The organism is Pararhodobacter sp., assembly GCF_034676545.1.
Lineage (GTDB): Bacteria > Pseudomonadota > Alphaproteobacteria > Rhodobacterales > Rhodobacteraceae > Pararhodobacter.
The window spans coordinates 3,645,698-3,757,114 of record NZ_JAUCBZ010000015.1; the positions used below are offsets into that span (position 1 = coordinate 3,645,698).

Below are 111,417 nucleotides of genomic sequence, written 5' to 3' on the forward strand. Positions count from 1 at the left end.
CGCCCCCTCCTCGTTATGAGCGCAGATGAAAATGACACTGTTGGCAAAACGCGGGTCGCGCATTGTGGGGGTCGAGATCAACAACTCTCCGGTCAGATCAAAAGTCATGGCCCTGTTCCACATCCATTTCGGCGCTCCGCATCCGATCATACCAACCGCTGCGCAAAGCCCCATAAAAACATTTGTGACCTGAGGGGCGCCAAATGCCAAGAGGCCACACCTCGCGTCCTCGCGCCGTTTTGATTTTTCGCCGCGCGAACTTCTGCTATGGCAGAGCCATGATCACGCCTCATCTCCGCGCGCTTGCCGCCGCCCGCCCCACTGCGACTGCCCTGCTCATGGCCCTGTGCCCTGTCACCACGGTGGCGTTTTCCGGCCCGCTGTCGGCACAAGGGCTGTTCTCGCAATCCGTGGTGCAGGCCGAGATCCTGCCGGGCTGGCGCGCCCCCGATGGCACCCGCATGGCGGCGTTGCATTTGCGCATGGATGCGGGTTGGCACACCTATTGGCGCATACCGGGCGACGCGGGAATCGCGCCGCGCTTTGACTGGTCGCAATCGCAGAACATCGCCAGTATCGAGCCAATCTGGCCGCGCCCGACGGTGTTCCGCCAGAACGGGCTGCAAAGCTACGGCTATCAAGATGAACTGATTTTGCCTCTGCGCATCACGCCCGTGAACCCGGATCGGCCCATGGCGATCCTCGGTGAACTGGAAATTGGTGTGTGCCGCGATACCTGCGTGCCCGCCGATTTGCAGGTGCGGGGCGCGTTGCGGGGCGATGGCGACCAGGACCGCCGGATCACGGCGGCGCTTGGTCGTGGCGCGGAATCCGCCACCGGGACGGGTTTGAGCCGCGCGACCTGCCGGCTGGAGCCGCAATCGCGCGGGGCCGATCTGACGCTGCGCGCGACGGTGCCGCAGATGGGCCGGAATGAAGAGCTGATCATGGAATTGCCGGGCTCTGGCTATTGGGTCTCGAACAGCCGGACCTGGCGCGAGGGTGGCGATCTGGTCGCACAAGCGCGTGTGCGCGATCCCAACCGAGGCGCCGTCGGCATCAACCGCGCGCAGGTCACCTTCACCATTCTGACCCAGGACCGGATGATCACCGCGCAAGGCTGCGTTGGCGGCTGATCCAAGGCACGCCGCGTCTCCTGAAATTCTGGGTGCCCCCCGTTTCCGGGTGCGGCAGCCTTTGCACGGCAAGGCCACGCCCATCAACCGATGACACCGCGACCTGCCCTAGACCTGTGAGGGTGGCGGCTTCGCGGGCGCACGGGTGAGCGCGACGAGCACCCCCGCCAGCACCCAAACCACCAGAACCGCGACCGCGACCGAAGCCGCGACCCCCCCAAGCGCGGGCAGCAACGCGCCCTCGCTGCCCGGCAGGATCCATTCGGTCAGCGGCCCCGCCTGCCCCGTGACCAAGGCCCAGCCCATCGTCAGGGCAAACGCCGCCAACGCCAGCACGCTGGCCAGGATCGGCACCAATCGCACCGCAAACCCGACCCGGCCCGCCGGCATCCACAGCGCCCGCTTGAGCGAGCGCATCATCCGGCTCAGGTCATGGCCCGCCGCCAGCAGCGACGGTACGATCAGCAACACCAGAACCATGCCGAACCCGAGGCCATAGGCCAAGGTGATCACGGTTGGCCGCAGGAATTGCGCATCATTCGACCGCTCGAACAGCAACGGCCCCAACCCCAGAACCGTGGTCGCCGTGGTCAGCAAGACCGGGCGCAGCCGGTCCGAGGCGGCATCGGCAATCGAGGGGATCAGCCCGCGTTCCTTGGAATATTGATCGACGGTCGAGACCAGAACAATGGAATCGTTGATGATGATCCCGGCCATGCCGATCAGGCCGACCACCGAGAACATCGACAGCGGGACATTCCATTGCGCGTGGCCATAGAACATGCCGATCACGCCGAAGGGGATCACCGACATCACCACCAAGGGGCGGAACCAACTGGAAAACACCCACGCCAGGATCAGATAGATCGCGATCAAGCAGGCGATCGCCCCCAGAAGCGCGTCGGACATAAAGTCGTCCTCTTGCTCGGACAGGCCAGACAAGCGCCAGGTGATGCCGAAATCCTCGGCCAGTTGCGGCAGGATCGTCGCGTCGAGCTGGGTCAGGACATCGCGCGCGGCGGCCGGATCGCCCTCGTCCAGCACGCCGCTGACGGTGACCAATTGCACGCCATCCTCGCGCTGGATCGACGAGAACCCCTGCCGGGTTTCAACCCGCACAATATCGCCCAGCGGCAGATAGCGCCCGCTGGCACTGCGCAACAGCGTGTTCTCCAGAAAATCGGCGGCACGTTCGTGTTCCGGCAGCGCCACGCGCACCTCGGCCGAGCGCACGCCATCAGGATACACCGCCGCCTCGATCCCGCTCAGCCGCTGGCGCAATTCGCGGGCCAGCGTGTCGGTGGAAAAGCCCAGCGCCTGCCCCTGCGGCGTCAGTTCCAGAACCAGTTCTTCCTTGTCATAGGCCAGCGTATCTTCAAGCCCGGTGACCTGCCCGAACCGCGCCAGGATCGCCTTGAGCGCCTCGGCGGCGGATTTCAGCGTGTCGGCATCCGCGCCAAACAGATCAACCGACAGCGAATCGCCGCCCGGCCCCGTGCCAAAGGTGCGAAAGCTCAACTCCTCCATCAGCGGATTCGCACCAATCGAATCTTGCAGCATCGAGGTGAATTCATACGAGGAATAGGGACGCAGGTCGGCATCAATCAGATCAATGGTCATCGACCCCAGTTGATCCGTATCCCGGTTCTCGGCCGCCGCCAGACCGCGCCCGGAGTTGCCCCCCACCTCGGCCACAATCGAGGAAATCGGCCAGACGCCATGCTCGGCCTCAAGCCGCGTCGCCAGATCATGCGAGGCGCGCTGCAACTCCTGCATCATGGCGATCGTATCGGCCCGCGTGGCATCGGGCGCCATCAGGAAATTCGCGGTCAGCGTGCCTTGCTCGGGCGACGCGAAAAACCGCCACATCACATCGCCACGCAGGAAGGCCGTGACCTGCGTTGCCATCAGCACCACAAGGCCCGCCAGCACCACATAGCGCGCCTTGATCACCAGCAACATGGCCGGGTGGAACAGGGTCTTGCGGAACCAGTCAAACCCCTTGTTCACAAAGCGCGACGGCCAGTCATACCAGTGCTCTTGCGCCGAGCCTTTCAACGCGTGGAACATGTGGTTCGGCAGGATCAGGAAGCATTCGATCAACGAGGCGACCAACACGGCGATCACCGTCCACGGGATATCCGCGATCATGTCACCGAACCGCCCGCCGATCATCATCAACCCGGCAAAGGCGGTAATCGTGGTCAGTGTCGCCGCGAACACCGGCAGGCCCATGCGCGTGGCTGCGTTTTCGGCGGCTTCGGCCGGGCTTTCGCCAAGCACGCGGTATCGGTAATCCGCGTGTTCGCCCACGACAATCGCGTCATCCACCACGATCCCCAGCGTGATGATCAACGCAAACAGCGAAATCATGTTCAGGCTCATGCCGGTCACATACATGAAGGCAACCGCCGCCAACATGCTGACCGGGATGCCCGCCGCGACCCAGATCGCGGTGCGCGCGTTGAGGAACAGGAACAGGATCAGGACAACCAGCACGAACCCCTGCAAACCGTTCTTGATCAGCAAGGACAAGCGCCCGGAAATCATCTCGGCGCGCGCGTTGACCAAGTCGACGCTCACGCCTTCGGGCAGTGACAGCATCATCTCATCCGCGACGGCTTGCACGCCGGCTTGAATGCCAATCGCATCCCCGGTTGACGAGCGATCAACCCGCACCACCATGGCCTGTTGATCACCGACGAAATAGGCCCGGTCCCGGTCTATCGACTCGGCCCTGACCGTTGCCACATCGGCCAGCGTCAACGTGGTCCCATCGCTGCCAGAGCGCAGGATGATACTGCCGATTTCATCGGGGCTGCGGCGTTCTGTGCCAGTCCGGACACGCTGGGCACCGCCCGCCAGATCGCCCGCCGGGTCAGCCGCCACCGAATTCGAGATCGCGCGGGCGATTTCCTCCATCGAGATGTCGTATTGCACCAGGCGCAGCGACGGCACCTCGACCGAAATCCGCGGCGAGGCGATCCCCTGAATCGAAGTCCGCGTGATCCCTTCGGCAAACAGGCGGGCCACGAATTCATCGGTAAACCGCGCCAATTGCTCGATGCCAACCGGCCCCGTGATGACCACATTCGTCACCCGGTCCATCCAGCTTGAGCGTCGGATCACCGGCTCCTCGGCATCCTCGGGCAAGGTACTGATCAGGTCCAGGGCATCCTGTACATCCGACGCGGCCTGCGCGGTGTCCCAGCCCGGCTCGAATTCCAGCGTGATCCGCGCGCGCGCCTCCGAGGCCGAGGCCGAGGTCGACGCCACCCCATCCACCGCCATCAGCGCCGGTTCCAGAACCTTGACAATGGCCGCGTCGACATCGGTCGCCCCGGCCCCCGGCCAAGCCACCGTGACGGTGACATTGTCGATCACGATATCGGGGAAAAACTGCGCATGCATCCGCGGAATCGCGGCCAGCCCCGCCGCCAGCATCAGCACCAGAACAAGGTTTGCGGCCGTCTTGTGGCGGGTAAAATAGCGGAAAACCCCGAACGCCGTGACCTTCAACAGATGCTCACCGGCCATGGCTTATCCCCCCTGCCGTCCGCCGGGTTGCGACAGGCGCTCCAGCAGGCGCGCGGGCACAAGATCCTGGCTCAACTGCGCCAGAATGCGGGTCTTGACCTCGGCAGGCATCCGGTTGTTGGCCTCGACGCGGGCAATCAACTCGGCGCGCTGTTCGGGTGCCAAGGGCACCAGATCCGGGGTTGGCGGGATAATCGCGGCGGCTTCGGCGCGTTGCGGGCGCACCTTGATCCCTGCGCCCAGCAAGGGATTGCGCGCCGCCACGATCTCGCGGCCGACCAAGGCGGGCGGCACACGGATCAACACGCTGTCGCCCTGACGGCGCACGACCTCGACGGTCGCCGCCTCCAAGCGGTCATCCTCGGCCAATACCAACACGCCACCACCCGCCTCAACCGCCGCGGCGGGCACGCGGGCGACGTCGTGCAACGCGGGTTCTTCGGTGCGCACGGTGACAAAATCGCCCGGCCTGAAGCCGCGCGGCGCGTCGATCACGGCATAGACCAGCCGCCCCGACTGCCCCTCACCGACCGAGGGGCTGGCGCGGCTCAAGGTCCCCGGCGAGGTGATCTCCAACCCGCCCAGCTCCAGCGCAATCTGCGCGGGCGCCGCGATCAACGCGCCCTGTGGGTCCAACAGGCGCAGATATTGCGCGGTGGAGAGGCGAAACGCGACCTCCAGCGACTCGGGGTCGATCACCTGCGCCAGGCGCTCGTTGGTGCTCACATGACCGCCCGCCACGGCACTCGTCTCACTGAGTACGCCGCCAAAGGTCGCGCTGATTTCGGTTTCTGCCACGCGACGCTCGGCCTCGGCCAGATTGATCCGCTGCCGATCCAGCGAGGTCTGCGCCTGCGCAAAGCGCGCCTCGGCCTGCGCTTCGGCCTGCATCCGGGCGATGACGGCGGCGCGCGCGGCGGCAAAGGCCAGTTCCGCCTCCTCGACGGTGGCCTCGGTGGCAACGCCGCGTTCCGTCAGGCTTTGCCGACGCTCGAACGCGCGCTGGCGCAGTTCGGCCTGAGCGGCAGCCTCGGCCCGATCCAGCCGCGACAATTCCAGCGCGCGCTCTGCATCCTCCAACTCGGCCTGCGCACGCGCCAGATCAATGCCGACCAACGACAGCGCGGCCTGCGCGTCCGCCGGGTTCAACCGGATCAGAACCTGACCCGCTTCGACCGTTGCGCCATTCTCGAACCCCTCCGCCAATTCGATGATCCGGCCCGAGGACGTGGCGCGCAACTCCAGCGTGCGCCGCGAGACAACCTCGCCAAAGGCTGACAGGATCGGCGACACTTCGCCCGGCTGAATTGTCAGGACACGGGCGGTAAATACGCGCTCGCGCACCGTGCGGGGCCGATCCTCTTGGGCGGCGCGTTCGGCCAGTGTGTCGCGCACCATGCCGCCCGCCAAGGCCAACAGGCCCAGCGCCATTGCGCCCAGAAACACGGCGACAAGACTGCGGGTCAGAAATCGCATAACTGAGCTTTCAAGGTTCAAACCCTATACGTTGGCGTCGGCGGTTTGGATGACCGCGCAAGGATTAAACGAAGCACCCCATCATTTCCGTCGCAAATGTTCATCCAATCGCGGCATTATTTCGACAAAATTGCAGGGGCCGTGCCGATAGTCGAGTTGCCAGACCAGAATTTCGTCCCACGCATCCTTGCAAGCCCCGGGACTGCCCGGCAGCGCAAACAAATAGGTGCCATTTGCCACGCCGCCCGTCGCACGGCTTTGCACCGCCGATGTGCCGATCTTCTGCATGGAAACCATGGTGAAAATCGTGCCGAACGCCTCGATTTCCTTTTCGTAGACATCGCGGTGCGCCTCGACGGTCACGTCGCGCCCGGTCAAACCCGTGCCGCCGGTGGACAGGATCACGTCGATCTCGGGGTCCAGCGTCCAGCTGCGCAGTTGCGCGGCGATTTGATCCCGCGCGTCGCGGATGATCGCGCGACCAGCAAGGATATGCCCCGCCTTTTGCAACCGCTCGACCAGAACATCACCCGAGCGATCCTCGGCCAGACTGCGCGAATCCGACACCGTCAGCACCGCGATCCGGACCGGCATGAACGGTTTGCTCTCGTCAATACGTCCCATGGGTTTCCCTTCCTTGGCACCAAATTCCGCCAAGGATTGAACACCGTACAGGCCCGGCGTCAATGCGGGTCACGGTCGCCGCCCTGCAACCGCGCCTTGATGGCCAGCAAATCGGCCCAAGCCTCGCGTTTGGCCTCGGGGTTGCGCAACAGGCTGGCAGGGTGAATCATCGGCATCGCGGCGATCCCCTGCGCCGTGGTCCACCGTCCGCGCAGCTTGGTGATCCCGCGTTTCCCCAACAGCGCCGCGCAAGCAACATTGCCGACCAGCACCAGAACCTCCGGCGCGGCCAGTTCGATATGACGCAGCAGGAATGGGCGCAACATGGCCAATTCGTCTGGCGTTGGCTCTCGGTTCGCGGGCGGGCGCCAGGGCACGGTGTTGGTGACGTAAAACGAGGCGTTCGGGTCGGGGCTGCCGCGCGACAGGCCGATCGCCGCGAACATCTGGTCCAGCAACTGCCCGGCCTTGCCGACAAACGGACGCCCTTGCCGGTCCTCATCCGCGCCCGGCCCCTCGCCGATGATCATCAGCCGCGCGTTGGGGTTGCCATCCGAGAACACGCAATTCCTGGCCCCGCGCCGCAGCTCGCAATAGGGAAACTCTTGCAGCGCCTCGGCCAATGCTGGCAAGTCCTGGGCGGCAAGGGCAAGTCGCGTGGCCTCGGCCACCGCATCCGGGCCGTCATCAGGAGCCGCCGCCACTGGCGTTCTGGCGCCAGACACCTGCGGCGCGGCGCGCTGTGCCTCGGCGTCAAGCCGTTCCTCGACGCGCGCGAAACGGTCGACCGGTTCCGCCAGAACCGCGTCCGTTACGCCCAATTCGACCTGCCACTCCAACAGGGCGCGGGCCAGATGCCAGTCAATCGCTATCGTCATGTGCTTGACCCTACTGCATCCCACGCGCCGCGCCAATGAGTTGTGCACCCGCCAGCGCGCTTGACCGCAAACAGCGGTCTTTCTATACCCCGGCAGCGCCAGTGATTGGGGGACATGATGAGTTTCACGCAACGCCATCTGCTGGGGATCGAGCCCCTTCACCCGACCGAGATCACGACCCTGCTTGATCTTGCCGAGGTCTACGCCGGGCAAAACCGCTCCGAGCACAAGCACTCGGATGTGCTGCGCGGCATGACGCAAATCAACATGTTCTTCGAGAATTCCACCCGCACGCAGGCCAGCTTTGAACTGGCGGGCAAGCGTCTGGGGGCCGATGTGATGAACATGGCGATGCAATCCTCCAGCGTGAAAAAGGGCGAGACGCTGATCGACACCGCGCTGACCCTGAACGCCATGCACCCCGATCTGCTGGTCGTGCGCCATCCCTCCTCGGGTGCGGTCAACCTGCTGGCCGAAAAGGTCAATTGCGCCGTGCTGAACGCGGGTGACGGCAAGCATGAGCACCCGACGCAAGCCTTGCTGGACGCCCTGACCATCCGCCGCAAGAAAGGCCGTTTGCACCGGCTGACCGTGGCGATCTGTGGCGATATCGCGCACAGCCGCGTGGCGCGCTCCAACTTGATATTGCTGGGAAAAATGGAAAACCGCGTGCGCCTGATCGGCCCGCCAACCCTGATGCCCGCCGGCGTGGCCGAGTTCGGCTGCGAGGTCTATGACGACATGCGCGAGGGGTTGCAGGATGCCGATGTGGTGATGATGCTGCGGCTGCAAAAAGAGCGGATGGATGGCGGTTTCATCCCCTCCGAGCGCGAATATTACCACCGCTACGGGCTGGATGCCGAGAAACTCGCCCACGCCAAGCCCGACGCCATCGTCATGCACCCCGGCCCGATGAATCGCGGCGTCGAGATCGACGGCACGATTGCCGATGACATCAACCGCTCGGTGATTCAGGAGCAGGTGGAAATGGGCGTTGCGGTGCGTATGGCGGCGATGGATCTTCTGGCGCGCAATCTGCGGGCGGCGCGGGCAGCATGAGCCCGGTTGCGGCGGGCGAGCGCGGGGTCTTGCGGGTGTTCGCCGTTGATCTGCCCGAGGCCGAGATCGGCGCATTTCTGGCGTTTGACCGGGCGTCCGGGTTCTCCGCGCCATTCGCACACGCCCTGGTGCCAGGTCTCACCCTCGACCCTGATTTCATTGCGGTGTTTCCGGTCCGCCACCTGCCGACCCTTGGCCACAAGGATCTGTTGGATTACGTCTCACAGACAGCCTTCAAGCCCGCCGATTTGGCCCACAACGCCAAAGCCCTGCGCGCCGAGGCCGGCTGGGTGGTCCTGATCTGGTCCGATGCATTTGGTGATCGCGCCGCCACGCTGACCCCCGCGCTGCCCATCCGACCCGTCGCCACCCTGCGCATGACCGACCCGGCCCCGCGTGATCGGTCCACCGCGCGCGTCTGGGTTGTGCCAAAGCGCAATGCCCGCATGGCAGCACCCCCCGGCACGCAGGTGCGCAGGCGGAATGCGGCCACCGGATTGGCGCTGATCACGATGGTTCTGCTTGCTTTTGCGTTGGTTTACATCGGCGTGCCCCAATAGCGCGCCAGCCCCGAACCATCTTGAACCCCGCCGCGACGCCGATAAACTGCCGCGCATTTTGATGCAGGAGGCACCCATGAGCACCACGCAATCCGGCTGGGACGGAATCCTGGACGACGGCGAAACCATCCTCTGGCAGGGTCGCCCCGATAGCGTCATCGTCTGGAAAGACCTGCTCTCATTCGAATCGCTCTTTGGCGTGTTCTTTGCCGGTTTTGCGCTGTTCTGGATCACCGCAGCCACGTTCATGACCGCCGGGCAACCCTCGTTCCAGGGCAGCGGCGGCATCGACACGGTGTTCAAAGTCTTCCCGCTGTTCGGCCTGCCGTTTCTGGCGGTCGGCTTGTATATGGTCGTCGGTCGTATCTTCTGGGACGCCTACCAACGCGGGCGCACTTGGTACACGCTGACCGACCGCGCCGCCTATATCGCGCGCGATGTCTTGGGCCGCCGAACCCTCAAACGGTATGGAACCGACGATATGGACGCCCCGGCACTGCAAGATGACACGCCGGGGTCGGTCATGTTCGCCGAAGAAATCAGCACCTATCACACCAGCAGCCGCAGCAGCTTCAGCCAGGGTCGCCGCAGCCGCACCCGGACGCAGCGCAAAGCCATTGGCTTCCACCGCATCCCGGACGCCCGCGCGGTTTACCGACTGATCGTTGATCTGCGTGCGGCCCACCGAGAAACGCAGGCGTCACCCCCGACTTGACGGATAAACCAAACGCGGGGCGCGTGGTTTCGCACAAACCGGGCGTTTGACGCCGTTACAGCGGGTATTTTCAGGGCCAGCAGGGGCAGCGGCCTTGCTGGCGGGGCAGCACTCACCTACATCGGGGGAATGGAAAAACAGCCCTCGCTCGCCTCTCGACTGCTTCGCCGCGCGCCCCGAGTCAACATTGTTCGCCTGCAAGGGGTGATCGCAGCCGATGCACGGGGGCGGCTTTCGGATGTCTCCACGGCCCCGGTGCTGGAACGCGCGTTCCGCAGCGGCAAGCCCAAGGCCGTGGCGCTGATCATCAATTCCCCCGGCGGTTCGCCCGTGCAAAGCGCGCTGATCGGTGCCCGCATCCGGCGCCTGGCCGAAGAAACCCGCACGCCAGTACATGCCTTTGTCGAGGACGCCGCAGCCTCGGGTGGCTATTGGATCGCCAGCGCCGCCGATGATATCCGCTGCGATGCCGCCTCGATCGTGGGCTCGATTGGCGTGATCTCGTCCGGATTCGGCTTGCAGGGCGCGATTGGCAAACTGGGCATCGAGCGCCGCATTCATACCGCCGGGCGCTCAAAAAGCCAGATGGATCCGTTTCAAGCGGAAAAGCCCGAGGACATCGAGCGGCTGAACACCTTGCTGGCGCAAATGCACGGCGTGTTCATCGACCACGTCAAGGCGCGGCGCGGCGGCAAACTGAACACCGAGAGTGACCTTTTTGACGGGCGTTTCTGGCTGGGGGCCGAGGCGGTGCGTCTGGGGCTTGCCGATGATCTGGGCCACGCCGTGCCAACCCTGAAACGGCTCTATGGCAAAAAGGTCAAATTCCGCGTTTTCGGCCCGCGCCGCAGCGTCATGTCGCGGCTCGGCCTGTCGCTGGCACAGGACGCGCTTGCGGGTATAGAAGAGGCGGCGCTTTGGGCGCGGCTGGGGATCTGAGCGGATGCTGTTACGAGCCATTGTTCTATTTTTGCTCTTCATCATCGTCATGGCGATGGTGCAAAAAGTCCTGCGCCCCGGCAGTCGCAACATCCTGTCCGGCCCCAAGGCCTTGGACAAACTGCGTTGCCCAAAATGCAAGCGGGTGAACTTATCCAACAATCCGGCGCCCTGCGCGCGGGCAGATTGCAGGTATCGTTGATGTTTTTCGACTTTGCAATGATCACCGTTGGTCTGGTTATCTTGGTGTTTGCCGGTGACGCGCTGGTCAAAGGGGCTGTGAACCTCAGCCTGCGTCTGGGTGTCCCGGCGTTGATCGTCGGCCTGACGGTTGTTGCTTTTGGAACATCCGCGCCCGAGCTTCTGGTCTCGGTCGAGGCCGTGTTGGGCAATGCCCCGGCACTTGCGCTGGGCAATATCGTCGGCTCGAACATTGCCAACATCCTGCTGGTTCTGGGTGTGCCGGCCCTGATCGCAGCCGTGCCCGTGTCGCGCGATTTGATGCATGATTACATCATGATGATGGTCGCGACCTTCGGGTTTATCCTGCTCGCGTTCCTCGGGCCGTTTTCCTGGCCGCATGGCGTGGCGCTGCTGCTCGGCCTCGCCTTCATGCTGTGGAACAGCTACGCAAGGGCCCGCAATCACCGCAACGATGTCGCGGCGTCGGTCGACGACGGCGAGGTCGATCTTGAAGGCGCCGACCCTGGCATCTCAGGGACGAAAATCGCCTTGTATCTGGCGGGTGGCATCATCGGCCTGCCCATCGGCGCGAATTTTCTGGTCGATGGCGCGGTGAATGTCGCCACCGCGCTGGGTGTCAGCGAGGCCGTCATCGGCCTGACGCTGGTGGCCGTGGGAACGTCGCTGCCCGAACTGGCGACCACGGTTGCGGCGGCGTTGCGCCGCGAGGCAGGCGTGGCCATGGGCAACGTGATTGGCTCCAACCTGTTCAACCTGCTGGCCATCATCGGTATCGCGTCGTTTATCGGTGACATCCCGGTGCCCGAAGAAATGCTGCTGCTGGACCTGTGGGTCATGGCCGGGTCCGGGGCATTGCTGGGGGTCTTTGTGTATACCGGCCGCCGCATCAACAGACTGACTGGCATTGGCCTGATCGCGCTCTATGTGCTCTATGTGATCCAACTGTTCCACTGAGGCGACGATGACGGGCAAAGCACTGATAACCGGAGCCGGGCGGCGGCTTGGCCGTGACATGGCGCTGTTTCTGGCCGCGCGCGGCTATGACGTCGCGCTGCATTACGCGAGCAGCAAACCCGAGGCCGACGAGATCGCCGGATTGGCGCGGGCGCTGGGCGTTCAGGCGGTGACGCTGCACGCGGATTTGCTGCACGAGGATCAAACCGCGGCGCTGATCCCGGCGGCGGCCAAGGCGCTGGGTGGGCCGCTGACGGTGCTGATCAACAACGCCTCGATCTTTGAGTATGACACGATCCACTCGGCGACGCGCGCAAGCTGGGACCGCCATATCGAATCCAACCTGCGCGCGCCGTTCACCCTGACGCAGGCCTTTGCGGCACAGGCCCCCAAGGGGCGGGTCGATGCGAACGCAGAACCCATCGCCAGCGGGTTGATCGTGAACATGATTGACCAACGGGTCCGCAAGCTGACGCCGGAATTCATGACCTACACCATCGCCAAGATGGGCCTGTGGGCGATGACCCAGACCACGGCGCAGGCGCTGGCTCCCGATATCCGGGTCAATGCCATCGGCCCCGGGCCTACCTTGCAGGGCAGCCGCCAGAGTGCGGAACATTTCAACCGCCAGCGCCGCCATACCGTGCTGGAGCGCGGCGCAAATCCGTCGGATATCACCGCAGCGCTTGGATATTTCCTCGATGCGCCGGCCGTGACGGGTCAATTGTTGTGTGTCGATGGCGGGCAGCATCTGGGATGGAGGACCCCCGACATCTTGGGGGTTGAGTGACCCGGCGGCAATTACACGCGACATGTTGTCCACCGAACGCTCGGGTGTCACATTCGCGTTAGGAAATGCTTAATCTTTTCAGGAAGTTGTATGATGCCAAGAATTTTGTTAAGCATTTTCAACGATCTGCAAAATCGCCTATTTTTTGGGCAGATCGATGAACCCCGCTAGAAACAAGGGAAATCTCTGTCTCTCCATAGGCAATCCACAGACTTATCCACAGGTTCCGTGGAAAGCTTTGCCCTTGATCTTGTGCACGCTAGAGTGCAGCTCACACCAGAATCACCCGAAATACGTCTCATGTCTGAACCTGCCGCACTCACAGGGCATGCCCTGATCGCTTCCTATGTCAAAACCCTCGACGGGTCGCCGGGCGTTTATCGGATGCTGGATGACGAAGCGCGTGTTCTCTACGTCGGCAAAGCCCGCAATCTGAAAGCGCGGGTGTCGAATTACGCGCGCGCGACCGGCCACACCGCGCGGATTGCCCGGATGATTTCCGAAACCCGCGCAATGATGTTCCTGACCACACGCTCCGAGACCGAAGCGCTGCTGCTGGAACAGAACCTGATCAAGCAGCTCAAGCCCGTCTACAACGTGCTGCTGCGCGATGACAAAAGTTTTCCCAATATCCTGATTGCCAAAAATCATGCCTATCCACAGATCCGCAAGCATCGCGGCAAGCGCAGCACAAAAGGCAGTTATTTCGGACCCTTCGCCAGTTCGGGTGCGGTCAATCGCACGTTGAACCAGTTGCAGAAAGTGTTCCTTTTGCGATCTTGCACCGATACGATCTATGCCAACCGCACGCGGCCCTGTTTGCTCTATCAAATCAAACGGTGTTGCGCGCCCTGCGTCGGCTTGGTCACGCCCGAGGAATACTCCGGGCTGGTATCAGACGCCGAACGGTTCCTGTCGGGCAAGACGACCCATGTGCAAGCGGCGCTGGCCGAGCAGATGCAAGCCGCCTCGGACACGATGGAATTCGAGCGCGCCGCCGCGCTGCGCGACCGCATTCGCGCGCTGACCACCGTGCAGCAACAGCAGGGCATCAACCCCAAGGGGGTCGAAGAAGCCGACGTGATCGCGCTGCATCTGGAAAAGGGTCTGGCCTGCGTTCAGGTGTTTTTCATCCGCGCGCATCAAAGCTGGGGCAACCGCGATTTCTACCCGCGCACCGGTTCCGGGGCCGAGGAGGGCGAGATCCTCGAGGCGTTTCTGGCGCAGTTCTACGATGACAAGCCGCCACCCCGGCAGATCCTGTTGTCGCATGAGGTCGAGAACGAGGATCTGGTGCGCGAGCTTTTGTCGGCACGCGCCGGGCGCAATGTCGATCTGCGCGTCCCTCAACGCGGCGAAAAGCTGGAACTGGTCGAAAACGCCACGCGCAATGCCCGCGAATCGCTGGGGCGCAAGATGTCCGAGAGCGCCGCGCAGTCGCGCCTGTTGTCCGGCATGGCCGAGGCCTTTGGCCTTGACGAGGCGCCAAAGCGGGTTGAGGTTTACGACAACAGCCACATTCAGGGTGCCCACGCCATTGGCGCGATGATCGTCGCCGGACCCGAGGGTTTCCTCAAGAATCAGTACCGCAAATTCACCATCAAGACAGACGCGGGGGCGCAGGGCGATGACTTTGGCATGATGCGCGAGGTCATCACCCGGCGGTTCGAAAGACTGCTGCGCGACGACCCCACGCGCGAGACCGAGGCCTGGCCGGACCTGCTGCTGATCGACGGCGGGGTTGGACAGGTCTCCAGTGTGGCCGAGGCGCTGGCGGCGTTGGGCATCGACGATGTACCGTTCATCGGTGTTGCCAAAGGCGTCGATCGTGATCTGGGCCGCGAGGAATTTCATCGCACCGGACAGCCCCCCTTTGCGCTGCGCCATAATGACCCGGTTCTGTATTTCATCCAACGGCTGCGCGACGAGGCGCACCGCTTTGCCATCGGCACCCACCGCGCCGCCCGCGCCAAGGCCAGCACCCGCACGCCACTGGATGAAATCCCCGGCGTCGGGGCCTCGCGCAAACGGGCCTTGCTGGCACATTTCGGCTCGGCCAAGGCGGTGACGCGGGCCGGATTGGCGGATCTGACGGCGGTGGCCGGTATTTCCGAGGCGATGGCCCGCACGATCTACGATTTCTTCAATGCCGGCGAAGGCTGATCCCCACGCCGCCCCACCCACCGCGACGGAAACCCGGCGCCGCCGCGTAAGACCTCTGACGGGCTTTGCCCCCTTCCACCGATACTCTTTTGGGATTAGATAGACACCATGCGGTGGAATATACCAAACACGTTAACTTTCATTCGCCTCCTCGCGGCCCCCGGGGTGGCCGTGATGTTTTTGTATTTCGCCCGGCCTTGGGCTGACTGGTTTGCCCTGGTGTTGTTCCTCAGCGCCGCCGTCACCGATTTCTTCGACGGCTACCTCGCCCGGCTGTGGCGGCAGGAAAGCCGGGTTGGCGCGATGCTGGACCCGATCGCCGACAAGGCGATGGTGGTCATCGCGCTGCTGGTCATCACCGGGTTTTCCGGCATGGACCCGTGGCTGATCATTCCCGCCACGGTGATCTTGTTCCGCGAGGTGTTCGTGTCGGGGCTGCGTGAATTTCTGGGAAGCAAATCAAGCCTCTTGGCGGTGACCAAGCTGGCGAAATGGAAAACCACCGCGCAGATGGTGGCGATCTCGGTGCTTTTTGCGGCGATGGGGCTGGAATATGTGCGCGAACAGGCGCTGGCCCGGAATCATTCGCTCATGCGGGAGATGTCGAACGCCGGACTTGATGCGGATTTCAACGTGCTCTCCCTGGCCACGTTTGGCGGGGAAACCGTCTGGCTGTTTGGCCTTGCGCTGATCTGGGTTGCGGCGGCTTTGACAGCGATCACCGGCTGGGACTATCTGAAAAAGGCCATGCCCTATCTCAAGGACGTTGCGGAATGACTGTTACGGTTCTCTATTTTGCCTGGCTGCGCGAACGCATCGGCGTCCCGCGTGAAGCCGTCGACACCACCGCCGCGACCGTCGCGGATCTGGTTGCCGAATTGCGCAGCCGCGAGGAACGCTATGCGCTGGCGTTCTCTGACCTCGCCTCGGTTCGCGTGGCCCTGGATCAGGAATTATCCGCGTTCGACTCGCCCCTGGCAGGCGTGCGTGAGGTGGCGTTCTTCCCCCCCATGACCGGCGGCTGAGACATGGCGATCCGTGTGCAGGCCGAGGCGTTTGACTATGGCGCAGAGTGTTCCGGGTTCGCCGCACAATCCGACGGCGCGGGTGCAATCGTCACCTTTGGCGGGATCGTGCGCGACAATGAGGGCACGCTTCTGGGCATGGAGATCGAGCACTACCCCGGCATGACCGAACGCGCGCTGGCCGACATCGAGGCACAGGCGCGCGCCCGCTGGTCCTTGTCCGAGGCGCTGATCATCCATCGCTTCGGCCCGCTGGCGCCGGGCGAGATGATCATGATGGTCGCCACCGCCGCACGCCACCGCGCAGACGCCTTTGCCGCCGCGGAATTCCTGATGGACTATCTGAAATCGCGCGCGCCCTTCTGGAAGAAAGAACGCTCGGCACAGGGCACCGCCTGGGTTGCCGCGCGAGACGAGGACGAGGACGCGCTCAAACGCTGGTGATCACTTTTCGACCGATGGGGCAAGTCCGCTGGGTGCATCCTCGAAAACCACCGGCAACGTGAACTCTGCCCGTTGCCCGCTTTCGCGGTCGGTCACCGATGTGCGCAACGTAAATGCGCCAACCGCCCCGGTCACGCGGTAGGTCAGATGGAAATATCCGTCTACCGGCTCTCGATACGATTCCAGTTGGATGTCGCCCATCGGAATCAGCTCGGGGGTCATTTGCCGTCCATCCGGTGAATCCAGCGTGAAAGCCACGTCAAAGCGCATCTGGTTGACGCCACTCGGCTGCGGGGTCAGCGAGAAGCCGTAGACCTCGACATAGGCGTAAACCGGGTCACCGATGCGATACACATTGCTCGCGCGGGGTTCGAAGATGCCAAACCCGGTTGCCGGACTGGCGATAAGCTGGGCGTTGGTAACGCCAAATCCGCTCAGATCCGTGACCGCGCGCATGAAATCGCGCGCCGCGTCAACCGCCTCGCGGGTCTGGCCTTGCGCGATCAGCAATTCGATGGCGCTGGCCGCCTCGGTCAGGGGCCCGGCCAGACGCGGGGCTGGGGGCACAAAGACCGCCCAGCAAGAATGGCAGCGCAACCAAGGTGGGTCGCGCAATCGCCCGTGCAACAGATCCAATGATCATCCGAAACGCCCCAATCGTCATGCGATACAGGGCACTTTGCCCGCCCGCTGGCGCCAGAGCAAGGTCTGCTCGCAGAGTTGTGTTTACGTTTCCCGCGCCGTGAGCAACGACTGCAGATACTCATTCTGGTGGCGCGCCTCGCGCAGCCCATCCATCGCGGCGCGCAACTCGGCCTGCAGTTGCGCGGTTTGCCGTTCCGTTTCTTCCTCGAGCTGCTGAATATAGCTGATGGCCTGATCGCGCGTTTCTTCGGCTTCATGCAGGGCCTGCGCCATGCGCTCCAATTCGCCAAGATCGGCTTGCGTCACACGCGTGAAACGATGCACCAGCCAGTTCACGAACCACCCCAGAGCAAAGGCCGTGGTCAACACGATCACAGTGACAACGACAAATTCAGTGCGGTTCATAGGGGTCTCCGGTTCGTGCGTGACTTGGTTCTTTGGGGCCGCATCGTCTTAGTTGTTCGTCGCGTCGGGCGCTGGCCCGGCCAGACTTGCGGGGCGTACCCGTGGCCGTATGGTCGAGTCGGTCGGGGTTTGAATGTCAAACACCAGCTCCAGCTCCAACGCGGGGTCCAGCGGTTCCGGATCGGGCTCGGGCCGGATCAAGGTGAATTCGATCCGCCGGTTGGCCTCGCGGCCCGCTTCGGTGGCGTTATCGGCAATCGGGTTTGCCGCGCCATAGCCCTGCGCCACCATCGACGACACCAGCACACGCCGCGTCAACAGTGCGTTGATCACCGCCGACGCGCGGGCCTGGCTCAGACCCAGATTGCTCTCGTCGCGGCCTTGGCTGTCGGTGTAGCCGGCAACCTCGAACGGCAATTCACCGCATTCGCGCAACACATCGGCGATATCGTCCAGCACGCGGCCCGTTGCCGTGTTGATTGCAACCGAGCCGGGATCAAAGGTGATCTTGGTTTCGGCCAAAATCGCATGAATGCGCGCCTCGCAATTGTCCGGGGTCGGGGCCTGTGCGACCGGATCATAGGCCTCGTCATAGGCCACATTGACCGAGAATTCCGCGTCAGCGCCCAACCCTTGCACAATGGCCTGCGTCACCTGTGACGAAACATCCGGGTTGCCGGACACACCGTCGATTTCAATCCGGTCCTCCAGCACCAGTGCCGATCCGTGATGGGTTTCCGCAAGGGCATCGAGGGCGGTCAGGACGCGCATCGACCAGCCTTGTGGCAGATCTCCGTCAACCCGCGCCGCCATTGTCACCGCTTGCGCGCCAAAGCGCGCGCGGGCAAAGGCCTGGACGGCGGCGCGAATTCTTGTGTCGGGCAATCGTCCGGCAAGCGTCAAGCGCCCGTCTTCGGTGAGGGTCATCAGCATTTCGGGCCGCCCCTCATCGACATTTTGCGCCGCTTCGGGTGGATCAAGCCGCCGCGCCGCCAGCGAGAATGCGGGCGGCAACTGGGTTTCCAGCGCGCCCACGGCCCGGTCAAACGCGGCACTGGCCACGGTATGCGGCACGTTCAGCACAACCTCGCCGTCCGAGATCGTCAGACTTCCGGCTTGCAGGTCGGACAGCGCCGCAATCGACGCCGCCGCGGCCTCGCCCCAGCGCGGCGAGGGTGCCCCCAGCGCCAAGGGGCAGGTCACTCGCTGGGCGACGCCCGCAGCCGTCAGCGCAGCGCGAATGCGGGTCTGGGCGGCCTCGGTATCGGCCGAGCATGCCCGGACGCGCATGACTCCCTGTTCGGTATCGACCCGCAGCAGAAACGGCGCGGCGACCGGACGCGGCGCGGTCAATTGCAAGCTCAGCACCTGCCCACTTGGCGCGATCTCGCGCAGTTGCGTTTCCAGACGTGTGCGCGCTTCGGGGCTTGGCACAAGGGCTTCAACCTCGATCCGCCCCGCCGTCACCGAAATCCGCCCCACGTCCAACAAGGCCACCGCCTGCACGGCAAAATCCACCGCGGCGACCCAGCCTCCCGGCACCGCATGATCCGCAGTCTGCAACATGTCCGCGATATCCGCGTCCCGGACACTGTCTTGCAAGCGCTCAAGGATCGGGTCGCCATCGGTCGTCAACGGCACCAATCCGATCACCGACAGGTTCTGTCGGTCGCGCATCAACTCAATCCGGAACACCGGGGCGACGACGGCGGTGCGCACCGTCACCTCGATCTCGTCAGAGACGCGCGACGTGTCGATCACCGTGCCCGCGACCCGGAGCGCCCGGATACGCAGCGATTCGGTGGCGGCGGTGCCCGTCAGCTTGACCCCCAGCCCGTCCGGCGTCACCTCGACCCAATCCAACCCGGCCGTCTGGAACGCCGCGTTCAGCGATGACATCGTGCGCCGTTCAATCACGCTCACCAGCACCAGTGCCGTGACCAGCGCCAAGAGAAGAGCCAGCACGAAAGCCGCGATAGAGACAAGCTGAGGTTTATTGGTCATATTCGATCCAAGGCGATTGCCGTTGCGCCCATGACCTAGACCCATGCGCGAAGCGATGCAATCACACCAGCAAGGCGGCGGCGAAAATCAGCACAACGATCAAACCGGCATCGCGGTTCGAATGGAACAACCGCAAGCACACCGCCGAATCGTTGATGTTGAGCCGCCCAAGCTGCCAATTCAGATGCGCACCAAAGGCCCAGCACCCGGCGAGGCTGAGCGACAGCGTCAGCGGGTTCGCCAGGGGGGCCAGCGCATAAATAACCGCCAGCGACATCAGCACAACCGACGTGATCAGGAACCCGCGCAGCCAATATTCCGACTTGTCGCCAAACAGCCGTGCGGTGGATTTCACCCCGATCAGCGCGTCATCCTCGCGGTCCTGATGGGCATAGATGGTGTCGTAAAACAGCGTCCAGCTGATCCCGGCAAGGTACAGGATGACCGCCGGAACCCCCAGCGACCCGGTTTGCGCCGTCCACGCCAGCAACGCACCCCAATTGAACGCCAGCCCCAGGAACACCTGCGGCCACCAGGTGAATCGCTTGGCAAAGGGATAGATCGCCACCGGCAGCAGCGCCAGAATGCCCAGCGTGATTGCCGCGCCGTTGAAGGTCAGCAACAGCAGGAACGAGGCGATCATCTGCACCCCCATCCAGATCAGCGCCTCGCGCACCGTCACCTGCCCCGCGGCCAGCGGGCGGTTGCGCGTGCGCTCCACCAGAGGGTCGATGTCACGATCCGAGATGTCATTCCAGGTGCAGCCCGCACCGCGCATCAGGAACGCACCTATCGCACAGGCCAGCATGATCCAGACCGTGCTCAGCCCCGCCGCGTCGGGCTTGGCCAATGCCCCCAGCAGCGCCCCCCACCAACACGGCAGCAGCAGCAGCCAGGTGCCGATCGGCCGATCCGCCCGTGACAGGCGCAGATAGGGCCGCAGATCCTCGGGCGCTTTGGTATCGACCCAGTTATCGGGGACACGGTCGGCAATAGGGCCCGCCTCCGCCGTCGGCGCGGCGGCGTCGGGTTTTTGACCCGAGGTCTGTGTTTCGGCCTCTGGTGTTTGGCCTGTCTCGGTCATACAAGTGTTTCCATGCCCACGAACCCACCCCGAACCGCCGCCAAACCTGACGACCGCCCCAAGGTGCGCCTCTATGTAGAGCAAGCACTGGCCGAAGGGCAACACGTTGAGGTGTCGCAAGACCAATCACATTATCTTGGCAATGTGATGCGCATGGCACCCGGCGATGCGGTTGCCCTGTTCAACGGCACAGCGGGCGAGTGGCGCGCGCGCATTGTGCGGCTGGCCAAGCGCGGCGGCATTCTGGATTGCGAAGCTCCAACCGCCCTGCAAGCCAACCCGCCTGACGTCTGGATGGTGTTTGCGCCAATCAAGAAGACGCGCACCGATTTCATTGTCGAGAAGGCCGTGGAACTGGGCGTCTCGCGCATCGTGCCGGTGCAGACCGAATTCACCAACGCCGAACGCATCCGCCGCGACCGGCTGCAAGCCCACGCCATCGAGGCCGCCGAGCAATCGGGCGGCACCTTTGTCCCCGAGGTCGCCGACCTGACACCCTTGCCCCGTCTGCTGTCCGCCTGGCCCGAGGGGCGCGCGTTATGGTGGGCCAACGAAGCGCTGACAGGTCAGACCACCTGCGACCTGGCCCCCGCCCCCGCCGCCATCCTGATCGGCCCCGAGGGCGGCTTTTCGCCCTCGGAACGCACGCGCCTCGCCGCCCTGCCCTTCATCCGCCACCTTGCCCTTGGCCCGCGCATCCTGCGCGCCGATACCGCCGCCGTGGCCGCGCTCACCCTGTGGCAGAGCCTGCACGGCGATTGGCGGTGACCTGATGCACGCCGCCGCGCCCTCGGGTTGGTTCAGCGTGACGCGCGGCGCGGTTCCGGGGCCTGCCTCAACGGGATGATCCATGCTATGCGTCGCCCATGATTGACTTCATTCGCCCCGCCGCCCGCCGCGCCCTGCGCCGTTGGGGCGAGCCGCTGATTGCCGCGGCGATCACCGCCTTGGGCGCATTCTGGGCGCTGACCAGTTACGGGCTTGTCCAGTGGCTCGGCTGGCTGATCATTGTGCTTGGCCTCGCGCTGCTCTGGAGCGCGCTTCAGCGCGCGCGGTTCAACACCCAGGGCGCCGGGCCGGGCGTGGTGCAGGTCGTCGAGGGGGAAATCCGGTTTTTCGGCCCGCGCGGCGGCGGATTTGCCGCCATCGACTCGATTGTCGCCCTCAGCCTCAGCGCCGACACCGGTTTCTGGCTGATCGAGGCCGAGGATGGCCAAATCCTTGTGGTGCCTCGCGCCGCCACCGGGGCCGAGGCCCTGTTCGACGCCTTCACCCGGCTGCCGGGGCTGGACATGGAGTCGCTCTTGCGCAGTCTTGCACAAGACCCCGCCGCTCGGGCACACACCATCTGGCGAAGAACCACGCGCACCCTCTTGACTTGAGCCGCCCTGAGCGACAGGTCTGAACACTGATCCTCACATTGCCCGGAGCCCATGATATGTCCATTCCTCAGTCCGGCGGCGGGCCGATTGAACATCCCGATCAACTCGCCGAATACCTCGCGTCGGGCTGCAAGCCCAAGGACGATTGGCGCATCGGCACCGAGCACGAGAAATTCGGCTATTGCAAGGACAGCCAACGTCCCCTGCCGTATCTGGGGGAACGCTCCATCGTCGCCGTCCTCGAAGGGCTGCGCGATCGCTACGGCTGGCAGCCGGTGATGGAGGGCGACAACCTGATCGGCCTGACGCTGAACGGCGCGAATGTCAGCCTTGAGCCGGGCGGTCAGCTGGAACTGTCGGGCGCGCCTTTGGAAACCATCCACCAGACCTGCGACGAGGTGAACGAGCACCTGCGCGAGGTGAAATCCATCGCCGACGAGGTTGGCGTCGGGTTCATCGGGTTGGGTGCCGCGCCGATCTGGTCACATGACGACATGCCGCTGATGCCCAAGGGCCGCTACAAGCTGATGGACAGCTACATGCAAAAGGTCGGCACCCACGGCACGCAGATGATGCGCCGCACCTGCACGGTTCAGGTCAACCTCGACTTCGCGTCCGAGGCCGACATGGTGCAGAAGCTGCGCGTGGCCCTGGCCCTGCAACCCGTTGCGACCGCGCTGTTCGCCAATTCCCCGTTCTTTGACGGCAAGCCCAATGGCCATAAATCCTGGCGCTCGCGCATCTGGCGTGATCTGGACCCGGCGCGCACCGGCACGCTGCCCTTTGTCTTCGAGGAAGGCTTCGGCTTCCAGCAATACGTCGATTACGCGCTCGATGTGCCGATGTATTTCGTCTACCGCGACGGCAAATACATCAATGCCCTGGGCCAGTCGTTCCGCGATTTCATGCAGGGCAAATTGCCTGCCCTGCCCGGCGAAGTGCCGACGCTCAGCGATTGGGCCGACCACCTGACCACGATCTTCCCCGAAGCGCGCATCAAGAAATACCTTGAAACCCGCGGCGCCGATGGTGGCCAGTGGCGGCGTCTGTGCGCCCTGCCCGGCCTGTGGGTCGGCATGATGTATGACCAAACCGCGCTCGATGCCTGCTGGGATCTGTGCAAGGATTGGGATCTGGAAACCCGCGAGGCGCTGCGTGTTGCCGCCAGCGTCGACGGGCTGCAAGCCGAGACGCACGGCGTCAAGATGCTCGATCTGGCGCGCGAAGTCGTCAACATCGCCGACGCCGGTCTCAAGGCCCGCGCACGGCCCGGCTCGGGTGGCTTGATCCCGGATGAAACCCACTTCCTCAACGCCTTGCGCGACAGCATCGAGACCGGCCAAACCCCGGCGGATGAGCTGCTGGCGCGCTATCACGGCGACTGGAACGGCGATCTGACCCGCATTTACGACGAATACAGCTACTGAGCGCGGCATTTCCCGCCGCCATCACCAAAGAAAAGGGGGCGCCAAATTGGCACCCCCTGTTTTTTTGGCCTGATGGTTGGTCTTGGTCGGTTTACGCCCGGAAATCGCGCAGCAAGAAATCGGGCACATGGTCACCCATGCCGACAACCGGCTCATCGCGCTGACGATCCCGGCGGCCACGGCCCCGGTTGTTGTCGCGCCCAATGTTGTCGCGGGCGTTGTTGTCGCGGGCCTCGGTGCGGGCCTCGGTGCGACGATCAGAACGCCGGTGATCCGGTGCTGGCACTGCCGCAACGGCTTCTGGCGCGGCGACAGGTTGCGCGGCGACGGGTTGCGCGGCGACGGCCTCGACGGCCTTGACCGCAACGGGCTTTTCGCTTTCGACACGCTCGGTCTTGCGACTGCGGCTGGCGCGTTTGCGCACAGGCTTTTCCTCGGGCACTGCATCCGACACCTCGGCACGCGGCGACTCTGCCGCGCCGGGTGCAACGCCACGCGGCAATTGCTTTTGCAGCAACGCCTCGATCGCCGCGACATATTTGTCGTCCGACGGTGTCGCAATGGTAAACGCCTTGCCCAGACGCCCCGCCCGGCCGGTGCGGCCAATGCGGTGGACATAATCCTCGGCATGGCTGGGCACATCGAAGTTGAACACATGGCTCACCGCCGGAATATCCAGCCCCCGTGCCGCCACATCCGACGCCACCAGCAAACGCACAGTGCCTTCGCGGAAACCATCGAGCGTGCGCGTGCGCACCGATTGGTCCAGATCGCCATGAATCGGCGACGCATCGAAACCGTGCTTTTTCAGAGATTTTGCCACGACATCCACATCAATCTTGCGATTGCAGAAGATGATCGCGTTGGTGCAGCTGTCACCTTCGGCGTTGATCAGATCGCGCAGGACATTGCGCTTTTCGCTGAACGAGCGATCCCGGCGGCTGGGCTTCATCTCGATCAGCAACTGGGTGATGGTCTCCGCCGTCGTCGCCTGCCGCGCGACTTCCACACGCACCGGGTTCGACAGGAAGGTGTTGGTGATGCGCTCGATTTCCGGCGCCATCGTCGCCGAGAAAAACAGCGTCTGGCGGGTGAAGGGCGTCATCTGGAAGATGCGCTCGATATCCGGAATGAACCCCATGTCCAGCATGCGGTCGGCCTCATCGACAACCATCACCTCAACGCCGGTCAACAGCAGCTTGCCGCGCTCGAAATGGTCCAGCAGGCGGCCCGGCGTGGCGATCAGAACATCGACGCCGCGGTCGATCAGCTTGTCTTGCTCACCAAAACTGACGCCACCGATCAACAGGGCCTTGGTCAGTTTGGTATATTTGGCGTAGGTGTCGAAATTCTCGGCCACCTGCGCGGCCAATTCGCGGGTCGGCGCCAACACGAGGCTGCGCGGCATCCGTGCCCGCGCCCGGCCCCGCGACAGGCGCGTGATCAAGGGCAGCACAAAGGACGCGGTCTTGCCGGTTCCGGTTTGCGCGATTCCCAGCACATCACGACCGGCAAGGGCCTCGGGGATGGCTTGGGCTTGAATGGGAGTCGGCGTTTCGTAGCCAGCTTCGACAACGGCTTTGAGGACCTTGGGGTCCAGCGAGAGATCAGTAAATTTGGTCATGTGTGTCCGTATGTTGCGGCATCGGGCCGCAATTCCAATATAGGACGCCCATCTTCGCGCCCTGGCATCTGTACCGTTGCCCAATCGATCAGGAATGGGGCCGATTGCGCCGACTAACGCAATTGCGTGCCGGGGTCAATGAAAGCCTTCTGACACCGGCCAAATGCGGCGCAAATGCGGCGGTTAACCCTGTTCTGCCTTGGTTAATCCAGAATTAACCTTCCTTTCGCCTCAGGTCGCACAAATCCGCGACGCATTCACAGACCACAAAGGGTCATCACGCGTTAACCGCGAAGGAAGTCCCAATGAACGCCCGCGTCACATTTACATCCCACGACATTGACGCCGTTCCCGCGGCAGAGGCCAATTCCATGCTCCATACCCCGGTTCAGGCGGCCCTGCCTGCCCCTGCTCAATTCGATGCCGTGACGGACCTGATCAAGACCGTGTTCCATGTGCCCTCGGTGGCCGTCGCGCTGCATGGCGCACCGGCCAATGCCGAACGCGGCGTGTATCGCTCATTTCTTGAAATCCCGCTGATCAACCATGACGAGGTCATCGGCTCGCTGCGCATTCTCGACACCGTCGAGCGCGACTTCAGCGACCGCGACTGTCAATTGCTGGAAGGGTTTGCCAAACTGGTGGTCGATCAGGTTGAACTGTGGTCCGAGGCCAGCCGCGATGTGCTGACCGGGGCCATGACCCGCCGCGCCTTCTCGGACACGCTGCGCAAGACCTTTGCCGCCCGTACCCGCGCGCAAGGCACCGCGTCGCTGATTCTGTTCGATCTGGACCACTTCAAGCGCGTCAATGACACCTGGGGCCATGCCGCCGGCGATGCGGTGTTGAAAACCGTGGCCCGGACCGTTTTGCGCGAATTGCGCGTCGAGGACAGTTTTGGCCGCGTCGGTGGCGAGGAATTCGCCATTCTGGTTGCCAATGCCGACGCCCAGCGCGCGGCAGATGTCGCCGAGCGCGTGCGCATCGCGATCGAGAACGCCACGATTCCGGGGCACCCCGAGATCAGGATCACCTCCAGCTTTGGCGTGGCCGAGGCCACCAATGCGGTGCTCGATGTCGAAGATTGGTCCGACCGGGCCGACGAGCAGCTTTACGCCGCCAAAGGCTCGGGCCGCAACCGGGTGAATGTTGCCGTCGATGCACAACCATTGCGCGCCATGGTGAACTGATCCACGCCAGAGACCCTGACAAACGGGCCGTACCCTTGGGGGTGCGGCCTTTTCCATTGGACCGGGCGCTCTGACAATCCCCTCACGGCATTGACACTTTTTATTGAACGGTAACGGAACCAAAACCGACCCATGGGCATTGAGACAGCAACCGATGCGAAAAGGACACTGCCATGCCCCGGACCGCCCTTGCCCTCGCCGCGACCGCCACGCTGATGTTGAACGGCTCGATGGCCTCGGCCACCATGCCCGCCACATCGCATTGCGGCGATGTCGAAACCGTCTGCGTCATCTCGCTGCGCATGATGGAAGCCCCGCCGCAGCGCCCGGTAGACTTGATGACGCGCCATGGCAGCGCCGAGGCGCGCCTCATTCTCGCCTCGGCACCACGATAGGCCCCGCCAGATTTCTGCAGCCAGTGGACAGGATGCACGCTTTACGCTAGAGGCGCGCCATGCTGGACAATCGCCCCAAACTTCCGCCTGAAATCGCCCGCCGCCGGACCTTTGCGATCATCTCGCATCCCGACGCTGGCAAAACCACATTGACCGAAAAATTCCTGCTGTTTGGCGGGGCGATCCAGATGGCCGGCCAGGTCCGCGCCAAGGGCGAGGCGCGGCGCACGCGCTCGGATTTCATGCAGATGGAAAAGGACCGCGGAATCTCGGTCTCGGCCTCGGCGATGTCCTTTGACTTTGATGGCCACCGCTTCAATCTGGTGGACACCCCCGGCCACAGCGACTTTTCCGAAGACACCTATCGCACGCTGACCGCCGTGGATGCCGCAATCATGGTGATCGACGGGGCCAAGGGTGTCGAGAGCCAGACGCAGAAACTGTTCGAGGTCTGCCGGTTGCGTGACCTGCCGATCCTGACGTTTTGCAACAAGATGGACCGCGAGGCCCGCGATACCTTCGAGATCATCGACGAAATCCAGGAAAATCTGGCGATTGACGTGACTCCGGCGTCCTGGCCCATCGGTCAGGGCCGCGCGTTTCTGGGCTGTTACGACCTGATCAACGACCGGCTGGAACTGATGGACCGCGCGGATCGTAACAAGGTCGGCGAAAGCCTGAAGATCAATGGCCTCGACGACCCGAAACTGGCCCAACACATCCCCGCCGACATGCTGGAAACGCTGCGCGAAGAAATCGAGATGGCGCGCGAATTGCTGCCGAAGTTTGATCACGACTCGGTGCTGAATGGCTCGATGTCGCCGATCTGGTTCGGCTCGGCGATCAATTCCTTCGGCGTACAGGAATTGATGCGCGGCATGGCCGAATACGGGCCAGAGCCGCAACCCCTGACCACCGATGGCCGCCAGATCGACCCCGGCGAGGACAAGGTTACCGGCTTTGTTTTCAAGGTGCAGGCCAATATGGACCCCAAGCACCGCGACCGGGTGGCCTTTGTGCGGCTGGCCTCGGGGCATTTCCTGCGCGGCATGAAACTGCAACATGTGCGGCTTGGCAAGCCGATGACCGTCTCGAACCCGATGCTGTTCCTCGCCGCCGACCGCGAGTTGACCGAAGAGGCATGGGCGGGCGACATCATCGGCATTCCCAACCACGGACAGCTGCGCATTGGCGACACGCTGACCGAAGGCGAGGCGATTCGCTTTACCGGCATCCCGTCCTTTGCGCCCGAGTTGTTGCAGACCTGTCGCGCCGGCGATCCGCTGAAATCCAAACACCTTGAGAAAGCGCTCATGCAATTCGCCGAGGAAGGCGCGGCCAAGGTGTTCAAGCCGATGATTGGCTCGGGCTTTATCGTCGGTGTGGTCGGCCCGCTTCAGTTCGAGGTTCTGGCCTCCCGGATCGAGCTGGAATATGGCCTGCCGGTGCGCTTTGAAAGCTCGCCGTTCTCCTCGGCGCGCTGGCTTTCGGGGCCAAAGGCCGACGTCGACAAGGTCGTGAACTCCAACAAGGGCCATATCGCGACCGATTCCGACGGTGATCTGGTGTACATGACCCGGCTTCAGTGGGATATTGATCGCATTCAGCGCGACAATCCGGCGGTCAAATTGACCGCAACCAAGGAAATGATGGTTTAAGCACGATTGCGGCCGGCTCCTCGGAAGCGGCGGACCAGGGGGCGCGAATCCACCGATTCGGGGTGCGCGTTGGTGCCTTTTGCCAGTCGCTTGCCGCCAGTCGCTGTTGCGCCACCCAGAAGCCTCGCCCCTTGTAAAGCGCGCGCCGGGACGCCATTCTAGACTGGCAGGTCCCGATCCTGATCCTCACCGGGACAGAGCGGGCCTTGCTGCTTGTCGAAAGCCACCGCCCGGAGCGCAAAGCCCGGCCCCCCTGACTTTCCCCCAGCATCGGACCGACGGGCATCCGCTCGGCGGTGGTTCATCAAAGGATACGATCATGGGCAAGGGCGACAACAAACGCGGCAACAAGGAAATCAAGAAGCCGAAAAAGGAAATAGCCAAGACCCCGGCGACCGCAAATTTCAACGCGGGCAAGGAAACCACGATTGGTGGCAAGAAGGTCAAATGAACGCCGCGGGGATGCGCGGGTGACGCGCATCCCCTGCGCCTGGGGTCCGGTGCGTGCAAGCACACACCCTACGAGGCGTCACACCTGAGCGGCATGCGGAAATTTCCTGTAGGGTGTGTGCTTGCACGCACCATCCCCAAGGTGCGCTAGGTGTCGATATACAGGTCAATCATCAGATCATCGCAGGCCGGGTCGTTCTTGTAGTGATCAAAATCGCTCACCCCGCGCTGCCTCAGGAACGGCTCATCCACAAGGCTCTCGCCGCTCAACGCGCGGCTGTTCGTGGTCAGAATGGCATAGGCTGCATCAGCCATGATCGCCGGTGTCCGGGACTTCGCCATCAGCGCCTTGTCCAGCGCAAACTCGATCGCCGCCGTGGCAATCGTGGTTTGCGGCCACAGCGTGTTTGACGCAATCCCGTCACCGCGCAGCTCCTCGGCCAGACCCAGCGCCAGCAGCGTCATGCCGAATTTTGTCACCGTATACGGAATATACCCGCCAAGCCACTGGCGGCCCAGATTGATCGGTGGCGACAGGGTCAGGATATGCGGGTTCTGCGCCTTCTTCAGATAGGGAATCGCCATTTTCGAGCAGAGCAACGTGCCCCGCGTGTTGATCGACTGAATCAGATCATACCGCGCCATGTCGGTCTTTTGCACCGGCGCCAGAAAGATCGCGCTGGCATTGTTGACCAGAATATCAATCCCGCCAAACGCGTCGGCGGCCTGCGCCATCGCCGCCTGCACCGCGTCATCGTCGCGCACATCGAGCTTGATGGGCAAGGCTTGGCCGCCGGCCGCCACGACCTCGGCGGCGACCGTGTGGATGGTGCCGGGCAGCTTGGGATGCGGCTGATCGGATTTCGCGGCAATAACAACATTGGCCCCGTCCCGCGCACAGCGCAGGGCGATCTCGCGCCCGATGCCGCGGCTGGACCCGGTGATGAAAACTGTCTTGTTGGCGAGTGTCGGCATCAGGGCGATCCTTGGATGACTTGCGTTGCCCGATCCTAATCGCTTTATCCGCGTCGCCGAAACCCTAACCTTGCGTCGCCCGGCACTGTGTCCGCCGTCGCCGTGTCAGCACCATGCCTGACAAACCTGTAGGGTGTGTGCTTGCACGCACCATCGCCACGCCCGCAACGCCGATCAGTCGTCAAGCGCCGCGATCATGGCCACGCGAGTCGCATGCCTGCCGCCCTCGAACTCAGCGCTCAGGAAGGCATCAACAATGTCCAAAGCCAACCCCTCGCCGACCACGCGCGCGCCCAGCGACAGCATGTTCGCGTCGTTATGCTGACGGATCATGCGCGCCGAATACGCGTCCGAGCAGACACCGCAGCGAATGCCCTTGACCTTGTTCGCGGCCATCATGATGCCCTGCCCGGTGCCGCACAGAATGATGCCAAGCCGACAATCGCCCGACGCAACCCGCCGCGCCGCCTCGGTGCCGCGCTCAGGATAGGGCGTGCTTTCGGGCGTCATCGGGCCGATATCGACCACCTCCCAGCCAAGCCCCGCAACATGCGCGGCAATCGCGCGGCGCAGGGGAATGGCGGCGTGGTCGCTCGACAGGACGATTCGCGGGGTGCCGGACATATCAGACCTGCCTTGACCAAGGACCATCAAACCAGCCGTGACACATCCAGCGCCGCGCGCACGAAATCGGCGAACAGCGGGTGCGGCGCAAAGGGTTTTGACTTCAGCTCGGGGTGGAATTGCACGCCGATGAACCACGGATGATCCTGATATTCGACGATCTCGGGCAATTTGCCGTCTGGCGACATGCCCGAAAACACCATCCCGGTGTTCTCCAGCTTGTCGCGGTACTTGATATCGACCTCATAGCGGTGGCGGTGGCGCTCTTCGATGCGGGTTGCGCCGTAAATCCCGGCCACCCTCGAGTCCGGGTCGAGCACCGCGTCATACGCACCCAGCCGCATCGTACCGCCCTTGTCGTCGCCCAGTTTGCGCTCGACGATGTGGTTGCCCTGCACCCATTCTTTCAGGTGATAAACCACCGGCGTAAAGCGCCTGCCGCCGGCCTCGTGGTCGAATTCCTCGGACCCTGCGTCCTTGATCCCGGCCAGATTGCGCGCGGCCTCGATGACCGCCATCTGCATCCCCAGACAGATGCCCAGATACGGGATCTTCTTTTCGCGGGCCCATTGCGCGGCGCGGATCTTGCCCTCGGTGCCGCGTTCGCCAAAGCCACCGGGGACAAGGATCGCGTGGAACCCCTCCAACAGCGCCGAGGCGTCCTCGCGCTCGAAGATTTCCGCGTCGATCCACTCCGCCTTGACGCGCACCCGGTTGGCCATGCCGCCATGCGTCAGCGCCTCGGCAATGGATTTATAGGCGTCCTCAAGCTGCGTGTATTTGCCAACAATCGCCACCCGCACATCGCCCTCGGCGTGGGTCAAGCGGTCTCTGACATCTTCCCAGCGGGTCAGGTTGGGGCGCGGCGCGGGGGTGATGCCAAAGGCATCCAGCACGGCCTGATCCAGCCCAGCCGCGTGATAGGCCAGCGGCGCTTCGTAGATGGATTTCAGGTCATAGGCCGGGATCACCGCGTCTTTGCGCACATTGCAGAACAGGGCGATTTTCTCGCGCTCTTTTTCCGGGATCGGGTGCTCGGATCGGCACACCAGAATATCGGGCTTGAGGCCAATCGACTGCAATTCCTTGACCGAGTGCTGCGTCGGCTTGGTCTTCAATTCGCGCGACGCGGCCAGATAGGGCAGCAAGGTCAGGTGCATCAGAATCGTTTCGCCGCGTGGGCGCTCATGGGTGAACTGGCGGATCGCCTCGAAGAACGGCAGCCCTTCGATATCGCCCACGGTGCCGCCGATTTCACACAGCATGAAATCGACCTCATCATCGCCGATGTGTAAGAAGTCTTTGATTTCATTGGTGACATGGGGGATCACCTGAATGGTTTTGCCCAGATAATCGCCGCGCCGCTCTTTTTCCAGAACGTTGGTGTAGATGCGCCCCGAGGAAATCGAGTCGGTCTTGCGCGCCGGCACGCCGGTGAATCGCTCATAATGGCCCAGATCCAGGTCGGTTTCCGCGCCATCGTCGGTGACAAACACTTCGCCATGCTCAAACGGCGACATCGTGCCGGGATCGACGTTCAGATAGGGATCAAGCTTGCGCAGCCGGACCGTAAAGCCCCGCGCCTGCAACAGCGCCCCGAGTGCCGCCGAGGCCAAGCCTTTGCCCAGGCTGGAAACCACCCCACCGGTGATGAAAACGTAGCGCGCCATGCAGGAAACCCCCGTGTTTGTCGCCGTCCAAAATCGGCGGTCCACGGGATTCGAGACATAGCCTAAACACCCGCGCTCCGCAATACGGACGCAACATTCTGCGTTAGTAAGCCCCCTACCGCGAGATATTGGGCCGGAATTGGTTTGTGGATCAGTCCTGCCGTGGGGGCAGAAGTGGCGAATCGCCCGCGGGTGGCAGTTGCACGTCCGGCAATGGCAGCGCCGGTGTCGCGCTGTCAGGGGCCGAACTGTCGGTCACGCCGAGACGATCCAGCACCGAGCTATCCGAGGTGTTCGACGCGCCAATCACCGTCAGCGCCACCGAGGTGCAGAAAAACGCGATCGCAAAGCCCCAGGTCAATTTGGCCAGACCAGTCAGCGGCGGGCGCCCGGCTTGTGGGCCCATGCTGCCCCCTATTCCCAGCCCGCCACCCTCAGAGCGCTGCAACAACACCACGCCAATCAGCGAGAGCGCCAAAAGTAGGTGGATAACGAGGACAACATTCTGCATGGGACGGCCTTTGAAACGGTTCGCGCCTATCTATGCGCAGCCGTTGAGCGGTGCAAGCCCTTTGCCCGGTGGTTTTCCCGCCTCAGCCCCCCGGGCGACGCCCGTCAGCCGGATCGACGGCGCAGACGTTACCCTTCATCCACGTCGTCGATATCCACCTGCCCACTGATTCGCCGCCGTATGATCGACCACGACAGGCCAATACCCAGAACCAGCGACGCCACGATGATCGCCAGCCATTGATTGACCACCGAATTCCCGGACTCGAGCCAGCCGATATCGACCAGCACCCAGATCACCGCCGCGAACACCGCGACCACCAGTGCCATGCCCAGCGGCCCGATCGAGCGCAGCGTGGCACGCAGGTAGATGATATAACCGACCAACAGCACCAATCCGGCCAGCACCACGATGGAAAGCCGCGTGTCCCAGTTCTCCATGCTCCAGCGGTAGAAATTCCACCGGGTCGGGTTCCAGGTGGCGGACAAGAGGAGAAAGGCGATGAGCCAGCGAAAGACGAAGGCCATGGAAAGCTCCTGTTCCGGGGTTCGCGCCCTTGGTGCCAAGCCAGCGCCGCCATGTCCAGACACACAGAGCGCTGCGGCCAAATGGTGGTTGCGCAAATCGGGTGTTTCACTGTGCGCCGCAGATCGCTATAGAACGCTTGGTTTGAACCGAGGCAAGGACCCGTAATTATGGCCAATGTTGTTGTCGTGGGCGCCCAGTGGGGCGACGAAGGCAAAGGCAAGATTGTCGACTGGCTTTCCGAGCGCGCCGATGTGATCGCGCGGTTTCAAGGCGGTCATAACGCGGGCCATACGTTGGTCATTGATGGCGAGGTGTTCAAATTGCACGCGCTGCCATCAGGCGTGGTGCGTGACGGCAAGTTGAGTGTGATCGGCAACGGCGTCGTGCTGGACCCATGGCATTTGATCAAGGAAATCGAGTCGATTCGCAAACAAGGCGTCACCATTACGCCGGAAACGCTGATGATCGCCGAGAATACGCCGCTGATCCTGCCGATCCACGGGGAATTGGACCGCGCGCGCGAAGAAGCGGCCAGCAAGGGCACCAAGATTGGCACCACCGGGCGCGGCATTGGCCCGTGCTACGAGGACAAGGTCGGCCGCCGCGCCATCCGCGTTGCCGATCTGGCCGATGACGCGACCTTGGAAGCGCGCGTTGACCGCGCGCTGCAACATCACGATCCGCTGCGCCGCGGGCTGGGCATCGAGCCCGTCGACCGGGACGCGCTGATTGCTCAACTCAAGGCCATCGCGCCGCAAATCCTGCCCTATGCCGGTCCGGTGTGGAAGGTGATGAACGACGCGCGGCGCGCCGGAAAACGCATCCTGTTCGAGGGGGCGCAGGGCGCATTGCTCGACATTGATTTCGGCACCTATCCGTTCGTGACCTCGTCAAACGTGATCGCGGGTCAGGCCGCAACCGGGGTTGGCGTCGGGCCGAGCGCGATTGATTACGTCCTGGGCATCGTCAAGGCCTATACCACCCGCGTCGGCGAAGGCCCTTTTCCGACCGAGTTGCTCGACGATGACGGCGAGCGGCTGGGCGTGCGCGGCCATGAATTCGGCACCACCACCGGGCGCAAACGCCGCTGCGGCTGGTTCGACGCGGTTCTGGTGCGCCAGACCTGCGCGACCTCGGGCGTCAACGGGATCTCCCTGACCAAACTCGATGTGCTGGACGGGTTCGAAACGCTGAAAATCTGCGTCGGCTACGAATTGGACGGCAAGCAGGTGGATTACCTGCCGACCGCCGCCGATCAACAGGCCCGCGTCACCCCGATCTACGAGGAACTGCCGGGCTGGTCGGAAACCACCGAAGGCGCGCGCTCGTGGAATGATCTGCCGGGGAATGCCGTGAAATATGTCCGCCGCATCGAAGAACTGATCCAGTGCCCGGTTGCCATGGTCTCCACCAGCCCCGAGCGCGAGGATACCATCCTTGTCACCGATCCGTTCGTCGACTGATGGCGCTGTCGTACAAAGCCCGCAAACGGTGGTCCCTGGTGGTGCTGCTGGTGGGGCTGCCCTTGTATATCGTGGTCGCCGTCAGCCTCGTGGGGCTGATGGGCCGCCAGCATGTGCTGGTGGAACTGGCGGTGTATGTGGTGCTTGGGGTGGCCTGGGTGTTCCCCCTGAAAGCGGTGTTCAAAGGGGTTGGCGCGGAAGACCCGGACAATCCGGTGCGCTATGACGATGACCATCTGAAAAAATGGTGACAAAAAAGCGGCGTCACGGTTTGGGTGACGCCGCTTTTTTCATAAAGGTCGGGCAATCAATCGGCTTGCGCAAAGCGCCGTGCCTGATCACCAAACTCCGATTCCGGGGCCAGCTCGAATTGCCCGCGCCGCGAGCGCATCATCGTGCCCTGGCGCATCAGCAAGCCAAAGGTGCGCAGCATGTTTTCGCGGCTGCGCGTCATCGGCAAGCCGGTCGAGACCACATGGCGCATCACCTGTGGACGGGTGAATTCGGGCGCGCCCTCGACATGCGTGACATAGGCGGCGGCGGCTTCGGTCAGTTCGGCCAGCGTCGTCAGATGCATCGGCGTGACAAAATCGGCAAACGCACGGCCCTGCGCGGCCTGGGGGGCGGAGGCGTCCTCGTCAAACAACTCCTCCATCGCCAAAGCGCCGGTGTTGATACGCCGCGGCCGGACCACTTCGGTCTCGGCGGGGCGGTCAATGCGTTGCTCGGACACCAGAACCAGCGGCGGCTGCGCGCTGCGCGGGCGTTCGGTGCGGGTCGTGGCGGCCCGGACAGGGCGTTGCGGTCCACTGTCATCCGCGGCTGACATCGAGTCATCCTGGCGGCGAACGCTGCGCTCCAGATCCGCGCGATAGCGGGCGATTTCGCGCTCTTCTTCCTCTTGTGGACGCCGTGGGCCGCTGGCCTCCTCTTCGGCACGGGTTGCCAGAACCGCAGCCTTGAGGTGCGAGATGGTGGACTGCCGGCGTTTTGCCTCAACATCCGAGAATTGCGTATCCACCTGAGAAATCAAACGCTCCACCGATTCATCGGCGGTTTCGTCCCGCAGCAGGGCGCGGCGCTGGCGCTCGGCAAGGCGCAGGGCTTCTGCGTCGCGCTCGACGGCGGTCAATTCGGCCAACAACTCGGCCTCTTGCTCGGCGGGAAGACCGGTTTCGCCCAAAGCCTGCGCGACACGCGCGGCAAGCTCTGCGTCGTGCGACTCCGGCTCTGCGGTGTCGGCTTCGGCCTCGTCGGGCAACTCAAGTGCATCAACGTCGGTGGTGGCGGCGTCAATGTCGTCGCCCTCGTCTTCGTCGCCCAATTCATCAGTCGAGAAGGCAGCCATTGCGGCCCGCACGGAATCCGCTGGGGTCAGAACCGGCTGCGGCGTGGCGTGCGTTTGGGCCTCGGTCGATGTTGGCGCCGCCACAGGGCTCCGCGCCGCTGCAACCGCGGTCAACACCGCCTCATCGCGCTCGGTGGCGGTGTTCGGTGCAGACCGCGCGCCGGGACGAACCACGACCACACGCCGACCCGGGCGCGGTGTCGCCACCGCCTCCGCGGCGGCTTCTTCTGCCGCCTGACGCTCAGCCTCAACCCGGGCGGCTTCTTCTGCCGCCTGACGCTCAGCCTCAACCCGCGCGGCTTCTTCTGCCGCCTGACGCTCGGCCTCGACCCGTGCGGCTTCCTCTGCCGCCAAACGCTCGGCCTCAACCCGCTCGGCTTCTTCTGCCGCCAAACGCTCAGCCTCAACCCGCTCGGCTTCCTCCGCCGCCAGACGCTCAGCCTCAATCCGTGCGGCGTCCTCCGCCGCCAAACGCTCAGCCTCAACCCGGGCGGCTTCTTCTGCCGCCTGACGCTCAGCCTCAACCCGTGCGGCTTCTTCTGCCGCCTGACGCTCGGCCTCAACCCGGGCGGCTTCCTCTGCCGCCAAACGCTCAGCCTCAACCCGGGCGGCTTCCTCTGCCGCCTGACGCTCAGCCTCAACCCGGGCGGCTTCTTCTGCCGCCTGACGCTCAGCCTCAACCCGGGCGGCTTCTTCTGCCGCCTGACGCTCAGCCTCAACCCGCTCGGCTTCTTCTGCCGCCTGACGCTCAGCCTCAACCCGGGCGGCTTCTTCTGCCGCCTGACGCTCAGCCTCAACCCGCTCGGCTTCTTCTGCCGCCTGACGCTCAGCCTCAACCCGGGCGGCTTCTTCTGCCGCCTGACGCTCAGCCTCAACCCGCTCGGCTTCCTCTGCCGCCAAACGCTCGGCCTCGACCCGGGCGGCTTCTTCTGCCGCCAAACGCTCAGCCTCCTCAGCCGCAAAACGCGCTGCTTCCATCCGGGCGGTGTCTTCTGCCGCTTGACGGAGCGCCTCAAGCCGGGATGCCTCGGCGGCAGCCATGCGTTCAGCTTCCAGTTTGGCGGCCTCTTCTGCAGCCAAAACCTGGGCCTCAAACCGCGCCGTTTGCTCTGCAAGCAGCCGCTCCGCCTCAAGCCGTTCGGCTTCTTCAGCCTCAAGCCGCTCCGCCTCAAGCCGCTCGGCTTCTTCAGCCTCAAGCCGCTCCGCCTCAACCCGTTCGGCTTCCTCTGCCGCCAGACGCTCGGCCTCAAGCCGTGCTGCTTCGTCTGCGGCATCCTTCTCGGCGGCAAGACGCGCGGCTTCGGCGGCCGCGTGCGCCTCGAGGGCAAACGAGGCCTCGGCCTCGGCGTCATCCGCCATACCCGACGCATCGGAAACCCGGGCTCGCGGATCACGTGCGGCCCCGTCCTCGTCTGATTCTTCAAAGGCGCGCACCTGGGCGACGGCGGCACGAATGCGCTGCAACTTCGCGGAAATTCCAGAGAGCGCCTGATCATCGCGGGCCGTGCGGGTTGGCTCCGCCTCAACCACCGGCTCGGGCTCGGCGGCGATGGCCGCACCAACCGCCGCCCCGGCAACAGAATGCGCGGGCGGTGCGGTTGTCTCGACCTCGGGCGTGACGTCGCGATCGTCTGCCTCGGCAGTCGAGCGGCCAATCTGTGCCCGCAGCACGACACCGTTTTCCTGGATCTTGGCCTCGACCCGGCTCTTGATCTCGCGCTCGGCGATCCGATGCAACATCTCGGCGTCGGGCGTCGGGGGTTCGGCACCGAAATACCGGTCCTCGGCGGCCAAATCGCGGAAGTATTCGGCAATCGCCTTCATCGTGTTGAACGGCTCGTCAAAGCCTTCCAACGTGCAGGAAAACGTGCCGTATGACACCGTTAGGATTTTGCTCGGACTGACCATAACAATTACGTCCTTTATCACTACTCAGTTCGGACAATGCCTGTCGTAGGGTGCGGCAGTGAGAAAAATGCAAGGTAATTTCTTGATCGGAATGTGGCCATGCTTGCGTTCCCCTGCCGCAATTGACAGGAAACCACATGTCAGTCGTTTACGCAAAAACTGAGGGTGTCACACTTGTGGGCGGGGGCCATGTATCCGCCGACATGCTGAATCGTGCGCTAAATATGGCCCCCTGGCTGGTTGCCGCCGATGGCGGGGCGGATAAAATCCTGGCCCTGGGGCAGCAACCTGATCTGGCAATCGGCGATTTTGATTCGATTTCACCCGAAACCCGGGCAATTTTGGGCGCCGCGCGGCTTCATCAAGTCGCGGCACAGCACAACACCGACTTCGACAAGGCCCTCGACGCGATCGAGGCGCCCTTTGTCCTGGCGCTCGGATTTTCGGGCGGGCGGCTGGATCATACCCTGGCGGCGATGAACACGCTGCTTTGCAACCCCAATCGCCGGGTGATCGTCGAGACTGGCGCGGATCTGTGCGTGGTGTTGCCGCCCGAACTGGTGCTGACCCTGCCGCCCGGCACGCGTGTGTCGCTGTTTCCGATGGGGGCGACGCGATGCCGGTCCGAGGGGCTGGAATGGCCGACCGACGCGTTGGCGTTTTCCCCCTTCGGCCGGATCGGCACCTCGAACCAGGCGGTCGGCGGTCAGGTCACGCTGCGGCCAGAGACACCACGGATGCTGCTGCTGGTGCCGCCAACCGCGCTCGATGCCTTGCTCAAAGCGCTGCGCGACGCGCCGCTCTGGCAAGATGACGCTCGCGCGCGATGATATAAAGGCCCGAGCCGGTGATCACCGCGATTCCGGTCCAGCTCAGCGGGTTGGGCCAGTCGTCAAAGAATAGATAGCCAAACAGAACCGCCGTCACGATCTCCAGATAATGCAGCGGGGCCAGCGTCGCCGAAGGCGCAAACCGCAGCGCATAGGTGATCGCCATATGCGAGACGGCAGCCGCCAGCCCGACCGCGAACAACTGCCCCCAGACCAAGGCCTCGGGATTGCTCAACACCAGCACGCCGATGTCCAACCCCGCGCCCAGCGCCAGCACCGGCACCATCAGGACCACGCCAATCCAGGCCGTGTGAAACTGCATCGGCTCGGGTGCGACGTCGCGGGCGATACGGCGGGTGACCAGCATATAAAGCGCAAAGAACAACGCCGTGCCCAGCGGGAACAGCGCCACAGAGCCAAAGGCGGCGAAATTGGGCTGGATCACCAGAAGCGCGCCGCAAAACCCCACCAGCGAGGCGATAATCCGGCGCGGGCCGACCAGATCGCCGAACAAAACGGCCCCCATCGCCAGCAAGATGAACGGCTCGACAAAGGCAATGGCCAGCGCATCGGCCACCGGCATGACCTGCAACGCGCTGACAAATGTAAAGGTCGAGGCCAGCAACAGCGCCGCGCGCAGGGTCAGCAGCCCGAATTGCACCGTGGTCAGCCGCACGCCATGCCGAAAAATCAGCATCACCGGGATCATCAACAGCGCCTGCACCGCCATCCGCGCCAAGGTCACCTGCCCGACACTGACCGACTGCGACGCGAATTTTGCCGCCACGTCGATCAGGGGCGCCAGAGCGCAAAACGCCAGCATCATCGCTATGCCCAGCGGCACATGATCGGCGCGCTGGGGTATCGGGGGTTGGCTGGGGCGCCGGGCAGGATGAGCCATGAAAACCTCGATCATTCACATGTAAAGGGTTAGCGGCTCACCCTGTCGGCCACAAGGCGCGATTGTCGGTCGCAGGGGCTGCGGTAGACCCTAGGTCCGCGTGCGCGCCAGCACGCGATCAACCCAGGCCGGCACGATCTGCGTGGCCGGGCCATACTGATGTTCGTGGAAACTCCGCGAGACGTCAGACGGCTCCAGATTGAGTTCCAGACAACGCGCACCCGCCTCGCGCGCCGCCTCGGCAAACCCCGCCGCGGGCCAGACCTGACCCGAGGTGCCAATCGCCGCAAACAGGTCCGCGCGCTCGATGTCTGCGGCGATGTCCTCCATCTGATAGGGCATCTCGCCAAACCACACCACATCCGGCCGCGTCGCGGGCCGCGCACAATGTGGGCAAGGGTCGGCGGTGGTCATGGTCGCCGGGGCGGGCCAGCGATGACCGCAATCCGCGCAAAGCGCCCGCATCAAGGCGCCGTGCATCTGGATCACCGCCTTGGACCCGGCCCGCACATGCAGATCATCCACGTTTTGCGTGACGATCACCACCTGCCCCGGCAGCGCCGCTTCCAGCCGCGCCAAGGCATGATGCGCGGCGTTCGGCACCGCCGCGGCGCAATTCGCGCGGCGCGCATTGTAGAACCTCTGCACCAGATCGGGGTTGCGCGCAAAACCCTCAGGGGTCGCCACGTCCTCCAGGTCGTATTGCGACCACAGCCCACCTTTGTCGCGAAAGGTGCCCAGCCCGCTTTCCGCCGAAATCCCGGCCCCTGTCAGTATCACGATTCGCATGTCACGCCCTTTGCAGTTTCACAGGTTCCGTGCGCGCTAGGCGCAGGAAATGCGCCATGAAAGGCTTGGTCGCATCATCGCTGCGCGTCGCGCCATAAAGTCGCTTGGTCAGGCCTTGCTCGGTGATCGGCAAGGTGGCGTAATCGGGCGAATATTTCACCTCGCGCAGCACCCAATCAGGCAACACCGACACCCCGCGCCCCGAGGCCACCAAGAGCAGGATCACCGCCGTCAGCTCCACCTGCCGCACCGCGCGCGGCTCAACGCGGGCCGGGCCCAGCAAGCCGGTGAAAATATCCAGCCGGGCGCGATCCATCGGATAGGTGATCAGCACCTCATCGCGGAAATCCTCGGCAACGATAAAGGATTTCTTGGCCAACGGGTGCGACGAGGCGGCGATGAACCGCGGCTCGTAGTCGAAAAGCGGCGTGAAAACAATGCCATCCATAGCCTCTGGATCCGAGGAGATCACCAGATCCACCTCCTCGCGCTCAAGCGCGGGCAACGCCCCAAAGGCCAGACCGGGGCGGATATCGACGTCGATTTCCGGCCAGGCGTGGCGGAATTTCTCCAGCACCGGGAACAGCCATTCAAAACAGGCGTGGCACTCGATGGCGATGTGCAAACGCCCGGATTTGCCCGCGATCAGCGCGCGGAACTCGTCCTCGGTGGCCTCGATCCGGGGCAGCACATCCTCGGCCAATCGCAGCAGGCGCATCCCCGCCGCCGACAGCCGCAACGGCTTGGTGCGGCGCACGAATAATTCCACTCCGCATTGATCCTCCAACCCTTTGAGCTGATGGCTCAGCGCCGATTGCGTCATATTCAACAGATCCGCCGCACGCCCGACACCGCCCGCCTGATGAATGGCGCGGATCGTGCGCAGATGCCGGAATTCCAGGTGCATTATGCGATCAACCTCATAGTGATGATGAAAACAATGAATTTGTCTCACATAGCGTTCCATGCGACAAGGGCCCCGAAGTACAGGAGTTCAACCATGCCCGCACCCACGATCTCATTCGAGTTTTTCCCGCCCAAAACGCTGGAGGCCAGCTTTCGGTTGTGGGAAACGGTGCGAATGCTGGCCCCGCTGAAGCCGGATTTCGTGTCCGTCACCTATGGCGCCGGCGGCACGACGCGGCAATTGACCCACGAAGCCGTCACCACGATTGGCCGCGAATTCGACCTGAACGTTGCCGCGCACCTGACCTGCGTTGATGCCTCGCGCGCCGAAACGCTGGACATCGCGCGCAGCTATGCCGCTGCGGGCGTCACCGAGATCGTCGCCCTGCGCGGCGATCCGCCCAAGGGGCAAGGCCGTTTCACGCCGCATCCAGAAGGCTTCGCGCATTCCGCAGAGCTGATCACCGCGCTCAAGGAAACCGGTGATTTCAACATCCGAGTTGGCGCGTATCCCGAACCTCACCCAGAGGCCGCCGACAGCGCTGCCGATATCGCCTGGCTCAAGCGCAAGTTCGAAGCCGGTGCCGACAGCGCCATCACGCAATTCTTCTTCGAGGCCGAGACCTTCCTGCGGTTCCGCGATGCCGCCGACGAGGCCGGGATCGACACCCGCAAGATCGTGCCCGGTATCATCCCGATCGAAAACTGGTCCGGCATTCGCCGCTTTGCCCTCGCGACCGGGGCGACGGTTCCGAGCTGGATGGATGACGCCTTTGCCAAGGCGGCGCGTGACGGGCGCGAAGACCTGCTGTCGACGGCGATCTGCACCGAAATGTGCGATAAACTGTTGATCGAGGGTGTCCCTGCCCTGCATTTCTACACGCTCAACCGCCCGACCTTGACCCGCGATGTGTGCTACGCGCTGGGGGTCAAACCCGAAGTCGCGCTGCAAAACGTCGCGTAATCACAACAGAAAAGCCGCGCACCAAACCCTTGGTGCGCGGCTTTTTGCTGTGTCGGTGCCGCCATTCCAGGACCGATCAACCGCCAATTCGCAAGACCTCGGTGCGGCCACTTTTGGTATAGCGCAATTCCGCCTCGCCAATCGCCGTCACGCTTCCGCCGTCCAACCGATCCCCCACCTGCACCCGAACGACCCGCCCGCTGGACAGACGCACCAGCGCACGGCGGTTGTTGGGCGTGCCAAACACCCCGATCAAATTGAGATCCCGCAGGTTGATGGCATTGGTCTCGGTGGCGGCACGCGCAACCGAGGCCGAGCTGGGGATCGACGGTGCGGCCGTGGCCGTGGTCGTTTCGCCCTCGTCGGTTTCCACATCCGTAGAGTCAGACTGCTGCGGGCGACTTGCCGCCGCCAGAATGGCCTGAGCGCGCTCGGTGACATCGGACGGTCTGGCATTGGGGCGCAGCGATTCCGCGACGGCCTCTTGCGCGACCTCGGTCCCCGCATCGACCGCCGCCACGACCTCGGGCGGCACCAGATCGGTCGGACGGTTCTGTGGCCGCAGCGCCGCAAGCGAAACCCCTCCGGGTGGAGGGGTTTCAAGCGCAGCCGTTTCGGTTTCAGGGGTGTCCAATGCCGCATCTTGCTGCTCGGCATTGGCGGCAGGATCGGGGGTCGGATCAGGCGCTGTCGGCGCCAGTTGTTCGCCAATGGCCCGAACACGCGCACTGCGCGGTTGCGGGCGCGCGCCGGCGAAGGCCGGATCCGCGCGCGGCGTGTCGTCGGGCACAAGCGCAGGCTCTGGCGTGGGCGCGGCCTCGACCACCGGCGCCACGGGTTCGGCGGCAGGTTCGGCGGCAGGCTCGGCGGCGGGCTCGGCAACGGGCTCGGGCACCACTTCGGGCTCTGGCGCGATGCCCGCGGGTCGGGGCGCGGGCGCGACACTGGGCGCACGCGCGTAGACCGTCACACCCGACGGCGTCAGTGCACCCTCGCGGGTCGCCTCGACCAAGCCGTTCTCATCAAAGGTGAATTCCGTCCCGAAGGGGGGCGGCGCGGCCGGGGCCAGAAACGCCACTTCGCCGGTTTCCGGGGCGTCGATGCCGCTGGGCAAAGTCAACCGCGGTGCCGCTGTGGTCGGTGCCGAGGCAACTTGCGGTGTATCCGAAACCTGCGCCGGGGCATCCTGACTGGTCTGCTGCGCGTCGCCCGACTGCGGGGGTGTTGACTGCGGCGTTGTCGACTGCGGGGTGCTCGTGCTGGTCGCATCGGCCACTTGTCCGGCAGCATTGGTTCCTGCATCCGGCAAGGCTTCGGTCAGCGCCTGTTGCACCAGTGATTCCAGAAGGCGGTCCGGGTCCGACGTCGTCGCATCGGCTTGTTCCGTCGCGGGTGCGGCGACCTCGGCCACCGCGCCGTCACCCTCTGCCCCGGCCTGCGACGCCAATTCCTCGGCCGCGGTATCCGTGGCTTGCGCAATATCGGCGGCGGCGTCAGTCAACGACTCGGCACTGGGCACGGCAGCCGCGTTGAACCCTGAATTATCAGGCAGCGGGGCCAAATTGGCAGGCGGCGGTATCGTCGCTTCGGCCGTCTCAACCGCGTCCGGGGCCGCAATCTGCTGAATCGTGCTGGTGCCGGCCCCATCGTTCTGGGCAAGTTGCGCGGGCTGCGGGTCGCCGCTGAAATACACGAACCAGACGGCAACGGCCACCAGCAGGAACAACACGCCGCCGGTCGCCATAAGTCCACGCCGCGCGAGACTCGGCTCGGCATAGGTGTTGCCGCGTGCGCCGAAAATCGTCAGCGCTTCGGCTTCGGTCGCCTTTTCGCTTTCGGACACCGGCGGGCGCGATGAGGGGTTGGCGGCGCGCAGAGCAGCGGCTGCCGGACCCTCGGTCGGGCGTTTCGCCTGCATCTGTGCGCCGGCCGCTTTGCGTTGATCGGGCTTCTGCCCCGGCTGCCCGACGTCCATCCCCGGAATTCGCGACAAGATCTGACGCCGCGCCCGCTTCAAGCGCCACGTCGCCGCGCGCTTCAGGCGAAAGGCCAAACCGGGGGTCGCCGGCCCGGCATCCGCAGGCAAGACGGCGATTCGGCCACCCGGGTTTGCCCCCGCCGGCACTGGCGTTCCCCCCGTTGCGGCCACGGTTGGTGCCGGGCGGCGACGGGAAGAAAAGGCAACCGCAGGGGCTTTCTCGAGGGTTTCCGCGGCGGCGGCTTGAGGGGCCGTTGCCACCGCGGCTTTTTCCACCGCGGCTTTTTCCACCGGGGTCTTTGCCTCGGGCGCTGTTGCCACCGGGGCCGGAGCCGCAGGTTTCGGCGCGTCCGGGGCCTTGCGCGGGCTTGCCAACGGTGTGACGGCAGGAGTCACGGCGGCGGGCGCAGACATCGGCGGCTTGATGGGCGCGTCCAAAGGCTTTGACGCCACGGGCTCGGGTGATGTGACCGCCGCCGCGGCGTCTTGCACTTTCTCCAGTGCTTTTTCACGGCGAAACCGCGTCCCCAGACGCCGCACCAGGTTGCCGACTTTTGCCAAGGGTTCCGGCGACGCGACGGGCGAGTCCGGCTCTGACGACCCCAGCGCGGTCCCCGGGTCAATGGGTCTGGGTTGTGCGTGAACTTTCGCCCGGACGATCGGAGGTGCCATCCGTGGCCCGGCGGCGGAGGGCGCGGTCGCCGGGGGGGCGGGGCGGACATAGGGCTTGGCCAAGGCGGGCGCGGGCGCTGCCACCGGCGGCGCAACCGGAGCCGCCGCGCTCGGTTCGCTTGGCTCGGGCTTGCGGATCTCTTGCGGCTTGGGTGCCTCGGGCGTCGGCGCTTCGGCGGGCCGCACACGTCCCGACACGCGCACCGGCTCCACGTCGAACTGCACCTTGTCGCCCGATGGCACATAAACCCTGGACATCGAGGTGACGCCGAAATTCGGCTCACCGGCAAATTGCCCGCCTTCGGGCGCGGCGACAAAGGCGACCGGATTGAACCCGCTGGCATCCGCGAACCCTTCGGCCTCGGCCAGGGTCTCACGCGCGCAGATCACCACCATCGCGTGATCGTCCTCGACCACCCAATCATAGACCACTTCGTCGATGGTATAGGGCGTCAGGGCCTCGATCTCGGCCTCGATCTGATAGCGGCGCGCCTCGTCGGTGGGGCCGGGGGCCGACACCGTTGCATAGCGCAACTGGCTTTCGGGCAGCACAAGCTTGGTGCTGATGCCGCCGGGCTCAAGGCGCATGGCCTCGGCCACCAGACGGGCGCTGCCGGCCTGTACATCGTCATGGTCAAAGCTTACCGCGCCCAGCGACAACCAGCCACTTGGATCACGGTGCAACAACTCGATACCGTCATTCGACAGTTTGAGGGCAAAATTCGGTTTCATACCGTGCGTTTACCACAGCCTTGAGGGGCGCGCCGAGTCATCAACTCGGGCAATCCCCCTCCTATAGCAGAAATCCGCCGATGAAAACAAATGGCCCGGCAGAGATCCTGCCGAGCCATTTTTTCCTTTGGAAACAAGCCTCAGGCCGAAGCTTTGGCCAAAGCCTGATCCAGATCCCTGATCAAGTCATCGGCATCTTCGGTCCCGACCGACAGACGCACGGTATCCGGCGCGGCACCGGCGGCGATTTGCTGTTCCAGCGTCAGTTGGCGGTGGGTGGTGCTGGCCGGGTGGATGATCAGGCTGCGCGTATCGCCCAGATTGGCGACATGGCTGAACAGGTCCAGCGAATCAACCAGTTTGACACAGGCGTCATAGCCGCCTTTCAGCGACACGGTGAACAGCGCGCCAGCGCCCTTGGGCACGATCCGCCCCGCGCGCTCGTGATACGGCGAGCTTTCCAGCCCGGCATAGGTCACGGCCTCGACGCGCGAATCAGCCTCGAGCCATGCTGCAAGCTTGGCCGCATTGGCGAGGTGGCGATCCATCCGCAGGCTCAGGGTTTCGATCCCCATCAGCGTGTAATGCGCGGCCTGCGGGTTCAGGGTCATGCCCAGATCGCGCAGCCCGATGGCGATGCCGTGAAAGGTGAAGGCCAGCGCGCCGAAGGTCTCGTGGAATTTCAACCCGTGATAGGCCGGCTCTGGCTGGCTGAGCGACGGGAACTTGTCATTCTGCGACCAGTCGAATTTGCCCGAATCCACCACCACGCCGCCGGTCACGGTGCCGTTGCCGGTCAGGTATTTGGTCATCGAATGCACCACCAGCGTCGCCCCCAGCTCGATGGGTTTGCACAGATATGGCGTCGCCGTGGTGTTGTCGACAACCAGCGGAATGCCGTGGCGGTTGGTGATCTCGGCCAGCGCCGGGATGTCGGTGACATAGCCGCCGGGGTTGGCGATGGTCTCGCAGAAGATCGCGCGGGTGTTGTCGTCAATGGCGGCCTCGACGGCGGCCAGATCGTCGGTATCGACAAATTTCGTCGACCAGCCAAAGCGTTTGAAGGTCTGGCTGAACTGGGTGATCGTGCCGCCATACAGCCGCGTCGAGGCGACGATATTCTTGCCCGGCCCCATCAACGGGAACAGCGCCATGATCTGCGCCGCGTGACCCGAGGAACAGCACACCGCGCCCGCGCCACCCTCCAGCGTCGCGATACGCTCTTGCAGAGCGGCGACGGTCGGGTTGGTCAGGCGCGAGTAAATATAGCCGACCTCTTGCAGGTTGAACAACGCCGCCGCGTGATCGGCATCGCGGAACACATAGGCCGTGGTCTGATAGATCGGCACCTGCCGCGCGCCGGTTGCCGGGTCGGGGCGTGCGCCCGCGTGAATTTGTAGCGTGTCAAAGCCAAAGCTGTCGGTCATGGTAGACTCCCTGAGATTTGCGCGCGACGCTAGTGTATCGCACCGCCACAGGCAACGGGCCGCGGTGAGGGTTCGCACCCCCGGCATGGGAACAGGTGAACGCGCAATCCCGCGATTGTCGGAATGATGGCGGCGCGGGGTTGGTTCAACGCGACCACCCGTCACAGATGAGTGGCAATTCTCGGACAGATTTCCTTTTGCACGCGCCGGATGCCGCGCGCCCGGAAAAATGACGCCCCAAAGCAAGCTTTGGGGCGTCGGACCGTTCTAGACCTGGACTAGGGTTTGGTGCTGAAACCTCGTACGCCACGCAAAAAGATGGTGATCAAAAGACGCCGCCTGAATGCCCGTGTGCGGCAGTGCCGCGTTAATGATCGTAAGTCGTTGGCGTCGCGGGTTTGGTTCAAAGAAATTCACGCGATGTCCGAAAAAAATCGGCGCGGCGCGTCAGGCCGAAAAAAGACCCCAGAGCAAGCTCTGGGGTTCAGGTTTGGGACAGAGGGCGACGGCGGTGCCTCGGCAGATCGAGAACGAGGGAGGCGTTCGGCTCTGCGGCACGGGGTCGCTAATCATGGGTCGTGGCGCGGGGGGAAAGGGTTCAAAGAAACATCAAGAAACCCTGAACCGGGTGGACGCAGGGCGCATTGCCACGCCCCCAACCCTCAACAGCCGCCGGCCTTGACAAGGCCCCAGCCGAATTCGGTGTTGCGCGTTCCCGGCCCCAATGTCTCGATGCCGGTCCGCAGCCGCCCGCGGATCGCCGCCGCCGACCCCACACCGCGCGCCATATGCCGGGCCGCCAGGGCGGTGACGATCGGCGCGGCAAAGGAGGTGCCGCTGACATACCCCGCGCCAGACGTGCGGGCGGCGTAAACATCGACGCCGGGGGCGGCAAATTCAATCTGCGGGCCGGTGTTGGCCAGCCGGAATCGCCGCCGCGCCGCGTCAATCGCCGTCACCGCGATCACATCCTCCGAGGCGGCGGGCCAGGCGACCTGCGGCCGCCGATCATTGCCCGAGGCCGCAATCAGCACCGCCCCACGCGACGCCGCCGCCCGCAGCACCCGGCCAAGCGCCTGATTTTCCGGCCCGGCAATCGACAGGTTGATCAGCCGAACGCCCGCGCCGACCATCCGGTCAAGCGCCACGGCGATCCGCTCGACGCTGGCTTCTTCGACATCATCGCGCGCGCCAAACACCGAAATCGCATAAAGCTGCGCGCCCTGCGCAAACCCGGCCAGCGCGCCCGTTTCATCCTGCCCGACCATCAGCGCCGCGACCGCCGTCCCATGATCGGCATTCGGGATCATATGGCCCTCGACCAGCGTCTCATACCGCAGGCTCGTCCCCTGCAACGCCGGATGATTGGGGTTCACCGGGCCGTCGATCATGCCAATGGTAACGGGCCGCGACAGGTGGCAGCGCCCCACGCTGTCCTCGCCAATCAATGCCGGGGCATAGACCCGAGGCGTGCGGCGCGATTGCGCGAAATAATACAAATGATGCGCCGACAGCGAACTGTCTGCGGCTTGCTGCGCAATCAGATCTTGCGCGCGCGCAATCGCCGCCTGATTGGGGAACGTCGCAATCTGCGAGGTTTGATCGAGCGCCGAAAGCGTGGCCTCGCGAATGATCGCGCCGCCCGCCGCCTCAACGGCACGCCGCGCGGCCTCCGCCTGAGCTTCGGGGCCAACAATCACATATTCATAGCGCGCGCCCTCAGTCCGCAGGACGCGCCCCACGGGCCGATCCGCACCGCGAGGCTCTGCACACCCACCGCCGCATTCGTCGTGATCCACATGGTCCGGCAAACCGTCATACCCCGGCGGCAAACCTTCATATTCCGATTGCGCGGGTTGCTCGGGGCTGGACGGTCCATCAAGCGTCGCCAGTGCCGGGCCTGCCCCAAGCGCCAAAACCAGCACCAAGACCGACCCCAACCATCCCGATTTACCGCGTACCATCCTCGACACTCTCCACTATGGTCGTGGCGTCGCTCAAACCTGAAACGGCCGCGGCATGATCGCCACCGTCCATCACGCCAAGGTCATAAAACCCCAAAGCGGACGGGCCTGCAACGATTTCCAGATCCAGGCCCTGCAACAAAGCGCGGATCTGCGCTTCCGTGGCGTCCTTGACAAAGGCCACCGCCAACACGCCCGCGGGCGCGGCACCGGCCATCTGATAGCCTGCCTCATCGACACCACCGCCGCGCAAAAACAGGCTCTGGCCCAGCAACGCCACCGTCGCCACCGCCGCCGCCAATTGCCACATCCATGTGCGGTTTGGCGCTTGCGGTGCGGCGGCCACGGCACCCTCGCGGCCCACTTCCCGCAACAAACGCGCCAGGCCGAATTCGCCGGGGCTCTGGATTTCCTCGGCCTGCATCTCGGCCCGAAGCGCGACCAGCGCGTCATATTCGGCGCGCAAATCGTCATCCTCGGCCAGCACCGCGTCGAGCGCCGCGGCCTTGGCTTCGTGCAAGGTGCCGTTGACGTGAAATATCAGGTCCAGTTCAGGGTTTTCGGGTGTCCCAGTCATGCCATCGCCCTCGCGCCAATCCGGCCGGACAGACAATGCAGCAGCAATTTCTTGGCATGATGCAGTCGCGACTTGATCGTCCCCTCGGGCACGCCGGCGATTTCCGAGATTTCCGCGCAGGTCATGTCCTCATAGAACGCCAGCGAGATCGCCAGGCGGTGCTCATCCGACAGCGTACCGACACAATATCGCAAATGTTCGGCCTCCTGCTGGTGGGCATAGCGCGTATCCGCCGCCTCCTGATAGGTGTCACTTTCAGGGATTTCATCGGTAACCGTCACCCGCGCACGCTTGCGATGCACGTCAATGACCTTGCGGTACGCGATACCAAATATCCAGGTTTTCACTTGGCTTCTCCCCTCGAAACTGCCGGCGACACGCCAGATGTCCATAAAGACGTCATGGAGTATGTCGGCCGCCTCGTGCGGATCGTTCAATCTGGAGACGATAAACTTGTAAACCGGACGTTCATAAGCGCGATACAGGGCGGCGAGCGCTTGTTTGTCGCCCTCGCCAATCTGCTTGAGTAGCTGGTGATGCGTATCGCTCATCTGTTGCGCGCGGTCCTGTCAGAGGAAAAACGCTATACCATCGGTTGCCGCGAGGGAAGCACCCCAGGCCGCACAGGGTTGCAGAATACGCGAAACACCGGCCAAAATCCCGAAAAACGGGCTATTCCTGCATATCCTTTGGCAAGAACCGACGGACAGAGCTGGTCTTGGGGCTCAACGCCGGGTCGATATCGCGCATTTCCAGCGACAACATCAGCGAATTCTGCGCCAGATCCGCCGCACAGAACGCCTCGGCGGCGGCAAAAAGATGCGCCGTGGCGCGGGATTTGTCAGCATCGCTGCGCCCGCCGCGCAACCGCACGGAAATGTCGATGAACCCGTGATCCGGGTTGCCATCCGCGATCAGCACATGATCCGCGGCAAAGGCCCGAACCCGAATGCCCGCCGCCGGAAACACCCCGGTTTCGACCGCCGCATCCCGCAGGGTTTGCAAGAACCGGGGCCAATCGAGGCGGCTTTCAAGATTGCGCGAATACTGGATGGATAAATGTGGCACGCGGGCCTCCTTTATTCATTGCTTTGTAAAGTTATTCGGCGCAACCTGTCAACGTACCCTCTGCAAACCGCTTGATTTGCACAGCACGATCCGCCAAGGGAGGGCCTATGACCCAGACACCGTTGCGCCGCACCGCCCGTTCCTTGCCTATCGCGCTTTTGCGGGCGCGCGAAACCGTCATGGGGCCGGTGCGCGACATGCTGGCGAAAAGCGGCGTCAACGAGCAGAAATGGCGCGTGCTGCGGGTGTTGGACGAATCCGGGCCGCTGGATCAAAGCCTGTTGGCCGAGCGCGCCTGTCTGCAATTGCCCAGCCTGACCCGCATTCTGCGCGCGATGGAGGATCAAGCGCTGATCACCCGCCAGACGGACGACGCCGACCGCCGCCGCTCGATTGTCACGATCAGCGAGGCCGGGCGCGCCGTTCTGGCCGATCACGCCGCCGAGGCCGCCGAGGTTTTCGCCAAGCTCGAAGCCAGCTATGGCCGCGAGCGGCTGGAGCAATTGCTGGACCTGCTCGAAGACCTGAACCGCGCCGACAAGCCGGGCTGAACTGCGCTCACAGCTGTATCCAGGCGGTTTTCAGGTTCACATATTTATCCAGCGCATGCAAAGACTTGTCATGCCCGTTGCCCGATTGCCGATGCCCGCCCAGCGGCACCGTGTTATCCGCGCCGCCATAGGTGTTGACATGCACGACGCCCGCGCGGATCTCGCGCACCATGCGATGCGCGCGGCTCAGTTTGCTGGTCCAGACTGCCGCCGCCAAGCCATACTCGGTGCCATTCGCCAGCCGCACCGCGTCCGCCTCGGTGTCGAACGGCGTGACCGCCAGCACTGGGCCGAACACCTCCTCGCGCGACAGGGTCATCTCGGGCGTCACCGCGTCGAACACCGTCGGCGCGAAATACGAACCGCCGGTCTGCGCCAGGATGCGCGCGCCACCGGCGATCAACCTGCCACCCTCGGTCAAGGTGGTTTCCACAAAGCCGCTGACCTTGGTCAATTGCGCCTCTGAGGCAATCGCGCCCGCCTGGGTTTTCAAGTCCAGCGGATTGCCGACCGTCATCGCCTTGGCTTCCGCGGCCAAGAGCGCCGCGAACTCCTCATGGATCGACCGCTCCACCAGCACCCGTGACCCCGCCACGCAGACCTGCCCCGAGTTGCGGAAAATCCCCGCCGCGCTGACCTTGGCCGCCTGCGCCAAGTCCGGCGCATCGGCAAACACCACGTTGGGCGACTTGCCCCCCAGCTCCAGATACAGCCGCTTGATGTTTGATTTCGCACTGTATTCCAACAGCTTGCGCCCCACACCGCCCGATCCGGTGAAGACCAGCACATCCACATCCCCATGCAGGCCCAGCGCCTCGCCGCAGACCGCGCCCTGCCCGGTGACCACGTTCAGCACCCCCTCCGGCAGGCCACATTCGGCGCAGATCTCCGCCAGCCGCAGCAAGGATAGCGACGCCACCTCAGAGGGCTTCAGCACCACCGAATTGCCCATCGCCAGCGCGGGCGCGATCTTCCACGCGCCGATCATCAGCGGAAAATTCCACGGCACGATCGCGCCCACAACGCCAACGGGCTCGCGCAGGATCATTCCCAGCACACTCCCCGCCGTCGGCGCCACCTCGCCGTAAACCTTGTCCAGCGCCTCGGCGTAATAGCGGAAGGTCTGCGCCGCACTGCCCGGCTCGGCCTTGAGCGCCATGGAAATCTCGGTGCCATTGTCGCGCACCCCCAGAACCGCCAGCGCCAGCGCCTCGCGCTCGATGGCATCGGCGATCCGATGCAGCACTTTCTTGCGCTCTGCCGGGGCCGCCCGCGACCATGCGCCCCGCTCGAAGGCGCGCCTTGCCGCAGCCACCGCCGCCTCGACATCCGCCGCCCCCGCATCGGCAATCGTCGTCAAGCGCCGCCCGTCAATCGGCGACACCACCTCCAGCACATCACCCGACGTCGCCGCCTGCCACGCCCCGTCGATAAACAACCCCCGCGCCGAAACCGGAGCCGCAGCTAGCGCGTCAATACCCGACTGATCCATTCATCCGTTCCCTTCGGTATCGGTTCATTATATACACCAACGTTTCAAATATGTCTTGCGTCAATCCCCGCATTCGATCAAGGTTTTTCTGCACACCCCCTCAAACAACCGTCGAACCCTCATGCGCACCGTTGAAAAAGCCCTCAGACTGCTGGAACATTTCGAGTCTCAGCACCCCGAATTCGGGCTGAGCGACCTCGCGCGCGTGTCGGGCATCGACAAAGCCACCGTCCTGCGGATGCTCACCGACCTCTCCAGTATCGGCCTTGTGGAGCAAGACCCGCAATCGCGCCACTGGCGGCTTGGCGCGGGCCTGTTGCGCCTCGCCCGGCTGCGCGAGGCCGCCTTTCCGGTGACCCGCATCCTGACCCCGATCCTGAACGCGCTCGCGCTGGAAACCGGCGAAACCGCCCATGCCTCGCTGCTGTCGGGCGATGATCTGGGCACGGTTGGCGTTGCCGAAAGCCAGCGCACCAACCGCGTCCACCTGGAACCGGGGCTGATCCTGCCCCTGCACGCCACCGCCTCAGGCCTGGCCTATACCGCCTACGCCCGGCCAGACCAGCGCGCGCAGGTCCTGAACCGCGCCCTTGGCCGCGTCACCAAATCCACGCCAGACTCGCGCGACGCCCTCGCCACGGCGATCGCGCAAACCCGAACGCGCGGCTACGCCATCGCCAATCAAACCTTTGAAGACGAGGTCTACGGCCTCGCCATGCCGCTTTTTGGCCCCGACGGGTTCGCCATCGGTGCGCTGGCCGTCGCCTCGCCCGCCTCGCGCATCACGCCCGAGATCGAGGCACAAATCGTCGCCGCCCTGACCCCCGCCGCCCTCAAGGCGACGCGGGATCTGGGCGGCCGCATCCCCCCTACCGCCGCCTGACACAGGAGTCCCCCATGCCCCGCGACGACAACTTCCTCAAGGAAAAGAACGCCCGCCACCTGTGGCACCCGATGACCCACCCGGCGGACCATCTGCGCAACCCGCCGACCATTGTCACCGGCGGCCACGGCGTGCGCATCACCGATATCGACGGGCATGAAACCGTCGATGGCGTGGGCGGCTTGTGGAACGTCAACCTTGGCTACTCCTGCCAGCCGATCAAGGACGCGATCACCGCGCAGCTTGACCAATTGCCCTATTATTCGATCTTCCGCGGCACCACGAACGACTGCGTGATCGAGCTGACCGAAGCCCTCTGCGACTTTTTCAAACCCGACGGCATGGCCCGCGTGTTCTACACTTCGGGCGGCTCGGACAGTATCGAAACCGCCATGCGCCTGTCGCGCCAATACCACAAGATCCGCGGCGAGGGAGGGCGCACCAAATTCCTGTCGCTGAAAAAGGGCTATCACGGCACGCATTTCGGCGCGGCTTCAGTCAACGGCAACGCCAATTTCCGCACCATGTACGAACCCTTGCTGCCCGGCTGCCACCACATCCCGGCCCCCTATACCTATCGCAACCCGTTCCACGAATCCGACCCGGCAAAGCTAGCGCAACTCTGCCTGCAAGCCCTCGAGGACGAGATCGCCTTCCAGGGCGCCAGCACCATTGCCGCCTTTGTCATGGAACCGATCCTCGGCGCAGGCGGCGTCATCCCGCCGCATTCCAGCTTCATGCCCGGCGTCGAGGCCCTGTGTCGCCGCAACGGCATCCTGCTGATCGCCGACGAAGTGATCACCGCCTTTGGCCGCACCGGTGCCTGGTCCGGCTCGCGGCTCTGGGGCGTGCAGCCCGATTTCCTGTGCACCGCCAAAGCCATCACCAACGGCTATTTCCCGTTCGGCGCGGTGATGATCCACGAGCGCGTCACCGACACCTTTGAATCGGACGAGACCGGCAAGGCCGCCATCGCCCATGGCTACACCTATTCGGGCCACCCGGTCGGCGCGGCAGCGGCGCTGGCCTGCCTCGCCGAGACCCAACGCCTGAACATCCGCGAGAACGCCGCCGCGCGCGGCACCGAACTGCACCAAGGTGCGCTGGCCCTGATGGACAAACACCAGATCATCGGCGACGTGCGCGGCGGTCACGGCTTGATGGTGGCGCTCGAACTGGTGGCGGACCGCGCGACAAAATCCGCCCCCGACAAATCCATCGCCAGCACGGTGCAGGCCAAAGCCTATCAGGCCGGCGCGATGGTCCGCGTCTCGGGCCCCAATATCATCCTGTCGCCGCCGCTGATCCTCACCGCGGACGACGTGCAAACCATCCTCTCGGCGCTCGACACCGGCTTCAACGCCCTGTGACAAAACGCCCGCGACATCATCTTGCGAAAAATACTCTGGGGGTGAGGCGCGCAGCGCCGAGGGGGCAACGCCCCCTTCTCCCCTTCCCCCTTTCCGCGCCCGCCGAACCTGCTACTCTGCGCGCAAACAACACGGAGAGACCCCATGACCGTCCATATCGGTGCCAAACCCGGTGACATCGCCCCCACCGTACTGATGCCCGGTGACCCCTACCGCGCCAAATGGGCGGCCGAGACCTTTCTCGATAACCCGGTCTGCGTGAATCAGGTGCGCGGCATGTTGGGCTTTACCGGCACCTGGCGCGGCAATCGGGTGACGATCCACGGCTCGGGCATGGGGATGCCATCCCTGTCGATCTACGCCAACGAACTGATCCGCGATTACGGCGCAAAAACCCTGATCCGCGTCGGCTCGGCGGGGGCGATGCAGGCCCATGTCAAGATCCGTGACGTGGTGCTGGCAATGACGGCCACCACGCTCTCAACCCCCTCACGCGGCATCTTCCGCGAGCTGAACTTCGCCCCCAGCGCCAATTATGACCTGCTCGCCGCGGCCCACACAGCCGCCCGCGCCAAGGAGATCGCGGTCCATGTCGGCAACATCTATTCCGCGGATGTGTTCTACGACGAGCGCCCCGACCTCAACGAGATCATGACCCGTCACGGCGTCTTGTGCGTCGAGATGGAGGCCGCCGAACTCTACAATCTTTGCGCCCGTCACGGCGTGCGCGGCCTCGCGGTGCTGACAATCTCGGACCACCTGCAAACCCACGAGGCCCTGCCCGCCGAGGACCGCGAGCGCTCGTTCGGCGACATGATCGAGATCGCCCTGCACGCCGCGTTTTCCTGACGCGAGGTCACCCGTAAAAAGGCTTTCCCGCACCCCGACACCCCGCCTAAACTCGGCACCGTCGGCCCTCTGTCCGGCGGCATGTTTTTGAGTATTTCTGGCAAGATGAAGGGGCGCAGATGCGCGACATCGTCGAGTCTCCGGTCACCATCGACGCCCCCGGCGCCGCCCTCATCGGCACACTCACCTCGGTCTCGCAGCCGACGCTGGCCGTGTCGATCAACGGCGCCACCGGCGTGCCGGCATCCTTCTATCTGCCCTTTGCCCGCTGGCTGGCGCTGGAGAAAAATGCCGCTGTGCTGACCTGGGACTACCGCGATTTCGGCAAATCCGGCACGCCCTACCACTCGCCCGCCACGATGACCGACTGGGCGATCACCGACCCCACCGCCACCCGCCTCTGGCTGGAGGCACGATTTCCCGGCACGCCGCTGTGGGTTATCGGGCATTCGCTGGGCGGCATGGGACTGGCCTTTCAACCCGGCACCGAGCGCCTCGATCGCATCATCACCGTCGCCGCCGGTCACGGGCATATCAGCGCGCATCCCTGGCCGTTCCGGATCTACGCCTATTTGCTGTGGTATCTCTTCGGCCCCCTCTCCACGGCGCTGCTGGGCTATCTGCCGGGGCGCAGACTGAACCTCGGCAATGACCTGCCCAAAGGCGTGTTCTGGCAATGGCGCGCTTGGCTGCTGGACCGCCGCAGCCTGCCTGCCGATCCCAAGCTTGGTGGCATCAAAAACCCCGGCTACCAAGGCGCGATCACCCTGATCGCGCTGGCCGATGATCCGATGATCCCGCCCGGTTCGGTGCGCAAGATGGCCAGCTGGCACCCCAACGCCCAGTGCGAACACACGGTGCTGACCCCTGCCACCTTCGGGCTGACATCCATCAGCCATATCCACGCCTTCGCCGCGCGCAACAGCGCCGTCTGGCCCAGCCTCATCGCGCCCTATGGCTCAGGCGACAGCGCCGCCAAAGCCTGAGCCAAAGCCGACCCCTCAGCCACCGACCGCAGCGGCCAAAGCCGCAGCCGCTGCCCACTTGGCACGCCCGCGCCCAGCACCTGCACCACGCGCCCGGCCTTCAGCGCCGCCTCGGCCAAGGGACGCGCGATCACCAACACGCCCGCGCCATGCGCCGCCTCCTCCAGCGCCAAGGCGGCCTGCCGCAGCACCGGACCCCGCGGCGCAACCTGCGGCGCAAACCGCCCCCAATCGCCCAGATCCCCCGCCAGGATCAGACACTCGGCCGGCACCAGATCGCCCAGCCCGGCGTCGGACATCGACGGCGCGGCCACGGCGATCAGCGGTGCAGACGCCTCCTCGCTCGCCTCAAAGAACAGCGCCAGATCCGCGACGCCCCCTGCGGCCTCGACACCCGAGACCGGCACCGGCACCCCCTGCAAGCCCCTACGCCGCAAGGCGGGCAAGCGCGGCGACAGCCACAGTTGCGCCAGATCCGGCGTGGTGGCGATGCGCACCAAACCGGGCGTCGCCTCCACTTCCAACCGGTGAACCGCCGAGCCCAACGCGGCAAACGCTTCGGTGAAATCGGGCAACACCCGCGCGCCGACCTCGGTCAGGCTGACGCCACGCGGATGGCGCTCGAACAGGGCAACGCCCAACGACGTTTCCAAAGTTTTAAGATGCGCGGTCACCGCCCCCGGCGTCACACCCAATTCAAGGGCGGCAGGAGCGAAGCCGCCCAGCCGACCGGCAGCCTCGAAAGCACGCAACGCGGTAAGCGGCGGCATCTTGGTGCGCGGGGGCTGGGCGGCCATTTTATGCCTGATATTTTCTTGCCTCAATATTTCTTACCCTAATTTTATTCAGGCATGCAAGCAGGAAATCACGCCAGGCACAAAAAAACCCGCGCCAAGGCGCGGGCTGATCAAACCGTCATGGACATATCCTACCAGTCGCAGGAGGCCCGGTCGTGAAAGAACCCGCCGGTCGGCCCATCATCGGGCAACATCGCCAGCCAGACCGGCGTCTCGGCCCCCTGCGCGACGCTGCGCGGCGCGTCGGCCCCGCCCATGCGCGTCGCCACCCAACCCGGATCGCAGGCGTTGATCTTCACGCCCTCGGGCAGGTCGCGCACCAAGGCCACGGTCAGCGCATTCAACGCCGCCTTGGCCACGCCATAGGCACCCGGCCCCCTGAGTCCTTGCGAAAACGACCCCAGACTCGAGGTGATATTCACCACCCGGCCCCAGCCCGTCTCGCGCCAATGCGGCGTGTTCAGACGGATCAGATCCAGCGGCGCGTTGACCATCACCTCCATCGCCATGTCGAAATCAGACCGCGGTGACAGCAGCGACTCGCGCCCCAAAAGGCCCGCGTTATTGACCAGAATGTCAAAGCCACCCGCCCCGACCACCGCATCGAAATAGCTGTCCGGGTCACTCAGGTCGAGCCGCGCGAAGGCAACGCCCAACTCGGCCGCCGCCGCACGCCCCGCCGCCTCATCGCGGGCACCCAGCGTCACCCGGCAGCCGCGCGCCTTGAGCCCGGCGGCAATGGCTTTGCCGAGGCCACGATTGGCGCCGGTAACGAGGGCGGTGGGGTGCAGGGGGCGTGTCATGCCCTGATAGATAGGCAGACCGTGACTTTGAAACAACCCGGCGCAGGGTCAATCGCGATGGTTCCAGAACAGCTCGCGTTTCTGTCCAGAGCACGCGCTCCGACGCTGGTTGGTGCTTTGCAAATCCTCAAGGAAACCTGTCACCGCCGGGTTGAGCACATCACGATCGCCCTCGGTGATCCATCGCGCGAGCAGACCAAAGAGCGGCACCACGTCGCGCGTTCGGCCAGCCACCAACATCCGCGACGCCTCGATCACCAGATCCCCGATCCGCAGAACCAAAGGCAGGTCTTCGGGCGCCCGACGATCGATCGAAAAAACGCCGCGACAATCGGCCGAGATATCGGGAACGCGTCGTCCAGCATCGGCAAAATATCGGTGCGTGTCAGGGGCATGCCGCTCCATGTCGCGCGCGCTGGTGTTGGCCCACCGGCACTCAGACCGCGTCCACCCCCCTCGCGCCCGCGAGCAACGGCGCCGCGGCCGACCGTTTCCGCCGAGGTCAGCCTGCGGATCCCTGCGGCGCAGGACACCGCTTGACCCGTGCCTCTCGCCCGTCGCGTGCGGTCCTTGCCACCTCATCTTGCCAAAAATACTCACAAAAAGCCCGACGCTACACAGGTCGCGGCCTCTACCTTTCACGACCCAAGCCCGCAAACTCACCCCCGCGTAGGGTGTGTGCTTGCACGCACCATCCGTCACCAAAAGGTTAACGCTGCAGGACAAGCCATTGAAATCACGCGTCCCTCACCCTGTCCCACGGGGGGACATTACCGATAGAGCCCGACTTCTCCACCTGGCTTTGAAACCGTCGCCAGCAAATCCCAGACATACTGTCCGACCGACCGGAAACAGACCAGCGACCAGCTATTCTCCCCCTCACGCCAGATCGCCGCCGGAACCTGCGCCGCCCTTGTCCGCCTAACCTCGCCGACCGCGAATCCCTGAAAATCCACCGGGCAGATCTTGGCCAACATATCCCGCACCAACGGGCCCGTCATCGTCACCATCGCCCGTGCATCCGAAACATCCGCCGCCACCGCGAATTCCCCGGCCAGCGCCGCCTCAAGCCCCGCCACAACCGCCGCGACCCGATCATAGGGCACGATCAACAGCAACTCATCCGGCGACATCCACGCCGCCTGCCCCGAGGATCCCGTTTCAATCCGCCGCACCCCCGGAACCGCCGCCCCGGTTGCCGCCTTGACCGCCTCGCTCAACACCGGCGCGCCCAGATCACCCCGCAGGGTGATCATGCCCGTCAAGCCCGCATCCGCCAGCTCTACCAGCCCGGAATATGATTTCTGCGCGAGACCACTGACCGCTTCAGACATTTTGCTTATCCCCCGCCTTGTCATAGAACACCGGATCGACGATCCGCGCCGGAACCGGCGTGCCGTCCTTGCCCTGCCAATCCATCACCTCGCCCATCCGATCCGTCCCGCGATGCACCAGAGCCATCGCGATCCCCCGGTCCAGCGTTGGCGAATAATAGCTCGACGTCACCCGGCCCTGCGTTTCCTGCTGACCGTTGGCGTTCTTGCCCGGCAAGGGCGCCAGCGCGCCATCCTCCAGAACCGAGCCATCGACCGTTTCCAGACCGACCAGCTTCCAGCGATCCGGCGAGACCATGTTGGTCCGCTCCATCCCGCGTTTGCCCAGGAAATCCGCTTTCTTCTTCGAGATCGCCCAGTTCAGGTTCAAATCCTGCGGAATGATCGTGCCGTCGGTCTCGTCGCCAATCATGATGAAGCCCTTTTCGGCCCGCATCACATGCAGCGCCTCGGTGCCGTAAGGCATCATGCCGAATTCAGCCCCCGCCGCCAGCACGGCGTTCCAGAAGGCCTGCCCCTCGGAGGCTGGCACAGCGATTTCATAGCTGAGTTCGCCCGAGAACGAGATGCGGAAAATCCGCGCGCGGAACCCGCCGATCTTGCCCTCTTTCCAATCCATGAAGGCCATGCCCTCGCGCGACAGGTCCATGTCGCTGCCCATTTTCTCCAGCACTTTTCGGGCGTTGGGGCCGACCACGGCGATTTGCGCGAATTGTTCGGTCAGGTTGACGACATGGACCTTCCAGTCCCACCATTCGCATTGCAGCCAATCTTCCATCCACGCATGGATGCGATCCGCCCCGCCCGAGGTGGTGTGGCACAGGAAACTGTCGTCACTCAGACGCGCGACCACGCCATCGTCAGACAGGAACCCGTTTTCGTTGCACATCAACCCATAGCGGCATTTGCCGGGCTTCAGCGTGCTCATCAGGTTGGTGTAGAGCATGTCCATCAGCTTGCCCGCGTCTGGCCCCTTGACCAGCAGCTTGCCCAGCGTCGAGGCATCCAGCAGCCCCACCGAGTTGCGCGTCTGGTTGATCTCGCGCTTGACTGACTCGGCGTGGGTTTCATTGCCTCTGGTATAGCAATAGGGGCGGCGCCACTGGCCGACCGGCTCCCAATGGACGCCGTTGGCCTCATGCCAGGCGTGCATCGGCGTGCGGCGCAGCGGCTGGAAGATTTCACCCCGTGCCTCAGCGGTGATCGCCCCCAGCGAGATCGGCGTATAGGGCGGGCGGAAAGTGGTGGTGCCGGTCTGCGGGATCGGCTGGCCCAGCGCGTCCGACAGGATGGCAAGGCCGTTGATGTTGCTCAGTTTCCCCTGATCGGTCGCCATGCCCAGCGTGGTGTACCGCTTGGTATGTTCGACCGACGCGTAGCCCTCTTTGGCGGCCAGTTGCACGTCCGAGACCTTCACGTCGTTCTGCGGGTCCAGCCACGTTTTCGCGCGCAGCAGGTAATCGGCCTGTGCGGGCATCAACCAGACGGGCAACATGGGCGCGTCGGCTTCGGTGTCGGCTTGAGGTGCCGCGCCTGTGCCCTGCCCGGCCGCATGGGCGTCGGCCAGAACCTCGGCGGTGGTGAAGTGGCCATTGGCGCTGCCGACTGCGGTGACAAAGCCCGCGCCGTCATGGCCCAGCGGCGGGCGCGCGGGATCGGGGCGGAAAAAGCCGCCGCCCTCATTCCAGGTCAGCTTGCCGCCGCAATGCGACCACAGATGCACCACCGGGGACCAGCCGCCGGACATCGCCACGGCGTCGCACTCCAGCGTTTCCGAGATCGCGCCACCGTCGCTGTCGAAGCGGCACAGCGCCACGCCGGTCACCGATTTGCCGCCGATCACATGGCGAATGGCGGTGCCCTCGGCGATGCGGATACCCGCCGCGCGGGTTTTGGCGGGCAGGTCGCCGGTCACCTCGTCGCGGGCGTCGATCACCGCCGCGACTTTGACGCCTGCCGCCTGAAGCGCCAAGGCGGTGCGATAGGCGTCGTCGTTGTTGGTGACAACCGCGACGCGCTGACCGGGCGAAACCGCCCAGTTGACCACATAATCGCGCACCGCCGAGGCCAGCATGACGCCGGGCACATCATTGCCGGCAAAGGACAAGGGGCGCTCGATCGCGCCGGTCGCGGTGATGATCTCGCCCGCGCGCACCCGCCAGAGGCGATGACGCGGCATATCCGCGCCGGGCTGGTGGTCGGCGATCCGCTGATAGCCCAGCGCATAGCCGTGATCGTGCACACCCGCGACCATCGTGCGATCCAGCACCGTGACGTTGACCATGCCGCGCAGCGTCGCGAGGGTTGCATCGACCCAGGCCGAAGCGGTCAGGCCGTCGATCTGCACGCCATCGACCACCGCGCGACCGCCGAAATGGGCGGTTTGCTCCATGAGGATCACGCGTTTGCCCGATGTCGCCGCCGCCAGCGCCGCCGTCAGACCGGCGATGCCTCCGCCCACAACCAGCACATCGCAGAACGCATACAGCTGTTCATAGCGGTCGGCATCGCGGGTTTCGGGGTGCGGCGCTTTGCCCAGACCGGCCGAATAGCGCACGATGGGTTCGTAGACATGTTTCCAGAAGGCGCGCGGCTGGATGAAGGTCTTGTAATAAAACCCAGCCGGAAAGAAGCGCCACAGCTTGCTGTTGATCACACCCACGTCGAACTCGAGGCTGGGCCAGTGGTTCTGGCTGACGGCCTTGAGGCCCGAGAACAATTCGGTGGTGGTGGTGCGTTGGTTGGGTTCAAACCGGGCACCCTCGCCCAGACCGACGAGGGCGTTCGGCTCTTCGGCGCCCGAGGCCACGACGCCGCGCGGGCGGTGGTATTTGAACGAGCGCCCGACCAGCGTCTGACCCGCGCCCATCATCGCCGCGGCCAGCGTATCGCCGGCAAAGCCGCGCATCGACTTGCCGTTGAAGGTGAAGTCCAGCGGGCGGCTGCGGTCGATCAGACGACCGCCGGTTTTCAGGCGTTGGCTGCTCATTGGAAACCCTCCCATGCGGGGCGGCGGGCCTTGATCTTGGCGGCAATCTCGGCAGGTGGCTCAAGGGTCTGGGCTTTGTAGGTGCCGAACACCTCGAGCGTGGTGGTGCAGCGCGCGGCGAGAAACCATTTGCCGCAGCCGAACGCATGGCGCCAACGCTCAAAATGCACGCCGCGCGGGTTCTTGCGGGCGAACATATAGGCCTCATAGTCGGCGTCGGTCGAGCCGGGGCCGAAACGCTTGAGATGCGCCTCGCCGCCATTGGCGAATTCGGTTTCCTCGGCGGTCACACCGCAGCAGGGGCAGGTCAGGAGAAGCATGGGTGGCTCCTTTTGGTGGCGGTGAACGCGGGGGCCAGCCCGTCGCCATTGGCGCTCGGACCAAGGGCGCACCAAGGGCGACCCCCCGGAGCATTTTTGGCTAGATGAAGCGATAGAAAAGCAGACTGGGTCATCAGTGTGCCACCCCCGCCGCCACAGATTCATCAATGAATTTGCCCTCGCGGAAACGGTACATGGAGAAATCCTCGGCCAGTGGGCCGGGTTCGCCTTTGGCGACCAGTTCAGCCATCGCCCAGCCCGAGCCGGGGATGGATTTGAAGCCGCCGGTGCCCCAGCCGCAGTTGATGAAGGTGTTGCCCAGCGGCGTTTTCGACAGGATCGGTGAGCGGTCGCCGGTCATGTCGACGATCCCGCCCCATTGGCGCAGCATTTTCAGGCGCGAGAGCATGGGGAAGGTTTCGACCAGGGCGCGCACGGTTTCCTCGATATGCATCCACGAGCCGCGCTGGGTGTAGTTGTTGAAGTGGTCCGCGCCGCCGCCGACGACCATTTCGCCCTTGTCGGATTGCGACAGGTAGCCGTGCACGGTGTTGGCCATGACAACCACATCGAGGCAGGGCTTGATGGGTTCCGAGACCATCGCTTGCAGGGCCACGGATTCGACCGGCAGGCGGAACCCGGCCATATCGGCCAGATGCCCGGAATGCCCGGCGACAACCATCGCCAGCTTGTCGCAGCCGATGGTGCCTTTGGTGGTTTGCACCGCCGAGACCTTGCCGCTGACGCTGTCGATGCCGGTGACTTCGCAATTCTGGATGACATGCATCCCCATCGCCGAACAGGCGCGGGCATAGCCCCAGGCCACGGCGTCGTGACGGGCGGTGCCGCCGCGGGCTTGCCAATGCGCGCCCAGCACCGGATAGCGCGGGCCGTCGATATTCATGATCGGCACGCGTTTCTTGACTTCGGCGGGCGTGATGAACTGCGTCTCAACCCCTTGCAGCTTGTTGGCGTAGACGGTGCGGCGATAGCCCCGGATCTCGGCCTCGGTCTGGGCCAGCATCATCACGCCGCGCGGGCTGAACATGATGTTATAGTTCAGATCCTGGCTCAGGGTCTCATAGAGGCTGCGCGCCTTCTCATAGATCGCCGCCGAGGGGTCTTGCAGGTAGTTGGAGCGGATGATCGTGGTGTTGCGGCCGGTATTGCCGCCGCCCAGCCAGCCCTTTTCGAGGATCGCCACATTGGTGATGCCGAAATTCTTGCCAAGGTAATAGGCCGTCGCCAGCCCGTGACCGCCCGCGCCGACAATGATCACGTCGTAATGCGGCTTCGGCTCTGGCGAGGCCCAGGCACGGTCCCAACCATTGTGCTGACGCATCGCTTCACGGGCGATGGCAAAAACCGAATACCGTCTCATGCGGAGACCTCCCTTGGCTGGGTCGCGTTGGTAGTGGTCATGGAGTGTCGGGCCTCTTGTCCCATGGCTGCAAACGGCGCAATTCGGCAAAAAACCGACATGTGCTTTCGGATCGGAGAAAATGTCGCAGACCATCAGGCGAATTGCACGGCCTATCGCAGGATTGTGAGGGCGGTTTTGCTTTTTTATGCGGCGCCAAACCCGTAAGGGTGAGCCAGCAAACAGGAGTAGACATGGGTATCGGCGCATTGTGGACATTCTGGCTACCGGCTTTGGCCATTTCGGTGATCGCGGTGGGCCTGGCAATCCTTGGCCTGCGGCGTGGCGCGCGGATGCTGGGGGCTGAGTCTGGACCCAAACGCGAGATGCGGATTTACGCGGACCAGTTGCGCGAGGTCGAGCGGGATCAGGCGCGCGGTATCGTATCCGCAGAGGAGGCCCAGCGCCTGCGCGCGGAAACGGCGCGCCGTTTGCTGGAGGCCGACAAGAAGGCGCAGACCGTGTTAAGCAGCTCTCCGGCGGGAATGCGGCTGATTGCGGTGGTGATGGTGCTGTTGATGCCGGTTGGCGCGCTGGTATTCTATTGGACCGAAGGCACACCGGGATATCAGGACATGCCGCTGCAACTGCGCTTTGCCGAGGCGCAGCAGATGCGCGCCGACCGCGCCTCGCAATCGCAGCTTGAGGCGACGTGGGAGGCCAGTCCGAATTATCCGCCTGCGCCCGAGATTGATCCGGAATACCAAGGCCTCATGACCCAGCTTCGCGCCGCGGTCGCCGAGCGCCCCGATGATCTGCGCGGCCAGCGTCTGCTGGCCACCAACGAGGCAAACATTGGCGATTTCGCCGCCTCCGCCGCGGCGTGGGTTCGGGTCATCGAAATTCAAGGCGAGGCCGCGCCTGTTGCCGATCTGGTGGCGCTGGCGGAAACGATGGTGCAGGCTGCGGGTGGCGCGGTGTCGCCGCAGACCGAGGCCGTTCTGCAACGCATCCTGCAACGCGACCCGACCAATGGCCCGGCGCGCTATTATCTGGGCCTGAGCCTTGGACAGACCGGGCGTCCGGACATGACCTTCCGGCTGTGGCGCGGCCTGTTGGAAGACAGCCGCCCCGAGGCCCCCTGGGTGCCGATCATTCGCGGCGAGATCGAGCAATTGGCCGAGATCGCCGGCGTGCGCTATACCTTGCCGCCGCTGGCGACCCAAGGGATGCGGGGCCCCTCGGCCGAGGATATGGCGGCCGCGTCCGAGATGAGCGCCGCAGACCGTGAGGCGATGATCGGCGGCATGGTCGAAGGACTGGCAGCGCGGCTGGCCAACCAAGGCGGCACGCCCGAGGAATGGGCGCGGCTGATTTCGGCGCTGGGAACGCTGGGCCAAACCGACCGGGCGCGGGCGATCTGGTCCGAGGGGCGGATGATCTTTGCCGACCAGCCCGAGGCCTTGGCCCTGTTGCAAGCCGCCGCCGTGCCGCTTGGGTTCATCGAGCAATAGCGATGGCGATTTTCACCGACATACAGGAATTTTTCGCCGCCCTACCCCCGTCCGGGGCTTTGGCCGGGCTGGATCTGGGCGAGAAAACCGTGGGCGTGGCGGTCTCGGACCTGCGTCGCCGGGTGGCCACGCCGCTGGAAACCGTGCGGCGCAAGAAGTTCAAGCTGGATGCCGCGCGTTTGCTGGAGATCGCCGAGGCGCGCAATCTGGCAGGGTTCATTCTGGGGCTGCCGTTGAATATGGATGGCTCCGAGGGGCCGCGCTGCCAATCCACGCGCGCCTTTGCCCGCAATCTGGCACAACTGACCGACCTGCCGATCGGCTTTTGGGATGAGCGCCTGTCCACCGTCGCCGCCGAGCGGGCCTTGCTGCATTTCGACACCTCGCGCGAAAAGCGCGCGCAGGTGATCGACCATGTCGCGGCCGGGTTCATCTTGCAGGGTGTGTTGGACAGATTGGAAGTGTTAGGTCGCTAATGGGCTGGCCCCGCCTCGGATCGGCGTTATCTTTTCCCATGAGATTACAGACACACAGCGGTGGACCCGGCCCCATGAACAAACAAACCGTCCCCGTCTGGGTTCGCGATGAGATCGACAGCCCCTGCGTGCAACTCTGTGTCATTCACCCCAAGGTGGGCATTTGCGCCGGGTGTTATCGCACGCTGGACGAGATCGCCGAGTGGTCCTTGATGACCCCCGAGGCACGGCGCTCGGTGATGGCGGTGCTGCCCGACCGTGCCGGGCTGCTGAAGAAACGGCGCGGCGGGCGGGCGGCGCGCCTGAACGACCTGTAAACGCTAGAACCCGGCCGCCTTGCGCAGCATATTCGCGGCCATGACGATGATGAACACGGCAAACACGCGCTTCAGCGGTTTCGGGTCCATGGCGTGCGCCAGTTTCACCCCCAACGGCGTGGTGATCATGGTCATCGCGATCACGATGGCAAAGGCCGGCAGGTTGACCGCGCCGATGGTATAGGGTGGCGGGGCAATCGGCTGCATCAGCAGGAACCCGGTGACCGAGGGCACGGCGATGATCACCCCGAATCCCGCCGCCGTCGCAACCGCGCGGTGAATCGGCACCCCGAACAGCGACATCAACGGCACCCCGAACGAGCCGCCGCCAATGCCCATCAGCACCGACAGGAACCCCATCGCCGACCCGGTCGCGGTGCGCGCGACCCCGGTGGGCATCGCCGCGCCCAACCGCCAGTCGGCCTTGCCGAACGCCAGATAAAGCCCCACAGTCAGGCCCAACACGCCGAAAATCGCCTGCAAGATCACCGAGCGCAACCCGCTGGCGGCGATCACGCCAACAACCGCGCCCAAGGCGATCCACAGCCCCCAGCCCTTGAGGATCGACCACTCGACCGCGCCGCGTTTGTTATGGGCGCGCACGGATTTCACCGAGGTGACGATGATCGTTGCCAAGGACGTGGCCAGACAGACCTGCATCAGGTTCGGCCCGGCATAGCCCAGCGCGGTGAAGGTGTAGAAGAACGCCGGCACCAGAACGATACCGCCGCCGACGCCCAACAGCCCGGCGATCACCCCCCGCGCCCGCGCCGATCACCGCGAGCAAGGCCACCATTTGCACCAACAACAGGGGATCAGGCATTCGCCGCGCCCATATGCTGCGCGGCGACCAGGCCGATGCGCTCGACCATCGCGCGCACCCCGTTGGAACGCTGCGAGGACAGGTGCTCGTCCAGTCCCAGCCGTTTGAGCTCTGCGCCCGCGTCGATCGTCGGGATCTCCTCCATCGCGCGCCCGGCATAAAGCGTGTGCAGCACCGCGATCAGCCCGCGCACGATCATGGCATCCGAATCACCATAGAAATCAAACCGGGCTTGGGCGCCCGTGCCCTCGATCTTGGGGAACAGCCAGACCTGACTGGCGCATCCGTTGACCTTGTTGACCGGAACCTTGAGCGCATCGTCCATCGGCTCCAACGCGCGGCCCATCTCGATCACATGGCGATAACGATCCTCCCAGTCGTCGAGAAATTCAAAGGTTTCGGCCAGGTCGTCGAATTCGTCTTGTGCCATGCTGCCCTCGATTAACGCCGGTTCATCCGCACCAGACCTAGGCCCACAAGGGCAAAACGTCCAGCCCCGTGGCTTTGTCGTGCACGCGGTCGTGCTCTGCGTCAGGCTTTTCAATCGCGGCGCAGTGCGATAGCCACAGGGGGCGCTATGCTTGGGAAAGGAACCCGGATGAGAACCTCTGTCGTGGTCATGTTGGTGGCGGCTTTGACCGTGACCGGTTGCAGTACGATCCGCGAGTCGCGGATGAACCCGCGCAATTGGTTTGGCGCCTCGCAGGAAGAACGCCCGAGCCTTGGCCCGGTGCGCGACAGAGTCGACAACCGCGCGCTGGTCACGCAGGTGACGGCGATGACCATCGAGCCCACCTCGTCCGGGGCGTTGGTGCGTGCCGAGGCCATGATGCCCAGCGCGGGTTGGTGGGATGGCGAGTTGGTGCCGCAGAACTTTGGCCGCCCCGAAGCTGGGGTGTTGACCCTGCATTTCGTCGCCGCCGCCCCGCGTGAGGCCGTGCCCGACACCGGTGCGCAGTCGCGCACCTTGATCGCGGTCTACCCGATGTCGCAAGCGCAACTGGATACGGTCTCGTCGGTGGTCGTCACCGGGGAAACCAACAGCCGCAGCGTGCGCCGCTGACGGCGCGCCATGACCGAGGGAGGGGGCTGTGGCCCCCGTCCGCACTCAGCGCTTGTTGTCGATCAACACGACCTGCTGGCCCTTGGCCGTCAACGCCACCTCACCGGCACAGAGCCGCAGGGCGTCGTCGCCAAACACATCTTTCCGCCACCCTTTGAGGCACGCAATATCGCGCTTGCCCCCGGCAATCGCGTCGAGTTCGCTGGTCGGCGCAATCAGCTTTTGCGCCACGCCCGAATCGTCAGCCTTGGCCTTGAGCAGCACGCGCAGCAAATCGGCCAGTGCCGGATTGACCTGCAATTGCGCGTCCTCGGCGGCCACCCGGGGCCATTCGCTGGCGGGCATGGCCAGCGCGGTTTTCACCGCGTTCAAGATCCCCTCGGCGATTTCGCCACGCCGCGCCTCGCGCAGCAACAGGCGTGAACGGCCCAGGGCCTCGATGCTGGCGGGCTTGGTCGAGGCCAGTTCCAGCAGCGCATCATCCTTGTACACCCGCGACCGGGGGATATTGCGGCTCTGGGCGTAATCCTCGCGGAACCGCGCCAATTCGCGCACGATGGCCAGAAACTTGCCCGATTGCCCGCGTGTGCGGATCCGCTGCCAAGCATCCTCGGGCAAGGTGACATAGGTGTCGGGCGTCGACAGGGTCTCGATTTCTTCGGCGACCCAGCTTTCGCGTTGGTTCTTGGTGATTTGCTCGGACAGGTGCAGGTAAATCTGGCGCAGATGCGTCACGTCATCGAGCGCATATTTCAACTGCGCGTCACTGAGGGGGCGCTGCGACCAGTCGGTGAACCGTGAGCCTTTGTCGAGCGGCGCGCGCACGATCTTGCGCACCAGGGTCTCATACCCCGCCTGCTCGCCAAAACCGCAGACCATCGAGGCGATCTGCGTATCAAACAAGGGCTGCGGGATCACGCCGCCGTCGATATAGAAGATCTCCAGATCCTGCCGCGCGGCGTGGAACACCTTGACCACGGCTTCGTTGCGCATCAGCTCCAACAGCGGATCAAGCTGCAAACCGTCGGCCAAGGGGTCGATGATATAGGCGCGCTCTGGCCCGGTGCCCGGCAGCGCCATTTGCACAAGGCACAGCTTGGCGTAATAGGTGCGCTCGCGCAGGAATTCGGTGTCAAGGGTGACGAAGGGCTCGTTGGCCGCTTCGGTACAGAGATCGGCCAGCGCCGCGGTCGTGGTGATGATGTTCATTGTGCCTCGTTATCACGGGGTCATCCCGTTAATCGCGTCGGCTATAAGCGCGGTTTTCGGAAATTGAAAGGGCTCGCTGGCGTGGTTACTGGCGGCGAACCAGGCGGGCGGCACCGATGGCCAGGCCGCGATCGCCCGAGCCTTCGATGCGAAAATGCATGACGTCCCCCTCGAGCCGAAGTTCAAACACCCGGCCCTCACCCGCTTCGACGCGCAGCAGGCCGGGGGCGGCAATGCCCTGCATGGTCTGCGGCAGTTCGCCGGGAAATTCGGCGCGGTTTTCGGCAGTCACGCGACCGCGCGGGGTTTCAAACAGCATATAGGTGAATGATTGCGACGCCTGCGCCGTGGCACAGCGCCCGGAAAAGAACGACTGACCCTGATCAATGGTGCGCAGACGAATGCGACAGCGCAGACGTTGCTCGGGCTCATTACCCAAAACCAATGCGCCTTCGCCCTGCCAGCGCCCTTCAAGCTGATCGACGGTCAGCGCGGAAACCGGGGCGGCAAGACAGAGCGCCACACAGGTCAGCAATCGGATCATTTGGTGCTCCATCGGATGAGGCCGGGCAACAGGAATAAATCAGCCGCCAACGCAAATGTCACGGCCAAGGCCAGCAGGCCGCCATAGATCGCCATGCCCGGCAAGGCCGAGGTCAGGGTCAGCACCAACCCGCCCAGCAAGATCATTGTCGCGGCGGCCATCGGCGGCCCGGCCTCGGTGATGGCGTGCAAGGCAGGGTCGGACCCCGCCGGGGCCAGGCGCAATCGGTTGAGGAAATGCAACGTGTCGTCCACGGCAATGCCAAAGGCGATGGTCAGCGCGATGACATTCATGATCGTCAACTCGCGGCCAATCAGCACCAGCCACGATTCGACGCCAAGGATGGGGATCAGGTTCACGACCAGCGCAATCGCCGCCAGACGCCATGAGCGAAACACGAACCCGACCATGATCGTGATCACCGCGATCGTGCCATAGAGCCCCAGCCGCAGGCTTTGCACCAGCGCCGGACCCTCGACCAGCAGCGCGTAGCCCGGCCCGATCACCTGCGTCACCTGCCCCAGCCCCGCCTCGGCCAGTTTGCTGCGCAACGCGGCCAGGGCCGTATCGGCCCGGATATCACGCGCGGCGATGGCCAGTTGAATGGGCAGCGCATGGGCGGAACCGTCAACCGACGCCATTCGCGCCAGCATCGCCTCGCCCGAGGCACCTGCGGTCCAGGCGGTGCGCTCCGCGCCCCAGATCGCCGCGATGGCGTGGCGAACCCGGTCCAGGGGCGCGTCCGGGTCGGCCTCGACGATCACCAACATGCGATCAGACCCCAGGCCCGAGGTCTCCATCTGCGCCAGCGCCAGGCTGACATCCGCGCCACGGGGCAGATAGTCGGCATAGCGAAAGCCAATCGTTGACTGCGACTGCAACGCCGCGACGCCCACGAACACCAGCAGCGTCAGCACCGGCACAACGCGGCCCAGCTTTGCCACGGCCAGCGCGGGCGGCACGACGATTTCAAAGATGCGCGGCGGCGGCACACCCGCGCGCGGCATATTCAGCGCCCACATCAGGATCGGGGTCAGCAGCAGGACGGCCGCAAGGCTCAACACCATGCCGACCATGCCGACCGACGACATGGTGTTCAGGGACGGCGACTCGGTGAGCGACAAGGACGCAAAGGCAATCGCCGTCGTGACCGAGGTCATTGCCGCGGCGGGCGCGGTCTCGGCCAGGGCGGTGATCACGGCGGGCCTGTACGGCCCCCCCTCGTAAACCCGGTGCATGGCGGCGTGATAGACATGGATACTGTCCGAAAACGCCAGCACGATCAGCAACACCGGCAGCGCCCCCATCAGCGGGTCGATCGCGGTGCCGGTATAGCCGAGCCACCCCATGAACCACACCAGACCGACAATCGGCGGCAATGCAATGACCACCACCGCGCGCCAACTGCGAAACATCAGCATCGACAGGCCGAGGCACAGGATAATCGCCGCGGGCGAGATCACCCGGAGATCGCGCAGCAACTCGGCGGCGATGGCGCGTTGCACAGCGGCGATTCCGACATTTTCAACCGTCAGCCCGTCAATCAAGGCGGTTGCCTCGTTGATCGCGCGGATCAGATCATCGCCGCCCGCCCCCTCGGCCGGGATCACCACGACCACCGCTTGCGTCAGATCGGCAGAGATCATTTGCTCGGCCAGCGGGCTGATGCGGCGCATGGTCTCCAGCCGCTCACGCGGCGCGAGATCCGCCAGTTCCGGGCCGGACAACCACGCCCCATCGCGCCCCGGTGCCGGCAAGGCCGCAAGGCTGAGAACCTGTGCGACGCCGTCAACGAATTGCAGCTCCAACACCAGATCCTCAAGGTCGCTCAGCGCCTGCTCGTCGGCAAAACTGGGGGCGGTGACAAGCAGCACCTCCTCGGCGCGGATCGGCTCAAAGCGCGTCTCATAGATGCGCATCGCGCGGGCGGATTGCGTCTGTGGACCGATCAGCCCCGACAGATTGACCGCGACCTGAATGTTGGTCGCCTGCCACCCCATCAGCACAGTGAAAACAACCAGCAGCGCGGCGGGCCACGCCGGGCGCGCCAGCAGCACCGCAAACAGACGCCAGAGGCGTGATCGTGTCATGGCGTCGTGGGTGTTTTGCATTGCCGGGACTTTAGCACGCTGTCCCTGCCCGGCAAGGTGCGACTGCCACACTGGAACCCGCTTTTTGACCGCGTCGAGACCTGTCAGCGCCAGAGAGTCGCCGCCCCCCTCGGGCTGCGCGTCACGGCTGGCAGGTCAGCCAAGGCATGACACATCAACGCACCGCAGGTGCGCGTCGATCAATCACAAGCCTGTCGGAGTTCTATTGGTGCACCCGAAGCGATTCGAACGCCTGACCCCCAGATTCGTAGTCTGGTGCTCTATCCAGCTGAGCTACGGGTGCACCGTGAGGCGTGATCTAACGGGGGTGGCTGCGTTATGCAAGGGGGGATTGTCGATTTCTTGCGCAGTTTTTTGCCGAATTTTGATCAGCAAATTCAAGCGCCGTCATTCAGGCGCCGTGCGGTAGGCTGATGCGGAACTCGGTGCCTTCGTCGCCCGTGCGCACCAGATCCAGATGACCGCCATGGCCGCGCACCAGCTCGGCGGCAATCACCAGGCCCAGCCCGATACCCCCTTTGCGCGCGCCGCCCTGAAACGCGGCGAACAGGTTTTCGCGGGCGCGTTTTGGCAACCCCGGCCCCGTGTCGATCACCCGGATCACGCTGCCTTCCTCGGTGTCGCGCGCGCTGATTTCGATGGTTCCGGGCGTGCCCGATGTCTCGATGGCCTGCCGGGCATTGCGCACCAGATTGGACAGGACGCGAAACACCTGCTCGGAATCCGCCCGCAACATCAGGGTCGCGGGGATGTCGATCAGAAATTCAACCGGCGTGGCGGCATTCGCGCTGGTTTCCTGCTCGGTTTCCACCAATTCCTCAACCAAAGGCCGCAGCGCAAATTTGCTCAGGCGCGGCGGGGGTTCCTCGGCTTTGCCAAAGGCCAGCGTGCTTTCGCACAGGTTCACCGCGCGATTGAGCGCGTTCAGAAGTTTCGGCGCGGCGCGGGTCACGGCCGGGTCGCTGGAGCTTTCGATGCGGTCCGCCACCAGCGTCGCCGTTGCCAGAATGTTGCGCAGATCGTGACTGATCCGCGCCACCGCGCCGCCCAGTTGCGCCAAGCGCTCCTTTTGCCGCAGGGCCTGGGTCAGATCCTCTTGCAGATTGTGCAACGCCTGCTCGGCGTCGCGCAGTTCGGTCACCCTCGAGTTCGGCGCAATGATCCGGCGCGCATCCTCGGGCGCTTTGGCATAGGCTGCCATCGAATCGATCACCCGCCGGATCGGGGTCACGATCAACCGCTGCACCGAGAAGAACAGCAACGCCCCCGTCGCCAGCGAGATCAGCAGCGAGATCCACAGGATGCGCTGCGCATAGGCCCAGAGCGCGTCACGCATCGGGCCGGTATCCATCGTCACCTCGAGCAGCAACCCGGCCTCTTGCACCGGGTCGCCGATCAGCCGCACGACGGTGTTGTCTTGGGCAAACATCGCCACCAGCCCGTCGCGCATCAAGGCAAACGGCGACGGGTCACGCAGATCGAACACGCCGACCACCGGGCCGGGCACCGGCGAGGACAGCACCAGTTCGCGCACCTCATCGCGCCGCAGCACGACGTTGAACACGCCCGCCGTCAGCAGCAATTCCTCGGCCAGTTTGTCGCTGATCGCGCCATCCGAGGCCAGCAAGGCCAGCGAGGCAATCTGCGCCCGCTCAAGTCGGGTCAGGATATAATCCTCGCGGAACCGGGAGATCGCCGGGACAAGGATGAACACCTCGGCCAACAGGACGAAGATCATGGTCAGTAATAAAAATCGGCCCGACAACGTCCGAAAAAACATGACTTACCCGTAATATCGTACCCGCAACAGCGGTCAGGGCACCAATTTTTGCACCAGTCCAACCACCCGCTTGACCCAGGGATTCTCAAACAGCTTCGGGGAAAAGTAGGCGCCCGCGACGCGTTTGGAAAGCTCTCCCATCGTCGGATAGGGCAAAACAGTGCCTGCAATCGCCCCCATTTTCAGCCGGTTGGCCAAAACAAGCGCCCAGACACCGATCATTTCGCCGGCATTCGGCCCGGCGATGGTCGCGCCAACCGGGCGACCCTTGTTGACCATGACCTTGATCAGGCCCGTGGTCTTGCCGTCGGCCTGCGCGCGGTCGGCGGCGTCAAAACCAAGCGTGATCACCTGAAGCCCCGCGCCGAACTTCTGCCGCGCGGCGGCTTCGCCAAGGCCCACATGCGCCAGTTCCGGGTCGGTATAGGTGACATGCGGGATGTGATCGGCACGCACCTTCGAGGGCAGCCCGAACAGCATCGACCGGATGATGACCCCCGCCTGATACCCGGCGACATGGGTGAACTGCCCCCGACCTGCCACATCGCCAATAGCATAGACCCAGCGATTGGTGCTGCGCAGGCTGTCATCCACCTCGACGCCGCCGCGACCATGCTTGACCCCGGCGAGATCAAGCTCCAGCCGGTCGGTGTTCGGTTTGCGCCCCACCGCCACCAGAAGGTCCGACCCGTTGTAGACCGCACCGCCCTCGACCTGCACCGCGATGGCGCCTTGGTGGCCGCGCACCTGCTCGACCTTGGCACCCTCGATGATCTCGACGCCCTCGTCGCGCAGCGCGGCAACGATCAGGGCCGTGGCCTCGGGGTCATCGTTGCCCAGGGCTTTCGCGCCCTCAAGCACCGTCACCTTGCAGCCCAGCCGCCGATGCGCCTGCGCCATTTCCAGCCCGATCGGCCCGCCGCCGATGATCAGCAGATGCGCAGGCGCGGCGCGCAGGTCAAAAATCGTCTCATTCGTCAGATACGGCACGGAATCGAGGCCGGGGATCGGCGGCACCAGCGGCGAAGAGCCGGTGGCGATCACGAACCGACGCGCCGTGATGCGTTTGCCGCCCGCCTCCACCTCGGTCGGGCTGACGAAGCGCGCATAATCGCGGATCACCTGCACGCCCAACCCCTCGAACCGCTCTTGCGAATCATGCGGCTCGATTGCGGCGATGACACGGGCAACATGTTCCATTGCCGCGGCGTAGTCCGTGACCGGCTCATCCGGCGCGACACCCTTGGATGCGCCCGCGCGGTGTGCGGCCGCCGCCTTGCCGGCCGCCAACAGCGCCTTGGAAGGCACGCAGCCATAGTTCAGGCAGTCACCGCCCATCTTGCCGCCCTCGATCAGCACCACGCTTGCGCCCATCTGCACCGCGCCCGCCGCCACCGACAGCCCGCCCGAGCCAGCCCCGATCACGCAAATATCTGTCTTTATCTGGTCCATAGCTCAGGCCCTCCGCAGGAATTTCAACACAATCGGCAGCAGGGATAGTGCCGCCAGACCCAGGATCGGGCCCAGAATATAGGGTTCAAAGATGATGCCCAGATTGGGGGCCTCGCCGCGCGCGAACACCTCGCCAAGGCCAGAGCCGACCCAAGTATACACCAGCCCGCCCGGGATGATGCCGACCAGCGTGGTCCAGGCGAACCGCCACGTTGCCACGCCCAGAAACGCCGGGATCAGATTGGCAATGAAAAACGGCACCACAGGCACCAGCCGCATCGACAGCAAGACGGGCACTTCGTTTGCGGTGATCCCATCCGTTAGCCGTCGCACCGCCCCGTCGCTGGCGTCGATCCGGTCCTTGAGGCCCTGCCCCAACCCGGTGCGCACCGCCAGAAAAATCGCGACGGCACCAAGGGTTGCGGCAACCACGTTGAACACAACGCCGGGAAAGACCCCGAACAAAAAGCCGCCCGTCAGTGTTGCCGCCGAGGCGCCCGGCAGGGAAAACGCCACGATGACGATATAGGCCAGCATGAAAATCGCCGGTGCCCAAAAGGGGTGCGCGGCACGGTAGGCCAGCAACGCCTCGCGATTCTCGCGCAACGACTCAAAGGTCAGGTACTCGCGCAGGTAAATGCCGCCCGCGATCGCCCCGGCGATGATCAGGATTAACGGGAGCCACCGGCGAAACCGGGAAGAATTCTGGGTCACGATGCGCTCCGTTCCTGTGTCGTGGCACGGGGCAATACAGCGCCGCGTCCCGTCTGTTTCCATGTTTCACCGACATCACACGAACGTGCCGTGAGGCGTCTTTCGCCGCATCTCTCGTGCAAGACGCGGCGTCGCATGGTGCGCAGTTAGCACAGGTGCGTGGACGATCAATGCCCCGATCATCGCCAAATGCGACATGACACGGTGGCAAGCCGGGTTTCGCGCCGTCATCTGGAATAATCGCTGGGCTTCGGGTCAGCGGCAGATTATGCATGAGCGTGATCAAGTTGCATGATGAGAGCCGCCCCGCAGCCGGGATTCTTTTTTCCCGATGTTCGGCAGAGGTGAATTGACTTGCCCGCCGGGGTTGGCTATTGCCCGGCCTTCAAGAATGTCGGCCTTAGAACCCGCTGTCAGTGGGTTTGGGCCAAGATTAAAGGACATGAGCGATGAAGCGCACATTTCAGCCGTCGAACCTGGTTCGCAAACGCCGTCACGGTTTTCGGTCGCGTATGGCAACCAAAGCTGGCCGGAAAATCCTGAACCTGCGCCGCGCACAGGGCCGCAAGAAGCTGTCGGCCTAAGGTTCAGACGCTGATGGGTCGATGACACCGCCGGATACTCCCCTGTGCAGCCCCGCGAATGGGCCGCACGCGGAGCCGGTGGCTCTGTCACGACTGCAGGTCTTGACGCAACGATCTGATTTTTTGGCTGCGGCCAAAGCCCGGCGTGTTCCCACGGCGGGTTTTCTGCTGCAAGCCAGGCAGCGCCGCGAGGCCGAGGGATTTGACGGCGTCCGAATCGGGTTCACCTGCTCGAAGAAAATCGGCAACGCGGTGACCCGCAATCGCGCGAAACGGCGTCTGCGGGCGCTGGCGCGCGAGGTTCTGGCGTCGCGCGGTGTGGCGGGCTGGGATTATGTGTTGGTTGGCAAACCGGATGCCACGGTCTCGCGCGACTATGCCGACCTTCTTGATGATTTGCGCATGGCTCTGGCAAAAATCCACGCCTGAGCGCACCGCGCGCCCGGTATTGCCGCCGAGCCCTGACCTGCGCTGTTTTGCCGCCCCTGTCGAAAGCCGCCACCGTGCCTGATCCGATCCGCCCCTCGATCCGCAAACCCGCCGCCTGGCTGATCTCATTGCCGGTGCGCCTCTATCGGCTGTTGCTCAGCCCCTGGGTCGGCAATGGCTGTCGGTTTCAGCCAACCTGCTCGGTCTATACGCTGGAAGCGCTTGAACGGCACGGCGCGGTGAAAGGCGGCTGGCTGGCGGCAAAACGGATCGCCAGCTGTCATCCGCTGGGTGGGCACGGCTATGACCCGGTTCCCGGCGCCGACCCCGATCACGACGCGCTGAAACACTCTGACGAGCGTTGACGAAACCCGCCGAATCCCCCTAAGGCAACCGCAGGAGGGCCGCCTCATGCTCGATGACTGTGACGATATCCACCCACTGTTTCACGGCGCCCCCAAAAGCACCGCATTCCGCAAATTGCGCAAACGGTTGGTGCAGCAGGTGCGCGAGGCGGTCGAGACCTTTGGCATGGTCCAACCCGGTGCGCGGTGGCTGGTGTGCCTTTCCGGTGGCAAGGACAGCTATACCCTGCTGGCGATCCTGCATGAATTGCAGTGGCGCGGGTTGCTGCCGGTCGATCTGCTGGCCTGCAATCTCGATCAGGGGCAACCGGGGTTTCCGGCCACCGTGCTGCCGGAATTCCTGGCCAAGATGGGCGTGCCACACCGAATCGAGTATCGTGACACCTATTCCATCGTCATGGACAAAATTCCGCAAGGGGCGACCTATTGCAGCCTGTGCTCGCGGTTAAGGCGCGGAAATCTTTACCGAATCGCCCGCGAGGAGGGGTGTTCTGCGGTGGTGCTGGGCCATCACCGTGATGACATCCTCGAAACCTTCTTCATGAACCTGTTTTTCGGCGGGCGGCTGGCGGCAATGCCGCCCAAATTGCTGAACGAAGACGGGGATCTGACGCTCCTTCGCCCTCTTGCGATGGTGTCCGAAGATGACTGCGAAAAATTCGCGCAGGGAATGCAATATCCCATCATTCCCTGCGATCTGTGCGGCAGCCAGGACGGCTTGCAACGCCAACAGGTCAAGGGGATTCTGGACGGTTGGGAGGCCCGCACACCGGGGCGGCGCAACATCATGTTCAAGGCCCTGATGAATGTGCGCCCGTCGCATCTGGTGGACCCGGCATTGTTCGATTTTGCCGGATTGATGGCGCAGGCAAGCAGCCCGGCCGACGCAGATAGTGAAAATTCGAACGAAATTTCTGGGCGGCGTTAAGCCTTCAGTGAGGGCGATTGTCCAACGTCACCCCGTCGGGACCCAATCACCGACGACGGGGGACGAACGTCAATGCACAAGAATTCATGGGTACAGCGCCTGACCACTGGCTTTGCCAACCAACGGCGTCGGCTGTCGTCTTTGGCGATTCCGGTTCTGACCGCCGCCGCCTTGAGCGGGAGTGTGGCAACCCCATTGATCGTCGGCATCATCATCACCCAGATGCTGGTCCTGCTCTGGGCGACGGATGTCTCGGGCACGCAGTTCAGCCTTGCCCGTGACCGGCGAAAAGTCGTTGCAGTTCAGCGCGATGCACTGGAAGCCGGATTTGCGAACATCGCGCCCGGCTCGCAATCCGCGGCCTTGGCGATCCGGCTGGACGATGCCGAACGACTGAAAACGCAACATGGCGCACGGTTCATCGAGGCGCTCGTCGCGGCGATGGGCGCACGGCTGGCGGGCACGCTGCGGGAACAGGATTCCTACTGTCCTTTGGACAAAACGAGTTTCGGCGCGGCGCTTTTCCCGCAGCGCGGGATCGACCTCGGCAGCGTCCTCACCGTGGCGCAACGCATCCAGACCACGCTGGCACAGCCCTTCAAAATGGAAGACGTGACCATCTGGCCCAGTGTTTCCATCGGATTTTGCCTGAGCCAGCGCGCCGCATCGCTGAACGGGATCGGTATGCTGCAAGCCGCCGAACAGGCCGCCTTCAAGGCGCAGGCGGCGGGCCCGGGGAACCTGCGCAGCTACAGTGTGGTCGATTTTCCGGCCGCAATCACGGGCGAGCGGCTGGAGGCGTTGCAGCGCGCCTTGGAGAACGGCGAAATCTGCCCGCATTTCCAACCTCAGGTCCTGACCACAACGGGCCAGATCAGCGGGCTGGAGGCACTGGCGCGCTGGAACCATCCGCAACGCGGCCTGGTTCCGCCCTCTGACTTCATCCCCTTGATCGAGGCCGGTCTTTCCTCGAAACTGGCGGAAACCATGCTGCGCGGCGCGTTGAAGACCTTGGCGGCGCTGGAGGGTTCAGGCCAACATGTGCCCTCGGTTTCCGTCAACCTCTCGGCCGAGGAATTGCGAAACCCGCGGCTCGCCGATGAAATCACCTGGGAGCTGGATCGCCATAACCTGACGCCGGAGCGGCTGACCATCGAGATCCTCGAAACCGTTGTCGCCGACAGTGACGACGATATCGCCGTGCGCAACATCGCCCGGTTGGCGGGGATGGGATGCGGCATCGACCTTGATGATTTCGGCACGGGCCACGCGTCAATTGCCAATATCCGGCGCTTCGCGGTTGGACGGATCAAGATTGACCGCTCCTTTGTGACACGCATGCACGAAGACCGTGACCAGCAGCGTATGGTCGCGGCGATCTTGTCCATGAGCCAACAGCTCGAACTCGAGACTGTCGCCGAAGGTGTTGAATGCGCCGAGGAGCAGATCATGCTGGCGCAAATGGGCTGCAACCACCTGCAAGGATTCGCGATTGCCCGCCCAATGCCCGCCGAAACACTCGGCGATTGGCTGCATGCGCATGAGGCCGCGTTGTCATGTGGCGAGCCTTGGTGCGAAGAGACGACTCCGGCGCGCACGGCGTCCAACGCCCCTCATTGAGGCAAACACACCGACTCATCGTGCAGCGATTTCATCCCGGCCAGCGCCGCCGCGTACCGCCCGAACGGCCCATGCGCAATCAGGCACTTTGGGGAACGGCAGACCAACCAACGCCCTCGCTTTCGGTACATTTAGCGCGACGGCGTCACAAATCGGGGCGGCAGGGCGATCAGCCGACGAAAAACCCCGCGATCCAGCCCCCTTTGGGGGAATCCGCTTGACCTTTGCGGGCTGGGCTTGTTGAACCAGCCCTGCACTGAAATCGCGCCCGGAAAGACCCGATGGACGATCAAACAAAAAATCTAATTCTCGCCTTTGCCCTCAGCCTCGCGGTGATCATGGGGTGGTTCGCCCTGTTCCCGCCGCCCGAGCCCAGCCCGGCAGACAGCGTCGCGCAGAGCGAATTGCTCCCGCCGCCCGCGGCGGATGTGGTGCCTGGCGCGGTTGCCGGCACGACGGCAGAACCGATTGTGGAAGCCGTTCGCATCCAGATCGACACACCACGCATGCGCGGCTCCATCGCCCTGACAGGGGGGCGTTTCGACGACCTTCAACTGCGCGATTATCGTGAAACGGTAGACGACGATTCCGACCTTGTTCATTTGCTGAACCCGGTCGGTGGCGACCGCCATCCCTATTATGCCCTGTTCGGTTGGAGCCCGCGCGGCGCGCTGGATTACGCACAGGTCCCCGGCCCGAATACCGTGTGGGAACAGGTCGGCAGCAACAGCCTGACGCCAGCAACCCCCATCACCCTGCGCTGGGACAATGGGTCTGGATTGGTGTTCACGCGGAATATCAGCGTTGACGAGAACTTCGTTTTCACCATCGACCAGCGCGTCGAGAACACCGGCGACACGGCCGTCTCGCTGGATCCCTACGGGATTCTGGCACAGCATGGCGTACCCGCTGACCTGCAAAAGTTCTTTATTTCGCACGAAGGTCTCGTGGAAATGATCGACGGCAGCCTGACCGAAGATGATTACGGCGACATGGTAGGGTATGAAGTCAGCGACCGTGAGCGCACGCCCGCCCGCACGCAAACCGCAGCCGAGAACGGCTGGATCGGCTTCACCAGCAAGTATTTCATGGCCTCACTGATGGGCGTGCCGGGGCAAGGCTTTACCGCAGTTGCGCAACACGTCCCCGGTGCCGACATCTATCAGGCCAGCATGCGGCAGGCGACTGTCACCGTGCAACCGGGTGACTCGGCCAGCGTTCAGTCCATGCTGTTCACGGGTGCCAAGGAATTCGCCACGCTCAGCGAGTACGAAGACGCTGGCATCGAGCGGTTCACCGACGCGATTGACTGGGGTTGGTTCTTTTTCCTGACCCGGCCGATCTTTCAGGTTCTGAACTTCATTCACGGCATTATCGGCAACATGGGCTGGTCCATCCTTGTGTTGACCCTGTTCCTCAAGGCGCTGTTGCTGCCCTTGGCGTGGAAATCCTACGTCTCGATGGCGCGGATGAAAGAGCTGCAGCCCGAAATGGCCAAGATGAAGGAACGGGTTGGCGACGACCGCCAGAAAATGCAGCAGGAAATGATGGCGCTGTACCGCGAGAAAAAGGTGAACCCGGCCGCCGGGTGCCTGCCGATCTTGCTGCAGATCCCGATTTTCTTCTCGCTGTACAAAGTGATCTTTGTCACCATCGAATTGCGACATGCCGCGTGGATCTGGGTGTTCAACGACCTCTCGGCCCCTGATCCGACATCGCTTTTCAACCTGTTTGGCGCGCTGCCTTGGGCGGCTCCTGAGCCGGGCACCCTGATGGCGACCGCCTTCTTGGGATTGCTGCCGCTGTTGTTCGGCACGTCGATGTGGTTCCAGATGCGCCTCAACCCGGCCCCTGCGGACCCGATGCAGGCGACGATCTTCAACTGGATGCCATGGGTCTTCATGTTTGTGATGGGCGGCTTTGCGTCCGGCCTGTTGATCTACTGGATCGGCAACAACATCATCACCTTCACGCAGCAGTACCTGATCATGTCGACGCATGGTTCAAGACCGGATGTGTTTGGCAATATCAAAGCCTCGGTCAAGCGCCCGCGCGGTGGCAAGTCCGGATGAGCCGGATACGCCTTGCGCATATCGTCCGGCATCCGGTCAAATCGGTGGGATGGCAGGAAATTGAAAGGGCGGCCCTGACGCGGGGCCGCCCCCTTCCGTTTGACCGCCTCTGGGCTGTCGCCACCGAGGCCGCCGAAACCCAGGCGGAGTTGGACGTCTGGCAGCCCAAGCTGCGCTTTGTGCGCGGCGCGGCCGAGGGTCGCTTGCAGGCGGTTCGCGCGACCTTCGATGAGCGCACGCAGGCAATCACGCTGTCTCACCCGGATCGCGAGACCTTCACCGGCGTCTTGCCGCAGGCGGCGAGCGCCCTTCTGGAATGGCTGCGCCCCTTGTGGCCCGACACACGCCCTGCGCCGTCGCGCCTTGTCTCCCGGTCTGATGGGGGCGCGTTAACGGATGTGCCCGAGCCCTATGTGTCACTTCTGAACCTGTCCTCGAACACGGCTTTGGCCACCAAGATGGGGCTCGACTTGTCGATCCATCGGTGGCGTGGCAATCTGTGGCTTGATGGATTGCCCCCCTGGGAGGAGTTCAACTGGATTGGCCGCGAGATCCAGATCGGCAGCGCCCGATTGAAGATTGAGAAACGCATTACACGCTGCGTTGCCACGACCTTTGACCCCATCTCCGGGATCAGGCAGGGCGAAACGCTGGACGCCTTGACCCAAGGTTGGGGCCACCAGGATTTTGGCGTTTACGGCGAGTCATCGCCACCGGCGAGATCGCCATAGAGGATGAAGTGATAGTTTTCCCATGATCGCACCCCTGCCCTTTCCCCTCACGCCGCATCCGACGCCCGAAGACATCGAGGCGGGCCGCAAGCTGTTTGCCGGCGATGTCGATTTTGTCAAAGGGGTCGTGGCGATGCCCGGCCTGCCCCCCGCTGACCGCCTCGAAGTGTGCTTTGCCGGTCGCTCGAACGTCGGGAAATCAAGCCTGATCAATGCGTTGACCGGGCGCAAGGCCTTGGCGCGAACCTCGAACACACCGGGCCGCACGCAGGAAATCAACTACTTCGACGTCGGCGGTCATTTCTTTTTGGTCGACCTGCCCGGCTACGGCTTTGCCGAGGCTCCGCTGCCGATCGTCAAACAATGGCAAGCGCTGCTCAAAGCCTATTTGTCCGGCCGCGCGACACTGCGCCGCGCCTTTGTGCTGGTGGACATGCGCCATGGCGTGAAAAAGGTCGACCACGACATCATGCAGCTGCTGAACCAATCCGCCGTGACCTTTCAGGTGGTCCTGACCAAAGCCGACAAGATCGGCATGGAGCAGCAGGAAAAGACGCTTGCGCAGGTTCGTGCAGCCTTGCAACAACATCCGGCCGCGTATCCCGAGATCCTTGTGACTTCGTCTGAAAAGGGCGACGGTATCGCCACACTTCGCGCCCTCATCGCAACCATGCAGTAATGCCAACATGAAACAGCAAACCATGAACCGTGATTGGACCGCCATCGCCCGGACATTGTCCGAGGCTCTCCCTTACCTCCAGCGTTTTTCGGGCGCCGTCGTCGTCGTCAAATTCGGCGGCAACGCGATGGGCGACCAGGACGCCATGGCGGAATTCGCCCGCGATATCGTCTTGATGCGCCAAGTCGGGTTGAACCCGATTGTCGTGCATGGCGGCGGGCCGATGATCAACAGCATGTTGGACAGGTTGGGCATCAAGTCCGAATTCGTGCGCGGCAAACGCGTGACCGACAAGGCGACCGTCGAGGTCGTCGAAATGGTGCTGACCGGGTTGGTCAACAAGCGCATCGTGCAGGCGATCATGGACGAAGGTGGCCGCGCCGTCGGCCTGTCAGGCAAGGACGACGACATGATGGTCTGCGTGGCCGATGACCCGGAGCTGGGTTTTGTCGGTCGCCCGGTCGAAATGAACGTGCAGGTATTGCGCGACCTCTACAATGCCGGGATCATCCCGGTCGTGGCGCCGGTTGCCACCGGCATGGCCGCCAACGAGACGTTCAACGTGAATGGCGACACTGCCGCCGGGGCCATTGCCGGTGCGCTCAAGGCGGATCGTTTGTTGCTGTTGACCGATGTGTCCGGCGTGAAGGACGAGAACGGCGATGTCGTGACCGAGCTGACCTCGGAACAGGTGCGCCAGATGACCAAAGCGGGCGTGATCGCGGGTGGTATGATCCCCAAGACCGAGACCGCGCTGGAGGCCTTGGAACAGGGGGTTCGCGCCGTGGTGATCCTGGACGGCCGGGTCCCCAATGCCTGCCTGCTGGAGTTGTTCACCGAGCACGGGGCGGGCAGCATGATCCGCTCCACCGAGGCCAAGGTTGCCGTGCGTGGGCATGGCACCTGACCTGATCGCGGCGCTCCAAAGCCATCATCTGGTGGCTTTGGCCAGTCTACCCGCCGACCCCGAATTCTGCCCCGACGCGGCACGGTCTCTGGTTCTGATCGGGCCAATGGGTGGCGCGTCGTGGTGGGAGCACGTCACCCGGTCTGCCGAATGGTTGGACGGCCAGCCTGATCCGCTGGATCGCTGGTCGATGCGAGTTCTGGACGGCGTCGCAGCCCGGTTCGGTGGGCGGGCCCTGTTTCCCTCCGACGGCCCGCCCTTTCCGCCGTTCTTCAAATGGGCGCTGGCGTCGGGCGCTCTGTGGCAAAGCCCGGTCGGTATGTTGGTGCATGCCGAGGCGGGCCTGTGGGTGTCCTTTCGCGGCGCGCTGGCGGTGCCGTTTGACGTTCCTTTGCCTGCCACGCGGAATCCCTGCGACACCTGCCAGGATCAACCCTGCCGAACCGCCTGCCCGGTGAATGCCTTGTCGCCGACGGTGTATGATGTGGCGGCCTGTCATGACTTTCTGAATACAGACGCCGGAAACCGCTGTCTTTCCGAAGGGTGCCGGGCGCGTGGCGCTTGCCCCGCCTCGCAAAGGCATGCAAGACTGGCAGCTCAATCCGCCTATCACATGAGCCGGTTTCACACATGACAAAACGCCTGATTCTGACACGGCATGCCAAGTCCAGCTGGGATGACCCGACGACCCCCGATCACGAGCGGCCCCTGAATGAACGGGGGAAAGCTGCGGCGGCCGATCTGGGCGGCTGGCTGGCCTCGCGTGGATATGTGCCGCAGGAGGTGCTGTGCTCGGATGCGGCGCGGACCCGCGAGACCTGGGAGGGGCTGGCCCCGTCGCTGGAGGGTGCGGTCGAGCCGACGTTGAAATCGGCGCTCTATAATGCCGGGCCTGATGTGATGCTGGCAGTTTTGCGGCACGCGAAAGCGGACACGGTGATGATGATCGGGCACAATCCGGGGATCAGTGAATTTGCGGAACGAATCGTCGCGCAGGTGCCGATGAATCCGGATTTCCATCGCTATCCGACGGGTGCGACCCTGGTGGTGACGCTGGAGGTGGCGGACTGGAAAGAGGTCGCCTATGGAATGGGGTCGATCCGGGATTTTATCATCCCCAGCGAAATCCCGGCCTGATGTCCCCCCGTGGGACAGGGTGAGAGACACGCAAAAACAACCCCTTACGCTGCAGCGTTAGGGGTTTTTTAACAGTTTACACCACAACCGAGCCCCGCCATGCGCAAGTTTCCACGCCTCTCTACCTGCCACGAGGACCCGACCCCCTATCCGCCCGGCACCGCCTATATGGACGGCCAATACCTGCCGATTGGCGAGGCCAGGATTTCGGTGCTGGACAACGGCTTTCTGCACTCGGATGCCACCTATGACGTGGCGCATGTCTGGAACGGCGCATTTTTGCGGCTCAACGACCATCTGGACCGGTTTTTTGCGGGCCTCGACAAACTGCACATGACGATCCCTTATGATCGCGCGCAGGTGACGGAAATCCTGTGCAATTGCGTGGCACTGTCGGGCCTGCAAAACGCCTATGTCGAATTCATCTGCACGCGCGGCCTGTCGCCCCGCTTCAGCCGGGATCCGCGCGATTGCCAGAATCGGTTCATCGCCTTTGCCATCCCGTTCGGCTCGATCGCCAACCCCGCGCAGTTGAAACACGGGCTGCATGTGGCAATCACCGATCTGCTGCGCATTCCGCCCGCCTCGGTCGATCCAACGGTGAAGAATTATCACTGGCTGGACTTGGTCAAGGGCCTGTATGCCGCCTATGCGCGGGGCGCGGATACGGCAATTCTGGTGGACGGCGCGGGCAATATCGCCGAAGGGCCGGGATTCAACGTGTTCGCGGTGAAGAATGGCGCAATCCTGACGCCAAAGAACGGCGTGTTGCAGGGTATCACCCGGCAGACGATCTTTGACCTGAGCGCGGCGCTGCAGGTCAGTTGCACCGCCGGGACCCTCTCGCCCGCCGCATTGATCACGGCGGAGGAGGTGTTCGTTACCTCGACCGCAGGCGGCGTGATGCCGGTCACCCGGATTGACGGGCAGCCTGTGGGGTCTGGCAAGATTGGCCCGATCACCGCACGGATGACCGAGCAGTATTGGCGCCTGCATGACGATCCACAGATGCGCACGGTGGTTGAATACCCCAAGATGCCCGACACCGGGACGCCGGGCGCATAAGAAAAAGGAGGGCCGCAGCCCCCCTTGATCCGTGTCTTGGCCGGAACGCGCGCGGCGCTGTTGCGTCAGTGCGCCAGAATCTGGCTGAGAAACAGCTTCGTACGCTCGGATTGCGGATTGCTGAAGAACTCCTTGGGTTCGTTCTGTTCAACAATCTGGCCCTGATCCATGAAGATCACCCGATTCGCCACAGCCTGCGCAAAGCCCATCTCGTGGGTCACGCAGAGCATGGTCATGCCCTCCTCGGCCAGTTCGATCATCGTGTCGAGCACCTCTTTGATCATCTCGGGGTCAAGCGCCGAAGTCGGTTCATCGAACAGCATGATCCGCGGCTTCATGCACAGCGAACGCGCAATGGCCACGCGCTGCTGCTGACCGCCCGAGAGTTGGCCGGGGAATTTGTCGGCCTGCTCGGGGATCTTGACCTTTTCCAGAAAATGCATCGCGATTTCTTCGGCTTCTTTCCGGGGAATCTTGCGCACCCAGATCGGCGCCAGCGTTAGATTGTCGAGGATCGACAGATGCGGGAACAGGTTGAAGTGCTGGAACACCATGCCGACCTCGGAGCGGACCTTGTCGATGTTCTTGAGGTCCGAGGACAGCTCGGTGCCATCCACGATGATCTGGCCCTTCTGGTGTTCCTCCAGCCGGTTGATGCAGCGAATGAGCGTGGATTTGCCCGACCCCGAGGGGCCACAAATCACGATCCGCTCGCCACGATTGACGGTCATGTTGATGTCGCGCAGGACGTGAAACGCCCCGTACCACTTGTTCATGTTGGTGATCTGGATCGCGACCTCGTCGCTCACCGTCATTGCGCTGCGTTGTGCAGTCGTTTCCATGCGTTTCTCCTTAACGGTGGTCGGTCTTGAGGCGACGTTCGAGATACATCGAATAGCGCGACATGCTGAAACAGAAGATCCAGAACACCGCACCGATGAAGATGAACAGCTCCCAATAAATACCCTGCCAATCCGAGTTGGCGCGGATCGCACTGGCAAAACCGATCGGGTCGAGCAGGCCGATGAACACCACAAGCGTGGTATCCTTGAACAGGCCGATGAAGGTGTTGACGATGCCGGGAATCGAGATTTTCAACGCCTGCGGCATGATGATCAGGCGCTGCGCTTTCCAATAGTCGAGGCCCAGGGCGTCGGCGGCCTCGTATTGGCCCTGCGGCAAGGCGGCCAGACCACCGCGGATCACCTCGGCCATATAGGCCGTGGCAAACAGCGTCACCATGATGATCACCCGCAGCACGAGGTCAAAGTTGGTGCCCGGCGGCAGGAAGTAGTTCAGCAGCAAGGAGGCGGTGAACAGCAGCGTGATCAGGGGAACGCCGCGGATGAACTCGATGAAGATGACGCAGATCCAGCGGATCAACGGCATGTTCGATTGCCGCCCCAGCGCCAGCAGCACGCCCATCGGCAAGGACAGGACAATGCCGGTGATGCCGATGATGATCGACAGCTTGAAGCCACCGAAGTCCTGCGAGCGCACGGCCTCGATGCCGATGGGCAGGATGCCCTGCAGGGTGTCCGACAGCGGGAACGCGAAGAACAGCCAATAGAGGACCGGCACGATAATCGTCGCCAGGCTTGAGATGAGCGTGCCGAAATTCTGGGTCGCCATCATCACCACGGCGCCGATGACGAAGCCCAGCAGGATCACGATCGGCAACCAGATCGAGCCGCCCCACAACAGGAAGAAGGCGATGAACGGATAGACCGCCGAGAACCACAAGACCTTGCGCGGAACGGCGGGGAACAGGATGGGGGCCAGGGCGATGAGCATCAGGATCATCGCCACGATGGGACGCCAATACAACGCGCTGGGGTAGAAGCCGAACAGCAACTGGTGCCAGCGGTCGCGGATGACCGCCCAACAGGCGCCGGTGGCGCCGTCCAGGATCTCGCGGCACTGGGTCAGCGAGTCGGCAACCCAGATCGAGTTCATCAGCCAGGGGCCGACTTCGTAGATGACCAGCGCCGTTGCGAGGAAGGACAGAACCGTCAGGATCGAGCTGAGGATGCCGTTGAACAGGTTCTCCTGTACCCATTTGACGGGCCCGATCGCCGTACTGGGTGGGGCCTGTTGTTCCAACATTTCGGTGCGGACGTAGTTGAGGCCGAGATGCTCTTCCATGTTACCGCCCCTTCAGCTTAACTTGGCTGTTGTAGTAGTTCATGATCGACGAGATGATCAGGCTCAACGCCAGATAAACCAGCATCATCAGCATCATGCCCTCCAGCTCGCGGCCGGTCTGGTTGATGGTGATCCCGCCCAGGGTCGAGCGCAGGTCCATATACCCCACCGCCAGGCCCAGCGACGTGTTCTTGGTGATGTTGAGGTATTGCGAGATCATCGGCGGCACGATCACGCGCAGCGCTTGCGGCAGAATCACCAGCCGGGTGGTACGGTTGGGCTGAAGGCCCAGGGCGAAGGCGGCCTCGGATTGTCCGGTCGAAATGGCCATGATGCCGGCGCGCACGATTTCCGCGATGAAAGCGCCGGTGTAGACGCTCAAACCCAGCCACATCGCGATGAACGACGTGCGCAATTGCAGGCCACCGCTGAAGTTGAAGCCGCGCAGCACGGGATAATCAAGGTGAAAGCCGAGCGCCAACAGCAGCAGGATCGTCGGGCTGAACAGGATCAGGAGCCCCTTCCACCAGGTTGTCGGCCGTACGCCGGTATCATTTTGAACCCGTGTGGCATGTGCCCCCAGACGGCGGAAACCCCAGATGGACAGGATCACCACAAGAATGATGGCAAGCGCATCAAGGCTTGGCGACACCGAGCCGATATCAACGGACCCAAGGCTGCGCGAGAACTGCGGTGCGGGGACATAAACGCCGCGATTGGTGATCGCGACGCTGTCAAACAGGTTCATGCTGGCGGTCGGGGTGTCGCCCCGGAACGCATTTGGCGCGGGCATCGACTCGGTCAGAATTGCGCCGAAAACAACGATCCAGAGCAGCGCGGGAATATTGCGGAAGGTTTCGATGTAGATGGTCATCAGCCGCGCCACCATCCAGTTCTTGGACAGGCGCAAGATCCCGGCCAAGACACCGAGAACGGTCGCCGCCAGACAGGCCGTGATCGCCAGGACCAGGGTATTCAGCAGACCAACCAACGCGGCGCGGGCATGGGTGCTGGTGGACGAATATTCGACCAACCGCTGCGAAATGTCGTAGCCGGACACGTTGCCAAGAAAGCTGAATGAGAAATCTTTGCCAAGTGCGGCGAGGTTCCTGATCGTGTTGTCGACCAGCCATGCGGCGCCCAACATCAACAGAAATAAGGCAAAAACCTGAATTGTGAGTGAACGATACCGCGTGTCGTATAGCAGCATGCTCAAGCGAAATGACCCCTTCGGAGCCCCGCTGTCCATCGCCATAAATACTCTCCCTGCATCTGTGCGTTGTTATTATTCCGCGTCGGTATGCGACGTCAGGCTGCACAGTTATGCTTTGTCTGTAAAGAAAAATGGCGCGCGATCCGCAGATCGCGCGCCAATAAAGACCGAACCTTAACGGAACGGCGGTGCGTACATCAGACCGCCCTGGGTCCATTGTGCGTTCAGGCCACGGGCCAGACCGACCGGGGTCTGTTCGCCGATGTTCGACGCGAAGATCTCGCCGTAGTTGCCGCCAGCGGCAATGGCACGCTGCGCCCAATCTGCGTCAAGACCCAGCATCGCGCCAAGGTCGCCTTCGCTGCCCAACAGACGGTTGATTTCCGGGTTGTTGGTGCCGGCTGCCATCTGCTCGAGGTTGGCCGAGGTGATGCCCAGCTCTTCTGCGGCGATCAGCGCATTCAGCACCCAACGGTTGATGTCGGCCCATTGGTCGTCACCATGACGAACGAGCGGACCAAGCGGCTCTTTCGAAATGATTTCCGGCAAAATCACATGGTCGCCCGGCGTTTCGAACGAGGCGCGCGTTGCGGCCAGACCCGATGCGTCGGTGGTGTAGGTGTCGCAAGCGCCCGCCAGATACTGCTGCTGCGCTTCGGCGTTGGTCTCGATTGGAACCGGCTCATAGCTCATGTTGTTGACGCGGAAGTAATCCGCAAGGTTGAGCTCGGTGGTGGTGCCGGTCTGAATGCAGACGGTGGCGCCATCAAGTTCGGTTGCCGAGGACACGCCGAGGTTGCGGTTCACGATGAAACCCTGGCCATCGTAGTAGTTCACGCCGATGAAGGTGAACCCAAGGTCCACGTCACGCGAGAAGGTCCAGGTGGTGTTGCGCGCCAGAACGTCGATCTCGCCCGATGCCAACGCGGTGAAGCGGGTCTGGCCGGTGGTCGAGACAAAGTTGACAGCCATCGGGTCGCCCAAGACCGCCGCCGCAACGGCGCGGCAAACGGCAACGTCAAAACCCTGCCACTGGCCGTTTGCATCCGGTGCCGAAAAGCCGTTGACGCCGGTCGAGACACCGCAGTTCAGCGTACCGCGTGCTTTTACATCTTCAAGCGTGGTCGCAGAGGCGATTCCAGCCGTCAGAGCTGCAACGGCGAGCGTTCCGAGAAATAGTGATTTTTTCATTTTTTACCTCTTCCTGTTAGTCTTCGTACAGTTTCACACCATAGGGATATTCCCCATCGTGTCAAAAACCCTGCAAATTCATTGCCTAAGCAATAAACAGCACCGAGTATGATGCCAGCGTAGGCGAATTTGTGCCGAAAATCCGAGGGCGTCAAGTCAATCGTTAGCGCCCACAGGGTGACGCAGGGGAAGCGCGGCGCATCCTCTGAATTGAATACAGAAATTCATGATCAAACAGAGCGGCTTGGCGCGTATTCAGCAACAGGCGTCAAAAAACCGAACCGCGTTCATGAAGGACAGGCGGCGGCGATCGGCGAGGGCCTGGGCCTCGTCATCCTCGCCCCATTGCTCGATTTGCCAGAGTTCATCGATTCGCGAAATCTCCCACAGCGCATCGGGCGGGGCGATTTTATGCGTCACGGCAAGGGCGATCACCAGGGAGCCGGACATCGACACAAGGTCATGGAAGGCGGTCAGTTGGAACGGTGACAGGCCGGTGACGACCTGCCCCAGCTTTGCCGTGGTCTCGGGTGGTTGCGGCGTTGGCATCACCCCGGCGGTCACCGCCCATTTGACGCCAAACTGCTGCGAGGACCAGTCCAGCAGCGGGTCCCAGGCGGCGGCTTGACGGGCGACCAATTCGCTGGGGGCCTCGGCCCGGTAACACAGCAGATCGGTCTCGCCATAGGCGGTCAACAGCGCGGCAACCTCGTGGAACTGCGCCTGAACCTTGTCGAGTGCGGCATTGGCGGCGCGGGTGGCGGGCATGGTGTCAGGATCGACCTTGTCGCCCTGCGCGGCCCATTCCTGCGCGATCAGGTCGGCAATGGCGCGGGTCGGCACCCGCAGCGGCGTCCTGGCCGGCGTCTTGACCTCGCGCCCGTCAAGCTGCACGGCAAATCCGCCCTCGGCATCGGCAATATCCACCGTGTTCCAGAACCGTTTGCGCAGGGTGCTCATGGTTGCCTCCTCAGGGTTTCCAGGGTCGCGGACAGGGCGTCGAAATGGTCGATCACCGAGGTCGCCAGGCGCAATTCGCTGACCGGGTGATAGCCCCAACTGACGCCGATGCATCGCACCCCGGCGGCGTGGCCCATCTCCATATCAAAGCTGGTGTCGCCAATCATCACCGTGTCGCGGGGGTCAGCGCCGGTCTCGCGCATCGCGGTCAACACCATCGACGGATGCGGTTTCGAGGGGTGATCATCGGCCACCTGGGTCGTCTGGAAGAACCCGTCGAGCCCATGCGCCGCCAGCACATGATCCAGCCCGCGCCGGGATTTCCCGGTGGCAACGCCCAGCACGATATCCGCGCGATCCCTGAGGCTGCGCAAGACCTCCAGCGCGCCCGGATATAGCGGCGAGGTCTCGGCGGCGCGAAATTTGGTGTAGCTGGATTTATAGGCCTCGACCAGACCCGCGTTGTCGGCCTCCGGTGCCAGACGCGTCATCGCCTGCGGCAACGACAGCCCGACGATGCCCAGCACCGCCGCGCGCGGCGGGCAGGTCAGCCCAAGCGCGGCAAAGGCGAACTCCATCGCGCCGACGATATGCGCCTGGCTATCCACCAGCGTGCCATCCACATCGAAGATCACCAGCGTCATGCGTCGTCCTCGAACGGGTCGGCGGGCACGTCCTTGATGTTCCAGCCCAGCGTTTTCCAACTGCGCGCCATATGCTCGGGCAAGGGTGCGGTGAGGGTGATCATCTCATCGGTGACCGGGTGCTTGAAGGTGATCGAGCGCGCATGCAGGTGCAGTTTGCGGCTGATGTCGCCGCCCAGTTGCGCGCCCCAGCCATCGCCCAGATTTTCCTGACCCGAGCCGCCATATTTTCCGTCGCCGATGATCGGATGCCCCAACTCGGCCATATGCGCGCGCAACTGATGGGTGCGCCCGGTGATCGGCACCAAGGCGACCCACGCGGCGCGGCTGCCCAACCGTTCCAACACGGCAAAATCGGTGGTGGCGCGCTTGGAGCCTTCGGTCGTTTCCACCTCATTCGGGTGAATGCAGCGCATCTTTTCGTTGCCATAGCCACCGGTTTTCACCAAGCCATAGCGGATCGTGCCCTTTTGCGGGTTGGGCACCCCGGCGACGATCGCCCAGTAAATCTTGCGCGTGGTGCGGTTGCGAAACGCCTCGCCCAACCGACGCGCAACCCGCGGCGTACGCGCCAGCAGCAACACGCCCGAGGTGTCCTTGTCGAGGCGATGCACCAAAACAGGCCGCTCCTTGTAGCCGAACATCAGCGCCTCGGTCAGCCCATCGACATGGCGCTCGCCCTGCCCCGAACCACCCTGCGACGGCAGGCCCGGCGGCTTGTTCAGCGCGATGATATGATCGTCCTGCCACAGGATCGCATCCTCGATCATCTTGATGTCGTCCTTGGGGATCTTTGGCGCCTGATACCGTTCATGCACCGGGGCCTCGGTTTCCGGCAGTGGCGGCACGCGCACGGTTTGCCCCGCGGCCACCCGGTCCGAGGCTTTCACCCGCTTGCCATCCAGCCGCAGATCGCCCTTGCGGCAGAATTTTTCGACCATGCCCTGCGTGATCTGCGGAAACCGGCGCTTGAGGCAGCGGTCCAGCCGCATGTCGGCCTCGTCGCCGGTGATTTCGATATGCTGTACGCCGCTCATGCCACAAGGCTCCGTGCAAAGGTCAATCCAGCGACAATCGCCGCCAGCGAAAGAAGGACGGACGCCAGGACATACGCCCCGGCAAGCCCCTGTTGGCCGCGCTCCCACAGGGTCAGCGCATCCAGTGAAAACGCCGAGAAGGTGGTGAACCCGCCCAGCAATCCGGTCATCAACAAGGGCGCGAACCGCGTGGCGCTGACATGCGCCAGAACCACCACCAAGGCCCCCATCAGGAACGAGCCGACCACATTGACCGCCAAGGTCGCCCACGGGAACCCCGGCCCCATCAGGCGCAGCGCGGCCACCCCGGTCAAATACCGGCCCGAGGCCCCCAAGGCACCGCCAAGCGCCACCTGAAACAGCGTTCCCATCATCGGCTTGCCTTGAACCGGAGCCGTCGCAAAGTCAAGCCACGCGCCCTCAGGACGGGGTCTGGCGCTTGCCGCGCAGCTTGGCGAAATACTCGACGCGCTTTTTCAACTCGCGCTCAAAGCCGCGTTCGGGCGGCGCATAAAGGACCGGACGTTTCACCCCATCGGGGAAATAATTCTGCCCCGAGAACCCGTCCTCGGCGTCGTGGTCATAGGCATAGCCCGCGCCATAGCCCTGGTCCTTCATCATCTGGGTCGGCGCATTGAGAATATGCGCAGGCGGCATCGCCGATCCGGTCTTTTTCGCCAAGGCCCGCGCCCCCTTGTAGGCCACATAAACCGCGTTCGATTTCGGCGCGAGCGCCAGATAGACCAACGCCTGCGCCAAGGCCAGCTCGCCCTCGGGGCTGCCCAACCGCTCATAGGTCTGCCAGGCCTCAAGACATTGGCTTTGCGCCTGCGGGTCGGCCAGGCCGATATCCTCGACCGCCATGCGGGTGATCCGACGGGCAAGGAAACGCGGGTCCTCGCCACCCTCCAGCATCCGCGCGAACCAGTACAGGGCAGCATCCGGGTCCGAGCCACGCACCGATTTGTGCAAGGCCGAGATCAGGTTGTAATGCTCCTCGCCCGATTTGTCGTATTTCGCCGCACGCCGCATCAACCGCTTGGACAGGGTCTCGCGGTCAAGCGGCTCCTTGACGCTCCACGCCATGACCTGCTCGATCAGGTTCAAAAGCGCGCGCCCGTCGCCATCCGCCATCTCCAGCAGCGACTCGCGCGCCTCGCCCTTGAGCGGCAGCGCCCGGTTCAGGGTCTTTTCCGCCCGCTGCGCCAGCTTTTCGAGATCAATCAACGTGAGCCGCTTCAACACGATCACCTGCGAACGGCTCAAGAGGGCGGCGTTCAACTCGAACGACGGGTTTTCCGTGGTCGCCCCCACCAGCAGGATCGTGCCATCCTCCATATAGGGCAGGAACCCGTCCTGCTGCGCCTTGTTGAACCGATGGATCTCATCGACAAACAACAACGTCCCCTGCCCGTTGGCGCGCCGCATCCGCGCCGCCTCGAACACCTTGCGCAGATCCGGCACCCCGGTGAAAATCGCACTGATCTGGACGAAATGCAGGTCCGTCGCCTGCGCCAGCAACCGCGCGATGGTGGTCTTGCCCACCCCCGGCGGCCCCCAGAGCACCAAGGACGACAGCGCCCGCGCGCCCAGCATTGCACCCAGCGGACCATCCCTACCCAGCACCGCCTCCTGACCGATCACCTCGGTCAGCGCACGCGGCCGCAGCCGGTCCGCCAAGGGGCGCGGCGCGGTATCACGGGGTGTCTGCGGGTCCGAGTCAAAAAGGTCAGCCATGCGCCCAATCTACGCAACCGCCGCCCGTCTTGCCACGCGAAAAGACACCGCGCACCGATCCCGTCTTTGTTCTAAAAATATCCTGGTGGGAGGCGCGCCAGCGCCGTGGGAGGGGAACCCTCCCGGCGGGCCGAGGGGGCTCGATGCCCCCGAGGCCCGCTCCCCCCCTCACAGCCGAAAGCGCAGCACCGTACGCCGCCCCTCCCGCTCGATCTCGAGCTCCCAATACCGCGCCGTGTCACGCAAGACACGGTCCAGCTCGCGCGTGTTGCCAACCGGCTGCCGATTGACCGCCAGCACCACATCCCGCGGCCGCAGCCCGGCCCATTCGGCGACATCCTGAACCGACACCACCATCACGCCGGCCGCACCCGGGGAAAGGTTGTTCTCGGCAATCACCGCCGGGTTGATCGTCTCCGCCACCAGGCCTCGCAGCACCACCCCGCTGACCGACAAGGTTTCGCGCGCCGGCACCTCGGGCGGCGCAATCAGCTCCACCGAGGCGGTCCCTTGCCGCTCGCCCTGCAACACCGTCATAGACGCCGTGCCGCCAAGCCCCTGCGCCGACAGCCGGAACATCATCTCCTGCGCCGAATTCACCGGCTCGCCATTGACCGCCAGGATCACGTCGCCCACCGTCAGACCGGCGCGCCGCATCGGGCTGCTGTCATGCATTTCGCGGATCACCACGCCCTGCGGCAGACTCATCCCGAATGCGTCGGCCAGCGCGGCATCCACCGCCTGCCCCGAAATCCCGACCCAGGGTCGCTGAAACCGGTCTCGGCCTTGCAGCGCCTGCGCAACGACCTGATCGACCAGATTGGCCGGGATCGCAAAGCCGATGCCGTTCGATCCGCCCGAGCGCGTCAGAATGGCGGTGTTGATCCCCACCAGATGGCCATGCATATCGACCAAAGCCCCGCCCGAATTACCCGGATTGATCGCCGCGTCGGTCTGGATGAAATACCCGCGCCCCGACCCCACCGCGAGGCCCGAGCGCGCCAGCGCCGACACGATCCCGCTGCTGACCGTCTGCCCCACCCCGAACGGATTGCCGATCGCCAGGACCAGATCACCGACCTCGACCAGATCCGAATCAGCCAGCGTAACGGCGGGCAATCCCGACGCCCCCCGCATCCGCAACACTGCAAGATCGCTTTCCTGATCCGCCAGAATCACATCCGCCGCGAATTCGCGACGATCATCCAGCACCACCCGAATATCATCCGCGCCGCCAACCACATGATAATTCGAGACAACGATCCCATCCGCCGAGACAATCACCCCGGATCCCAGCGCATTTTGCACCCGTGGCACACTGCGCCCCTGATCGCCGAACAACTGGCCGAACAAGGGATCGTTGAAAAACGGATTCACCCGTTGCTCGACAACCCGGCGCGCATAGATCGAGGCCACGGCGGGCGCCGCCTGACGCACGACCGGCGCAAAGGAAAGCGAGATTTCTTGCACGCTTTGCGGCACGGATTGCGCGGCGAGTGGCGGCGTCAGATGTGGCGTGGCAAACTCCCATGCCGCGACCGCCAGAACCCCCGCAATACAAAGCGCAATAATCCGCATAGTGCCTCCGGCCCTCATCAACGTGTCGGGAAATATGGCTGCGGAATCCGGCCAACGCAACGTGGTCTCACGCGAATGCGAAGACGAGGGTCCGGCAACTGCGCTGGCCGTGCGACCCCACGCCATGAAAAACCCCCGCTGCCGGGTGGGCAACGGGGGTGAATATCAGCGCAAGTTACGAAGACTTATTCGTCGTCGTCCATCTCGACCAGACGCGCCTTGTCGGCCGCGCCCTTGGCCGAAACGTCGCGCTCGACGAATTCGATGATCGCCATCGGTGCCATGTCGCCATAGCGGAACCCGGCGCGCAGAACGCGGGTGTAGCCACCGGCGCGATCCTTGTAGCGGGGGCCGAGGATTTCGAACAGCTTGGCAACGTCCTTGTCCTGCTTGAGGATCGCCGCGATCTGACGGCGGGCGTGCAGATCACCGCGCTTGGCAAGCGTGATCATCTTTTCGATGATCGGACGCAATTCCTTGGCTTTTGGCAAAGTGGTCTTGATCTGCTCATGCTCGATCAACGAGCCACACATATTGGCGAACAGCGCTTTGCGGTGTTCGTGGGTGCGATTGAGACGGCGGTAGCCACGGGCGTGACGCATGGTAATTCTCCTGGATACGTTTGTTTTGCTTTGTCTGGCGTCCCCTGCGTGAGGTCCGCTCTCCTTGCGGGCAGATGCCCGAGTCCGTGTCGTTGGCAACGGGCAAGACACACACGCTACGGATCGTAGGGTGTGTGCTTGCACGCACCGTTGTTAAAACTGGTCCTCGAAACGCTTGGCCAGCTCTTCGATATTCTCTGGCGGCCAATCTTCGACTTCCATGCCCAGATGCAGCCCCATGCCCGACAGCACTTCCTTGATTTCGTTCAAGGATTTGCGGCCAAAGTTCGGGGTGCGCAGCATCTCGGCTTCGGTTTTCTGGATCAGATCGCCGATATAGACGATGTTGTCGTTCTTCAGGCAGTTTGCAGACCGCACTGACAATTCCAGCTCGTCGACCTTCTTGAGCAGCAGCGGGTTGAACTCCAACCCGTCGTCTGCATCGCCACGACCTGCGGCTTCGGGCTCGTCGAAGTTGACGAACACTTGCAACTGATCTTGCAGAATACGCGCCGCGAAGGCCACGGCATCCTCGGGCGTGACCGAGCCATCGGTTTCGATGTTCATGGTCAGCTTGTCATAATCCAGCACCTGACCTTCGCGGGTCGGGGTGACTTCATAGGCGACCTTCTTGACCGGCGAATAGATCGCGTCGATCGGAATCAGACCGATCGGCGCGTCTTCCGGCCGGTTCTTGTCCGCCGAGACATAGCCCTTGCCGGTGTTGACCGTCAGTTCCATGAACAATTCCGCGCCATCGTCGATATGGCAGATGACGTGGTCCTTGTTCAGAACCTCGATGCCCGCCGTGACGGCGATATCGCCCGCCTTCACCACCGCCGGACCACGCGACGTGATGGTCACGCGCTTGGGGCCGTCAACGTCCATCCGCAGGGCGACGCCCTTGAGGTTCAGGACGATGTCGGTGACATCTTCACGGACGCCCGCAATCGAGGAAAACTCGTGCAGGACATTGTCGATTTGCACGGACGTGATCGCAGCACCTTGCAGCGACGACATCAGGACACGGCGCAGGGCGTTGCCCAGCGTCAAACCAAAGCCGCGCTCGAGTGGCTCGGCGATGACCGTCGCCTTGCGGGCGGGGTCTGCACCGGGGCGCACATCCAATTGCGCGGGCTTGATCAATTCTTGCCAATTCTTGTGGATCATGGTGTCGCCTCCATACTTGTACCCGGTTCATGATCAAACCGGGCACGCCCGAGGGTCAGTCAGACAAAATGCCAAAGCGGACCGCGCCAAAGGCGCGGTCCGTATTCAAGAGATGCGCGTTAAACGCGACGACGCTTGGGCGGGCGGCAGCCGTTATGCGCCATGGGCGTCACATCGCGGATCGAGGTGACAACCAGCCCTGCCGCAGCCAGTGCACGCAGTGCCGATTCACGCCCCGAACCCGGGCCCTGAACTTCGACTTCCAGCGTGCGCAGACCGTGGTCCTGCGCCTTTTTGGCGGCATCTTCTGCAGCAAGCTGTGCTGCATAGGGTGTCGATTTCCGCGAGCCTTTGAAGCCCATGGTGCCAGCCGACGACCATGAGATCGCATTGCCCTGCACGTCCGAGATCAGGATCTTGGTGTTGTTGAACGTCGAATTCACATGCGCCACACCGGCAGCAATGTTTTTGCGTTCCTTACGCTTGACGCGTACTTTTTCGCGAGCCATCAGTCCTGCCTCCCCTTACTTCTTCTTACCAGCAATGGCCTTTGCGGGGCCTTTGCGAGTACGAGCGTTGGTGTGCGTGCGCTGGCCGCGCACTGGCAGGTTGCGACGATGCCGCAGGCCACGGTACGAGCCCATGTCCATGGCGCGCTTGATGTTCATCTGAACTTCGCGGCGCAGGTCGCCTTCAACTTTGACGTTGGCGTCGATGTATTCGCGAATCGCCAGAACTTCGGCATCCGACAACTGATTGACGCGCCGTGCAGGCTCGATGTTCAGGGCGGTGATGATCTGTTCGGCAATCGACGGACCGATGCCCGTGATATAGGTCAACGCGATGGGAACGCGCTTTCCGGTCGGGATGTTAACGCCAGCAATACGTGCCACGCGGTATTTTCCTTTTTGTTGCGGTTCCGTAGTCCCAGAACCTTTTTTCACAACACGCGCCGCAGGTGGCCGTGCCAAGCAAATAACCCGAGTCGGCGAGCGACTCGGATCGGGTATCAGGCGCTTCGCCTATGGGGTTTTGCGCGGCGGGTCAAGAGTGACAAGACACTGTCAAGAAATTTCTCGGCGACACGGCGGCTTTCGGTCAATGTATCGCAGGTTCGGCACCGGAATCGGTCGGCAAGTGCCGAGTCCAGCAGGTCGCAAAGCCACGCGAGTCGGGTGACCACGCGGGATTGCCAGAGGCCGCGCGACAGGACGGTCCGCGCCCCAGGACAGTCCGCGCCCAGGCGGGGGCCAAGGGCAAGACGCCTTTGGCCCCTGCGAAAACCCGGTCAGTCGGTGATTGCCTTGGCCACGGCCGCCTTGACCGCACCCATGGCTTGCAAGCCATCGACCACGCGCAGCTTGCCTTTGGCATAATAGTAGCCGATCAGCGGCGAGGTCTTTTTGTAGTATTCCATCAAACGCTGGCGCAGGCTGTCTTCGTTGTCATCCGCGCGCCGCTTGAGGTTGCTGGACCCGCATTCGTCGCAGACCCCCTCGACCTTGGTCGGCTTGGTGCGGTCGTGATAGACCTCACCGCACGCACCGCAGGTGTAGCGCCCGGTGATGCGATCCACGAGGGCTTCGTCGTTAACCCGCAGCTCGATGACGGCGTCGATCTGCTGCCCTTTGGCGGCCAGCAGAGCCTCCAGCGCGTCGGCTTGCGCCAGGGTGCGCGGGAAGCCGTCAAAGATGAAGCCGCCGGTGTGGGGGCCGTCGAGTTGCTCGGCGATCAGACCGATCACGATGTCATCGGTCACCAGCTGCCCGGCATCCATCACCGCCGCAACCTTGTTGCCCATCTCGGTGCCCGAGGTCCGCGCGGCGCGCAGCATATCCCCGGTCGACAGTTGCTTCATGCCGCGTTGTTCCACGAGGACACGCGCCTGCGTGCCTTTCCCAGCGCCCGGAGCGCCCAGCATTATGATGTTCATCGCAGGGCTGGCCCCTTCTTCTTGGTGTTGCCCTTCTTGCCGCGGCTGCCACGCAGTTGCGACCGCTCAAGCAAACCCTCGTATTGGTGGGCGACGAGATGCGATTGCACCTGGCTCATGGTGTCGAGGGTCACCGCCACAACGATCAGTACCGAGGTCCCGCCGAAATAGAACGGAATCGACAGTTGCGCGCGCAGGATTTCCGGCAGCAAAGCCACGAAGGCCAGATACAGGGCGCCGACGGTCGTCAGACGGGTCACGACGTAATACAGGTAATCCTCGGTGCGTTTGCCGGGGCGGATACCGGGAATGAAACCGTTCTGGTTCTTCAGGTTGTCAGCCACGTCATCAACCTTGAACGACACGTTCAGCGTGTAGAAGAAGGTGAAGAAGATGATCAACCCGGTGAAGAACGCCAGATACAGCGGCTGGCCCGGCCCGAAATAGGCAAGGATCGTCGCCATGATCGGGTTGGTGGCGTTGCCCGAGAAGGTCGAGATCGTGGTCGGCAGCAGCAACAGCGACGAGGCAAAGATCGCCGGAATCACGTTGGCCGGGTTGACCTTGATCGGCAGATGCGAGGAGCCGCCGTCGTAAACCTTCATGCCGACCTGACGCCGGGGGTACTGGATATGAACCTTTCGCAAGGCCCTCTCCATGAACACCACGAAGGCGACAAGCGCGATCATCATCACCAGGATGCCGATCACCACAACCGGGCTGACAGTGCCCGAGCGGCCCTGGCTGAGGAATTGCGCCAACTGGCCGGGAACCTCGGCAATGATGCCGACAAAGATGATCAGCGACACGCCGTTGCCGATCCCGCGCGCGGTGATCTGCTCGCCCAGCCACATCAGGAACAGGGTGCCGCCGACCAGCGTGATGATCGTGGAAATGCGGAAGAACCAGCCCGGTGCGGTGGCCAGATCGCCCGCCTCAAGGCTGATGGCCAGCGCATAGGACTGCATCAGGGCCAGCAAAACCGTGCCGTAGCGGGTATATTGGTTCAGCTTGCGCCGCCCCAGCTCGCCCTCTTTGCGCAGGTTCTGCCAGGGGCCATACATCGAGGCGACCAACTGCACGATGATCGACGCCGAAATATACGGCATGATGCCGAGCGCGAAGATCCCCATACGGGCAATCGCGCCGCCGGTGAACATGTTGAGCATGCCACCGATGCCGGCCGCGGCGTCGGTCATGAACTCGCGCAATGCACCGCCGTCGATGCCGGGCACTGGAATATATGTGCCCAGACGGTAAACAATCAAAAGCCCGAGCGCGAAAAGGATGCGCTGGCGGAGATCTTTCGCCTTGACGAGGGTGGCCCAAGAAGTGTTGGCCGCCATTTGCTCTGCAGCTGATGCCATGGTCCGTGTCTCTTTCATGGACAGCGCCGCCAAACCGGGTCCCGGTCGGCGGCGCAGGAAAACCTATGAGAATGATGTAAGGGGCGAAGCGCCCACCCACAACACCTTATTCGGCGGCTTCTACGGCTTGGACCGAAACTTTCAGTGAACCACCAGCTTTTTCGACGGCTGCAATCGCAGGCGCCGAGGCACCGGTCACCGAAATGTTCAGCGCGCGGGTGACGTCACCCTTGGCCAGAACGCGGATCCCGTCCAACTTGCGACGCACCAGACCCGAGGCCACCAGCACGTCCTCGTTGATCTCGGCTTTCGCGTCGATCTTGCCGGCCTCGATGAAGCCCTCGATCGCGCCGAGGTTGACCACGGCCCATTCCTTGCGGTTCGGCTTGTTGAAGCCGCGCTTTGGCAGGCGACGGTAGAGGGGCATCTGGCCGCCTTCATACGCGTTGATCGCCACGCCCGAGCGTGATTTCTGACCTTTGATACCACGGCCAGCGGTCTTGCCCTTGCCCGAACCCGGACCACGCGCAACGCGCTTCTTGGTCTTGTTGGCACCCGGATTGTCACGAATTTCGTTCAGTTTCATGTCGCTTCTCCTTGACCGGAATACCCCACCAGCGACGGATCGGGGCAACGCGGCGTTTCTTTGTTGAGTCGGCCCGGTGGGGGCAGACTGGGGGCGTATAGACGGGTGCGGTTCGGCAATCAAGCCCGCATGAGGCCCTCAATCGCCGCGCGGGCGCATGAACACCGTGATATCGCCGACGATATCATTCACGCCCCAATTGCGATGCCTGAGCTGGCCGTTGACGATATAGAGATCGCGCACCTGATATTCGGACAAGTCATAACCGTCATTGCGGCTGAGAAGGACATAGGCGTCGCGGCGGCTTTCCCCCGGCTCGATCAGCGCGAACAGATCGGGCGGCATCGAGGCATCGACCGCGCGCAGCACCTCCAGCACCTCGTCGTAATCGCTGACGCGGTCATCGCGCAGGAAACACGCGGCCTCCAACCCCGCGCCCAGCACCGCGCCGCCGGCCGTGACCAGCGGCGAGTCGCCCGCCACTACGGCCACCGCCGCGCCCAATACGCGCGCGGTCCGGGCCACGAAGCCGTCATCCGCATTGCCCTGTCGTCCGGCGTCGGTCGAGCCCACGCGGGTCTCACCCGTGCTGGGGTTGAACATGACAAAGACCATGCCGCCGGTTTCGTCGCGCAGGCCGACCGTGTCGCGCGCGGCCTCGACCGCAGGCGATTCTTGCCGCGGGATCATGTTGGACAGGCGGTAGTTGCACAGACTGGCCGCAGCGGGAACCGGCGCGCTGGCGACGGCAAGACAGAGCAAGACAAAGCGCATGGTGATTCCGGGTGGCTGAGTGCGCGACGCTAGGCCAGTGCCCGGGAAAAGGGAAGCACGGGGCGATCAACTCTGGATGAGGCGCACCGTGCGGGGGGCGACGGACGGTGCGTGCAAGCACACACCCTACGAACCCGTGCCCTGCGCAACGTAGCTGCCATCCTTGTCATGCGTCTCCTGTCCGGTCAAAGCCGGAGTGAAAATGCACAGGATGCGCATATCGGTCTGGGCCCGCAGAATATGCGCGTCATGCTGATCAAGCACATAGACCGACCCGGGGGCCAAGGCGTGAACCCTGCCCGTGGCAACGTCCTCGACGGTGCCCTGCCCGGCGATCACATAATTCGTCTCGATGTGGTTCTTGTAATGCAGGCGTTGCTCGGTGCCCGCGAGGCAGAGCGTATCGTGGAGGGAATATCCAAGCCCATCGGACGCCAGCAACAAACGGCGGCTCTCGAAGGCGTCGCCCTTGACGTGGGCGGGGGTGTCGATGATCTGATCGAGGCGTTTGACAATCATGGCCTGGGTCCCTTTCCGGAAGCGTATCGGGTGATCACGCACAAAGCAGCACAGAAAAAGCCCCGACCTTGCGGGCGGGGCTGATTCGACAAGCATCCGTAGGGTGCGTGCTGGCACGCACCGTCCGTCAGGCTTTTTCTTCGATGATCTGCACCATGTGCGAGACCGATGCCACCATACCGCGGACCGAGGGGGTATCCTCAAGCTCGCGGGTGCGGTTCATCTTGTTCAGGCCCAAACCCTTCAGCGTGGCACGCTGGCTGGCGGGGCGACGGATCGGCGAGCCGATCTGTTTGACAACAATAGTAGCCATGTCCCGTTCTCCTTACGCGTCTGCGGCTGCAGCTTCGGTTTCGGGCTTCTTCAGGATGTCGCCCACTTTCTTGCCGCGACGCTGCGCGACCTGACGGGGGCTGGCTTCCTTCTTGAGGCCGTCAATCGTTGCACGGACCATGTTATAGGGGTTCTGCGAACCCAGCGACTTTGCAACGACGTCCTGCAGGCCGAGCATCTCGAACACGGCACGCATCGGACCACCGGCGATAACACCAGTACCCGCAACTGCGGTGCGCATGATCACGCGTCCAGCGCCATGACGGCCCTCGACATCGTGGTGCAGCGTGCGACCGTCGCGCAGCGGCACGCGGATCATCTGACGTTTGGCTTGTTCGGTGGCTTTGCGCACTGCCTCAGGAACTTCCTTGGCCTTGCCCTTGCCGAAGCCGACGCGGCCTTTTTGATCGCCGACAACCACAAGAGCAGCAAAGCCGAAGCGCTTGCCACCTTTTACGGTTTTCGACACACGGTTGATCGCAACCAGACGATCCTGAAACTCAGGGTTTTCGTCACGGTCTTCGCGACGGCCCCGACGGTTATCACGTTCTGCCATAAAGGCATCCTTTCAGAGGTGGCGCAGCATGGCGCCGACAAAGTCGATCGCAGTGGGCCGCCGGGCATGCCGGCACCCCCCCGATCATCGAGGCGGCGCTGTTGAGGCGCCGCCTGCATGGTGCTTAGAACTTCAGGCCGCCTTCGCGGGCGGCGTCGGCAACCGCCTTGACCTTCCCGTGAAACAGGAACCCACCGCGGTCGAAATAGCACTCCTCGACGCCGGCCGCTTTCGCGCGCTCGGCAATCTTGGCGCCAACCTTGGTGGCCGCAGCGATGTTGTTCACACCGACCACGCCCAATTCCTTTTCCAGCGTCGACGCCGCCGCAACGGTCACCCCGTTGAGATCGTCGATCAGCTGGACGCTGATGTTCTTGTTCGAACGGTGAACCGACAGGCGCATACGGCCATTGGCGGTTTTCCGCAGTTTGTTCCGAACGCGCTGACGACGCTTCTGGAACAGCTTCATTTTGGTGTTCGCCATCGTTAACGCCCTTACTTCTTCTTGCCTTCTTTGCGGAAGATATACTCATCCTTGTAGCGAATGCCTTTGCCCTTATAGGGCTCTGGCGGACGCCATCCGCGAATGTTGGCGGCAACCTGACCGACCTGCTGCTCGTCGATACCTTCGACGATCACTTCGGTGGGCTTGGGCGAGGTGACGGTCACGCCCGCAGGGACGGTGAAGATCACATCGTGGCTGTAGCCAAGCGACAATTTCAGGTCCGACCCCTGCATCGCGGCGCGGTAACCCACGCCGACCAGCTCGAGGTCTTTTTTGAACCCGGTGGAAACGCCGGTCGCCAGGTTTGCAACCATCGAGCGGGCCATTCCCCACTGCTGGCGCGCACGCTTGGACGACCCGCGCGGCTTTACCAGAACCGAGCCATCTTCCAGAATCAGGTCGATGTCATCGGTTGCGGTGAACGTGCGGGTCCCCTTGGGGCCCTTCATTTCGATACGCTGACCCGAGATCGTCGCGGTGACGCCCTTGGGCAGATCAACAGGCTTCTTGCCAATACGAGACATGTCAGCCCTCCTCAGAACACACGGCAGAGCACTTCGCCGCCAACATTGGCTGCGCGTGCATTCGCGTCGGTCATGACACCTTTCGGGGTCGAAACCACCGAAATGCCAAGGCCGTTGCGAATCTGCGGGATTTCTTTGACACCAGCGTAAACGCGGCGACCGGGCTTGGAAACGCGACTGACTTCGCGGATCGCAGGCTCGCCCGACGAGTATTTGAGCTCAATGGACAGCTCAGGATGGCCAGCAGCGGACACAACGTTTTCGTAGCCACGGATGTAGCCTTCGTCACGCAGAACATCCAGAACCCAGGCACGCAGCTTCGACGCCGGGGTCCGGACAGTCGTTTTGCCACGCATCTGTGCGTTGCGGATACGGGTCAGCATATCGCCGAGAGGATCGTTCATCGACATGATCTTTCCTCCTTACCAGCTGGATTTGACCATGCCCGGAACTTGCCCGAACGAGGACAGGTCACGCAGCATGATGCGGCTGAGTTTCAGTTTGCGATAGTAGGCCTTTGGACGGCCAGTCAGTTCGCAGCGGTTGTGCAGACGGGTTGCCGACGAGTTGCGCGGCAAGGCAGCGAGCTTCAAGTTTGCCTTGAAGCGCTCTTCCATCGGCAGGTTCTGATCGGTGACGATCGCTTTCAAAGCGGCGCGCTTGCCGGCATATTGCTCGACCAGGCGCTGGCGCTTCTTCTCGCGTTCGACCATGGATTTCTTCGCCATAATTCTCTCTCCTTCCGCGTCAGCTGTTGAACGGCATGTTGAAAAGCTTCAACAGCGCCTTGGCTTCCGCGTCGGTACGCGCGGTCGTGCAGATGATCACATCCATACCCCAGACTTCGTCGACCTTATCAAAGTCGATTTCCGGGAAAATGAGATGCTCTTTGATGCCCATGGCATAGTTGCCACGTCCATCGAACGACGTGCCCTTGACGCCACGGAAGTCGCGGACGCGGGGCAGCGCGATTGTGATCAAGCGATCCAGGAATTCGTACATACGATCGCCCCGCAGGGTGACCTTGACGCCCAAAGGCATCTCTTCGCGGACCCGGAAGCCGGCGATCGAATTCTTGGCCTTGGTGATGACAGCTTTCTGACCCGCGATCAGGGTCAGGTCTGCCTCTGCCGATTTCACCTTCTTGGTGTCCTTGACAGCTTCACCGATGCCCATGTTGAGCACGATCTTGTCGAGCTTGGGGGCCATCATCGCGTTCTTGTAGCTGAATTCTTCGATCAGCGCCGCACGGATGCGGTTCTGATAATCAGCTTTCAGACGCGGGGTGTAGGTAGCGGCGTCCAACATCAGATCACCTCTCCAGTCGTCTTGGCGACACGAACTTTCACACCGTCTTCAACCCGGAAACCCACACGCGTGGCTTTGCCGTTCTTGTCAAGAAGTGCGAGGTTCGACAGGTCGATCGGCATTGCCTTTGGCAAACGGCCGCCCTGTTCTGTCTGGCTTTGCTTGGTGTGGCGGATCGAGATGTTGATCCCGTCTACCACGGCTTTACCGGTGGTCGGATTGACAACAGAGATCGAACCCTGCTTGCCTTTGTCCTTGCCGGCCAAAACGACGACCTTGTCGCCCTTTTTCAGTTTCGCAGCCATCAGAGCACCTCCGGAGCCAACGAGATGATCTTCATGAAGTTCTTGGCGCGCAGCTCACGCACAACCGGCCCGAAGATACGCGTTCCGACTGGCTCACCCTGGTTGTTCAGGATGACAGCGGCGTTGCGGTCAAAACGGATGGCGGTGCCGTCGGCACGGAAAACTTCCTTGGCGGTGCGCACGACGACGGCCTTGCGGACGTCACCTTTTTTCACACGGCCTTTCGGAATCGCTTCTTTTACCGAGACGACGATGATGTCGCCCACGGACGCATAGCGGCGATGCGAACCGCCCAATACTTTGATGCACTGAACTCGGCGTGCGCCGGAGTTGTCAGCAACATCCAGATTGGTTTGCATCTGGATCATGGATTTTCTCCCGACCTTTGGGCAGGATGCCCAGGGTTTCGTTCAAGCTGTCAGGTGCAGGTCAAGCCGAAGCTTCGACCACCACATGCCAGCGCTTCGACTTCGAAATCGGTGCACATTCTTCGATCCGAACAATGTCACCAACCTTGAATTGGTTCAGCGGGTCATGAGCGCGGTATTTCTTCGAGCTCCGAACCGTTTTCTTCATTTGCGGGTGCGTGAAGCGACGCTCGACCAGAACCGTGATGGTCTGCTCGTTCTGATCGCTCGTCACGGTGCCGGACAGGATGCGTTTTGGCATGTGCGTGCTCCTCAGTTTGCCGCCGCTTCAGCGGCTTTTTGGTTCAGAATGGTGTTCACACGCGCCACTTCGCGGCGCACGGTGCGCTGACGAGCGGTGTTTTCCAACTGGTTGGTTGCCGCCTGAAAACGGAGGTTGAAAGCCTCTTTCTTCAGGGTGACCAGGGCTTCGCGCAACTGGTCCGGGGTCTTGTCGCGTAGTTCTGCGGCTTTCATGCCTGCTGTTCCTTCCAACATCACCAGAGGGCCCTTTTGGGTGACCCTGCGTCCGGTGGAGTCAATAATAAACGCGCTGATTCCCAGACGGAAATCCGCGCGATGGGGTCCTATACGCGTGGCAGCGAGAAAGGGCAAGGGCGCAGATCGAGAATCCGCGCCCTGCCTGATGTGGTCATGCCGCCTGCGTTCAACCTTCGGCGCCAGCACCCGAGATGTGCTTGAAGGTGTAGCGCTCTTCCCCGATGCGCTCCATCAAATCGAGCTGAAGCTGCAACCAGTCGCGATGCGCCTCCTCGTCGATGGCGGTCGCTTTGAAAAGCTCGTAGCTGCCCAGATCATCGGCGGCATAGGCCGCTTTGGCGGCCTGCGTGTAAAACCGGATGGCCTCCAACTCGTCCGCCAAGTCCGCTTCGAACATCGCCTTGAGGCTTTCCGGGGCTTTCGGCTTGGACGCAAACGCCATGTCGGGGGTTCCGCCCAGTGTCATGATACGCGCCAGGAATACGTCGGAATGGCCGGTTTCCTCGGCGAATTCCTCGCGCATTTTCGCGGCCAGCCGATCAATGCCCCAATCGTCAAGCACATGTGAATGCAACTGATACTGATGCTGTGCGCTCAGCTCCATCTGCAGGGCGGTGTTCAGGTTCTTCAACGTCTCTGAATTGCTCACGGTCTGGCTCCTTTTGTGTCTCCACTACAGATATGCATGGATGGGCATGTTTCAACCGATAGCCCGCGAGACGCGCCATCATGTCGGCGTCTGGGCCGGATTGATCGTGCGTTACGTCGATTGCCCCTCGTGCGTTGCGATGGGCTGCGGTAATCAGAGGGCATGTCACAGATTGAATCGCTGTTCGCGACCCGCCTTTACCGCGCCCGTTTGTCAGAGCTGGGCAAAACCGTGGACCCGCAAGAGCTGGAATCCTCGTGCTACTCGATTGCCGAGGATGACGAGGCCGGGCAGGAGTGGTGCGCCGAAAATGGCTATCCGGGCTATACCAGCTATGCCTCGCTGACCGACCTGCCCTGGCGCTTTCCGATCTTCAAGGCGCTGGTCAAGGTGCTGGACAAACACGTCGCTGCCTTTGCCGAGGACCTGCAATTCGATCTCGACGGGCGCAAGCTGACGCTGGAGGATCTGTGGATCAACATCCTGCCCGAGGGCGGGATGCACGCCTCGCATATCCACCCGCATTCGGTGATCTCGGGGACGACCTATGTGACGATGCCCAAGGGGGCCTCGGCGCTGAAACTGGAAGACCCGCGCTCGGCCATGATGATGGCCGCCCCCACCCGGCTGAAGGACGCACGCCGCGAATTGCGCACGTTCATCTATGTGGAGCCTGAGGTCGGTGACGTGCTGCTGTGGGAAAGCTGGCTGCGCCATGAGGTGCCGATGAACCAGGCCGAGGACGAGCGGATTTCGGTGAGTTTCAATTACAGTTGGTCCTGAAAGGCCCAACTGCGTGCGGTGTTGCGGGTTTTCAACGAAAACTTGTGGGCCGGCACCCGGTTGATCATTGATGCGCACACAAATGCAAAACCCCCGCTGCTTGCGCAACGGGGGTTTTCTTTTCTGTACCGTGTGGGGCCCGCCGAAAATCTGCGATTTTCCGCGACACCCCACCCGGCGTGCAAGGCACGCCGTTTACCAGTCTTCGCGCATCACGACGCGGGTTTTCATCGGCAGCTTCATCGCCGCAAGGCGCAGGGCCTCGCGGGCGACGTCTTCCGACACGCCGTCGATCTCGAACATGATCCGGCCTGGCTTGATCTTGGCGGCCCAATAATCCACCGAGCCCTTGCCTTTACCCATCCGGACCTCGGTCGGTTTTGACGACACGGGAACATCGGGGAAAACGCGGATCCAGACACGGCCCTGACGCTTCATGTGACGGGTCATGGCACGACGAGCAGCTTCGATCTGGCGCGCGGTCATGCGCTCGGGTTCTACGGCCTTGAGGCCAAAGGACCCGAAGTTCAGATCAGAACCGCCCTTCGCAAGACCGTGGATACGGCCCTTGAACTGTTTGCGGAACTTCGTCCGTTTCGGTTGCAGCATCTATCTTCTCCTGTCAGGCGATCAACGCCGGCCGCGGGGTGCGCCGCCGCCTGGTGCGTCCTGAAGCTCGGCATGCCGGCGATCGTGCGCCTGCGGGTCGTGCTCCATGATGTCGCCCTTGTAGATCCAGACCTTGATCCCGATGATCCCGTAAGGGGTCGAAGCCTCGGCCAATGCATAGTCGATGTCAGCGCGCAGCGTGTGCAGCGGGACACGGCCCTCGCGGTACCATTCGGTCCGCGCGATTTCCGCACCACCCAGACGACCCGCGATGTTCACGCGGATGCCAAGCGAGCCCACCCGCATGGCGTTCTGCACCGCGCGCTTCATGGCGCGACGGAACGACACACGACGCTCGAGTTGCTGAGCAATCGACTCGGCGACCAGAGCCGCATCCAGGTCCGGCTTGCGGACTTCGATGATGTTCAGGTGCAGTTCGCTGTCGGTGAAGTTTGCCAGCTTCTTGCGCAGACCTTCGATATCGGCGCCTTTTTTGCCGATGATCACGCCGGGACGCGCGGTGTGGATCGTGACGCGGCACTTTTTGTGCGGACGTTCGATCAGCACGCGGCTGACGCCAGCGGCCTTGCACTCTTCCTTGATGAATTCCCGCATGCGCAGGTC

General features: G+C 63.5%; 117 protein-coding genes, 1 tRNA gene and 1 pseudogene (2 of these 119 only partly in view). 44 read left to right on the forward strand and 75 right to left on the reverse strand.

The features are described from left to right. Positions 1–108, reverse strand: partial view of a YqgE/AlgH family protein gene (locus tag VDQ28_RS21315; protein ID WP_323037838.1) — the start only. Its footprint begins 456 nt before the window's first position; the window shows 108 of its 564 coding nt (coding positions 1–108); the start codon lies at positions 106–108; its stop codon lies off the left edge, out of view. Between the two features lie 170 nt (positions 109–278). Between VDQ28_RS21315 and VDQ28_RS21320 the strand changes: the two genes are divergently transcribed. Continuing rightward, the gene (locus tag VDQ28_RS21320) at positions 279–1,136 is read left to right on the forward strand and encodes a protein-disulfide reductase DsbD domain-containing protein (RefSeq protein ID WP_323037839.1); all 858 of its coding nucleotides are present in this window, start codon (positions 279–281) and stop codon (positions 1,134–1,136) included. Positions 1,137–1,244: 108 nt separating this feature from the next. Here VDQ28_RS21320 and VDQ28_RS21325 read toward each other — a convergent pair whose 3' ends face one another. The 4 genes from VDQ28_RS21325 to VDQ28_RS21340 form a co-directional block, all read right to left on the reverse strand. After that, positions 1,245–4,673 (reverse strand): efflux RND transporter permease subunit, encoded by a 3,429-nt coding sequence (locus VDQ28_RS21325; protein ID WP_323037840.1) that lies wholly within the window; start codon positions 4,671–4,673, stop codon positions 1,245–1,247. Between the two features lie 3 nt (positions 4,674–4,676). Continuing rightward, positions 4,677–6,149 carry an efflux RND transporter periplasmic adaptor subunit gene (locus VDQ28_RS21330; RefSeq protein ID WP_323037841.1) on the reverse strand — a complete coding sequence of 491 codons (1,473 nt, stop codon included), beginning with the start codon at positions 6,147–6,149 and terminating at the stop codon, positions 4,677–4,679. Positions 6,150–6,230: 81 nt separating this feature from the next. Further along, positions 6,231–6,773 (reverse strand): molybdenum cofactor biosynthesis protein B, encoded by a 543-nt coding sequence (moaB, locus tag VDQ28_RS21335; protein WP_323037842.1) that lies wholly within the window; start codon positions 6,771–6,773, stop codon positions 6,231–6,233. 59 nt (positions 6,774–6,832) lie between these two features. Beyond that, positions 6,833–7,651 (reverse strand): uracil-DNA glycosylase family protein, encoded by an 819-nt coding sequence (locus VDQ28_RS21340; RefSeq protein ID WP_323037843.1) that lies wholly within the window; start codon positions 7,649–7,651, stop codon positions 6,833–6,835. A gap of 117 nt (positions 7,652–7,768) precedes the next feature. Between VDQ28_RS21340 and VDQ28_RS21345 the strand changes: the two genes are divergently transcribed. The 10 genes from VDQ28_RS21345 to VDQ28_RS21390 all read left to right on the forward strand — a co-directional run bounded on the left by VDQ28_RS21345 (position 7,769) and on the right by VDQ28_RS21390 (position 16,504). Beyond that, positions 7,769–8,710 (forward strand): aspartate carbamoyltransferase catalytic subunit, encoded by a 942-nt coding sequence (locus tag VDQ28_RS21345; protein WP_323037844.1) that lies wholly within the window; start codon positions 7,769–7,771, stop codon positions 8,708–8,710. Further along, complete coding sequence (locus VDQ28_RS21350; protein WP_323037845.1) at positions 8,707–9,270, forward strand: hypothetical protein; 564 nt, start codon at positions 8,707–8,709, stop codon at positions 9,268–9,270. Before VDQ28_RS21345 ends, VDQ28_RS21350 begins: the two co-directional genes overlap by 4 nt. 76 nt (positions 9,271–9,346) lie before the next feature. Next, a complete protein-coding gene (locus VDQ28_RS21355; RefSeq protein WP_323037846.1) occupies positions 9,347–9,985 on the forward strand; it encodes a hypothetical protein in 639 nt (212 codons plus the stop codon). Between the two features lie 204 nt (positions 9,986–10,189). Then, positions 10,190–10,924, forward strand: a complete 735-nt coding sequence (locus VDQ28_RS21360; protein ID WP_323037847.1) for a S49 family peptidase — start codon at positions 10,190–10,192, stop codon at positions 10,922–10,924. 201 nt (positions 10,925–11,125) lie between these two features. Beyond that, the gene (locus VDQ28_RS21365) at positions 11,126–12,082 is read left to right on the forward strand and encodes a calcium/sodium antiporter (RefSeq protein ID WP_323037848.1); all 957 of its coding nucleotides are present in this window, start codon (positions 11,126–11,128) and stop codon (positions 12,080–12,082) included. Between the two features lie 7 nt (positions 12,083–12,089). Further along, positions 12,090–12,872, forward strand: a complete 783-nt coding sequence (locus tag VDQ28_RS21370) for an SDR family oxidoreductase (protein ID WP_323037849.1) — start codon at positions 12,090–12,092, stop codon at positions 12,870–12,872. Between the two features lie 300 nt (positions 12,873–13,172). Beyond that, positions 13,173–15,035, forward strand: coding sequence for an excinuclease ABC subunit UvrC (gene uvrC, locus VDQ28_RS21375; protein WP_323037850.1), 1,863 nt, complete (start codon positions 13,173–13,175; stop codon positions 15,033–15,035). A 108-nt stretch (positions 15,036–15,143) separates the two neighbouring features. Beyond that, the gene (pgsA, locus tag VDQ28_RS21380; protein ID WP_323037851.1) at positions 15,144–15,812 is read left to right on the forward strand and encodes a CDP-diacylglycerol--glycerol-3-phosphate 3-phosphatidyltransferase; all 669 of its coding nucleotides are present in this window, start codon (positions 15,144–15,146) and stop codon (positions 15,810–15,812) included. Beyond that, complete coding sequence (moaD, locus tag VDQ28_RS21385; protein WP_323037852.1) at positions 15,809–16,060, forward strand: molybdopterin converting factor subunit 1; 252 nt, start codon at positions 15,809–15,811, stop codon at positions 16,058–16,060. The genes pgsA and moaD overlap by 4 nt, the downstream gene beginning before the upstream one ends. A gap of 3 nt (positions 16,061–16,063) precedes the next feature. Further along, complete coding sequence (locus VDQ28_RS21390) at positions 16,064–16,504, forward strand: molybdenum cofactor biosynthesis protein MoaE (RefSeq protein ID WP_323037853.1); 441 nt, start codon at positions 16,064–16,066, stop codon at positions 16,502–16,504. Here the strand turns inward: VDQ28_RS21390 and VDQ28_RS21395 are convergent, their stop codons facing one another. The 4 genes from VDQ28_RS21395 to ubiA all read right to left on the reverse strand — a co-directional run bounded on the left by VDQ28_RS21395 (position 16,505) and on the right by ubiA (position 20,642). Further along, on the reverse strand, positions 16,505–17,071 hold the full coding sequence (locus tag VDQ28_RS21395) for a hypothetical protein (RefSeq protein ID WP_323037854.1): 567 nt from the start codon (positions 17,069–17,071) through the stop codon (positions 16,505–16,507). A gap of 159 nt (positions 17,072–17,230) precedes the next feature. Further along, positions 17,231–17,554: a hypothetical protein gene (locus VDQ28_RS21400; protein WP_323037855.1), complete on the reverse strand. Its 324-nt coding sequence runs from the start codon at positions 17,552–17,554 to the stop codon at positions 17,231–17,233. Between the two features lie 48 nt (positions 17,555–17,602). Then, a complete protein-coding gene (locus tag VDQ28_RS21405; RefSeq protein ID WP_323037856.1) occupies positions 17,603–19,558 on the reverse strand; it encodes an OmpA family protein in 1,956 nt (651 codons plus the stop codon). A gap of 61 nt (positions 19,559–19,619) precedes the next feature. After that, positions 19,620–20,642 (reverse strand): 4-hydroxybenzoate octaprenyltransferase, encoded by a 1,023-nt coding sequence (gene ubiA, locus VDQ28_RS21410; protein WP_323037857.1) that lies wholly within the window; start codon positions 20,640–20,642, stop codon positions 19,620–19,622. A 12-nt stretch (positions 20,643–20,654) separates the two neighbouring features. Here ubiA and VDQ28_RS21415 point away from each other — a divergent pair, with 12 nt between their 5' ends. The 3 genes from VDQ28_RS21415 to VDQ28_RS21425 all read left to right on the forward strand — a co-directional run bounded on the left by VDQ28_RS21415 (position 20,655) and on the right by VDQ28_RS21425 (position 23,451). Continuing rightward, positions 20,655–21,410 (forward strand): 16S rRNA (uracil(1498)-N(3))-methyltransferase, encoded by a 756-nt coding sequence (locus tag VDQ28_RS21415; protein WP_323037858.1) that lies wholly within the window; start codon positions 20,655–20,657, stop codon positions 21,408–21,410. A 98-nt stretch (positions 21,411–21,508) separates the two neighbouring features. Then, complete coding sequence (locus VDQ28_RS21420) at positions 21,509–22,024, forward strand: hypothetical protein (RefSeq protein ID WP_323037859.1); 516 nt, start codon at positions 21,509–21,511, stop codon at positions 22,022–22,024. Positions 22,025–22,080: 56 nt separating this feature from the next. Beyond that, a complete protein-coding gene (locus VDQ28_RS21425) occupies positions 22,081–23,451 on the forward strand; it encodes a glutamate--cysteine ligase (protein WP_323037860.1) in 1,371 nt (456 codons plus the stop codon). A gap of 91 nt (positions 23,452–23,542) precedes the next feature. Here the strand turns inward: VDQ28_RS21425 and VDQ28_RS21430 are convergent, their stop codons facing one another. Continuing rightward, positions 23,543–25,075 (reverse strand): DEAD/DEAH box helicase, encoded by a 1,533-nt coding sequence (locus VDQ28_RS21430; RefSeq protein WP_323037861.1) that lies wholly within the window; start codon positions 25,073–25,075, stop codon positions 23,543–23,545. Positions 25,076–25,380: 305 nt separating this feature from the next. Between VDQ28_RS21430 and VDQ28_RS21435 the strand changes: the two genes are divergently transcribed. The 4 genes from VDQ28_RS21435 to VDQ28_RS21450 all read left to right on the forward strand — a co-directional run bounded on the left by VDQ28_RS21435 (position 25,381) and on the right by VDQ28_RS21450 (position 28,769). Then, positions 25,381–26,265, forward strand: coding sequence for a sensor domain-containing diguanylate cyclase (locus VDQ28_RS21435; protein ID WP_323037862.1), 885 nt, complete (start codon positions 25,381–25,383; stop codon positions 26,263–26,265). A gap of 173 nt (positions 26,266–26,438) precedes the next feature. Further along, positions 26,439–26,660: a hypothetical protein gene (locus VDQ28_RS21440; protein ID WP_323037863.1), complete on the forward strand. Its 222-nt coding sequence runs from the start codon at positions 26,439–26,441 to the stop codon at positions 26,658–26,660. Positions 26,661–26,719: 59 nt separating this feature from the next. Next, positions 26,720–28,318, forward strand: a complete 1,599-nt coding sequence (locus VDQ28_RS21445; protein WP_323037864.1) for a peptide chain release factor 3 — start codon at positions 26,720–26,722, stop codon at positions 28,316–28,318. A 319-nt stretch (positions 28,319–28,637) separates the two neighbouring features. Next, positions 28,638–28,769 carry a hypothetical protein gene (locus VDQ28_RS21450; RefSeq protein WP_323037865.1) on the forward strand — a complete coding sequence of 44 codons (132 nt, stop codon included), beginning with the start codon at positions 28,638–28,640 and terminating at the stop codon, positions 28,767–28,769. Positions 28,770–28,915: 146 nt separating this feature from the next. Here the strand turns inward: VDQ28_RS21450 and VDQ28_RS21455 are convergent, their stop codons facing one another. The 5 genes from VDQ28_RS21455 to VDQ28_RS21475 all read right to left on the reverse strand — a co-directional run bounded on the left by VDQ28_RS21455 (position 28,916) and on the right by VDQ28_RS21475 (position 33,075). Further along, complete coding sequence (locus VDQ28_RS21455) at positions 28,916–29,743, reverse strand: NAD(P)-dependent oxidoreductase (protein WP_323037866.1); 828 nt, start codon at positions 29,741–29,743, stop codon at positions 28,916–28,918. 174 nt (positions 29,744–29,917) lie between these two features. Further along, positions 29,918–30,367 carry a ribose 5-phosphate isomerase B gene (rpiB, locus tag VDQ28_RS21460; protein ID WP_323037867.1) on the reverse strand — a complete coding sequence of 150 codons (450 nt, stop codon included), beginning with the start codon at positions 30,365–30,367 and terminating at the stop codon, positions 29,918–29,920. A 26-nt stretch (positions 30,368–30,393) separates the two neighbouring features. Continuing rightward, complete coding sequence (locus VDQ28_RS21465) at positions 30,394–32,037, reverse strand: CTP synthase (RefSeq protein ID WP_323037868.1); 1,644 nt, start codon at positions 32,035–32,037, stop codon at positions 30,394–30,396. Positions 32,038–32,188: 151 nt separating this feature from the next. Beyond that, positions 32,189–32,548 (reverse strand): preprotein translocase subunit SecG, encoded by a 360-nt coding sequence (secG, locus tag VDQ28_RS21470; protein ID WP_323037869.1) that lies wholly within the window; start codon positions 32,546–32,548, stop codon positions 32,189–32,191. Between the two features lie 128 nt (positions 32,549–32,676). After that, complete coding sequence (locus VDQ28_RS21475; protein WP_323037870.1) at positions 32,677–33,075, reverse strand: DUF6524 family protein; 399 nt, start codon at positions 33,073–33,075, stop codon at positions 32,677–32,679. A 168-nt stretch (positions 33,076–33,243) separates the two neighbouring features. On the opposite strand from VDQ28_RS21475, the gene VDQ28_RS21480 reads away from it, so the two are divergent. Further along, complete coding sequence (locus VDQ28_RS21480; RefSeq protein WP_323037871.1) at positions 33,244–34,539, forward strand: adenylosuccinate synthase; 1,296 nt, start codon at positions 33,244–33,246, stop codon at positions 34,537–34,539. Further along, positions 34,539–34,790 carry a DUF2842 domain-containing protein gene (locus tag VDQ28_RS21485; RefSeq protein WP_323037872.1) on the forward strand — a complete coding sequence of 84 codons (252 nt, stop codon included), beginning with the start codon at positions 34,539–34,541 and terminating at the stop codon, positions 34,788–34,790. Before VDQ28_RS21480 ends, VDQ28_RS21485 begins: the two co-directional genes overlap by 1 nt. A gap of 56 nt (positions 34,791–34,846) precedes the next feature. On the opposite strand, the gene VDQ28_RS21490 is transcribed toward VDQ28_RS21485, so the two are convergent. After that, positions 34,847–37,795: a hypothetical protein gene (locus VDQ28_RS21490; protein WP_323037873.1), complete on the reverse strand. Its 2,949-nt coding sequence runs from the start codon at positions 37,793–37,795 to the stop codon at positions 34,847–34,849. Between the two features lie 137 nt (positions 37,796–37,932). Here VDQ28_RS21490 and VDQ28_RS21495 point away from each other — a divergent pair, with 137 nt between their 5' ends. After that, complete coding sequence (locus tag VDQ28_RS21495) at positions 37,933–38,625, forward strand: thiamine diphosphokinase (RefSeq protein ID WP_323037874.1); 693 nt, start codon at positions 37,933–37,935, stop codon at positions 38,623–38,625. Here the strand turns inward: VDQ28_RS21495 and VDQ28_RS21500 are convergent. The 3 genes from VDQ28_RS21500 to VDQ28_RS21510 all read right to left on the reverse strand — a co-directional run bounded on the left by VDQ28_RS21500 (position 38,573) and on the right by VDQ28_RS21510 (position 41,222). Then, complete coding sequence (locus VDQ28_RS21500; RefSeq protein WP_323038176.1) at positions 38,573–39,490, reverse strand: DMT family transporter; 918 nt, start codon at positions 39,488–39,490, stop codon at positions 38,573–38,575. The genes VDQ28_RS21495 and VDQ28_RS21500 overlap by 53 nt on opposite strands. 126 nt (positions 39,491–39,616) lie before the next feature. Beyond that, on the reverse strand, positions 39,617–40,315 hold the full coding sequence (locus VDQ28_RS21505; RefSeq protein WP_323037875.1) for an NAD-dependent deacylase: 699 nt from the start codon (positions 40,313–40,315) through the stop codon (positions 39,617–39,619). A gap of 1 nt (position 40,316) precedes the next feature. Continuing rightward, complete coding sequence (locus VDQ28_RS21510; RefSeq protein WP_323037876.1) at positions 40,317–41,222, reverse strand: LysR family transcriptional regulator; 906 nt, start codon at positions 41,220–41,222, stop codon at positions 40,317–40,319. Positions 41,223–41,315: 93 nt separating this feature from the next. On the opposite strand from VDQ28_RS21510, the gene metF reads away from it, so the two are divergent. After that, positions 41,316–42,185 (forward strand): methylenetetrahydrofolate reductase [NAD(P)H], encoded by an 870-nt coding sequence (gene metF / locus VDQ28_RS21515; RefSeq protein ID WP_323037877.1) that lies wholly within the window; start codon positions 41,316–41,318, stop codon positions 42,183–42,185. 76 nt (positions 42,186–42,261) lie between these two features. Here the strand turns inward: metF and VDQ28_RS21520 are convergent, their stop codons facing one another. The 6 genes from VDQ28_RS21520 to VDQ28_RS21545 form a co-directional block, all read right to left on the reverse strand. Further along, a complete protein-coding gene (locus VDQ28_RS21520; RefSeq protein ID WP_323037878.1) occupies positions 42,262–45,567 on the reverse strand; it encodes a hypothetical protein in 3,306 nt (1,101 codons plus the stop codon). A gap of 140 nt (positions 45,568–45,707) precedes the next feature. Then, entirely contained in the window at positions 45,708–46,994 is a 1,287-nt protein-coding gene (locus VDQ28_RS21525; RefSeq protein ID WP_323037879.1) for an O-acetylhomoserine aminocarboxypropyltransferase/cysteine synthase family protein, read from the reverse strand. 662 nt (positions 46,995–47,656) lie between these two features. After that, positions 47,657–48,958: a S8 family serine peptidase gene (locus tag VDQ28_RS21530; RefSeq protein ID WP_323037880.1), complete on the reverse strand. Its 1,302-nt coding sequence runs from the start codon at positions 48,956–48,958 to the stop codon at positions 47,657–47,659. Further along, positions 48,945–49,535: a hypothetical protein gene (locus VDQ28_RS21535; RefSeq protein WP_323037881.1), complete on the reverse strand. Its 591-nt coding sequence runs from the start codon at positions 49,533–49,535 to the stop codon at positions 48,945–48,947. Before VDQ28_RS21535 ends, VDQ28_RS21530 begins: the two co-directional genes overlap by 14 nt. After that, on the reverse strand, positions 49,532–50,086 hold the full coding sequence (locus VDQ28_RS21540) for an RNA polymerase sigma factor (RefSeq protein WP_323037882.1): 555 nt from the start codon (positions 50,084–50,086) through the stop codon (positions 49,532–49,534). Before VDQ28_RS21540 ends, VDQ28_RS21535 begins: the two co-directional genes overlap by 4 nt. A gap of 121 nt (positions 50,087–50,207) precedes the next feature. Continuing rightward, on the reverse strand, positions 50,208–50,603 hold the full coding sequence (locus VDQ28_RS21545) for a 5-carboxymethyl-2-hydroxymuconate isomerase (protein ID WP_323037883.1): 396 nt from the start codon (positions 50,601–50,603) through the stop codon (positions 50,208–50,210). A gap of 107 nt (positions 50,604–50,710) precedes the next feature. Between VDQ28_RS21545 and hpaR the strand changes: the two genes are divergently transcribed. Continuing rightward, positions 50,711–51,154 (forward strand): homoprotocatechuate degradation operon regulator HpaR, encoded by a 444-nt coding sequence (gene hpaR / locus VDQ28_RS21550; RefSeq protein ID WP_323037884.1) that lies wholly within the window; start codon positions 50,711–50,713, stop codon positions 51,152–51,154. A gap of 7 nt (positions 51,155–51,161) precedes the next feature. Here the strand turns inward: hpaR and VDQ28_RS21555 are convergent, their stop codons facing one another. Then, the gene (locus VDQ28_RS21555) at positions 51,162–52,646 is read right to left on the reverse strand and encodes an aldehyde dehydrogenase family protein (RefSeq protein ID WP_323037885.1); all 1,485 of its coding nucleotides are present in this window, start codon (positions 52,644–52,646) and stop codon (positions 51,162–51,164) included. A gap of 121 nt (positions 52,647–52,767) precedes the next feature. Here VDQ28_RS21555 and VDQ28_RS21560 point away from each other — a divergent pair, with 121 nt between their 5' ends. From VDQ28_RS21560 to VDQ28_RS21575, 4 genes are all read left to right on the forward strand, one after another. Next, complete coding sequence (locus VDQ28_RS21560) at positions 52,768–53,529, forward strand: IclR family transcriptional regulator (RefSeq protein ID WP_323037886.1); 762 nt, start codon at positions 52,768–52,770, stop codon at positions 53,527–53,529. 14 nt (positions 53,530–53,543) lie between these two features. Continuing rightward, on the forward strand, positions 53,544–54,899 hold the full coding sequence (locus VDQ28_RS21565; protein WP_323037887.1) for an aminotransferase class III-fold pyridoxal phosphate-dependent enzyme: 1,356 nt from the start codon (positions 53,544–53,546) through the stop codon (positions 54,897–54,899). Between the two features lie 144 nt (positions 54,900–55,043). Then, a complete protein-coding gene (gene deoD / locus VDQ28_RS21570; RefSeq protein WP_323037888.1) occupies positions 55,044–55,748 on the forward strand; it encodes a purine-nucleoside phosphorylase in 705 nt (234 codons plus the stop codon). A gap of 119 nt (positions 55,749–55,867) precedes the next feature. Further along, the gene (locus VDQ28_RS21575) at positions 55,868–56,734 is read left to right on the forward strand and encodes an alpha/beta fold hydrolase (RefSeq protein WP_323037889.1); all 867 of its coding nucleotides are present in this window, start codon (positions 55,868–55,870) and stop codon (positions 56,732–56,734) included. Here VDQ28_RS21575 and VDQ28_RS21580 read toward each other — a convergent pair. From VDQ28_RS21580 to VDQ28_RS21610, 7 genes are all read right to left on the reverse strand, one after another. Next, entirely contained in the window at positions 56,701–57,531 is an 831-nt protein-coding gene (locus tag VDQ28_RS21580; RefSeq protein ID WP_323037890.1) for a LysR family transcriptional regulator, read from the reverse strand. The genes VDQ28_RS21575 and VDQ28_RS21580 overlap by 34 nt on opposite strands. 131 nt (positions 57,532–57,662) lie before the next feature. Beyond that, positions 57,663–58,334 carry an SDR family NAD(P)-dependent oxidoreductase gene (locus tag VDQ28_RS21585; RefSeq protein WP_323037891.1) on the reverse strand — a complete coding sequence of 224 codons (672 nt, stop codon included), beginning with the start codon at positions 58,332–58,334 and terminating at the stop codon, positions 57,663–57,665. 48 nt (positions 58,335–58,382) lie between these two features. After that, the gene (locus VDQ28_RS21590) at positions 58,383–58,739 is read right to left on the reverse strand and encodes a hypothetical protein (protein WP_323037892.1); all 357 of its coding nucleotides are present in this window, start codon (positions 58,737–58,739) and stop codon (positions 58,383–58,385) included. Positions 58,740–59,104: 365 nt separating this feature from the next. After that, positions 59,105–59,668 carry a sarcosine oxidase subunit gamma gene (locus VDQ28_RS21595; RefSeq protein WP_323037893.1) on the reverse strand — a complete coding sequence of 188 codons (564 nt, stop codon included), beginning with the start codon at positions 59,666–59,668 and terminating at the stop codon, positions 59,105–59,107. Continuing rightward, entirely contained in the window at positions 59,661–62,657 is a 2,997-nt protein-coding gene (locus tag VDQ28_RS21600; RefSeq protein WP_323037894.1) for a sarcosine oxidase subunit alpha family protein, read from the reverse strand. The genes VDQ28_RS21595 and VDQ28_RS21600 overlap by 8 nt, the downstream gene beginning before the upstream one ends. Next, the gene (locus tag VDQ28_RS21605) at positions 62,654–62,977 is read right to left on the reverse strand and encodes a sarcosine oxidase subunit delta (RefSeq protein ID WP_323037895.1); all 324 of its coding nucleotides are present in this window, start codon (positions 62,975–62,977) and stop codon (positions 62,654–62,656) included. The genes VDQ28_RS21600 and VDQ28_RS21605 overlap by 4 nt, the downstream gene beginning before the upstream one ends. A gap of 133 nt (positions 62,978–63,110) precedes the next feature. Continuing rightward, complete coding sequence (locus tag VDQ28_RS21610; RefSeq protein WP_323037896.1) at positions 63,111–64,358, reverse strand: sarcosine oxidase subunit beta family protein; 1,248 nt, start codon at positions 64,356–64,358, stop codon at positions 63,111–63,113. A gap of 233 nt (positions 64,359–64,591) precedes the next feature. On the opposite strand from VDQ28_RS21610, the gene ccmI reads away from it, so the two are divergent. The 3 genes from ccmI to VDQ28_RS21625 all read left to right on the forward strand — a co-directional run bounded on the left by ccmI (position 64,592) and on the right by VDQ28_RS21625 (position 66,644). Next, positions 64,592–65,851 (forward strand): c-type cytochrome biogenesis protein CcmI, encoded by a 1,260-nt coding sequence (gene ccmI, locus VDQ28_RS21615; RefSeq protein ID WP_323037897.1) that lies wholly within the window; start codon positions 64,592–64,594, stop codon positions 65,849–65,851. A gap of 2 nt (positions 65,852–65,853) precedes the next feature. Then, positions 65,854–66,327, forward strand: coding sequence for a Holliday junction resolvase RuvX (gene ruvX / locus VDQ28_RS21620; RefSeq protein ID WP_323037898.1), 474 nt, complete (start codon positions 65,854–65,856; stop codon positions 66,325–66,327). Between the two features lie 74 nt (positions 66,328–66,401). After that, positions 66,402–66,644 (forward strand): DUF1289 domain-containing protein, encoded by a 243-nt coding sequence (locus VDQ28_RS21625; protein WP_323037899.1) that lies wholly within the window; start codon positions 66,402–66,404, stop codon positions 66,642–66,644. Positions 66,645–66,647: 3 nt separating this feature from the next. On the opposite strand, the pseudogene VDQ28_RS21630 reads toward VDQ28_RS21625, so the two are convergent. Both VDQ28_RS21630 and VDQ28_RS21635 read right to left on the reverse strand, forming a co-directional pair. Beyond that, positions 66,648–67,467: pseudogene (locus VDQ28_RS21630) on the reverse strand (sulfite exporter TauE/SafE family protein). Beyond that, positions 67,460–67,897, reverse strand: coding sequence for a SufE family protein (locus VDQ28_RS21635; RefSeq protein WP_323037900.1), 438 nt, complete (start codon positions 67,895–67,897; stop codon positions 67,460–67,462). The pseudogene VDQ28_RS21630 and the gene VDQ28_RS21635 overlap by 8 nt, the downstream one beginning before the upstream one ends. A 168-nt stretch (positions 67,898–68,065) precedes the next feature. Between VDQ28_RS21635 and VDQ28_RS21640 the strand changes: the two genes are divergently transcribed. Further along, positions 68,066–68,530 (forward strand): hypothetical protein, encoded by a 465-nt coding sequence (locus VDQ28_RS21640; RefSeq protein WP_323037901.1) that lies wholly within the window; start codon positions 68,066–68,068, stop codon positions 68,528–68,530. 45 nt (positions 68,531–68,575) lie between these two features. Here the strand turns inward: VDQ28_RS21640 and rnd are convergent, their stop codons facing one another. From rnd to VDQ28_RS21675, 7 genes are all read right to left on the reverse strand, one after another. Then, positions 68,576–69,739, reverse strand: coding sequence for a ribonuclease D (rnd, locus tag VDQ28_RS21645; RefSeq protein ID WP_323037902.1), 1,164 nt, complete (start codon positions 69,737–69,739; stop codon positions 68,576–68,578). An 85-nt stretch (positions 69,740–69,824) separates the two neighbouring features. Further along, the gene (locus tag VDQ28_RS21650) at positions 69,825–70,283 is read right to left on the reverse strand and encodes a hypothetical protein (protein WP_323037903.1); all 459 of its coding nucleotides are present in this window, start codon (positions 70,281–70,283) and stop codon (positions 69,825–69,827) included. Continuing rightward, the gene (locus VDQ28_RS21655) at positions 70,280–72,373 is read right to left on the reverse strand and encodes an efflux RND transporter permease subunit (RefSeq protein ID WP_323037904.1); all 2,094 of its coding nucleotides are present in this window, start codon (positions 72,371–72,373) and stop codon (positions 70,280–70,282) included. Before VDQ28_RS21655 ends, VDQ28_RS21650 begins: the two co-directional genes overlap by 4 nt. 227 nt (positions 72,374–72,600) lie before the next feature. Further along, positions 72,601–72,677, reverse strand: a tRNA-Arg gene (locus tag VDQ28_RS21660). Between the two features lie 108 nt (positions 72,678–72,785). Next, complete coding sequence (locus VDQ28_RS21665) at positions 72,786–74,174, reverse strand: HAMP domain-containing sensor histidine kinase (protein WP_323037905.1); 1,389 nt, start codon at positions 74,172–74,174, stop codon at positions 72,786–72,788. A 33-nt stretch (positions 74,175–74,207) separates the two neighbouring features. After that, complete coding sequence (locus VDQ28_RS21670; protein ID WP_323037906.1) at positions 74,208–75,626, reverse strand: dihydrolipoyl dehydrogenase family protein; 1,419 nt, start codon at positions 75,624–75,626, stop codon at positions 74,208–74,210. Between the two features lie 3 nt (positions 75,627–75,629). Beyond that, on the reverse strand, positions 75,630–76,340 hold the full coding sequence (locus VDQ28_RS21675) for a TVP38/TMEM64 family protein (RefSeq protein ID WP_323037907.1): 711 nt from the start codon (positions 76,338–76,340) through the stop codon (positions 75,630–75,632). A gap of 449 nt (positions 76,341–76,789) precedes the next feature. Between VDQ28_RS21675 and rpmH the strand changes: the two genes are divergently transcribed. The 12 genes from rpmH to VDQ28_RS21735 all read left to right on the forward strand — a co-directional run bounded on the left by rpmH (position 76,790) and on the right by VDQ28_RS21735 (position 86,857). Continuing rightward, a complete protein-coding gene (gene rpmH / locus VDQ28_RS21680) occupies positions 76,790–76,924 on the forward strand; it encodes a 50S ribosomal protein L34 (RefSeq protein WP_323037908.1) in 135 nt (44 codons plus the stop codon). A 21-nt stretch (positions 76,925–76,945) separates the two neighbouring features. Next, complete coding sequence (rnpA, locus tag VDQ28_RS21685; protein ID WP_323037909.1) at positions 76,946–77,353, forward strand: ribonuclease P protein component; 408 nt, start codon at positions 76,946–76,948, stop codon at positions 77,351–77,353. A 119-nt stretch (positions 77,354–77,472) separates the two neighbouring features. Then, positions 77,473–77,718 (forward strand): membrane protein insertion efficiency factor YidD, encoded by a 246-nt coding sequence (gene yidD / locus VDQ28_RS21690; protein WP_416349438.1) that lies wholly within the window; start codon positions 77,473–77,475, stop codon positions 77,716–77,718. 46 nt (positions 77,719–77,764) lie between these two features. After that, positions 77,765–78,646 carry a tRNA 2-thiocytidine(32) synthetase TtcA gene (gene ttcA / locus VDQ28_RS21695; protein WP_323037910.1) on the forward strand — a complete coding sequence of 294 codons (882 nt, stop codon included), beginning with the start codon at positions 77,765–77,767 and terminating at the stop codon, positions 78,644–78,646. Between the two features lie 72 nt (positions 78,647–78,718). After that, positions 78,719–80,266, forward strand: coding sequence for a bifunctional diguanylate cyclase/phosphodiesterase (locus VDQ28_RS21700; protein ID WP_323037911.1), 1,548 nt, complete (start codon positions 78,719–78,721; stop codon positions 80,264–80,266). Positions 80,267–80,547: 281 nt separating this feature from the next. Beyond that, complete coding sequence (gene yidC, locus VDQ28_RS21705) at positions 80,548–82,338, forward strand: membrane protein insertase YidC (protein ID WP_323037912.1); 1,791 nt, start codon at positions 80,548–80,550, stop codon at positions 82,336–82,338. Continuing rightward, positions 82,335–83,069 (forward strand): MOSC domain-containing protein, encoded by a 735-nt coding sequence (locus tag VDQ28_RS21710; protein ID WP_323037913.1) that lies wholly within the window; start codon positions 82,335–82,337, stop codon positions 83,067–83,069. The genes yidC and VDQ28_RS21710 overlap by 4 nt, the downstream gene beginning before the upstream one ends. A 25-nt stretch (positions 83,070–83,094) precedes the next feature. Further along, positions 83,095–83,748, forward strand: coding sequence for a ribosome biogenesis GTP-binding protein YihA/YsxC (yihA, locus tag VDQ28_RS21715; RefSeq protein ID WP_323038178.1), 654 nt, complete (start codon positions 83,095–83,097; stop codon positions 83,746–83,748). 22 nt (positions 83,749–83,770) lie between these two features. Next, positions 83,771–84,655, forward strand: coding sequence for an acetylglutamate kinase (gene argB / locus VDQ28_RS21720; protein ID WP_323038179.1), 885 nt, complete (start codon positions 83,771–83,773; stop codon positions 84,653–84,655). After that, complete coding sequence (locus VDQ28_RS21725; RefSeq protein WP_323037914.1) at positions 84,645–85,289, forward strand: ferredoxin; 645 nt, start codon at positions 84,645–84,647, stop codon at positions 85,287–85,289. The genes argB and VDQ28_RS21725 overlap by 11 nt, the downstream gene beginning before the upstream one ends. Then, complete coding sequence (locus VDQ28_RS21730) at positions 85,286–85,792, forward strand: histidine phosphatase family protein (RefSeq protein WP_323037915.1); 507 nt, start codon at positions 85,286–85,288, stop codon at positions 85,790–85,792. The genes VDQ28_RS21725 and VDQ28_RS21730 overlap by 4 nt, the downstream gene beginning before the upstream one ends. 99 nt (positions 85,793–85,891) lie before the next feature. Continuing rightward, the gene (locus VDQ28_RS21735) at positions 85,892–86,857 is read left to right on the forward strand and encodes an aminotransferase class IV (RefSeq protein ID WP_323037916.1); all 966 of its coding nucleotides are present in this window, start codon (positions 85,892–85,894) and stop codon (positions 86,855–86,857) included. A 65-nt stretch (positions 86,858–86,922) separates the two neighbouring features. On the opposite strand, the gene VDQ28_RS21740 is transcribed toward VDQ28_RS21735, so the two are convergent. The 31 genes from VDQ28_RS21740 to VDQ28_RS21890 all read right to left on the reverse strand — a co-directional run bounded on the left by VDQ28_RS21740 (position 86,923) and on the right by VDQ28_RS21890 (position 109,401). Beyond that, entirely contained in the window at positions 86,923–87,699 is a 777-nt protein-coding gene (locus VDQ28_RS21740) for an amino acid ABC transporter ATP-binding protein (RefSeq protein WP_323037917.1), read from the reverse strand. 10 nt (positions 87,700–87,709) lie between these two features. Beyond that, positions 87,710–89,002 carry an amino acid ABC transporter permease gene (locus VDQ28_RS21745; RefSeq protein WP_323037918.1) on the reverse strand — a complete coding sequence of 431 codons (1,293 nt, stop codon included), beginning with the start codon at positions 89,000–89,002 and terminating at the stop codon, positions 87,710–87,712. A 1-nt stretch (position 89,003) separates the two neighbouring features. Next, positions 89,004–90,257 carry an ABC transporter permease subunit gene (locus VDQ28_RS21750; protein WP_323037919.1) on the reverse strand — a complete coding sequence of 418 codons (1,254 nt, stop codon included), beginning with the start codon at positions 90,255–90,257 and terminating at the stop codon, positions 89,004–89,006. 132 nt (positions 90,258–90,389) lie between these two features. After that, positions 90,390–91,406 carry an amino acid ABC transporter substrate-binding protein gene (locus VDQ28_RS21755; protein WP_323037920.1) on the reverse strand — a complete coding sequence of 339 codons (1,017 nt, stop codon included), beginning with the start codon at positions 91,404–91,406 and terminating at the stop codon, positions 90,390–90,392. A gap of 255 nt (positions 91,407–91,661) precedes the next feature. Further along, positions 91,662–92,366: an ATP12 family chaperone protein gene (locus tag VDQ28_RS21760; protein WP_323037921.1), complete on the reverse strand. Its 705-nt coding sequence runs from the start codon at positions 92,364–92,366 to the stop codon at positions 91,662–91,664. After that, entirely contained in the window at positions 92,363–93,010 is a 648-nt protein-coding gene (locus VDQ28_RS21765) for an HAD-IA family hydrolase (RefSeq protein WP_323037922.1), read from the reverse strand. The genes VDQ28_RS21760 and VDQ28_RS21765 overlap by 4 nt, the downstream gene beginning before the upstream one ends. After that, on the reverse strand, positions 93,007–94,047 hold the full coding sequence (locus tag VDQ28_RS21770) for an RluA family pseudouridine synthase (RefSeq protein WP_323037923.1): 1,041 nt from the start codon (positions 94,045–94,047) through the stop codon (positions 93,007–93,009). Before VDQ28_RS21770 ends, VDQ28_RS21765 begins: the two co-directional genes overlap by 4 nt. Beyond that, positions 94,044–94,421 (reverse strand): fluoride efflux transporter CrcB, encoded by a 378-nt coding sequence (gene crcB / locus VDQ28_RS21775; RefSeq protein WP_323037924.1) that lies wholly within the window; start codon positions 94,419–94,421, stop codon positions 94,044–94,046. The genes VDQ28_RS21770 and crcB overlap by 4 nt, the downstream gene beginning before the upstream one ends. A gap of 46 nt (positions 94,422–94,467) precedes the next feature. Continuing rightward, on the reverse strand, positions 94,468–95,784 hold the full coding sequence (locus tag VDQ28_RS21780) for a replication-associated recombination protein A (RefSeq protein WP_323037925.1): 1,317 nt from the start codon (positions 95,782–95,784) through the stop codon (positions 94,468–94,470). Between the two features lie 168 nt (positions 95,785–95,952). Then, the gene (locus VDQ28_RS21785) at positions 95,953–97,362 is read right to left on the reverse strand and encodes a Do family serine endopeptidase (protein WP_323037926.1); all 1,410 of its coding nucleotides are present in this window, start codon (positions 97,360–97,362) and stop codon (positions 95,953–95,955) included. A 185-nt stretch (positions 97,363–97,547) separates the two neighbouring features. Next, a complete protein-coding gene (gene rplQ, locus VDQ28_RS21790; RefSeq protein ID WP_323037927.1) occupies positions 97,548–97,964 on the reverse strand; it encodes a 50S ribosomal protein L17 in 417 nt (138 codons plus the stop codon). Between the two features lie 153 nt (positions 97,965–98,117). Then, a complete protein-coding gene (locus VDQ28_RS21795) occupies positions 98,118–99,134 on the reverse strand; it encodes a DNA-directed RNA polymerase subunit alpha (protein WP_323037928.1) in 1,017 nt (338 codons plus the stop codon). Between the two features lie 119 nt (positions 99,135–99,253). Beyond that, positions 99,254–99,643, reverse strand: coding sequence for a 30S ribosomal protein S11 (gene rpsK, locus VDQ28_RS21800; protein ID WP_323037929.1), 390 nt, complete (start codon positions 99,641–99,643; stop codon positions 99,254–99,256). Between the two features lie 15 nt (positions 99,644–99,658). Beyond that, positions 99,659–100,027 (reverse strand): 30S ribosomal protein S13, encoded by a 369-nt coding sequence (gene rpsM / locus VDQ28_RS21805; RefSeq protein WP_323038180.1) that lies wholly within the window; start codon positions 100,025–100,027, stop codon positions 99,659–99,661. Positions 100,028–100,422: 395 nt separating this feature from the next. Then, positions 100,423–101,067 (reverse strand): adenylate kinase, encoded by a 645-nt coding sequence (locus VDQ28_RS21810; RefSeq protein ID WP_323037930.1) that lies wholly within the window; start codon positions 101,065–101,067, stop codon positions 100,423–100,425. Beyond that, complete coding sequence (gene secY / locus VDQ28_RS21815) at positions 101,064–102,434, reverse strand: preprotein translocase subunit SecY (protein ID WP_323037931.1); 1,371 nt, start codon at positions 102,432–102,434, stop codon at positions 101,064–101,066. The genes VDQ28_RS21810 and secY overlap by 4 nt, the downstream gene beginning before the upstream one ends. A 106-nt stretch (positions 102,435–102,540) precedes the next feature. Beyond that, positions 102,541–103,020 carry a 50S ribosomal protein L15 gene (rplO, locus tag VDQ28_RS21820; protein WP_323037932.1) on the reverse strand — a complete coding sequence of 160 codons (480 nt, stop codon included), beginning with the start codon at positions 103,018–103,020 and terminating at the stop codon, positions 102,541–102,543. Positions 103,021–103,158: 138 nt separating this feature from the next. Then, the gene (locus VDQ28_RS21825; protein ID WP_323037933.1) at positions 103,159–103,794 is read right to left on the reverse strand and encodes a hypothetical protein; all 636 of its coding nucleotides are present in this window, start codon (positions 103,792–103,794) and stop codon (positions 103,159–103,161) included. Between the two features lie 126 nt (positions 103,795–103,920). Further along, on the reverse strand, positions 103,921–104,313 hold the full coding sequence (locus VDQ28_RS21830; protein ID WP_323037934.1) for an ectoine synthase: 393 nt from the start codon (positions 104,311–104,313) through the stop codon (positions 103,921–103,923). A gap of 127 nt (positions 104,314–104,440) precedes the next feature. Beyond that, positions 104,441–104,626: a 50S ribosomal protein L30 gene (gene rpmD / locus VDQ28_RS21835; RefSeq protein ID WP_323037935.1), complete on the reverse strand. Its 186-nt coding sequence runs from the start codon at positions 104,624–104,626 to the stop codon at positions 104,441–104,443. Between the two features lie 12 nt (positions 104,627–104,638). Continuing rightward, a complete protein-coding gene (gene rpsE, locus VDQ28_RS21840; RefSeq protein ID WP_323037936.1) occupies positions 104,639–105,202 on the reverse strand; it encodes a 30S ribosomal protein S5 in 564 nt (187 codons plus the stop codon). A gap of 124 nt (positions 105,203–105,326) precedes the next feature. After that, entirely contained in the window at positions 105,327–105,686 is a 360-nt protein-coding gene (gene rplR, locus VDQ28_RS21845; RefSeq protein WP_323037937.1) for a 50S ribosomal protein L18, read from the reverse strand. Between the two features lie 11 nt (positions 105,687–105,697). Further along, positions 105,698–106,231, reverse strand: a complete 534-nt coding sequence (gene rplF, locus VDQ28_RS21850; protein WP_323037938.1) for a 50S ribosomal protein L6 — start codon at positions 106,229–106,231, stop codon at positions 105,698–105,700. A gap of 11 nt (positions 106,232–106,242) precedes the next feature. Then, positions 106,243–106,641 (reverse strand): 30S ribosomal protein S8, encoded by a 399-nt coding sequence (gene rpsH, locus VDQ28_RS21855; RefSeq protein ID WP_323037939.1) that lies wholly within the window; start codon positions 106,639–106,641, stop codon positions 106,243–106,245. A 12-nt stretch (positions 106,642–106,653) separates the two neighbouring features. Beyond that, on the reverse strand, positions 106,654–106,959 hold the full coding sequence (gene rpsN / locus VDQ28_RS21860; RefSeq protein WP_323037940.1) for a 30S ribosomal protein S14: 306 nt from the start codon (positions 106,957–106,959) through the stop codon (positions 106,654–106,656). Positions 106,960–106,978: 19 nt separating this feature from the next. Then, on the reverse strand, positions 106,979–107,539 hold the full coding sequence (gene rplE, locus VDQ28_RS21865; protein WP_323037941.1) for a 50S ribosomal protein L5: 561 nt from the start codon (positions 107,537–107,539) through the stop codon (positions 106,979–106,981). Continuing rightward, positions 107,539–107,844, reverse strand: a complete 306-nt coding sequence (gene rplX, locus VDQ28_RS21870; RefSeq protein WP_323037942.1) for a 50S ribosomal protein L24 — start codon at positions 107,842–107,844, stop codon at positions 107,539–107,541. The genes rplE and rplX overlap by 1 nt, the downstream gene beginning before the upstream one ends. Further along, on the reverse strand, positions 107,844–108,212 hold the full coding sequence (rplN, locus tag VDQ28_RS21875) for a 50S ribosomal protein L14 (RefSeq protein WP_323037943.1): 369 nt from the start codon (positions 108,210–108,212) through the stop codon (positions 107,844–107,846). The genes rplX and rplN overlap by 1 nt, the downstream gene beginning before the upstream one ends. Positions 108,213–108,273: 61 nt before the next feature. Beyond that, positions 108,274–108,513, reverse strand: coding sequence for a 30S ribosomal protein S17 (rpsQ, locus tag VDQ28_RS21880; RefSeq protein WP_323037944.1), 240 nt, complete (start codon positions 108,511–108,513; stop codon positions 108,274–108,276). 11 nt (positions 108,514–108,524) lie between these two features. Then, on the reverse strand, positions 108,525–108,728 hold the full coding sequence (gene rpmC / locus VDQ28_RS21885; protein ID WP_323038181.1) for a 50S ribosomal protein L29: 204 nt from the start codon (positions 108,726–108,728) through the stop codon (positions 108,525–108,527). Between the two features lie 190 nt (positions 108,729–108,918). After that, a complete protein-coding gene (locus VDQ28_RS21890) occupies positions 108,919–109,401 on the reverse strand; it encodes a bacterioferritin (protein WP_323037945.1) in 483 nt (160 codons plus the stop codon). A gap of 162 nt (positions 109,402–109,563) precedes the next feature. On the opposite strand from VDQ28_RS21890, the gene VDQ28_RS21895 reads away from it, so the two are divergent. Further along, entirely contained in the window at positions 109,564–110,184 is a 621-nt protein-coding gene (locus VDQ28_RS21895; RefSeq protein WP_323037946.1) for a 2OG-Fe(II) oxygenase family protein, read from the forward strand. Between the two features lie 195 nt (positions 110,185–110,379). Here VDQ28_RS21895 and rplP read toward each other — a convergent pair whose 3' ends face one another. Further along, positions 110,380–110,793: a 50S ribosomal protein L16 gene (rplP, locus tag VDQ28_RS21900; protein WP_323037947.1), complete on the reverse strand. Its 414-nt coding sequence runs from the start codon at positions 110,791–110,793 to the stop codon at positions 110,380–110,382. A 21-nt stretch (positions 110,794–110,814) separates the two neighbouring features. After that, positions 110,815–111,417, reverse strand: partial view of a 30S ribosomal protein S3 gene (gene rpsC, locus VDQ28_RS21905; RefSeq protein ID WP_323037948.1) — the 3' portion only. The gene runs 105 nt beyond the window's last position; only the last 603 of its 708 coding nucleotides appear in the window; the start codon falls outside the window, past its right edge; its stop codon occupies positions 110,815–110,817.

Coding starts and splice junctions, on each gene's coding strand:
- VDQ28_RS21505 (WP_323037875.1), bottom strand. CDS start 40,315: ATGCGAATCGTGATACTGACAGGGGCCGGGATTTCGGCGGAAAGCGGG.
- VDQ28_RS21350 (WP_323037845.1), top strand. CDS start 8,707: ATGAGCCCGGTTGCGGCGGGCGAGCGCGGGGTCTTGCGGGTGTTCGCC.
- VDQ28_RS21565 (WP_323037887.1), top strand. CDS start 53,544: ATGCCCCGCGACGACAACTTCCTCAAGGAAAAGAACGCCCGCCACCTG.
- VDQ28_RS21405 (WP_323037856.1), bottom strand. CDS start 19,558: ATGACCAATAAACCTCAGCTTGTCTCTATCGCGGCTTTCGTGCTGGCT.
- pgsA (WP_323037851.1), top strand. CDS start 15,144: ATGCGGTGGAATATACCAAACACGTTAACTTTCATTCGCCTCCTCGCG.
- VDQ28_RS21440 (WP_323037863.1), top strand. CDS start 26,439: ATGCCCCGGACCGCCCTTGCCCTCGCCGCGACCGCCACGCTGATGTTG.
- VDQ28_RS21640 (WP_323037901.1), top strand. CDS start 68,066: ATGAGAACCTCTGTCGTGGTCATGTTGGTGGCGGCTTTGACCGTGACC.
- VDQ28_RS21480 (WP_323037871.1), top strand. CDS start 33,244: ATGGCCAATGTTGTTGTCGTGGGCGCCCAGTGGGGCGACGAAGGCAAA.
- VDQ28_RS21745 (WP_323037918.1), bottom strand. CDS start 89,002: ATGGAAGAGCATCTCGGCCTCAACTACGTCCGCACCGAAATGTTGGAA.
- VDQ28_RS21495 (WP_323037874.1), top strand. CDS start 37,933: ATGTCAGTCGTTTACGCAAAAACTGAGGGTGTCACACTTGTGGGCGGG.
- VDQ28_RS21575 (WP_323037889.1), top strand. CDS start 55,868: ATGCGCGACATCGTCGAGTCTCCGGTCACCATCGACGCCCCCGGCGCC.
- VDQ28_RS21400 (WP_323037855.1), bottom strand. CDS start 17,554: ATGAACCGCACTGAATTTGTCGTTGTCACTGTGATCGTGTTGACCACG.
- VDQ28_RS21555 (WP_323037885.1), bottom strand. CDS start 52,646: ATGGATCAGTCGGGTATTGACGCGCTAGCTGCGGCTCCGGTTTCGGCG.
- rplX (WP_323037942.1), bottom strand. CDS start 107,844: ATGGCTGCGAAACTGAAAAAGGGCGACAAGGTCGTCGTTTTGGCCGGC.
- VDQ28_RS21895 (WP_323037946.1), top strand. CDS start 109,564: ATGTCACAGATTGAATCGCTGTTCGCGACCCGCCTTTACCGCGCCCGT.
- VDQ28_RS21330 (WP_323037841.1), bottom strand. CDS start 6,149: ATGCGATTTCTGACCCGCAGTCTTGTCGCCGTGTTTCTGGGCGCAATG.
- rnpA (WP_323037909.1), top strand. CDS start 76,946: ATGACACCGCCGGATACTCCCCTGTGCAGCCCCGCGAATGGGCCGCAC.
- VDQ28_RS21490 (WP_323037873.1), bottom strand. CDS start 37,795: ATGGTCAGTCCGAGCAAAATCCTAACGGTGTCATACGGCACGTTTTCC.
- ubiA (WP_323037857.1), bottom strand. CDS start 20,642: ATGACCGAGACAGGCCAAACACCAGAGGCCGAAACACAGACCTCGGGT.
- VDQ28_RS21540 (WP_323037882.1), bottom strand. CDS start 50,086: ATGAGCGATACGCATCACCAGCTACTCAAGCAGATTGGCGAGGGCGAC.
- hpaR (WP_323037884.1), top strand. CDS start 50,711: ATGACCCAGACACCGTTGCGCCGCACCGCCCGTTCCTTGCCTATCGCG.
- VDQ28_RS21365 (WP_323037848.1), top strand. CDS start 11,126: ATGTTTTTCGACTTTGCAATGATCACCGTTGGTCTGGTTATCTTGGTG.
- yidC (WP_323037912.1), top strand. CDS start 80,548: ATGGACGATCAAACAAAAAATCTAATTCTCGCCTTTGCCCTCAGCCTC.
- rpiB (WP_323037867.1), bottom strand. CDS start 30,367: ATGTCCGGCACCCCGCGAATCGTCCTGTCGAGCGACCACGCCGCCATT.
- rnd (WP_323037902.1), bottom strand. CDS start 69,739: ATGAACATCATCACCACGACCGCGGCGCTGGCCGATCTCTGTACCGAA.
- VDQ28_RS21605 (WP_323037895.1), bottom strand. CDS start 62,977: ATGCTTCTCCTGACCTGCCCCTGCTGCGGTGTGACCGCCGAGGAAACC.
- rplQ (WP_323037927.1), bottom strand. CDS start 97,964: ATGCGTCACGCCCGTGGCTACCGCCGTCTCAATCGCACCCACGAACAC.
- VDQ28_RS21825 (WP_323037933.1), bottom strand. CDS start 103,794: ATGCGCTTTGTCTTGCTCTGTCTTGCCGTCGCCAGCGCGCCGGTTCCC.
- rpsE (WP_323037936.1), bottom strand. CDS start 105,202: ATGGCAGAACGTGATAACCGTCGGGGCCGTCGCGAAGACCGTGACGAA.
- VDQ28_RS21435 (WP_323037862.1), top strand. CDS start 25,381: ATGAACGCCCGCGTCACATTTACATCCCACGACATTGACGCCGTTCCC.
- VDQ28_RS21650 (WP_323037903.1), bottom strand. CDS start 70,283: ATGATCCGATTGCTGACCTGTGTGGCGCTCTGTCTTGCCGCCCCGGTT.
- VDQ28_RS21485 (WP_323037872.1), top strand. CDS start 34,539: ATGGCGCTGTCGTACAAAGCCCGCAAACGGTGGTCCCTGGTGGTGCTG.
- rpmD (WP_323037935.1), bottom strand. CDS start 104,626: ATGGCTACTATTGTTGTCAAACAGATCGGCTCGCCGATCCGTCGCCCC.
- argB (WP_323038179.1), top strand. CDS start 83,771: ATGAACCGTGATTGGACCGCCATCGCCCGGACATTGTCCGAGGCTCTC.
- secG (WP_323037869.1), bottom strand. CDS start 32,548: ATGCAGAATGTTGTCCTCGTTATCCACCTACTTTTGGCGCTCTCGCTG.
- VDQ28_RS21610 (WP_323037896.1), bottom strand. CDS start 64,358: ATGAGACGGTATTCGGTTTTTGCCATCGCCCGTGAAGCGATGCGTCAG.
- VDQ28_RS21580 (WP_323037890.1), bottom strand. CDS start 57,531: ATGGCCGCCCAGCCCCCGCGCACCAAGATGCCGCCGCTTACCGCGTTG.
- rpmH (WP_323037908.1), top strand. CDS start 76,790: ATGAAGCGCACATTTCAGCCGTCGAACCTGGTTCGCAAACGCCGTCAC.
- VDQ28_RS21535 (WP_323037881.1), bottom strand. CDS start 49,535: ATGACTGGGACACCCGAAAACCCTGAACTGGACCTGATATTTCACGTC.
- rpsQ (WP_323037944.1), bottom strand. CDS start 108,513: ATGCCAAAACGCATCCTGTCCGGCACCGTGACGAGCGATCAGAACGAG.
- crcB (WP_323037924.1), bottom strand. CDS start 94,421: ATGATGGGAACGCTGTTTCAGGTGGCGCTTGGCGGTGCCTTGGGGGCC.
- VDQ28_RS21560 (WP_323037886.1), top strand. CDS start 52,768: ATGCGCACCGTTGAAAAAGCCCTCAGACTGCTGGAACATTTCGAGTCT.
- VDQ28_RS21740 (WP_323037917.1), bottom strand. CDS start 87,699: ATGGAAACGACTGCACAACGCAGCGCAATGACGGTGAGCGACGAGGTC.
- VDQ28_RS21765 (WP_323037922.1), bottom strand. CDS start 93,010: ATGACGCTGGTGATCTTCGATGTGGATGGCACGCTGGTGGATAGCCAG.
- VDQ28_RS21450 (WP_323037865.1), top strand. CDS start 28,638: ATGGGCAAGGGCGACAACAAACGCGGCAACAAGGAAATCAAGAAGCCG.
- uvrC (WP_323037850.1), top strand. CDS start 13,173: ATGTCTGAACCTGCCGCACTCACAGGGCATGCCCTGATCGCTTCCTAT.
- VDQ28_RS21415 (WP_323037858.1), top strand. CDS start 20,655: ATGCCCACGAACCCACCCCGAACCGCCGCCAAACCTGACGACCGCCCC.
- VDQ28_RS21430 (WP_323037861.1), bottom strand. CDS start 25,075: ATGACCAAATTTACTGATCTCTCGCTGGACCCCAAGGTCCTCAAAGCC.
- rplR (WP_323037937.1), bottom strand. CDS start 105,686: ATGGCGAACACCAAAATGAAGCTGTTCCAGAAGCGTCGTCAGCGCGTT.
- VDQ28_RS21625 (WP_323037899.1), top strand. CDS start 66,402: ATGAACAAACAAACCGTCCCCGTCTGGGTTCGCGATGAGATCGACAGC.
- VDQ28_RS21455 (WP_323037866.1), bottom strand. CDS start 29,743: ATGCCGACACTCGCCAACAAGACAGTTTTCATCACCGGGTCCAGCCGC.
- VDQ28_RS21340 (WP_323037843.1), bottom strand. CDS start 7,651: ATGACGATAGCGATTGACTGGCATCTGGCCCGCGCCCTGTTGGAGTGG.
- VDQ28_RS21355 (WP_323037846.1), top strand. CDS start 9,347: ATGAGCACCACGCAATCCGGCTGGGACGGAATCCTGGACGACGGCGAA.
- deoD (WP_323037888.1), top strand. CDS start 55,044: ATGACCGTCCATATCGGTGCCAAACCCGGTGACATCGCCCCCACCGTA.
- rplO (WP_323037932.1), bottom strand. CDS start 103,020: ATGAAACTGAACGAAATTCGTGACAATCCGGGTGCCAACAAGACCAAG.
- VDQ28_RS21475 (WP_323037870.1), bottom strand. CDS start 33,075: ATGGCCTTCGTCTTTCGCTGGCTCATCGCCTTTCTCCTCTTGTCCGCC.
- VDQ28_RS21795 (WP_323037928.1), bottom strand. CDS start 99,134: ATGATCCACAAGAATTGGCAAGAATTGATCAAGCCCGCGCAATTGGAT.
- VDQ28_RS21785 (WP_323037926.1), bottom strand. CDS start 97,362: ATGCGGATTATTGCGCTTTGTATTGCGGGGGTTCTGGCGGTCGCGGCA.
- VDQ28_RS21770 (WP_323037923.1), bottom strand. CDS start 94,047: ATGAGCGGCGTACAGCATATCGAAATCACCGGCGACGAGGCCGACATG.
- metF (WP_323037877.1), top strand. CDS start 41,316: ATGCCCGCACCCACGATCTCATTCGAGTTTTTCCCGCCCAAAACGCTG.
- VDQ28_RS21525 (WP_323037879.1), bottom strand. CDS start 46,994: ATGACCGACAGCTTTGGCTTTGACACGCTACAAATTCACGCGGGCGCA.
- VDQ28_RS21750 (WP_323037919.1), bottom strand. CDS start 90,257: ATGGCGATGGACAGCGGGGCTCCGAAGGGGTCATTTCGCTTGAGCATG.
- rpsH (WP_323037939.1), bottom strand. CDS start 106,641: ATGTCGATGAACGATCCTCTCGGCGATATGCTGACCCGTATCCGCAAC.
- VDQ28_RS21635 (WP_323037900.1), bottom strand. CDS start 67,897: ATGGCACAAGACGAATTCGACGACCTGGCCGAAACCTTTGAATTTCTC.
- rpsN (WP_323037940.1), bottom strand. CDS start 106,959: ATGGCGAAGAAATCCATGGTCGAACGCGAGAAGAAGCGCCAGCGCCTG.
- VDQ28_RS21320 (WP_323037839.1), top strand. CDS start 279: ATGATCACGCCTCATCTCCGCGCGCTTGCCGCCGCCCGCCCCACTGCG.
- VDQ28_RS21760 (WP_323037921.1), bottom strand. CDS start 92,366: ATGAGCACCCTGCGCAAACGGTTCTGGAACACGGTGGATATTGCCGAT.
- rpsK (WP_323037929.1), bottom strand. CDS start 99,643: ATGGCTCGCGAAAAAGTACGCGTCAAGCGTAAGGAACGCAAAAACATT.
- moaB (WP_323037842.1), bottom strand. CDS start 6,773: ATGGGACGTATTGACGAGAGCAAACCGTTCATGCCGGTCCGGATCGCG.
- VDQ28_RS21420 (WP_323037859.1), top strand. CDS start 21,509: ATGATTGACTTCATTCGCCCCGCCGCCCGCCGCGCCCTGCGCCGTTGG.
- rplF (WP_323037938.1), bottom strand. CDS start 106,231: ATGTCTCGTATTGGCAAGAAGCCTGTTGATCTGCCCAAGGGCGTCACC.
- VDQ28_RS21465 (WP_323037868.1), bottom strand. CDS start 32,037: ATGGCGCGCTACGTTTTCATCACCGGTGGGGTGGTTTCCAGCCTGGGC.
- VDQ28_RS21710 (WP_323037913.1), top strand. CDS start 82,335: ATGAGCCGGATACGCCTTGCGCATATCGTCCGGCATCCGGTCAAATCG.
- VDQ28_RS21670 (WP_323037906.1), bottom strand. CDS start 75,626: ATGGACCAGATAAAGACAGATATTTGCGTGATCGGGGCTGGCTCGGGC.
- VDQ28_RS21425 (WP_323037860.1), top strand. CDS start 22,081: ATGTCCATTCCTCAGTCCGGCGGCGGGCCGATTGAACATCCCGATCAA.
- VDQ28_RS21590 (WP_323037892.1), bottom strand. CDS start 58,739: ATGGAGCGGCATGCCCCTGACACGCACCGATATTTTGCCGATGCTGGA.
- VDQ28_RS21725 (WP_323037914.1), top strand. CDS start 84,645: ATGGCACCTGACCTGATCGCGGCGCTCCAAAGCCATCATCTGGTGGCT.
- VDQ28_RS21595 (WP_323037893.1), bottom strand. CDS start 59,668: ATGTCTGAAGCGGTCAGTGGTCTCGCGCAGAAATCATATTCCGGGCTG.
- VDQ28_RS21510 (WP_323037876.1), bottom strand. CDS start 41,222: ATGCACCTGGAATTCCGGCATCTGCGCACGATCCGCGCCATTCATCAG.
- VDQ28_RS21520 (WP_323037878.1), bottom strand. CDS start 45,567: ATGAAACCGAATTTTGCCCTCAAACTGTCGAATGACGGTATCGAGTTG.
- rplE (WP_323037941.1), bottom strand. CDS start 107,539: ATGTTGGACGCCGCTACCTACACCCCGCGTCTGAAAGCTGATTATCAG.
- VDQ28_RS21585 (WP_323037891.1), bottom strand. CDS start 58,334: ATGACACGCCCCCTGCACCCCACCGCCCTCGTTACCGGCGCCAATCGT.
- VDQ28_RS21810 (WP_323037930.1), bottom strand. CDS start 101,067: ATGAACATCATAATGCTGGGCGCTCCGGGCGCTGGGAAAGGCACGCAG.
- VDQ28_RS21325 (WP_323037840.1), bottom strand. CDS start 4,673: ATGGCCGGTGAGCATCTGTTGAAGGTCACGGCGTTCGGGGTTTTCCGC.
- ruvX (WP_323037898.1), top strand. CDS start 65,854: ATGGCGATTTTCACCGACATACAGGAATTTTTCGCCGCCCTACCCCCG.
- VDQ28_RS21530 (WP_323037880.1), bottom strand. CDS start 48,958: ATGGTACGCGGTAAATCGGGATGGTTGGGGTCGGTCTTGGTGCTGGTT.
- ccmI (WP_323037897.1), top strand. CDS start 64,592: ATGGGTATCGGCGCATTGTGGACATTCTGGCTACCGGCTTTGGCCATT.
- VDQ28_RS21390 (WP_323037853.1), top strand. CDS start 16,064: ATGGCGATCCGTGTGCAGGCCGAGGCGTTTGACTATGGCGCAGAGTGT.
- moaD (WP_323037852.1), top strand. CDS start 15,809: ATGACTGTTACGGTTCTCTATTTTGCCTGGCTGCGCGAACGCATCGGC.
- VDQ28_RS21730 (WP_323037915.1), top strand. CDS start 85,286: ATGACAAAACGCCTGATTCTGACACGGCATGCCAAGTCCAGCTGGGAT.
- secY (WP_323037931.1), bottom strand. CDS start 102,434: ATGGCATCAGCTGCAGAGCAAATGGCGGCCAACACTTCTTGGGCCACC.
- VDQ28_RS21655 (WP_323037904.1), bottom strand. CDS start 72,373: ATGACACGATCACGCCTCTGGCGTCTGTTTGCGGTGCTGCTGGCGCGC.
- rpmC (WP_323038181.1), bottom strand. CDS start 108,728: ATGAAAGCCGCAGAACTACGCGACAAGACCCCGGACCAGTTGCGCGAA.
- VDQ28_RS21780 (WP_323037925.1), bottom strand. CDS start 95,784: ATGGCTGACCTTTTTGACTCGGACCCGCAGACACCCCGTGATACCGCG.
- rplP (WP_323037947.1), bottom strand. CDS start 110,793: ATGCTGCAACCGAAACGGACGAAGTTCCGCAAACAGTTCAAGGGCCGT.
- VDQ28_RS21700 (WP_323037911.1), top strand. CDS start 78,719: ATGCACAAGAATTCATGGGTACAGCGCCTGACCACTGGCTTTGCCAAC.
- VDQ28_RS21755 (WP_323037920.1), bottom strand. CDS start 91,406: ATGAAAAAATCACTATTTCTCGGAACGCTCGCCGTTGCAGCTCTGACG.
- rplN (WP_323037943.1), bottom strand. CDS start 108,212: ATGATCCAGATGCAAACCAATCTGGATGTTGCTGACAACTCCGGCGCA.
- VDQ28_RS21830 (WP_323037934.1), bottom strand. CDS start 104,313: ATGATTGTCAAACGCCTCGATCAGATCATCGACACCCCCGCCCACGTC.
- VDQ28_RS21370 (WP_323037849.1), top strand. CDS start 12,090: ATGACGGGCAAAGCACTGATAACCGGAGCCGGGCGGCGGCTTGGCCGT.
- VDQ28_RS21735 (WP_323037916.1), top strand. CDS start 85,892: ATGCGCAAGTTTCCACGCCTCTCTACCTGCCACGAGGACCCGACCCCC.
- VDQ28_RS21445 (WP_323037864.1), top strand. CDS start 26,720: ATGCTGGACAATCGCCCCAAACTTCCGCCTGAAATCGCCCGCCGCCGG.
- ttcA (WP_323037910.1), top strand. CDS start 77,765: ATGCTCGATGACTGTGACGATATCCACCCACTGTTTCACGGCGCCCCC.
- VDQ28_RS21665 (WP_323037905.1), bottom strand. CDS start 74,174: ATGTTTTTTCGGACGTTGTCGGGCCGATTTTTATTACTGACCATGATC.
- VDQ28_RS21345 (WP_323037844.1), top strand. CDS start 7,769: ATGAGTTTCACGCAACGCCATCTGCTGGGGATCGAGCCCCTTCACCCG.
- VDQ28_RS21600 (WP_323037894.1), bottom strand. CDS start 62,657: ATGAGCAGCCAACGCCTGAAAACCGGCGGTCGTCTGATCGACCGCAGC.